The organism is Streptomyces sp. NPDC051286, from assembly GCF_044455345.1.
GTDB lineage: Bacteria > Actinomycetota > Actinomycetes > Streptomycetales > Streptomycetaceae > Streptomyces.
In genome coordinates, this window is sequence record NZ_JBITER010000023.1 from 1 (window position 1) to 112708 (window position 112708).

The 112708-nt window shown below is 71.2% G+C and carries 98 protein-coding genes and 8 pseudogenes (1 of these 106 cut by a window edge); 41 read left to right on the forward strand and 65 right to left on the reverse strand.

Features of this window, described 5'->3' with window-relative positions; translation table 11 throughout:
- Positions 1 to 710 (reverse strand): transposase (locus ACIBB8_RS22750; protein WP_398954827.1); only part of this gene is annotated, 710 nt, incomplete at its 3' end.
- A 586-nt stretch (positions 711 to 1296) separates the two neighbouring features.
- Here ACIBB8_RS22750 and ACIBB8_RS22755 point away from each other — a divergent pair.
- Positions 1297 to 1761 (forward strand): transposase, encoded by a 465-nt coding sequence (locus ACIBB8_RS22755; RefSeq protein WP_398955027.1) that lies wholly within the window; start codon positions 1297 to 1299, stop codon positions 1759 to 1761.
- A gap of 108 nt (positions 1762 to 1869) precedes the next feature.
- Here the strand turns inward: ACIBB8_RS22755 and ACIBB8_RS22760 are convergent, their stop codons facing one another.
- The 7 genes from ACIBB8_RS22760 to ACIBB8_RS22790 form a co-directional block, all read right to left on the reverse strand.
- Complete coding sequence (locus ACIBB8_RS22760; protein ID WP_398954829.1) at positions 1870 to 3396, reverse strand: peptide MFS transporter; 1527 nt, start codon at positions 3394 to 3396, stop codon at positions 1870 to 1872.
- Positions 3397 to 3773: 377 nt separating this feature from the next.
- Positions 3774 to 4784, reverse strand: coding sequence for a cytochrome d ubiquinol oxidase subunit II (locus tag ACIBB8_RS22765; RefSeq protein WP_398954831.1), 1011 nt, complete (start codon positions 4782 to 4784; stop codon positions 3774 to 3776).
- Between the two features lie 36 nt (positions 4785 to 4820).
- Complete coding sequence (locus ACIBB8_RS22770; protein WP_398954834.1) at positions 4821 to 6125, reverse strand: cytochrome ubiquinol oxidase subunit I; 1305 nt, start codon at positions 6123 to 6125, stop codon at positions 4821 to 4823.
- An 84-nt stretch (positions 6126 to 6209) separates the two neighbouring features.
- Positions 6210 to 8366 (reverse strand): multicopper oxidase family protein, encoded by a 2157-nt coding sequence (locus ACIBB8_RS22775; protein ID WP_398954836.1) that lies wholly within the window; start codon positions 8364 to 8366, stop codon positions 6210 to 6212.
- A gap of 76 nt (positions 8367 to 8442) precedes the next feature.
- Positions 8443 to 9066 (reverse strand): hypothetical protein, encoded by a 624-nt coding sequence (locus ACIBB8_RS22780; RefSeq protein ID WP_398954838.1) that lies wholly within the window; start codon positions 9064 to 9066, stop codon positions 8443 to 8445.
- Between the two features lie 103 nt (positions 9067 to 9169).
- Entirely contained in the window at positions 9170 to 10837 is a 1668-nt protein-coding gene (locus ACIBB8_RS22785; RefSeq protein WP_398954840.1) for an FAD-dependent monooxygenase, read from the reverse strand.
- 198 nt (positions 10838 to 11035) lie between these two features.
- Positions 11036 to 12772, reverse strand: coding sequence for an MFS transporter (locus ACIBB8_RS22790; RefSeq protein WP_398954842.1), 1737 nt, complete (start codon positions 12770 to 12772; stop codon positions 11036 to 11038).
- A gap of 128 nt (positions 12773 to 12900) precedes the next feature.
- Here ACIBB8_RS22790 and ACIBB8_RS22795 point away from each other — a divergent pair, with 128 nt between their 5' ends.
- Complete coding sequence (locus ACIBB8_RS22795) at positions 12901 to 13416, forward strand: MarR family winged helix-turn-helix transcriptional regulator (RefSeq protein ID WP_393307450.1); 516 nt, start codon at positions 12901 to 12903, stop codon at positions 13414 to 13416.
- A gap of 74 nt (positions 13417 to 13490) precedes the next feature.
- Here the strand turns inward: ACIBB8_RS22795 and ACIBB8_RS22800 are convergent, their stop codons facing one another.
- Genes ACIBB8_RS22800 through ACIBB8_RS22810 form a run of 3 tightly spaced genes read right to left on the reverse strand, consistent with a single transcriptional unit; the run spans position 13491 to position 16456 of the window.
- Positions 13491 to 14552: a methyltransferase gene (locus ACIBB8_RS22800; RefSeq protein ID WP_398954844.1), complete on the reverse strand. Its 1062-nt coding sequence runs from the start codon at positions 14550 to 14552 to the stop codon at positions 13491 to 13493.
- Positions 14553 to 14582: 30 nt separating this feature from the next.
- Positions 14583 to 15659 (reverse strand): methyltransferase, encoded by a 1077-nt coding sequence (locus ACIBB8_RS22805; RefSeq protein WP_398954846.1) that lies wholly within the window; start codon positions 15657 to 15659, stop codon positions 14583 to 14585.
- The gene (locus ACIBB8_RS22810) at positions 15659 to 16456 is read right to left on the reverse strand and encodes an SDR family NAD(P)-dependent oxidoreductase (RefSeq protein WP_398954849.1); all 798 of its coding nucleotides are present in this window, start codon (positions 16454 to 16456) and stop codon (positions 15659 to 15661) included. Before ACIBB8_RS22810 ends, ACIBB8_RS22805 begins: the two co-directional genes overlap by 1 nt.
- A 264-nt stretch (positions 16457 to 16720) precedes the next feature.
- Between ACIBB8_RS22810 and ACIBB8_RS22815 the strand changes: the two genes are divergently transcribed.
- From ACIBB8_RS22815 to asnB (ACIBB8_RS22835), 5 genes are all read left to right on the forward strand, one after another.
- Positions 16721 to 17752 carry a methyltransferase gene (locus tag ACIBB8_RS22815; protein ID WP_398954851.1) on the forward strand — a complete coding sequence of 344 codons (1032 nt, stop codon included), beginning with the start codon at positions 16721 to 16723 and terminating at the stop codon, positions 17750 to 17752.
- A 106-nt stretch (positions 17753 to 17858) separates the two neighbouring features.
- Positions 17859 to 19061, forward strand: a complete 1203-nt coding sequence (locus ACIBB8_RS22820) for a cytochrome P450 (RefSeq protein ID WP_398954853.1) — start codon at positions 17859 to 17861, stop codon at positions 19059 to 19061.
- 13 nt (positions 19062 to 19074) lie between these two features.
- Complete coding sequence (locus ACIBB8_RS22825) at positions 19075 to 19341, forward strand: ferredoxin (protein WP_398954855.1); 267 nt, start codon at positions 19075 to 19077, stop codon at positions 19339 to 19341.
- Entirely contained in the window at positions 19338 to 19850 is a 513-nt protein-coding gene (locus ACIBB8_RS22830; protein ID WP_398954857.1) for a hypothetical protein, read from the forward strand. Before ACIBB8_RS22825 ends, ACIBB8_RS22830 begins: the two co-directional genes overlap by 4 nt.
- A 38-nt stretch (positions 19851 to 19888) precedes the next feature.
- On the forward strand, positions 19889 to 21730 hold the full coding sequence (gene asnB, locus ACIBB8_RS22835) for an asparagine synthase (glutamine-hydrolyzing) (protein WP_398954859.1): 1842 nt from the start codon (positions 19889 to 19891) through the stop codon (positions 21728 to 21730).
- An 81-nt stretch (positions 21731 to 21811) separates the two neighbouring features.
- Here asnB (ACIBB8_RS22835) and ACIBB8_RS22840 read toward each other — a convergent pair whose 3' ends face one another.
- From ACIBB8_RS22840 to ACIBB8_RS22860, 5 genes are all read right to left on the reverse strand, one after another.
- The gene (locus ACIBB8_RS22840) at positions 21812 to 23014 is read right to left on the reverse strand and encodes a cytochrome P450 (RefSeq protein ID WP_398954861.1); all 1203 of its coding nucleotides are present in this window, start codon (positions 23012 to 23014) and stop codon (positions 21812 to 21814) included.
- 137 nt (positions 23015 to 23151) lie between these two features.
- On the reverse strand, positions 23152 to 24000 hold the full coding sequence (locus ACIBB8_RS22845) for an LLM class flavin-dependent oxidoreductase (RefSeq protein WP_398954863.1): 849 nt from the start codon (positions 23998 to 24000) through the stop codon (positions 23152 to 23154).
- On the reverse strand, positions 23994 to 25172 hold the full coding sequence (locus ACIBB8_RS22850) for a nucleotide disphospho-sugar-binding domain-containing protein (protein WP_398954865.1): 1179 nt from the start codon (positions 25170 to 25172) through the stop codon (positions 23994 to 23996). Before ACIBB8_RS22850 ends, ACIBB8_RS22845 begins: the two co-directional genes overlap by 7 nt.
- An 8-nt stretch (positions 25173 to 25180) precedes the next feature.
- Positions 25181 to 26215, reverse strand: coding sequence for an LLM class flavin-dependent oxidoreductase (locus ACIBB8_RS22855; RefSeq protein WP_398954867.1), 1035 nt, complete (start codon positions 26213 to 26215; stop codon positions 25181 to 25183).
- Between the two features lie 7 nt (positions 26216 to 26222).
- A complete protein-coding gene (locus tag ACIBB8_RS22860; RefSeq protein WP_398954869.1) occupies positions 26223 to 27251 on the reverse strand; it encodes a methyltransferase in 1029 nt (342 codons plus the stop codon).
- Positions 27252 to 27456: 205 nt separating this feature from the next.
- On the opposite strand from ACIBB8_RS22860, the gene ACIBB8_RS22865 reads away from it, so the two are divergent.
- The 7 genes from ACIBB8_RS22865 (at position 27457) to ahcY (ending at position 36721) form a co-directional block, all read left to right on the forward strand.
- Positions 27457 to 28143 carry an SDR family NAD(P)-dependent oxidoreductase gene (locus ACIBB8_RS22865; RefSeq protein ID WP_398954871.1) on the forward strand — a complete coding sequence of 229 codons (687 nt, stop codon included), beginning with the start codon at positions 27457 to 27459 and terminating at the stop codon, positions 28141 to 28143.
- Between the two features lie 120 nt (positions 28144 to 28263).
- Entirely contained in the window at positions 28264 to 28623 is a 360-nt protein-coding gene (locus tag ACIBB8_RS22870) for an antibiotic biosynthesis monooxygenase family protein (RefSeq protein WP_398954873.1), read from the forward strand.
- A 56-nt stretch (positions 28624 to 28679) separates the two neighbouring features.
- Positions 28680 to 29876 (forward strand): methionine adenosyltransferase, encoded by a 1197-nt coding sequence (gene metK, locus ACIBB8_RS22875; RefSeq protein ID WP_393307417.1) that lies wholly within the window; start codon positions 28680 to 28682, stop codon positions 29874 to 29876.
- A gap of 56 nt (positions 29877 to 29932) precedes the next feature.
- The gene (locus tag ACIBB8_RS22880) at positions 29933 to 30928 is read left to right on the forward strand and encodes a carbohydrate kinase family protein (protein WP_398954875.1); all 996 of its coding nucleotides are present in this window, start codon (positions 29933 to 29935) and stop codon (positions 30926 to 30928) included.
- A complete protein-coding gene (gene metH / locus ACIBB8_RS22885) occupies positions 30928 to 34389 on the forward strand; it encodes a methionine synthase (RefSeq protein WP_398954877.1) in 3462 nt (1153 codons plus the stop codon). The genes ACIBB8_RS22880 and metH overlap by 1 nt, the downstream gene beginning before the upstream one ends.
- On the forward strand, positions 34386 to 35294 hold the full coding sequence (metF, locus tag ACIBB8_RS22890) for a methylenetetrahydrofolate reductase [NAD(P)H] (RefSeq protein WP_398954879.1): 909 nt from the start codon (positions 34386 to 34388) through the stop codon (positions 35292 to 35294). The genes metH and metF overlap by 4 nt, the downstream gene beginning before the upstream one ends.
- A 14-nt stretch (positions 35295 to 35308) precedes the next feature.
- A complete protein-coding gene (gene ahcY, locus ACIBB8_RS22895; RefSeq protein WP_398954881.1) occupies positions 35309 to 36721 on the forward strand; it encodes an adenosylhomocysteinase in 1413 nt (470 codons plus the stop codon).
- 89 nt (positions 36722 to 36810) lie between these two features.
- Here ahcY and ACIBB8_RS22900 read toward each other — a convergent pair whose 3' ends face one another.
- The 11 genes from ACIBB8_RS22900 to ACIBB8_RS22950 are packed head-to-tail and all read right to left on the reverse strand — an operon-like array spanning position 36811 to position 45090.
- On the reverse strand, positions 36811 to 38451 hold the full coding sequence (locus ACIBB8_RS22900) for an FAD-dependent oxidoreductase (protein WP_398954883.1): 1641 nt from the start codon (positions 38449 to 38451) through the stop codon (positions 36811 to 36813).
- Positions 38452 to 38476: 25 nt separating this feature from the next.
- Entirely contained in the window at positions 38477 to 39358 is an 882-nt protein-coding gene (locus ACIBB8_RS22905) for an NAD(P)-dependent oxidoreductase (protein ID WP_398954885.1), read from the reverse strand.
- 49 nt (positions 39359 to 39407) lie between these two features.
- Positions 39408 to 39740 (reverse strand): antibiotic biosynthesis monooxygenase family protein, encoded by a 333-nt coding sequence (locus ACIBB8_RS22910; RefSeq protein WP_398954887.1) that lies wholly within the window; start codon positions 39738 to 39740, stop codon positions 39408 to 39410.
- Positions 39727 to 40050 (reverse strand): antibiotic biosynthesis monooxygenase family protein, encoded by a 324-nt coding sequence (locus ACIBB8_RS22915; RefSeq protein WP_398954888.1) that lies wholly within the window; start codon positions 40048 to 40050, stop codon positions 39727 to 39729. The genes ACIBB8_RS22910 and ACIBB8_RS22915 overlap by 14 nt, the downstream gene beginning before the upstream one ends.
- Positions 40050 to 40805 (reverse strand): SDR family NAD(P)-dependent oxidoreductase, encoded by a 756-nt coding sequence (locus ACIBB8_RS22920; protein WP_398954890.1) that lies wholly within the window; start codon positions 40803 to 40805, stop codon positions 40050 to 40052. Before ACIBB8_RS22920 ends, ACIBB8_RS22915 begins: the two co-directional genes overlap by 1 nt.
- Positions 40806 to 40835: 30 nt before the next feature.
- A complete protein-coding gene (locus ACIBB8_RS22925) occupies positions 40836 to 41291 on the reverse strand; it encodes an anthrone oxygenase family protein (RefSeq protein ID WP_398954892.1) in 456 nt (151 codons plus the stop codon).
- 10 nt (positions 41292 to 41301) lie between these two features.
- Positions 41302 to 41766, reverse strand: a complete 465-nt coding sequence (locus ACIBB8_RS22930; RefSeq protein ID WP_398954894.1) for an SRPBCC family protein — start codon at positions 41764 to 41766, stop codon at positions 41302 to 41304.
- A 49-nt stretch (positions 41767 to 41815) separates the two neighbouring features.
- On the reverse strand, positions 41816 to 43039 hold the full coding sequence (locus tag ACIBB8_RS22935) for a ketosynthase chain-length factor (RefSeq protein WP_398954896.1): 1224 nt from the start codon (positions 43037 to 43039) through the stop codon (positions 41816 to 41818).
- A gap of 13 nt (positions 43040 to 43052) precedes the next feature.
- Entirely contained in the window at positions 43053 to 44324 is a 1272-nt protein-coding gene (locus tag ACIBB8_RS22940) for a beta-ketoacyl-[acyl-carrier-protein] synthase family protein (RefSeq protein WP_398954898.1), read from the reverse strand.
- Positions 44321 to 44758, reverse strand: a complete 438-nt coding sequence (locus ACIBB8_RS22945) for a cupin domain-containing protein (RefSeq protein ID WP_393307389.1) — start codon at positions 44756 to 44758, stop codon at positions 44321 to 44323. Before ACIBB8_RS22945 ends, ACIBB8_RS22940 begins: the two co-directional genes overlap by 4 nt.
- Complete coding sequence (locus ACIBB8_RS22950; protein ID WP_393307386.1) at positions 44755 to 45090, reverse strand: TcmI family type II polyketide cyclase; 336 nt, start codon at positions 45088 to 45090, stop codon at positions 44755 to 44757. Before ACIBB8_RS22950 ends, ACIBB8_RS22945 begins: the two co-directional genes overlap by 4 nt.
- 182 nt (positions 45091 to 45272) lie before the next feature.
- Here ACIBB8_RS22950 and ACIBB8_RS22955 point away from each other — a divergent pair, with 182 nt between their 5' ends.
- Positions 45273 to 45653: a SchA/CurD-like domain-containing protein gene (locus tag ACIBB8_RS22955; RefSeq protein ID WP_398954900.1), complete on the forward strand. Its 381-nt coding sequence runs from the start codon at positions 45273 to 45275 to the stop codon at positions 45651 to 45653.
- 65 nt (positions 45654 to 45718) lie between these two features.
- On the opposite strand, the gene ACIBB8_RS22960 is transcribed toward ACIBB8_RS22955, so the two are convergent.
- The 8 genes from ACIBB8_RS22960 to ACIBB8_RS22995 form a co-directional block, all read right to left on the reverse strand.
- Positions 45719 to 46171 (reverse strand): DUF1772 domain-containing protein, encoded by a 453-nt coding sequence (locus ACIBB8_RS22960; RefSeq protein WP_398954902.1) that lies wholly within the window; start codon positions 46169 to 46171, stop codon positions 45719 to 45721.
- Entirely contained in the window at positions 46168 to 46557 is a 390-nt protein-coding gene (locus tag ACIBB8_RS22965) for a SchA/CurD-like domain-containing protein (protein ID WP_398954904.1), read from the reverse strand. The genes ACIBB8_RS22960 and ACIBB8_RS22965 overlap by 4 nt, the downstream gene beginning before the upstream one ends.
- Positions 46558 to 46599: 42 nt before the next feature.
- Complete coding sequence (locus tag ACIBB8_RS22970; protein ID WP_398955029.1) at positions 46600 to 46860, reverse strand: acyl carrier protein; 261 nt, start codon at positions 46858 to 46860, stop codon at positions 46600 to 46602.
- Between the two features lie 41 nt (positions 46861 to 46901).
- Complete coding sequence (locus ACIBB8_RS22975) at positions 46902 to 47735, reverse strand: BTAD domain-containing putative transcriptional regulator (RefSeq protein WP_398954905.1); 834 nt, start codon at positions 47733 to 47735, stop codon at positions 46902 to 46904.
- A 27-nt stretch (positions 47736 to 47762) separates the two neighbouring features.
- Positions 47763 to 48554, reverse strand: coding sequence for a thioesterase II family protein (locus tag ACIBB8_RS22980; protein ID WP_398954907.1), 792 nt, complete (start codon positions 48552 to 48554; stop codon positions 47763 to 47765).
- Between the two features lie 104 nt (positions 48555 to 48658).
- The gene (locus ACIBB8_RS22985; RefSeq protein ID WP_398954909.1) at positions 48659 to 49420 is read right to left on the reverse strand and encodes a 4'-phosphopantetheinyl transferase family protein; all 762 of its coding nucleotides are present in this window, start codon (positions 49418 to 49420) and stop codon (positions 48659 to 48661) included.
- 44 nt (positions 49421 to 49464) lie between these two features.
- Positions 49465 to 51222, reverse strand: a complete 1758-nt coding sequence (locus tag ACIBB8_RS22990) for an acyl-CoA dehydrogenase family protein (protein WP_398954911.1) — start codon at positions 51220 to 51222, stop codon at positions 49465 to 49467.
- Between the two features lie 75 nt (positions 51223 to 51297).
- Positions 51298 to 51552: a hypothetical protein gene (locus tag ACIBB8_RS22995; RefSeq protein ID WP_398954913.1), complete on the reverse strand. Its 255-nt coding sequence runs from the start codon at positions 51550 to 51552 to the stop codon at positions 51298 to 51300.
- Positions 51553 to 51726: 174 nt separating this feature from the next.
- On the opposite strand from ACIBB8_RS22995, the gene ACIBB8_RS23000 reads away from it, so the two are divergent.
- The 4 genes from ACIBB8_RS23000 (at position 51727) to ACIBB8_RS23015 (ending at position 55811) form a co-directional block, all read left to right on the forward strand.
- A complete protein-coding gene (locus tag ACIBB8_RS23000) occupies positions 51727 to 52329 on the forward strand; it encodes a hypothetical protein (protein WP_398954915.1) in 603 nt (200 codons plus the stop codon).
- 84 nt (positions 52330 to 52413) lie between these two features.
- Entirely contained in the window at positions 52414 to 52629 is a 216-nt protein-coding gene (locus tag ACIBB8_RS23005; RefSeq protein WP_398954917.1) for an acyl-CoA carboxylase epsilon subunit, read from the forward strand.
- A 152-nt stretch (positions 52630 to 52781) separates the two neighbouring features.
- Entirely contained in the window at positions 52782 to 54518 is a 1737-nt protein-coding gene (locus ACIBB8_RS23010; RefSeq protein WP_398954919.1) for a fatty acyl-AMP ligase, read from the forward strand.
- Positions 54519 to 54578: 60 nt separating this feature from the next.
- Positions 54579 to 55811, forward strand: coding sequence for an acyltransferase domain-containing protein (locus ACIBB8_RS23015; protein WP_398954921.1), 1233 nt, complete (start codon positions 54579 to 54581; stop codon positions 55809 to 55811).
- Between the two features lie 37 nt (positions 55812 to 55848).
- Here the strand turns inward: ACIBB8_RS23015 and ACIBB8_RS23020 are convergent, their stop codons facing one another.
- The 4 genes from ACIBB8_RS23020 to ACIBB8_RS23035 all read right to left on the reverse strand — a co-directional run bounded on the left by ACIBB8_RS23020 (position 55849) and on the right by ACIBB8_RS23035 (position 60525).
- Positions 55849 to 56457 (reverse strand): DNA-binding response regulator, encoded by a 609-nt coding sequence (locus ACIBB8_RS23020; RefSeq protein ID WP_398955031.1) that lies wholly within the window; start codon positions 56455 to 56457, stop codon positions 55849 to 55851.
- Positions 56458 to 56491: 34 nt separating this feature from the next.
- Positions 56492 to 57985 (reverse strand): sensor histidine kinase, encoded by a 1494-nt coding sequence (locus ACIBB8_RS23025; RefSeq protein ID WP_398954924.1) that lies wholly within the window; start codon positions 57983 to 57985, stop codon positions 56492 to 56494.
- Between the two features lie 102 nt (positions 57986 to 58087).
- Positions 58088 to 60334, reverse strand: a complete 2247-nt coding sequence (locus tag ACIBB8_RS23030) for a TOMM precursor leader peptide-binding protein (RefSeq protein WP_398954926.1) — start codon at positions 60332 to 60334, stop codon at positions 58088 to 58090.
- Positions 60331 to 60525 carry a hypothetical protein gene (locus tag ACIBB8_RS23035; protein WP_393307356.1) on the reverse strand — a complete coding sequence of 65 codons (195 nt, stop codon included), beginning with the start codon at positions 60523 to 60525 and terminating at the stop codon, positions 60331 to 60333. The genes ACIBB8_RS23030 and ACIBB8_RS23035 overlap by 4 nt, the downstream gene beginning before the upstream one ends.
- Positions 60526 to 60835: 310 nt before the next feature.
- Between ACIBB8_RS23035 and ACIBB8_RS23040 the strand changes: the two genes are divergently transcribed.
- The gene (locus ACIBB8_RS23040) at positions 60836 to 61639 is read left to right on the forward strand and encodes a BTAD domain-containing putative transcriptional regulator (RefSeq protein ID WP_398954930.1); all 804 of its coding nucleotides are present in this window, start codon (positions 60836 to 60838) and stop codon (positions 61637 to 61639) included.
- Between the two features lie 76 nt (positions 61640 to 61715).
- Positions 61716 to 63329, forward strand: a complete 1614-nt coding sequence (locus ACIBB8_RS23045; RefSeq protein ID WP_398954932.1) for an acyl-CoA carboxylase subunit beta — start codon at positions 61716 to 61718, stop codon at positions 63327 to 63329.
- A gap of 85 nt (positions 63330 to 63414) precedes the next feature.
- Here ACIBB8_RS23045 and ACIBB8_RS23050 read toward each other — a convergent pair.
- The 3 genes from ACIBB8_RS23050 to asnB (ACIBB8_RS23060) all read right to left on the reverse strand — a co-directional run bounded on the left by ACIBB8_RS23050 (position 63415) and on the right by asnB (ACIBB8_RS23060) (position 67948).
- A protein-coding gene (locus ACIBB8_RS23050) for an IS5 family transposase (RefSeq protein WP_398955033.1) occupies positions 63415 to 64172 on the reverse strand; the annotation gives its coding sequence in 2 pieces (ribosomal slippage) (positions 63415 to 63857 and positions 63857 to 64172; 759 coding nt in all).
- Between the two features lie 214 nt (positions 64173 to 64386).
- Positions 64387 to 65730 (reverse strand): M64 family metallopeptidase, encoded by a 1344-nt coding sequence (locus ACIBB8_RS23055; RefSeq protein WP_398954934.1) that lies wholly within the window; start codon positions 65728 to 65730, stop codon positions 64387 to 64389.
- A 370-nt stretch (positions 65731 to 66100) separates the two neighbouring features.
- Positions 66101 to 67948 carry an asparagine synthase (glutamine-hydrolyzing) gene (gene asnB / locus ACIBB8_RS23060; protein ID WP_398954936.1) on the reverse strand — a complete coding sequence of 616 codons (1848 nt, stop codon included), beginning with the start codon at positions 67946 to 67948 and terminating at the stop codon, positions 66101 to 66103.
- Between the two features lie 541 nt (positions 67949 to 68489).
- Between asnB (ACIBB8_RS23060) and ACIBB8_RS23065 the strand changes: the two are divergent.
- Positions 68490 to 68618: pseudogene (locus ACIBB8_RS23065) on the forward strand (IS5/IS1182 family transposase); the annotation flags it as partial.
- Between the two features lie 202 nt (positions 68619 to 68820).
- Here ACIBB8_RS23065 and ACIBB8_RS23070 read toward each other — a convergent pair.
- From ACIBB8_RS23070 to ACIBB8_RS23095, 6 genes and pseudogenes are all read right to left on the reverse strand, one after another.
- Positions 68821 to 69729: an NAD(P)-dependent oxidoreductase gene (locus ACIBB8_RS23070; protein WP_398954937.1), complete on the reverse strand. Its 909-nt coding sequence runs from the start codon at positions 69727 to 69729 to the stop codon at positions 68821 to 68823.
- Positions 69730 to 69845: 116 nt separating this feature from the next.
- Positions 69846 to 70684 (reverse strand): annotated as a pseudogene (locus ACIBB8_RS23075) (RNA-guided endonuclease InsQ/TnpB family protein); the annotation flags it as partial.
- The gene (locus ACIBB8_RS23080) at positions 70680 to 70859 is read right to left on the reverse strand and encodes a hypothetical protein (protein ID WP_398954939.1); all 180 of its coding nucleotides are present in this window, start codon (positions 70857 to 70859) and stop codon (positions 70680 to 70682) included. The gene ACIBB8_RS23080 and the pseudogene ACIBB8_RS23075, both read right to left, overlap by 5 nt.
- 153 nt (positions 70860 to 71012) lie before the next feature.
- Positions 71013 to 71237, reverse strand: a complete 225-nt coding sequence (locus ACIBB8_RS23085) for a hypothetical protein (protein WP_398954941.1) — start codon at positions 71235 to 71237, stop codon at positions 71013 to 71015.
- Positions 71238 to 71779: 542 nt separating this feature from the next.
- Positions 71780 to 73996 (reverse strand): S8 family serine peptidase, encoded by a 2217-nt coding sequence (locus ACIBB8_RS23090; RefSeq protein WP_398954944.1) that lies wholly within the window; start codon positions 73994 to 73996, stop codon positions 71780 to 71782.
- Between the two features lie 124 nt (positions 73997 to 74120).
- Complete coding sequence (locus ACIBB8_RS23095) at positions 74121 to 74519, reverse strand: hypothetical protein (protein ID WP_398955037.1); 399 nt, start codon at positions 74517 to 74519, stop codon at positions 74121 to 74123.
- On the opposite strand from ACIBB8_RS23095, the pseudogene ACIBB8_RS23100 reads away from it, so the two are divergent.
- Positions 74467 to 74688, forward strand: a pseudogene (locus ACIBB8_RS23100) (zinc ribbon domain-containing protein); the annotation flags it as partial. The gene ACIBB8_RS23095 and the pseudogene ACIBB8_RS23100 sit on opposite strands and share 53 nt — an antisense overlap.
- A 224-nt stretch (positions 74689 to 74912) precedes the next feature.
- On the opposite strand, the gene ACIBB8_RS23105 reads toward ACIBB8_RS23100, so the two are convergent.
- On the reverse strand, positions 74913 to 75560 hold the full coding sequence (locus ACIBB8_RS23105) for a hypothetical protein (protein ID WP_398954946.1): 648 nt from the start codon (positions 75558 to 75560) through the stop codon (positions 74913 to 74915).
- A gap of 174 nt (positions 75561 to 75734) precedes the next feature.
- Between ACIBB8_RS23105 and ACIBB8_RS23110 the strand changes: the two genes are divergently transcribed.
- Positions 75735 to 76157 carry an oligopeptide/dipeptide ABC transporter ATP-binding protein gene (locus tag ACIBB8_RS23110; RefSeq protein ID WP_398954948.1) on the forward strand — a complete coding sequence of 141 codons (423 nt, stop codon included), beginning with the start codon at positions 75735 to 75737 and terminating at the stop codon, positions 76155 to 76157.
- A 408-nt stretch (positions 76158 to 76565) separates the two neighbouring features.
- Here the strand turns inward: ACIBB8_RS23110 and ACIBB8_RS23115 are convergent, their stop codons facing one another.
- The 4 genes from ACIBB8_RS23115 to ACIBB8_RS23130 form a co-directional block, all read right to left on the reverse strand.
- Positions 76566 to 77549, reverse strand: a complete 984-nt coding sequence (locus ACIBB8_RS23115) for an XdhC family protein (RefSeq protein WP_398954950.1) — start codon at positions 77547 to 77549, stop codon at positions 76566 to 76568.
- Positions 77550 to 77622: 73 nt separating this feature from the next.
- The gene (locus ACIBB8_RS23120; RefSeq protein ID WP_398954952.1) at positions 77623 to 79677 is read right to left on the reverse strand and encodes a xanthine dehydrogenase family protein molybdopterin-binding subunit; all 2055 of its coding nucleotides are present in this window, start codon (positions 79675 to 79677) and stop codon (positions 77623 to 77625) included.
- Between the two features lie 177 nt (positions 79678 to 79854).
- Positions 79855 to 80844, reverse strand: coding sequence for an FAD binding domain-containing protein (locus ACIBB8_RS23125; RefSeq protein WP_398954955.1), 990 nt, complete (start codon positions 80842 to 80844; stop codon positions 79855 to 79857).
- Positions 80841 to 81383: a (2Fe-2S)-binding protein gene (locus ACIBB8_RS23130; protein ID WP_398954957.1), complete on the reverse strand. Its 543-nt coding sequence runs from the start codon at positions 81381 to 81383 to the stop codon at positions 80841 to 80843. Before ACIBB8_RS23130 ends, ACIBB8_RS23125 begins: the two co-directional genes overlap by 4 nt.
- Positions 81384 to 81575: 192 nt before the next feature.
- On the opposite strand from ACIBB8_RS23130, the gene ACIBB8_RS23135 reads away from it, so the two are divergent.
- A complete protein-coding gene (locus tag ACIBB8_RS23135) occupies positions 81576 to 82466 on the forward strand; it encodes an AraC family transcriptional regulator N-terminal domain-containing protein (RefSeq protein ID WP_398954959.1) in 891 nt (296 codons plus the stop codon).
- Here the strand turns inward: ACIBB8_RS23135 and ACIBB8_RS23140 are convergent.
- Both ACIBB8_RS23140 and ACIBB8_RS23145 read right to left on the reverse strand, forming a co-directional pair.
- Entirely contained in the window at positions 82418 to 83059 is a 642-nt protein-coding gene (locus tag ACIBB8_RS23140; RefSeq protein WP_398954961.1) for a class I SAM-dependent methyltransferase, read from the reverse strand. The two genes, ACIBB8_RS23135 and ACIBB8_RS23140, sit on opposite strands and share 49 nt — an antisense overlap.
- 156 nt (positions 83060 to 83215) lie before the next feature.
- Positions 83216 to 83629 (reverse strand): annotated as a pseudogene (locus ACIBB8_RS23145) (helix-turn-helix domain-containing protein); the annotation flags it as partial.
- A gap of 183 nt (positions 83630 to 83812) precedes the next feature.
- Here ACIBB8_RS23145 and ACIBB8_RS23150 point away from each other — a divergent pair.
- The 4 genes and pseudogenes from ACIBB8_RS23150 to ACIBB8_RS23165 form a co-directional block, all read left to right on the forward strand.
- Positions 83813 to 85072, forward strand: coding sequence for an esterase/lipase family protein (locus ACIBB8_RS23150; protein WP_398954963.1), 1260 nt, complete (start codon positions 83813 to 83815; stop codon positions 85070 to 85072).
- A 25-nt stretch (positions 85073 to 85097) separates the two neighbouring features.
- Positions 85098 to 86159 carry an alpha/beta fold hydrolase gene (locus ACIBB8_RS23155; RefSeq protein ID WP_398954965.1) on the forward strand — a complete coding sequence of 354 codons (1062 nt, stop codon included), beginning with the start codon at positions 85098 to 85100 and terminating at the stop codon, positions 86157 to 86159.
- A gap of 13 nt (positions 86160 to 86172) precedes the next feature.
- Positions 86173 to 86415: pseudogene (tnpA, locus tag ACIBB8_RS23160) on the forward strand (IS200/IS605 family transposase); the annotation flags it as partial.
- A gap of 102 nt (positions 86416 to 86517) precedes the next feature.
- Positions 86518 to 86823, forward strand: a pseudogene (locus ACIBB8_RS23165) (hypothetical protein); the annotation flags it as partial.
- A 37-nt stretch (positions 86824 to 86860) separates the two neighbouring features.
- On the opposite strand, the gene ACIBB8_RS23170 reads toward ACIBB8_RS23165, so the two are convergent.
- On the reverse strand, positions 86861 to 88387 hold the full coding sequence (locus ACIBB8_RS23170; protein ID WP_398954967.1) for an MFS transporter: 1527 nt from the start codon (positions 88385 to 88387) through the stop codon (positions 86861 to 86863).
- 95 nt (positions 88388 to 88482) lie between these two features.
- Between ACIBB8_RS23170 and ACIBB8_RS23175 the strand changes: the two genes are divergently transcribed.
- Positions 88483 to 88866 carry a hypothetical protein gene (locus ACIBB8_RS23175; RefSeq protein ID WP_398954969.1) on the forward strand — a complete coding sequence of 128 codons (384 nt, stop codon included), beginning with the start codon at positions 88483 to 88485 and terminating at the stop codon, positions 88864 to 88866.
- Positions 88867 to 89388: 522 nt separating this feature from the next.
- Here the strand turns inward: ACIBB8_RS23175 and ACIBB8_RS23180 are convergent.
- Complete coding sequence (locus tag ACIBB8_RS23180) at positions 89389 to 90882, reverse strand: MFS transporter (RefSeq protein WP_398954970.1); 1494 nt, start codon at positions 90880 to 90882, stop codon at positions 89389 to 89391.
- Between the two features lie 274 nt (positions 90883 to 91156).
- On the opposite strand from ACIBB8_RS23180, the gene ACIBB8_RS23185 reads away from it, so the two are divergent.
- Together ACIBB8_RS23185 and ACIBB8_RS23190 are read left to right on the forward strand one after the other, a co-directional pair.
- Positions 91157 to 91528, forward strand: a complete 372-nt coding sequence (locus ACIBB8_RS23185; RefSeq protein ID WP_398954972.1) for a YciI family protein — start codon at positions 91157 to 91159, stop codon at positions 91526 to 91528.
- Positions 91525 to 92871, forward strand: a complete 1347-nt coding sequence (locus ACIBB8_RS23190) for an RNA polymerase sigma factor (protein ID WP_398954974.1) — start codon at positions 91525 to 91527, stop codon at positions 92869 to 92871. Before ACIBB8_RS23185 ends, ACIBB8_RS23190 begins: the two co-directional genes overlap by 4 nt.
- A gap of 253 nt (positions 92872 to 93124) precedes the next feature.
- Here the strand turns inward: ACIBB8_RS23190 and ACIBB8_RS23195 are convergent, their stop codons facing one another.
- Together ACIBB8_RS23195 and ACIBB8_RS23200 are read right to left on the reverse strand one after the other, a co-directional pair.
- Complete coding sequence (locus ACIBB8_RS23195) at positions 93125 to 94039, reverse strand: class II fructose-bisphosphate aldolase (RefSeq protein ID WP_398954976.1); 915 nt, start codon at positions 94037 to 94039, stop codon at positions 93125 to 93127.
- Between the two features lie 152 nt (positions 94040 to 94191).
- A pseudogene (locus ACIBB8_RS23200) lies at positions 94192 to 94323 on the reverse strand (SDR family NAD(P)-dependent oxidoreductase); the annotation flags it as partial.
- Positions 94324 to 94698: 375 nt separating this feature from the next.
- Here ACIBB8_RS23200 and ACIBB8_RS23205 point away from each other — a divergent pair.
- From ACIBB8_RS23205 to argG, 6 genes are all read left to right on the forward strand, one after another.
- Positions 94699 to 95712, forward strand: a complete 1014-nt coding sequence (locus ACIBB8_RS23205) for a metallophosphoesterase family protein (protein ID WP_398954978.1) — start codon at positions 94699 to 94701, stop codon at positions 95710 to 95712.
- A 474-nt stretch (positions 95713 to 96186) separates the two neighbouring features.
- Positions 96187 to 97143: a GlxA family transcriptional regulator gene (locus ACIBB8_RS23210; RefSeq protein ID WP_398954981.1), complete on the forward strand. Its 957-nt coding sequence runs from the start codon at positions 96187 to 96189 to the stop codon at positions 97141 to 97143.
- Between the two features lie 103 nt (positions 97144 to 97246).
- A complete protein-coding gene (gene gap / locus ACIBB8_RS23215; protein WP_398954983.1) occupies positions 97247 to 98245 on the forward strand; it encodes a type I glyceraldehyde-3-phosphate dehydrogenase in 999 nt (332 codons plus the stop codon).
- A 529-nt stretch (positions 98246 to 98774) separates the two neighbouring features.
- Entirely contained in the window at positions 98775 to 100457 is a 1683-nt protein-coding gene (locus ACIBB8_RS23220; RefSeq protein WP_398954985.1) for an NAD-dependent malic enzyme, read from the forward strand.
- On the forward strand, positions 100454 to 101917 hold the full coding sequence (gene fumC, locus ACIBB8_RS23225) for a class II fumarate hydratase (RefSeq protein WP_398954987.1): 1464 nt from the start codon (positions 100454 to 100456) through the stop codon (positions 101915 to 101917). Before ACIBB8_RS23220 ends, fumC begins: the two co-directional genes overlap by 4 nt.
- Before the next feature lie 128 nt (positions 101918 to 102045).
- The gene (gene argG, locus ACIBB8_RS23230) at positions 102046 to 103491 is read left to right on the forward strand and encodes an argininosuccinate synthase (protein WP_398954989.1); all 1446 of its coding nucleotides are present in this window, start codon (positions 102046 to 102048) and stop codon (positions 103489 to 103491) included.
- 330 nt (positions 103492 to 103821) lie between these two features.
- Here argG and ACIBB8_RS23235 read toward each other — a convergent pair whose 3' ends face one another.
- Together ACIBB8_RS23235 and ACIBB8_RS23240 are read right to left on the reverse strand one after the other, a co-directional pair.
- Entirely contained in the window at positions 103822 to 104493 is a 672-nt protein-coding gene (locus tag ACIBB8_RS23235) for a response regulator transcription factor (protein ID WP_398955035.1), read from the reverse strand.
- Positions 104494 to 104497: 4 nt separating this feature from the next.
- Positions 104498 to 105649 (reverse strand): sensor histidine kinase, encoded by a 1152-nt coding sequence (locus tag ACIBB8_RS23240; protein WP_398954991.1) that lies wholly within the window; start codon positions 105647 to 105649, stop codon positions 104498 to 104500.
- Positions 105650 to 105760: 111 nt separating this feature from the next.
- Between ACIBB8_RS23240 and ACIBB8_RS23245 the strand changes: the two genes are divergently transcribed.
- Both ACIBB8_RS23245 and ACIBB8_RS23250 read left to right on the forward strand, forming a co-directional pair.
- Positions 105761 to 107278, forward strand: a complete 1518-nt coding sequence (locus ACIBB8_RS23245) for a hypothetical protein (protein WP_398954993.1) — start codon at positions 105761 to 105763, stop codon at positions 107276 to 107278.
- A 488-nt stretch (positions 107279 to 107766) separates the two neighbouring features.
- Entirely contained in the window at positions 107767 to 108348 is a 582-nt protein-coding gene (locus tag ACIBB8_RS23250) for a hypothetical protein (protein ID WP_398954995.1), read from the forward strand.
- Positions 108349 to 108741: 393 nt separating this feature from the next.
- Here the strand turns inward: ACIBB8_RS23250 and ACIBB8_RS23255 are convergent, their stop codons facing one another.
- The 4 genes and pseudogenes from ACIBB8_RS23255 to ACIBB8_RS23270 all read right to left on the reverse strand — a co-directional run bounded on the left by ACIBB8_RS23255 (position 108742) and on the right by ACIBB8_RS23270 (position 112170).
- The gene (locus ACIBB8_RS23255; RefSeq protein ID WP_398954996.1) at positions 108742 to 109260 is read right to left on the reverse strand and encodes a hypothetical protein; all 519 of its coding nucleotides are present in this window, start codon (positions 109258 to 109260) and stop codon (positions 108742 to 108744) included.
- 426 nt (positions 109261 to 109686) lie between these two features.
- On the reverse strand, positions 109687 to 110166 hold the full coding sequence (locus ACIBB8_RS23260; RefSeq protein WP_398954998.1) for a lamin tail domain-containing protein: 480 nt from the start codon (positions 110164 to 110166) through the stop codon (positions 109687 to 109689).
- A gap of 253 nt (positions 110167 to 110419) precedes the next feature.
- Positions 110420 to 111142 (reverse strand): annotated as a pseudogene (locus tag ACIBB8_RS23265) (hypothetical protein); the annotation flags it as partial.
- Positions 111143 to 111405: 263 nt separating this feature from the next.
- Positions 111406 to 112170 (reverse strand): GntR family transcriptional regulator, encoded by a 765-nt coding sequence (locus ACIBB8_RS23270; RefSeq protein WP_398955000.1) that lies wholly within the window; start codon positions 112168 to 112170, stop codon positions 111406 to 111408.
- 235 nt (positions 112171 to 112405) lie between these two features.
- Between ACIBB8_RS23270 and ACIBB8_RS23275 the strand changes: the two genes are divergently transcribed.
- On the forward strand, positions 112406 to 112708 hold the 5' end (the start) of the coding sequence (locus ACIBB8_RS23275; protein ID WP_398955002.1) for an ABC transporter substrate-binding protein. It continues 852 nt past the right edge of the window; the window shows 303 of its 1155 coding nt (coding positions 1–303); it begins with the start codon at positions 112406 to 112408; its stop codon lies off the right edge, out of view.

Consider the following 112708-nt stretch of genomic DNA (forward strand, 5'->3'; position numbering starts at 1 on the left):
CGTCCGCCCGCGCTCGCGATCCAGTCGATGAGCTGGTGGGAGAACCCGGCCCCGTCCACCCTGAAGAGGATTTTCTGCCGTCGCCACCAGGGAAGTTGGGCCACCGCCCGGGTCAGGACGTCGATGTTCACGGCCGCGTCGTTGGCCGTCACGTTGCCTGGATGCAGCACGGCGGCGAGCTCTTCGCCGGTGTTGTCACAGGTGGCGACGAACACGTGATGGCCCAGGAAACCCTTGTAGGTGCCGTGGGCTCCTTCCTTCTCCGACGGCGCGGCGATCAGCGTTCCGTCACTGTCGATCACGGTCCAGCCCGTCAGCGGCACCCCTTCAACCTCGACCTCGGGGAAGCCTTCGGGGCGGTCACGGAGCAGACCCTGTACATGACGGCGTACTGCCGTGCGGGCCCGCTCGATCCGGCGCAGGCCCAGCTCGCCGACCTCCACGAGCGCCCGCCACGCGGTGGGAAAAGAGGCGACCGGGCCGAAGACCGGCCTCTGGTGCTCCAGTAGCCGGATGTCGCGGATACAAGTGGCCCCCAGTGTGATGGCCACCGCCAGATCGACCATCACCTGGCCCCGGTCGTGCACTGGCACGAAGCCCGGCCGGGCCAGGGCCGCCGACAGCGCACCGGTCAGACCCACCCGCTCCGCGAGCAGCCTCAGATGCACCCCGCCCACATGCCCGACCTGCCCCTTCCCATCCCCCGACATGGTCAGACCGCGTGTCCACTCGCTACTCTGCACGTGAAAGGTGCCCCCACCCGCTCATGATCCAAGCCTTAGACAAGCCGGATCATCGCAGGTCAAGGGGCACCTTTTCCATGCTATGACAGAACGTCACCGTCCTTGGAATTCGCGGTGAAACACCGAGGCTGGCCGCGCGAGCCGTCAGCTCCCGCACACCCAACGCGTCTGCCGCCGACCTCACATGCCGGGTGGTGAGCTTCCCCTCCCGACGCAGAGCCAGCAACCGACCAACCGCCCGGCCCCCGCAACGCCCGAACCGACACAGCCGGCAACGCCGCGTCCGAGCCGCCGCCCGCCCGTTCCAAGGCCGGCGGATATGTGTTCCTGATCCACCCGTCGATCACACCAACCCCCGCCCGCCGATGGATCAGAACTCACGAAACTGAGACAGCGTCATCCCTGCCGCGATAAACACCCAGGACAGCGAACCCCACACCGATCTCTCACGTCCATGACAGTGACCCCACGCCCCGAAACAGCCCCCGACCAGCATCAACACACCAGGACCCGCTGACTCTCACTACCACTGTCCCGAAACCGAGAGATCGCAATCAAGATCCGAGGCGTGCAGAGGTACCTGTGGCGGGCCGTGGACCAGGACGGCAATGTCCTGGACATCCTGGTGCAGAACCGGCGGGACACGGCCGCCGCGAAACGGTTCTTCCGCAAGCTCATGAAGGGCGCGGTGGCCCGGGTGGTGGTCATCGACAAGCTCGCCTCCTACGGGACCGCGCATCGCGAGGTGATGCCCTCGGTGGAACATCGCGCACAAGGGGTTGAACAACCGGGCGGAGAATCCCACCAGCCGACAAGGCAGCGCGAACGTGCGATGAAGGGCTTCCGCTCCGTCGGTGGGGCGCAGCGCTTCCTGGCCTCGTTCAGTCGAATCTCCCCGCACTTCCGCCCCGGACGCCACCTGATGTTCGCCCCCGAGCACCGCACCGCCATGAAGGACCGATTCACCATCTGGAACGAGATCACTGCCACCACCGGACACCTCGTCCCGATGGCCTGAACCACCGGGCAGAGCGGCCCGGAACGGCCCCGGCATGCCAAGAGCCGGAAGCCTCTCGCTCAACCTGACAATGCGGGGCCCCGGGGCGGGCACCCCGGGGCCCAGTGGTCAGACGCCGAGGCGGCGGGTGAGGGGACGGCGCAGGAGCAGGAGGACCGTGCCCGTCGCAAGGGCCGCGGCGGCGAGGCCGAGGAAGAAGCCGGAGCCGGGGACCTGGTCGCCGGAGGCCTTCAGGGCGTTGGCCCCGATGCCGCCGCCAAGCGCGCCCGAGAGCCAGAACAAGCCCACCATCTGGCTGACGAAGGTCGCCGGGGCGATGGCCGTGGAGGCGCTCATGCCGACCGGGCCGAAGGAGACCTCGCCGGCGGCGAGCAGCAGGAAGGCGAGCAGCAGCCAGAGCGGCGACACCTGGCCGCCGTCCGCGGCCAGGGTGGCGGCGGAGGCCATCACCAGGTAGGCGGAGGCCGTGGCGCCCATGCCGAGGGCGAACTTGGCGGCGGTGGACAGGCGGTCGCCCGCGCGGGTCCACAGCCAGGCGAACACCGGGGCGAGGGCGAGCACGAAGAACGGGATCGCCGACTGGAACCAGCTGGCGGGCAAGGTGCGGCCGAAGACCTCGCGGTCGGTGGCGTGCTTGGCGAACAGCGAGAAGGCGGAGCCCGCCTGCAGGAACAGCGCCCAGAAGACCGCCGAGACCAGGAACAGCCAGATGTACGTACGGACCCGGACCCGCTCCACGGCCGTCAGGACCGGGTTGCGCAGCAGCCGCCAGAAGCAGATTGCCGGGGACGCCACGGCCAGCAGGCCGACCAGGATCATGACATGGGGCAGCCGGAAGGCGCCGAGGGCGATGTCGGTGCTGTACGCGAGGACGACCAGGGCGACGGCGGCGAGCGCCACGCGCAGCACTCGGGTGCGTTCGGCGGGCGTCGCGGCGCGCTCCGGCGTACGGCCGACCTCCCCGAAGTGCCGGATGCCGCGGGCGTACTGGAGCAGTCCGGCGCCCATGCCGAGGGCGGCGACGCCGAAGCCGAGGTGCCAGTTCACGCCCTCGCCGAGCAGGCCCACGACGATCGGCGAGATCAGGGCGCTGACCTGGACGCTCATGTAGAAGAGGGCGAAGCCGGCGTCGCGCCCGGCGCGGTCCTCGCGGTCGTAGAACGCGCTGAGCAGCCCGGCCATGTTGGGCTTGAGCAGTCCGGTGCCGCAGGCGACGAGCAGCAGGCCGGGGTAGACGGAGCCAGTGACGGGCACGGCCATCGTCAGATGGCCGAGGGCGATGAGGACCCCGCCGTGCAGGACGGCGCGCTGGGCGCCGAGGATGCGGTCGCCGATCCAGCCGCCCGGCAGGGAGGACAGGAAGACTGCCGCCATGTACGCGCCGAACAGGATGCCGGCGTCGCCCGCGGCGAGGCCGAGGCCGCCGTGCGCGGTGTCCTCCGTCGCGTACAGGACGAGGATCGCAGTCATCCCGTAGAAGCTGAACCGCTCCCAGACGTCGGTGAGGAAGAGCGTGGTGAACCGACGCGGCCGGCCGGGCAGTACGGTGCGGCGGCCGGCGTCGCCCGCCGCGGGAACGGTGCCGGTCTGCTGGATCCGCTCGCCGGTGGCGGGCGGTCTGATCGGGGCGGCCATGGGTTCCTCCCTGCGGATGTCGGACGGTCGCCCGCCGAATCTGGCCGCGCCGGTTCGGGGACGGCTCGAGGATCGCTCGGGAGCGCGGCCGTAGGAGGTCGGGAGGCGAGGGGGGAGGAATAGCGCGGCGCCCGGCCGGGGGAGGTACCGGGCACCGCAGATCGAGGGGCGGGCCGACGCGCAGGGGGCCGGGCCGCACCCCGGTCCCCGGGGAGCCGGCCCTGCCTCGGGCGGTTTCCCGAGGGCGCCCGAAGGAGCGCGTCCTGAGAACTCGGCCCGAGGGCGCCCCGGCACGCACACCGGGAGCCGTTTCTCTCTCGACGGCAGGAAACCCGACTGCCCTCGGACCTCGCTCGGGTCCGGCTCGCCTGCAAGGGTCAGAAGTACGCCGGTGAGCGGTCGTCCGCCTTGGCGCGGAAGGCCCACCACTGCATCGCCTGGAAGGCGAGCAGCACCGGCAGCACGAGCAGCACCACCGGGCCGACGACGGCGAGCGTCGACGGGGCGGCGGCGGCCTCGGCCACCGACAGGTTCTCGTGCGGTCCTGCGCCGCTGATCAGGGCCTGCGGGTAGTGGGCGGCGCCAAGGAGCGGCACCGGTGCGAGCGCGGCAAGGCCGCTGACGAGCGGTGCCGAGGCGCGGCCGCGGGCCGCGAGCCGCGGGGCGAGCAGCAGGGCGGCGACGGCGGCCAGGAGGAGCACGGCCGCGGGTACGGGCCTGAGCAGTCCGGCGCGGGCGGTGCCGTCGGCGACGGCGGCCACCGCCGTGAGCACGGCGAGGCCCGCCACGACGGGCGCGAGCCGGCTGGCGGTGCGCGTGGCGCGCGCGACGAGCCCGCCCTCGGTGCGGACCGCGAGGAACACCGTGGCGTGCAGGGTGAACACGGCGACCGCGGTCAGTGCCGACAGGACCGGTAGGGGGCGCAGGAGCAGGCCCGGGTCGAGGGCGAGGTGCCCGCCCTGCAGCGGCAGCGCGCCGAGCAGGGCGCCGCCGAGCGTGCCCCAGGTCAGTGCGATCAGGACGCAGGTGAGCAGGACCACGGCGTCCCAGAAGCCCCGCCAGCGGGCGCCGGGCACCCGGCGGCGGAACTGCATCGCGGCCTCCCGCACCAGGACCGCGGCGACGCCTGCGACGACGAGCGGGTACATCCCGCTGAGGACGCTGGACTCCAGGCCGGGGAAGCCGCCGAGAGTGATGCCGGCGGCCGCGACCAGCCAGACCTCGTTGCCGAGGAAGAAGGGGCCGGTGGCGGCGGCGACGGTGTGCCGCTCGGCGTCGTCACGGGCGAGCCACCGGCCGACGATGCCGGTACCGAGGGTGATGCCGTCCAGGGCGAGGTAGCCGGCCAGGAGCAGCCCCAGGAGCGCGTACCAAAGGGTGTGCCACACAAGAGACTCCAGAAACGGTCTGCGCGGTGGGCGCGGTCAGGAGGTGCGTACGGTGGACGGGGCGTCGGTGCTCGGGCGCGGGAGTCCGGCGGCCGCGGCCCGCCCCTCGGGGTCGTCCGAACGGCCCGAAAGATCTGCGAGGTTGTCGTCCGGGCCGCGCCGCGCGAGGCGCAGCAGCAGCGCCCAGTCGACGAGCACCAGGGCGGCGACGAGGCTGCCGAAGACGAGCAGCGAGGCGAGGACGGTGCCGGCGGTGAGGCCCGGCGTGATCGCGTCCTTGGTCTTCAGGACGCCGTAGACGGCCCAGGGCTGGCGGCCCACCTCGCGGAAGACCCAGCCGGAGACGTTGGAGAGGTACGGCAGGACGAGTGCAGCGGTGAGCAGCCAGAGCAGCACCTTGCGGCGCATCAGATTCCGCTTGGCCAGGAACAGCACGCCGAGGATCGCGAGGGCGCCCATGAACAGCGCCCCCATGACCATGAGGACCTCCGCGGTCCGGCTGATCCCGGGCGGCAGGTAGGTGTCGGGGCCGAAGCGCGCGGTGAAGTCGCGGATCAGGCCCGCGGTCTCGGGCGACCGCTCGCCGTACTTGGTGGGTGTCTGCTCGACGGAGAAGCCGATCTGCCAGCCGCCGAGCGCGGCCGTCAGCGCGACGAAGACCGGGGCGAGCGGCAGGGCTAGCTTCATCGAGGACCAGAAGAACTCCTCGTGGCCGGTGCGCCGGCGCAGGTGCCAGGCGCTGACGGCGACGACGAAGAAGGAGCCGGTGACCATCGCGCCGGAGGCGATGTGCGCGGCCGCCGACAGGGCGTTGGTGTTGGTGAGCAGGGCGGTGAAGTCGGTGAGCCGGACCTCGCCGCCCACGATCTCGTACCCCACCGGGTGGTTGAGGAAGCCGTTGGCGGCGAGGACGAAGTAGACCGAGGACCAGGCGGTGAGCGCGAGCAGCCACAGGACGACGGTGTGGAGCACGCGGCCCATCCGGTCCCAGCCGAAGATCCACAGTCCGAGCAGGGTGGACTCGGCGAAGAAGGCGACCAGGGTCTCGATGGCGAGCGGGGCGCCGAAGACGTTCCCGGTGTAGTGGGTGAGTCCGCTCCACACCAGGCCGAACTGGAACTCCATCACGATGCCCGTGCCGATGCCGAGGGCGTAGTTGACGAGGTAGAGCCGGCCCCAGAAGCGGGCCTGCCGTCGGTGTTCGGCCTTGCCGGTGACGGCCCAGCGGGTCTGCATCACCACGAGGTGGGTGACGAGGCCCAGGGTGAGGGTGACGAAGAGGTAGTGCGCGATGGCCGTGATGGCGAACTGCAGGCGTGCGAGGACCAGCACGTCGTCCACGGGGTTGCCTCTCGGGGTCGGTGTACGGCGAGGGGGAGGTCGGCAGGACGGGCCGGCCTCCCCCGGGGCGGTTCGGTCGCTCCGTCAGTCCGGGCGGTTGCCGTTCTTGCCGCCGACCGTGTACGGGGTGGTGACGTTCTCGTACGCGACGTGCATGACCATGCCGAGCTGGGCGTGGGTGAAGTTGTGGCAGTGGTCCATCCAGATGCCCGGGTTGTCGGCCTTGAAGGCGACCTCCCAGGCCTCGCCCGGGCGGACCAGGACGGTGTCCTGCCAGATCGGGCTGCCGGTCAGCGGCTTGCCGTTGTGGCTGAGCACCAGCACATGGTGGCCGTGCAGGTGCATCGGGTGGTCTTCCTGGCCGCGGTTGAGGAAGCGGACGCGGATCGTCTCGCCCTCCTTGACCATCAGCATCGGGGCGTCCGGGAAGACCTTGCCGTTGATGGTCTGGCGCAGCGCGAATCCGCCGTTGTAGAAGCCGAGCCACTCGTCGAGGGTCAGGTCGAAGGTGCGGTCGAACGTGCTGCGCGCGTCGAACGGCTGGGCCGTCGGCTTGCCGTACGACATCTTGTCGAACTCCGGGCCGTCGAAGCGCGGTTCGAGGGTGCCCTTGCCGTCGGCGGAGAAGGCGATGCCCGCGGCCTTGGCGTCCTCGGAGGCGAGCCGGACCGGGGTGTTCGGCATGGTGAACTCGATGTCGAGGCGTCCGGCGCCGGCGACCACCAGGCGCCGGCCGGTCAGCTCACCGGGCTCGTTGATGTCCATGCCGTCGATGGCGGTGATCGTGTACGGGACGCCGGTCAGGCTGAACGTCCTTGTCAGGATGTCGCTGTTGACGAGCCGCAGGCGCATCTTCTGGCCGGGGCGCGCGGTGCGGTGGTCCAGGGTGTCGGAGGTGCCGAGGGCGAGCGTGGAGCCCTGGGAGGTGTCCCAGGTGTGGGCCTGGACGGTGACGTCCTGGTCGACCGGGCGAGTCTGCTGGGCCGGGTCGATGATCATCGGGCCGAACAGGCCGCGCTGCACCTGCTCGGAGGACGACTGGTGCGAGTGGTACCAGAAGGTGCCGCGTTCCTTGACCTGGAACCGGTAGGTGTAGGTGCCGCCGGGCGGCACGGCGTCCTGGGTGACGCCGGCGACGCCGTCCTCGCCGTTGGGGACGTCGAGGCCGTGCCAGTGGGTGCTGACGGGGGTTTCCTTGAGCTTGTTGACCAGGGTGATCTCGACGAGCTCGCCCTGCTTCATGCGCAGTTCGGGGCCGGGGATCTGGCCGTTGAACGTCCAGGCGTCGACCGTACGGCCCGAGGCCAGCTTGATCGTGGCCTCCTGCGCGGTGAGGGTGAACCGGCGGTCCGGAGTGCCGGCCCTGGGGCCCTTGAGCGTGTCGACGCCGACGGCCTTGGCGGCGGCCGTACCGGCCGTGTTTCCTGTGCCGTGGCCCGTGGTGCCGAGGGCGTTGGTGGTCGTGGCCGAGGCGCCGTCGTGTCCGCCGTGTGCCCCGTGTCCCCCGTGGCCTTCATGGTCGGCGGCGAAGGTGGTGCCGCCGCCGTAGTCCATCGTGCCCTTCATCATGGAGAAGGTGTCGGGGAAGCGGCTGCGCTGGGCTTCGAGGGTGACCAGGGTGCCGAGCATGCCGAGGATCACGATGGTCGTGCCGAGCCGTACCGCGACCCGCCGGCCGCGGGTGCGCTGCGGGGCGGTGGTACGGCCGGTCAGCCGGTCCGCCCGGCGGCGGGCCCGGAACACCGGCCAGCAGGCGCCGGCGATCAGGATCAGCCCGTAGGCCGGGTAGTTGAGGGCGGCGGAGCGGTCCGGCGGCAGGAACTTTTCGAAGAAGCCGCCGAGGGCGCCGAAGGCCGCCAGCTGCGGCGGGACGGTGATCCGCGGCGTGACCAGGGCGATGGGCTCCTCGGGGCCGCTGCGGCGGGCCGCCGACCACACCTTCGGGAGGCTGAGCACCAGCGTGGCGAGCACTCCGGGCAGGAGCAGCAGCAAGGTGGTGATGACGCGCCGGTCACCGACCAGTGCCCAGTTGATGCCGGCCATCTGGGAGAAGGTGAGGAGCCGCCCGGCGGCGAGCAGTAAACCGAGCACGGTGAGGACGACGGCGATACGGGCTCCGCGGCGCAGCCGCCGGGTGTCCGGGCGGGTGGCGAGCCGCCGGACGGTGAGCGCGGCCAGCAGCCAGACCGGGAAGAGCACCAGCGAGACGATGAAGTCGAAAATGGAGACGGCGAGATACATTCCTTGCTCCGATCAGTGAGACGTGCCCGGGGCGCTCACGGCCCTCGGGCAGGTCCCTCGACGGGTGGGGTGGTGGTCAGGCCCGGTCGACGGTCAGGGCGCTGGCTCCGCCGAGCACCTCGATGTCGTAGCGGTCCTCGGAGGTTTCGTAGGTCGGTCCGGCGAAGGTGGCCCCGCCGCCCGCGGCGCCGAGGTGCTGGGAGTCGAAGGTCAGCTGGGAGACGCCGCCCCGGACGGCGATCCGGGCGGCGACGTCCGGGGGACGGCGCAGGCTGACGTTGCTGACGCCGCCGGCGACCCGGATGTGCACGGTGCCGCGCGGCCGGGGCAGCGAGACGGAGACATGGCTGGCGCCGCTGCCGAGGTCGAGTCGGGTGAGGACCAGGCCGGAGAGGTCGGCGGTCATCCGTCCGGTGCCGCCGTCGACCTCGATCGCCCAGGCCACGGTGGGGTGGAGGGTGAGGCTGCCGCTGTGGCGGCGGGCGGAGAACGGGTGCAGCCGGCGCGGGTAGCGGACGGTGACGACGCCCCCGGTGGTGTCGATCTCCGGTACGAGACCGGAGAAGCTGCCCTGGTAGAGGTGGTCGCTGTCCTTGGGCTCGGCGGCCAGCGTGAGCTCGGACGCGCCGCCGACGAACTTGAGCAGTTTGGTGGTGGCCGCGCCGAGCGGGTTGCTGAAGGTCTTCTCCTGAGTGGTCATCGGTCATTCCTTCCGTTCGTGCTGTGCGTGCTGTGCGTTGCTGCTGGTGCTGGTGCTGTTCGTGCTCTTGTTGCTGGTGCTGCTACGGGTCGGGCGGTGCTGCTCAGGCGTGCGGGGCGCGGTCGAGGACCTGCGCCAGGACCTCTTCGAGCCGGGCCTGCGGCTCGTCGGCGGCGCCGGCCGAGCGCCAGGCCACGAAGCCGTCGGGGCGCACGAGCACCGCGCCGTCGGCGTCCACCCCGTAACGGGAGGCCCAGTGCCCCGCCGGGTCGGCGACGAACTCTCCGCCGATCCGGTACACGTCGAGGTCGATGCCGAGCCGCTGCGCGGCCGGTCCCGCGGCGTGCTCCCAGCCGCTGCCCTCGGGGCCGGTGAGGAGCACCGGCGCCTCGCCGAACAGGTCGAGGGTCGACAGTTCCTTGCCGCGGCAGCGCACGGTGGTGTGCGGGGCGCGGGTGCCGGGCCGGCCGAGCACGCGCGGGTCGAGCGCGGGCGGCAGCTCCGCCCCGGCCTCGGATCCGGCCTCGGCGCCGTCGCCGCTCTCCGGGAGCAGGGCGCCGCCCGGGTAGAGCTGGCCGAGGATGGTCGCCGCGTAGCTCGGCCGGCCGTCGTCGCCCTGGTCGTGCGAGCGCTCCTGGAGCTCGGCGAGCGCGTAGTCGATGGTGAAGCGGGCGACGGGGCGGCGCTCGGCCTCGTACGAGTCGAGCAGGGCGGGTCCGGCCGTGCGGTGCAGGATGGCGGCGAGCTTCCAGGCGAGGTTGTCCGCGTCCTGGATGCCGGTCGCGGCGCCGAAGGCGCCGGTGGGCGGCATGGTGTGGGCGGCGTCGCCGACCAGGAGGACCCGGCCCTCGCGGTAGCGCTCGGCGAGCCCGGCGGAGATTTCGAAGCCGAGGATCTTCTGTCCGGTCTTCTCGACCTGCACCTCCAGGCCCTCGACGGCGAGGTCGGGCATGCCGATCGCGGCGCGGATCGCCTCGATGCAGCGGGCCTCGTCGAAGTCCTTGAGGCGTTCGCCGCGCTCGGGGTGGTAGGGGGTGTAGAAGACCCAGCGGGAGCCGTCGAGCGGCATGAGCAGCGTGCCGGTTTCGGGCTGGTCGAAGTAACCGAGGCCCAGGTCGCGGCCGCGCAGCGGCTCGGTGAGGTCGGCCTTGAAGACCACGCTGACGGTGTGGATCAGGGTGCCGGGGCCCTCGACGGCGATGCCGGCGGTCTCGCGGACGGCGCTGCGCACGCCGTCGGCGCCGATCAGGTACTGCGTGCGTACGGTGGACTCGGCGCCGGTGGCGGTGTCGCGGAGGGTCGCGGTGACGCCGTCCTCGTCCTGCTCGAAGCCGACGAGTTCGGTGGACCAGCGCAGTTCCGCGCCCAGTTCGGTGGCGCGGCGGGCGACGATGCGCTCAAGGCGGTCCTGGTCGATGGAGCACCAGGTGCAGGGCGTGACCTCGGAGGTGAGCTCGGGGGCCTCGTCCTGCATGGGCGCGGAGAAGATCTCCGGGCCGGCCAGGGTCTCGGCGCGGACCATCAGCTTCTCGCTGAGCTCGGAGGTGAGGGAGCGGTCCGCGAAGATCTCCTCCTCCAGGCCGGCGGCCCGGAAGACCTCGACGGTGCGGGGGTTGATGACCCGGGCGCGCGGGTGGCCCAGGGCGCCGGGGTGGCGCTCGACCAGCAGCGGGCGGATGCCCCGGCGGGCCAGGAACAGCGCGGTCGAAAGGCCGACCACGGCGCCGCCGACGATGAGAACGGGCGTCTGCTCGGTGGTAGCGGGTGTCATGGGTACCTCTCCGTTCGGGACGATCGGTCAGGCGGGACGGTGGTGCCGGTGGACCACTCGGCCCGGGCCCGGTGGGAACAGCGGGCCGGTGGGCCGGAGGGCCGGGTCCGTCCGGACGGCCGTCGAGGGGTCGCGGCCGTCCGGGCGGTGGGTTTTGCTCAGGCGGTACGGGCGGTACTCAGGTCGTACGGGTCGTGCTCAGGCGGTACTGGGCTCGGCGACGCCGGGTCCGGCAAGCTCGGTTCCGGGCTCTGCGGTCTCCTCCCCGGCCTCGTCGTGGTGCTTGGCCTGCTTGGGCAGGAGCAGCACCAGGAGCAGGACCAGGGCGGTCAGGCCGATCTGGGCGAAGATGGTGCGCTGCAGGGCGGTGGAGAAGACCTCCCGGCGGGCGTCCTGTGCGGCGGCGCCGATGGCGGCGCCGGCCTGCGGGTCGGTGACCTGGGTCAGCGGGGCGCAGCTGGCGGGCTCGACGGTCGGGTCCTTGGACTTGGTGCGCTCGGTGAAGCAGGTCTGGAAGGCGTCGGTGAGCCGGGCCTGCTGGTCCGGGGAGACGTGGGTCTGGACGAGCGCGGTGCGCAACTGGCCGCCTGCGTCCTTGGCGGCGGTGTCGGCGGAGCCGCCGAGGAAGCCGATGAAGAGCGCGCCGATGATCGCGATGCCGAGGGCTCCGCCGACCTGCTGGAAGGCGTTGACCACGCCGGATCCGGCGCCGGCGTGCTCCGGCGGGACGTCGGTCAGGATGAAGTCCAGGATCGGCGCGATGATCATGCCCATGCCGAGACCGCCGACGAGGAGCGCCGGGAGCAGCGACCAGGAGCCGATCTCGGCGCCGCGCAGCTGGATGGTGAGGGAGATTCCGGCGAGGCCGGTGGCGAGCAGGACCGCGCCGATCACCATGACCTTGCGGCCCAGCTTGGCGGTGAGGACGGTGGCGGAGAGGGCCGCGCCGAAGCTGACGCCGAAGGACCAGGGCACTCCGGTGAGGCCGGCCCGCAGGGCGGAGAAGCCGAGGCCGTTCTGCAGGAAGAGGATGAAGATCAGGAAGTGGCCGATGGTGACCGCGAAGAACACCGTGTTGGCGACGATGCCGGCGGTGAAGGAGCGGCTGCGGAACATGGAGGGCACGATCAGGCCGGAGCGGCCCTGGTCGCCGAGGCGCTGCTGGTACGCCCAGAAGATCGCGAGCACCGGCACCGAGGCGATCATGGCGACGAAGGACCAAAGCGGCCAGCCGAGCTCGCGGCCCTGGACGAGCGGGACGAGCAGCAGCAGGAGCCCGACGGTGAGCAGGGCGGTGCCCACGACGTCCAGCTTGATCGACTCGGAGGAGCGCGACTCGCGGATGACGGCGGAGGCCGCGAGGAACAGCAGGATGCCGACCGGAAGGTTGATCAGGAAGACCATGCGCCAACCCTGACCGAACAGGTCGGCGTCGATGAGCAGGGCGCCGACGATCGGGCCGCCGACGGTGGCGAGACCGGCCACGCCGCCGAAGGCGCCGAGGGCGGCGCCGCGCTCCTTGGGCGGGAAGGCGGCGGTGATGATGGACAGCACCTGCGGCACCATGAGCGCGGCCATGGCGCCCTGGAGCACCCGGGCGCCGACCAGCATCTCCGGACCGGCGGCGAAGCCGCACAGCGCGGAGGCGACGGTGAAGCCCGCGACGCCTGTCAGGAAGAGCTTCTTGCGGCCGTACATGTCACCGAGCCGGCCGCCGAGGATCAGCAGGACGGCGAAGGAGAGCAGGTAGCCGGCGACCACCCACTGCACGGTGGCGTATCCGGTGGTGAGGTCGGTCTGGATCGACGGGATGGCGACGTTGACGATCGTGGAGTCGAGCAGGTCCATGAACGCGGCGAGGAGCACCACGATCAGTGCGACCTTGCGCTTCGGGTCCCCCTCGACGGGCGGGGCCGCCGCGGACGGGTTCGACATGGTGCACCTCTCTTTGATCTAGACTGACCAAGACAATCAGCAACTCGGATGCTTACTAAGCAGGAGTCTTCTCGACTCATTATCTCAGTTGCTGAGATAATGGCAAGGTAACTGTAAGGACGGGACGTATGTCAAGCGCGGAACGTGCGGAACGTGCACAACTGGCCGCGGCCGTGGATCAGCAGCTGCGTGCTCTGGTGAGCCAATCGGTGCTCTTCCACCAGGCGGTCGCCGACCGGCTGGGGCTGAGCGTCCTTGACCTGAACTGTCTTGGGGCGCTGGTGGCCCGCGGCCCGATGGCGGCCGGGCAGCTGGCGGAGGAGAACGGGGTGACCACCGGCGCCATCACCGGGGTCATCGACCGCCTGGAGGCGGCCGGCCACGTCCGTCGCGATCGGGATCCGAAGGACCGTCGGCGTGTCCTCGTCACGCCGATGCCCAACCTGGAGGCGAAGGTCTTCCCACTGTTCGAATCGCTCGGCAGCTCTCTTGCCGAACTGTGCGAGCGGTTCACCGAGAGCGAGCTGGAGACGGTGCTTGACTTCGTCCGGTCCGCCGCGCCGATCACCCACGAGGAGGCGGTGAAGCTCCGGGCCGGCAAGAACGCCGCCAAGGGCGCCAAGCGGGCGGCCGCCGCCAAGTGAGGCCCCGGCAGGGGCCGAGGCAGGTCCTGGTGCGGGCTGGTGCGTAACGAGCGTACGCACCAGCCGCCGCCCCGTCACCCGGGTATTGTGCCGACCACCAGACGCAGCGGCGTGCCGCTCGGCACCACCCCGGCAAACTCGAAGCCGGCGCGCTCGAACATCGCCCCGTACTCCTCGGCCGTACGCTCCCACCCGCCCATGACCAGCAGCATGTGAAGGTCCATCAGGGCGTCCCAGGGCGTCTCCGGTGGGTCGGCCACCAGCTGCTCCAGGAGCACCACACGGCCGCCCGGGCGGCCCGCCTTGAGGCAGTTGGTCAGCACCGTGTGGCAGGCGTCGTCGTCCCACATGTGCAGCACCTGGCGGATGACGTACACGTCCGCCTCCGGCACGCCCTGGAAGCAGTCGCCCGTCACCAGCTCGGTCCGCTCGGCCAGCGGGCCCTCGCGCAGCTCGGGCAGCGCCGCCGAGATGGCGTGCGGCCGGTCGAACAGCACACCCTTGACGTCCGGATTCCCTTCGAGCAGCGACTTCAGCAGGCTGCCGTGGCCGCCGCCGACGTCGCACAGGGTGTCCGCGCCCGCCAGGTCGAGGGCCGCGACCACGCCCGGGTTCATGGCCCGGGACTGCGCCGCGTACCCCTTCAGGCAGGTCTCGCCGGCCGCGTTGTCGTCCTCGTGGAAGTACGTGAACAGGTCCTTGCCGTACGTCTCCTGGAAGGCGCAATGGCCCGAGCGGACGCTCTCGGCGAGCTTGCCCCACATCTCCCAGCCCCAGTGCGAGCCGGTCAGCATGATGTCCGTCACCGAGCCCGGCGCGTCCGAGCGCATCGCCCGCGACATCTCGGTGTGGGCGTAACGCCCGGGTGCGGCCTGGCGGAAGATGCGGAAGCCCACCAGGGCCCGCATCAGCCGGGTCAGCGCGGGGACGTCCGCGCCGACGGCGGCGGCGATCTCCTCGACCGCGGCCGGCTCGTCGCCGACCGCGTCCGCGAGCCGCAGCTGGGCCGCCGCCTGCACCACGGCGCTCGCCCACATGCCCCAGCCGAGCTCCGCCACCGCCTGGGCGGGCGGCGGGCCGATCACGGGCGCGCCCTCGCAGGCGTCCACCCGGTCCTCTGTCAGATCACCCGACATCCTCAACCACCTTGATTCACAAGGACCTTGTCAGGCCCGGACGGATTCGATCAGTGCGATGGGGGCCCGCTCGTGGCCGGCCAGGGGAAGCCGACGGCAGTCGTCGAAGCCCGCGGCGGCGAGCAGCCGCCGGTACTCCTCCTCGGTGCGCGCCCGGCCGCCGGTGAGCACCATGAACTCCACGTCGTTGGCGTGGACATGGGAGGAGTGCTCGGTGTACTCCCAGTCGAGCAGCACGAGCCGGCTGCCCGGCTCCGCGGCCTTGGCGCAGTTCGTGAGCAGTTGCGCGGCCGCCTCGTCGTCGAGATCGCACAGCACGTTCTTGAGTAGATAGAGGCTGCCGCCGGCCGGGACCTCGTGCCGGAAGTCCCCGGCCACCAGCTCCACCCGGCCGGCCAGGCCGGCCTTCTCGAAGGTCTCCCGCGCGTGGCCGACCGCCCACGGCAGGTCGAGCAGCACGCCGCGCGCTCCGGGAACCTCCCGGAGCACCCGGGCGAGCACGGTGCCGGGGCTGCCGCCGACGTCCACGATCTCCCGCTCCCCCGCCAGGGACAGGCTCGCGACCAGCGCCTCGGCCGCCTCGACGGAGAGCGAGGCGCAGGTCTCGGCGTAGCTGCGGGCCTCGTCGGGGTGGGCGGCGTAGTACTCCCAGTGGTCCATGCCCCACACGGTCCGGGTGGCCGGGCAGCCGGTGCGGACCACGTCGGCGACGAGCTCCCAGGGGCGGGTCATGCCGGGCGCGTTGACGGCGATGCTGAAGCCGCGCAGGGACGGCACGTCGGACCGCAGCAGGTGTCCCGCCGGGGTGAGCTCCCAGCGGCGTGCGGCCCCGGACCCGGCGCCCGGCTCCCCGGCCTCGGCGGCCGGTGCGACCAGGCGGTGGAGCTCGCACACCCGGAGGAAGCGCTCCAGGCTCGGCCGGTGCGCGCGGATCGCCTGCGCGATCTCGTCGGTGGTGCGCCGGCCGTCGCCGAGCGCGTCGGCGATCCGCAGCTCGGCCATGCCGCGGGCCACCAGACCGGCGGACCACTGGAAGGGCCGGAGCTCCTGCAGCGCGGTCAGCGGGCTGAACGCGACATCCCGTTCGGTCCGTTCGGTCGCCGTCATCAGTGCCCGCCGTCGACGTAGAGCACGTTGCCGGTGATGTTGCCGTTGGCCGGGGAGGCGAAGAAGAGCGTGGCGTTGACGACATCCTGGACGGTGGAGAAGTGCAGGAAGGGCATCGCCTTGTTGAGCGCGGCGCGGGCCCCCTCGGCGTCGAGGCCGGCGACCCGGGCGCGTACCTCCTCGGGCAGCTTCTCCAGGAGCCCCTCCGTCACCACCGGGCCCGGCGCCACGCAATTGGAGAGGATGCCGTGTTCGAAGAGCTCGGTGCCCAGGGTGCGGCTCAGCCCGTGCAGGGCGGACTTGCTCGCCGCGTAACCCTCCGCGCCCTTCAGTCCGCGCTTCACGATCGCCGCCGACATGAACACGATCCGGCCGCCGCCGCGCGGCTTCATCGCCGGCAGTGTCGCCTGCACGGTGTGGAAGGCGCCCTCGACCTCTGCCCGCAGTGGCGGCAGCCACCTCTCGGCAGGGATCTCGTCGAAGGCGGGCGCGTGCGGGTCGGGGCCGCCGGAGGCCGAGGCGTTGACCACCAGGGCGTCGATACCGCCCCACGCGTCCCGTACCTCCGCGACCGCGCCGCGCACGGAGTCCGCGTCGGTCAGGTCGAGCCGTACGGGCAGCGCCTGCCCGCCGGCCGCCGCTATCTCGGCGGCCACGGCCTTGGCGTTCTCCACCCGGCTGAGATAGGTGAGCGCGACCTTGGCGCCCTCTTCGGCGAAGGCGCGGGCGAGCGGGCGACCGAGGCCGCCGCTGCCGCCAGTGATCAGTACGACCTTGTCCTTCAGGCCGAGTTCCATGGCAACTCCCGTCCTTTCCGGCGGTGCGCCGGTGTCGACACGTCAGGCCCGCGGCGCGCAACGCGGGCACCGCACCCCAGCTTGGAGATCGCGGCTGGAGTGTCGCTGGAGCGGCCGGGCCGCTCTCTCGAACGCACCGCCGCGAGCGCCGGTCCATCGGGATTCCAGTTCGGATTGAGGTCCGGTCCGGATAGTTCACCGGGCGTGCTCACCAGACCGGGCGCGGCCTCGACACCACCGGAACCACCTGAAGGGAACCGGCGCATGACCAAGACCCGTGAAGAGCAGGGATCACTGGACCTGAACGGCATCATCCAGCTCGGCATGGCGTTCGGCAGCGCGAAGATCCTGCTCACCGCGAACGAGCTCGACCTGTTCACCGTGCTGAGCGACAGCGGGCCGGCCACCGAGGAGGAGATCCGCACCAAGCTCGCTCTCCACGAGCGCGGTGCCCGGGAGTTCCTCAACGCGCTGGTGAAGCTGGGCCTGCTGGCGCGGGAGGACGGGCGTTACGGCAACACCAAGGCCGCCGACACCCACCTGGTCAAGGGCCGACGAACGTACGTGGGGCGCTTCCTCAGCCGCTCGAACAGCGTGCTGTACGGCGCCTGGGGCGGTTTCACCGAGTCGCTGAAGACCGGCGAGTCCCAGATCGAGGGCCACGGCGACGACAACATGTTCAAGCACCTGTACCGCTCCGAGGAGCAGATGCGGGACTTCGTCGCCATGATGGACGCGCTCAACTGGGCCGTCGGCCCGGAGCTCGCCAAGGCCTACGACTGGAGCAAGGTCAAGACCGTCACGGACGTCGGCGGTGCCCGGGGCAACCTGGCCGCCACCCTGATCGACGCCCACCCGCACCTGAAGGCCACCGTCTTCGACCTGCCGGCCGTCGAGCCGGCGTACGAGGACCACATCGGCGGCCTCGGCCTCAAGGACAAGATCGCCTTCCACGGCGGCGACTTCTTCGCCGACCCGGTTCCGGAGGCGGACGTCGTCATCATCGGGCACGTGCTGGAGGACTGGTCGCCCGAGCGCCGCAAGCAGCTCATCAAGTCGGCGTTCGACGCCCTCAAGCCGGGCGGCACCCTGCTGGTCTACGACCCCATGCTCGACGACGAGCTCAGCCCGCTGAACAACCTGCTGACCAGCCTCACCATGCTGGTCGTCACGCACGGCGGCTCCGAGTACCGGGTCGACGACTGCCGTGCCTGGATGACGGAGGCCGGCTTCGCGGAGACCTCCGCCGAGCTGCTCGACACCAACGACATCCTCGTGATCGGCCGCAAGAAGTAGCCCCACGCGTCACGGGCGGCACCTCCGCGACCTCGCGACCTCGCGAAGTCGCCATGGAGGGGCTGCCCGCGCGTGCTTATCCGCGCACCACCCCGAAGGGATACCGATGTCGATCGACGAGGCACCGCCGGCCTTCCCCTTCCCGGCGCCGGACACGTTCGAGCCGCCGGAGGAGTTCCGCCGGCTGCGCGAGCAGGCTCCGGTGGCCCGGGTGACTCTTCCCACCGGCGACCGGGCCTGGCTCCTGACGCGTTACGCGGACGTGCGCGCCGCCCTGGTCGACCCGCGGCTGAGCCGGGCCGCCGCCGAGGCGCCGGACGCGCCCCGGATGGGGAACACCACCCCCGGTCCCAAGACCATCCTCGGCATGGACGCCCCGGACCACTCGCGGCTGCGCCGCCTGGTGATGCAGGCGTTCACCGCCCGCCGCGTCGAGGCGCTGCGCCCGCGTGTCGAGCAGCTGGCCGAGGAGCAGATCCGTCTCGTCCTGGTCGCCCCGCGGCCGGTCGACCTGATGTCCTGCTACGCACTCAGCCTGCCCATCAAGGTGATCTTCGAGCTGCTGGGTGTGCCGTACGAGCACGTGGACCGGCTGCACGCCTGGAGCGAGGTCATCTTCAGCCTCGGCGGCCACAGCGTCGAAGAGGTCAAGGAGGCCCGCGGCGAGATCATCGGCTACCTCCGCGGGCTGATCGAGCAGCGCCGCGAGGAGCCGGCCGACGACCTGCTCAGCGTGCTCGTGCACGCCCGGGACGAGGGACAGCAGCTGTCCGAGGAGGAGCTGCTCGACTTCGCGATGATCATCATGACGGTCGGGCACCAGTCCACCGCCAACTCGCTGAGCACGGCGCTCTTCACGCTCCTTCACCACCCGGACCAGCTGGAGCTGCTGCGCAAGAAGCCGGAGCTGATCCCGGGCGCGGTCGAGGAGCTGCTGCGGTTCAATCCGTTCGTCTTCACCGGCACCCAGCTGCGGGTCGCCACCGAGGACCTGACGATCGGCGAGGCCGAGATCAAGAAGGGCGAGGCGGTGATCGCCTCGCTGGGCTCCGCCAACCACGACGCCGAGGTCTTCGCCGACCCGGACCGCTTCGACGTCGAGCGCACCCCGAACGTGCATCTCTCCTTCGGCTACGGCATCCACCACTGCCTGGGAGCTCAGCTCGCCCGCCTGGAGATGCAGGTCGCGCTGCGCACGCTCATCGAGCGGGTGCCGGACACTCTGAAGCTCGCGGTGCCGGCCGACTGGCTGACCTGGAAGACCGGGCTGACCGCCCGCGCGCTCGTCAATCTGCCGGTGACCTGGTGACCCGGGGGCGGCGATGAGCGAGCAGTGGCGGATCACCGTCGACAAGACCTGCCGCCGCAGCGGGATCTGCGCCGCTGCGGCGCCCCGGTACTTCTCCGTGGGCGAGGACCATCGCACCCGGCCGGCGGCCGGCCCGGTGGACCCCGACCCGAAGCTGATCGACGTCGTGGAGGCCTGCCCGGCCGAGGCGATCACCCTGACCGACCTGGCGACCGGCCGGCCGGTCGCCGCCGCCCCGGAGGCGGCCGTACAACGAGAACCGAGAGAGGTACGCCCATGAATCCTCAGCGCAGCACCCGCCGTTCCTTGCTCAGGAGGGCCGGCTTCCTCGGCTCGGCGCTGGCCGTCGGCGCCGCCGCCCCGGCCGCGGCGCACGACCAGGGACCGTACGACCAGGAGCGCGGCCGGCACCGCAAGGACCGGCGGCCCTCGCCGGTCGGCAGCTGGTCGGTGGTCGTCACCATCGAGGGCGTGCCCGACGTCGAGCACGCGCACTACTCGTTCGGCGCCGACGGACAGCTGATCCTGCAGACCCACCGGCACACCCACACCGGCATCGGCACCTGGGAGTGGACCGACGACGACAGCTTCCTGTACGTGATCCGGGGCCTGCGGTCGGACGCCGACGGCGGTCTGCTGAGCGAACTGCGGATCCGGCACACGGCGCGGTTCGGCGCGGACGGCACCTTCACCTCGGCCGGCACGGGGCAGGCCCTCGACGCCGGCGGCAAGGTCCTGATGGAAGTCCAGTCCACGGCGGTCGGCACCCGGTTCGGTGTCGACGGCTGACCGGCCGCGGCCGGGACAGAGCAAAGGAGAGTGCTGGCATGTGTGGCATCGCCGGCTGGGTGGACTTCGCAACAGATCTGCGTCAGGAGGCCGCCGTCGTCCGGGAGATGACGGCGACCATGACCCTGCGCGGCCCCGACGCCGGCGACGTGTGGATCGCTCCGCACGCCGCACTGGGCCACCGCAGGCTCGCCATCATCGACCTGGAGGGCGGACGGCAGCCCATGGTCGCCGAGGAGGGCGGCCGGGTGCAGGCGGCCCTGACCTACGCGGGCGAGGTGTACAACTTCCGCGAGCTGCGGGAGGAACTCGTCCTCAAGGGGCACCGCTTCACCACGCGCAGCGACACCGAGGTGGTGCTGCGGTCCTACCTGGAGTGGGGCGAGTCCTTCGTCGACCGGCTCAACGGTATGTTCGCCTTCGCGATCTGGGACGCGCGCAGCGAGGAGCTGCTCCTGGTGCGCGACCGCGTCGGCATCAAGCCGCTGTACTACCAGCTGCTTCCGGGCGGCGGGGTGCTGTTCGGCTCCGAGCCGAAGGCGATCCTCGCCCATCCGCAGGCGAGCCGCACCATCGACGCCGATGGGCTGCGCGAGCTGTTCGGCGGAGTGAAGGCGCCGGGCGCCGGGGTGATCGCCGGTATGCCCGAGCTCGCCCCGGGGCATGTGCTGCGGGTCTCCCGCGACGGGCACCGGCTGCGTCGCTACTGGCAGTTGGAAGCGCACGAGCACGCCGACGACCTGCCCACCACCATCCGTACGGTGCGGGAGCTGCTGGAGGACATCGTCACCCGGCAGATCGTCTCCGACGTGCCGCTGTGCACCATGCTGTCCGGCGGGCTCGACTCCTCGACGCTCACCGCCCTGGCGTCGCTCGCCAAGCAGCGTGACGGCAGCGGCAAGGTCCGCTCGTTCGACGTCGACTTCGTCGGCTACCTCGACAACTTCGAGCCGGACCTGACCCATCCCACCGCGGACTCGCCGTACGTCCGGCAGGTCGTCGAGCACGTCGGCGCCGACCACCGGCACATCCTGCTCGGCAACGCGGAGATGATCGACGCCCCGACCCGCCGGGCGGTGGTCCACGCGCTCGACTGGCCGGTGCTCATCGCCGGGCCCGGCTCCATGGACATCTCGCTGTACCTGCTGTTCCGGGCGATCCGCGGCCACTCCACGGTGGCGCTGACCGGCGAGTCGGCGGACGAGCTGTTCGGCGGCTACCCGTGGTTCCACCACCCCGAGTACGGGCAGCCCGGCACCCTGCCGTGGAGCCTCGCCCACAACCTCGGCATGCCGGCCCTGTTCGGCCCGGTCACCACCCGGGTCGACGTCCGCGGCTACCAGGCGGAGCAGTACCGGCAGGCCGCCGCCGCGGTGCCGCGGCTGCCCGGGGAGAGCGGCCGGGCCCGGCAGTTCCGGGAGTCGACGTACTTCTTCCTGACCCGCTTCATGCGCACCCTGCTCGACCGCAAGGACCGGCTCAGCATGGCCGTGGGCCTGGAGGTGCGGGTGCCGTTCTGCGACCACCGACTGCAGGACTACGTGTTCAACGCGCCGTTCGAGTTCAAGACCTTCGACGGGCAGTGGAAGAGCCTGCTGCGGGCGGCGGCGAAGGACCTGCTGCCGGAGGCGGTGCTCAACCGGCCCAAGACGGGCTATCCGATCTCCAACGACGCCGCCTACGACCGCTACGTCCAGGAGCGGTTCGCCAAGCTGGTGGCCGGAGGGGACTCGGCGGTTCTGCCGCTGCTCAACCCGACGGTCGTGGAGGATGTGCGCCGGGACGCGACGGCCGCCGCCGGTCTGACCCGGATCGAGATCGACATGGCGCTGCACCTCGACGAGTGGATCGCGGCGTACGGGCTCGACCTGGCGGTCTGAATCCTGGTCCACGAGAAAGCTCCCCGTCCCGGTCGGGACGGGGAGCTTCTTGTCGTACGGGCGGTCCCGCGTGGGGTCACGTCACCAGGCGACCGGGAGCTCCGCCGGCCGGCGGAAGGCCATCCCGGACACCCACCGCAGCTCCTCGGTCGGCACCGCGAGGCGCAGTCCGGGGAAGCGGTCGAGCAGGCCCTCCAGGGCCAGTTGCAGCTCCATCCGGCCGAGCTGGGCGCCCAGGCAGTGGTGCAGACCGTGGCCGAAGGTCAGATGCGGATTGTTCTGCCGCGCCAGGTCGACCCGCTCCGGCCGCTCGAAGACCTCCTCGTCCCGGTTGGCCGAGGTGATCGCCGGCAGCACCGCGTCGCCCTTGCGGATCACCGCCCCGCCGAGCTCGACGTCCTCGGTGGCGATGCGCATGGCGCCGGCGCCGCCGCCCGCCACCGAGAAGCGAAGCAGCTCCTCCACCGCGCCCGGCACCAGCGTGCGGTCGGCGACCAGGCGCGCCCACAGCTCCGGGTCGCGCAGCAGCGTGATCAGCGCGCCGACCAGCTCGCCGGTGGTGGCGTGGTAGCCGGCGACGAGCAGGGTGTGGCCGAAGGCGAGCAGCTCTTCCTCGGAGAGCCGGTCGCCGTCCTCCTCACGGGCCTCGATGAGATGGGTGAGCAGATCGTCGGCGGGCTCCTTCGCCTTGGCCACGATCAGCTCGCCGAGATAGCCGTCGAGTCCGCGCCTGGCCTCCATCACCACGTCCGGCGAGTGCGCCGATATGGAGAGCATCACGTCCGACCAGACCCGGAACCGGTCCTGGTCGGCGAGCGGCACCCCGAGCAGCTCGCAGATGACGGTGATCGGCAGCGGCTGCGCCAGGTTGGCGATCAGGTCGGCGGGGGCGCCGCCGGCGGCCATCGTGTCGAGCAGCCGGCCGGTGATCTCCTTGACGTGCGGGCGCATCCGCTCGATGTGCCGCGCGGTGAAGGCGCGGGCGACCAGCTTGCGCAGCCGGGTGTGCTCGGGAGGGTCCATGGTGAACAGCGACTTGGAGCCCTTGGCGACGGGCAGCAGCCGGGGCGCGTCGGGCTCGGTCAGCGCCGCCTTGCTGAACCGCGGGTCGGCGAGGACCTGCCGTACGTGTTCGTAACGGGTCACCAGCCAGGCCCGGTGCCCGGTCGGCAGCGTCACCGGCGCGACAGGCTCCGTGCCGCGTAGCTCGGCGTAGGCGGGGGCGGGTTCCAGCGGGTCGGGCACGGGCAGCGGGAACGTTCGCTCAGGACTCTCGGCGGTCATGCGTCCTCCTTGGGAACTGTTCAACGGGCGTTCATTCGGGGGATGTTCGGGCGGCGGCGCGGCCCGGACGCGCTGGACGCCGCTCCGCGTGCGGAACGGCGTCCAGGCCGTGTCTTCTGGATCGGGGGACACACGCGCTACAGCACGGCGTCCGCGAGGCGGTCGAGCTGGCAGGGGTCGGCGTCGCAGGGCATGAAGACGATCTCGTCGCAGCCAGCGTCCTGATAGGCCGTCACCGCCGCCCGCAGCCGGGACAGTTCGGTGAGCGCCATGGTGACGATCGACTCGGCGCGGCCCGAGAAGGCGTAGTAGTCCGTCAGATAGCGCTGGGCCAGCCGATCGGCGCGCGGGCCGAGCGAGAAGTAGAGCAGGGTCATCAGGTGCGGGCGGCCGGTGCGGCCGTGCCGGCGCCAGGCGGCCTCGACCCGGTCGGCGTTGGCCCGGTAGCCGCTGGGCGAGCTGCCGCCGGCGATCCAGCCCCGGCCGTACTGCGCGGCCCTGCGGAAGGCGGCGGCGGAGGTGCCGCCGAGGATCAGCGGCAGCTCCCCCTGTGGGGCCGGGCCGACGGCGCCGCCCGGGCGCTCGCCGCGCCAGGTCTCCCTCAGCTCGGCCAGCATCGTGTCGAGGAGCTTGCCGCGCGCGGCGGGGTCGACGCCCGAGGCCGTGAAGTCGTCGTCGCGGTTGCCCGCGGCGAGTCCCAGGGTCAGCCGGCCGCCGCCGATCCGGTCGAGGGAGGCGATCTGCTTGGCGAGCAGCGGGGTGTTGTTGCGGTACGGGGCGGTGAGCACCGTGGTGGCGAGGCCGATGCGGTGGGTGACGGCGGCGGCCGCGGTGAGGGCCACCAGCGGGTCGTAGTTGTCATACACCAGCCGGTCGAGCACACCGAGGGTGGAGAAGCCGTGCCGCTCGGCCTGCCGGGCCCAGTCGGTGATCCGCTCCCCCGCGGTGTCGGGGACGGTGGCGGGCAGTCCGACGCCGATCAGCACGGCCGGCCTCCTTCGGCGAACACGGCGAGCTGCTCGGCGACCCGCGCCGGGGTCGGCCGGCGGGCGTTGTCGTCCCGGATCTCCTCGGCCGCCTTGCGGTACGAGGGCTGGTCGAGGAGTGCGAGGACGGCGGCCCGCAGGCCCTGCGGGTGGGCCTCGTCCCGGGTGAGCGAGAGTCCGGCGCCGGTGGCGGTGAACCGCTGCGCGTTGAAGGTGTGGTCGATCAGCTGGGGCACGACCAGTTGCGGCAGGCCGTGGGCGAGGCCGGTCAGGATGGTGCCGGCGCCGCCGTGGGCGACGACCAGGTCGCAGTGCGGCAGGACGCAGTGCAGCGGCACCGACTCCAGGACCTTGGCCCGGGCGGGCAGCTCGCCGAGCAGCGGGCACTGCTCCCCCGCGACCGCCACCACGATCCCGGCGTCAAGGGCGTCCAGGGCGGCGGCGACCTCGCCGGCGAGGACCATCGAGGGGTCGAGGCGGCCGACCGTGGTGCCCCAGGTGACGCAGACCCGGGGCCGCCGGCGCTCTGCGGGCGGCAGCGGCACGGGCACCCGGCCCGCGCCGTTGTACGGCACGTAGCGCATCGGCAGCCGGTCGAGCGGGCCCGGCCTGGACTCCTCGGGCACCTGCATCGCGGGCGGGCAGATGTCCACGGTGAGCGCCCCGAGGGCGTCCGGGGATTCCTGGCTGTCGAGGCCGAAGCGCGCGAACAGCGGTGCCAGCGCGCGTTCCTCGGCCTCCAGGGTGGCCTGCCTGTGCATCAGGTCGGCGCCCCAGGGCATCCGTACGGCACGGGCGCCCGACGCGGCGGCCGCGAGCGGCCCGGCGTACGCGGTGGGTTCGTGCACCACCAGGTCGGGGCGCCAGGCCCGGGCGAACGCCACCAGGTCGTCCGCCATGGCCTCGGCGAGCTCGGCGAAGAGCGTCACCGCGCGGGGCCCGCGGCCCGCCGGGCCGGCCGTCCGGCCCGGGATGTAGTCGCGGATCCGGGCCACCGCGTCGAGGTCGCGGCCGACCTGCGCGTACGGCAGTCCGGCGGCGGTGACGTGCGCCGCGAGGCCGGGCGGGGCCGCCACCCGTACCTCGTGGCCGGCCGCTCGCAGTGCCCAGGCGAGCGGCACCATGGGGTAGAAGTGGGTCGGCCAGGCCCAGCTGACGAACAGCACACGCATCGGACGCCTCACCTCTCCCGTCCGGGCAGACCGGCCTCGCGGTGCGCCCGGGCCACCGTCTCCATGACGGCGATCCGCGCCTCCGTCGTGTCCGCGTACGGCGAGATCCCCAGCGTGGTGACCCCGGCTGCCGCGTACTCCGTGAGCCGGCGGGCGATCCGGCCGGGCGTGCCGAGGAGCGAGGTGGAGTCGATGAACTCCAGCGGCACGGCCGCCGCCGCACCGGCCGCGTCACCGGCCGTGAACCGGTCCTGCACCTCCTCGGCGGCCTTCCCGTACCCCAGTTGCGTGGCGAGCCGGAAGTAGAAGTTGCTCTCCCGGTCGCCGAGGCTCATGAACCGGGCGACGTACGGCCGGATCGGCGCGGCGGCCGCCGGGACGTCCTCGCCGACCGCTGCCGGGGCGGACAGGAAGGCGTCGAAGCCGTCCAGGTCCTTGTCCGCCCGGCGGCGGCCGGTGCCGATCGGGTCGAGCGCGCGCTTGGCGTGGTCGGGCGTGCAGAAAACGCCCACCCAGCCGTCGGCGATCTCCCCGGTCAGCTCCAGGCTGCGGGTGCCGACCGCGGCCAGGTAGACCGGCAGGTCGGCGCGGACCGGGCCCGGGTGCCGGAACGGCCCGGCGTCGCTGCCCGGCAGCGGCAGGGCGAAGTGGCGTCCCTGGTACGTCACCGGTTCCTGTGCCAGGGTCCGGCGCACGACCTCCACGTATTCCCTGGTCCTGGCGAGCGGCCGGGCGAACGGGGTGCCGTGCCAGCCCTCGGTGACATGGCTGTTGGAGATGCCGAGGCCGAGCCGGAACCGGCCGCCGGAGAGGCCGTCGAGGGTCGCCGCCGCGAGCGCCATGGCGACCGGGGTCCGCGCCGGGATCTGGATGACCGTGGACAGCAGACCGATCCGGCTGGTCCGCGCGGCCACCCAGCCGAGCACCGAGATCGCGTCGGAGCGGAAGCCTTCGGGAGCCGCCGCGACGTCGAAGCCGAGCCGCTCGGCCTCCTGCGCGGTGCGGGCGCAGTCCTCGGGAACAAGGTTGATCCCCAGTCGCATGGCGGGGTCACCCTTCCTTGTGGCCGATGACCAGCGAGTCGGTGTTGCTGAGCACCTTCGCCTCGGTACGGGCGAAGCCGACTTCGGCCATCCAGCCGCGGCACTCCTCGACGGAGTACTCGGAGCCGCCGTGGGTGACGAGCAGCATGTCGAGGCTGATCAGCAGGTTGACCAGGTCGGCGGGCCGCTCGTCGACCATCCGGTCGTACACGAGGAGCGCGCCGCCCGGCTCGACCGCCTCGTAGGCCTTGCGGATCAGGCCGAGGCGCTGCTCGGCGGACCAGTTGTGCAGCACATGGCCCATGACGAGGACCTGGCCGGAGGGCATCGGGTCGGCGAAGAAGTCGCCGCCGGTGAAGGAGATCCGGTCCTGGGCGCCGAGGCGCTTCATGTGGTCGTCGAAGGCGGGCGCGACATGCGGCAGGTCGAAGACTCGGGCGGTCAGGTGCGGGTGTGCTTCGAGGAGCAGCGCGGAGAGATTGCCGCGGGCTCCGCCGACGTCCACGAAGTCGGTGCGGTCCGCCCAGTCGAAGGCGGCGGCCAGCTTGGGCGCGACCTGGCTGTTGAGGGAGTCCATCATGGTGAGGAACTGGTCGAGGTGCTCGCGGCTGTCGGCCATCTGGGCGACGATGTCGCCGTCCTTGCCCTTCACCTGGGGCTCGCCGGTGCGCAGGGCGTCGGTGAGGTGGGTCCAAGCCGGGTAGAGCATGTTGTTGGCGCGCTCCAGGAAGCCGCCGGCGTAGGAGTTCTTGCCGCGGTCGAGGAAGCGGTCGGCGGCGGGGCTGTTGCGGTAGTGCTCGCCGTCCGCCTCGAGCACGCCGAGCGTGACGAGCGCCGTGACGAAGTCGCGGGCGCCGCGCGGGTGCAGCCCGATCGCTTCGGAGAGCTGCGGGAGCGTGCGGGGCTTCGCGGCGAGCGTCGAGAAGAGGTCCAGCTCCAGCGCGCTGAGCAGGATCTTTGCGTCGCAGAAGGTGGTACCGAGCCGGATGAGACCCTCGGGACTGGACGCATCCGCAGTGGAAGTGTGAGTCGTCACCGACGAAGTCCTTTCTCCTGATGACGGGACGCGTGGATGGTTCAGCACCCGCCTCGAAGCCCGCTGGAGCCTGCCGCCCCGCGTCGATCGCCCTCTCCGTCAACTGCCTTGGCACCAGCGGAAGTCGAGGCCCGGACGGCAGCATCCGGGGGCATCCGGGGGCGGGATTCCGCCGGTCGAGGAACAGGACGTGGGGAGAGACGTGATGACGGATCGGCGCGTGGCACTCGTCACCGGGGCCAATCGGGGGCTCGGCCGGGCGGTGGCCGCCGAACTGCTCGGCCGGGGGCTGCGGGTGGTGGTGACCGCCCGCGACGCCCGTGCCGCGGCCGACACCGCCCGTGAGCTCGGCCCGGGCGCGCAGGGCTGCGCCCTGGACGTGACGGACCCGGAGAGCATCGCGCGGGCCCGGGACACTGTCGGCCCGGTGGGCATCCTGGTCGGCAACGCCGGGGTGCTCCTGGAGGACGGCGCCGGCGATCCGCTGTCGGTGCCGGTGGAGGTGGTGGAGCGGACCCTCGAAGTGAATCTGCTCGGCTCGTGGCGGGTGGCGCAGGCCTTTGTGCCCGCCATGGTCGAACGCGGGTGGGGCCGGGTGGTGTTCGTGTCCAGCGGCACCGGCTCGTTCAGCAACGGCCTGTTCACCGGAAGCCCCGGTTACGCGGTGTCCAAGGCGGGCCTCAACGGCCTGACGCAGCTGCTCGCGACCACGACGGAGGGCACCGGCGTCCTGGTCAACGCTGTCAACCCGGGCCCGACCCGGACCCGGATGATGCCGGGCGGGCGGCGCAGCGCCGAGGAGGCCGCGGTGGACGTCGCGGACGCCGCGCTGCTCCCGGACGGCGGCCCGAGCGGGACGTTCCGCCGGGGCGGCCAGGTGCTCGGCTGGTGACGGACGGGGGCGCGGGCTGGCTCGGGCCTTGAGCCTTCCTCGATGCGGTGTTGGAACGGTGCCCCGACCGAGTGCCCTGACTGTGGGGCACGAGTCACCGAACCGAGCGAGGAGTTCGCCATGGACCACGGCGCCGGGCCGCGCCCGCCCTTCCGGGTGCTGCTCAGGATGGAGATCCGCCCGGGCACGGAGCGGGAGTTCGAGCGCACCTGGCTGGAGATCGGCCGGCGGATCGCCGTCGAGCCCGCCAACCTCGGCCAGGCCTTGATCCGGGACGTCGAGGACGCCGGGGTCTACTGGGTCATCACCGACTGGACCGACGAGCCCGCCTTCCGCGCCTTCGAGGCGAGCGCCGCGCACGTCGACAACCGGCGGCGCCTCCAGCCGTTCCGCACCGGCGGCGAGATGCGCCTCACGCAGGTCGTGCACCGGCTCAGGCCCGCCGCCGAGGCCCCGCCCACTGAGGCTCCCGCTCTCTGAACGGCGCCCCTTCGCCGTACCTCCCGCCCCTCCCCGACACCCAAGGAGCATCTCCCGTGACACGTCGTCTGTTCACCTCGGAGTCGGTCACCGAGGGCCACCCCGACAAGATCGCCGACCGGATCAGCGACACGATCCTCGACGCGCTGCTCGCCCAGGACCCCGGCTCGCGCGTCGCCGTGGAGACCCTGATCACCACCGGTCAGGTGCACGTCGCCGGCGAGGTCACCACCGCCGCGTACGCCGACATCGCGACCCTGGTCCGTGAGACCGTTCTGGACATCGGTTACGACTCCTCCGCGAAGGGCTTCGACGGCGCCTCCTGCGGCGTCTCGGTGTCCATCGGCGCGCAGTCGCCCGACATCGCGCAGGGCGTCGACACCGCCTTCGAGACCCGGGTCGAGGGCGCCGCCGACGAGCTGGACGCCCAGGGCGCCGGCGACCAGGGCCTGATGTTCGGCTACGCCTGCGACGACACGCCCGAGCTGATGCCGCTGCCGATCTCCCTCGCGCACCGGCTCTCCCGCCGCCTCGCCGAGGTCCGGCACGACGGCTCGCTGCCGTACCTGCGCCCGGACGGGAAGACGCAGGTCACCATCGAGTACGACGGCGACAAGGCGGTCCGCCTCGACACCGTGGTGGTCTCCTCCCAGCACGCCCCGGGCATCGGCCTGGACTCGCTGCTCGCCCCTGACGTCCGCGAGCTGGTGGTGGAGCCGGTACTCCAGGAGCTCTCGATCGAGACGGAGGGCTACCGGCTCCTGGTGAACCCCACCGGGCGTTTCGAGATCGGCGGCCCGATGGGCGACGCCGGCCTCACCGGCCGCAAGATCATCGTCGACACGTACGGCGGCATGGCACGGCACGGCGGCGGCGCCTTCTCCGGCAAGGACCCGTCGAAGGTCGACCGCAGCGCCGCCTATGCCATGCGCTGGGTCGCGAAGAACGTCGTCGCGGCGGGCCTCGCCAAGCGCTGCGAGGTGCAGGTCGCGTACGCCATCGGCAAGGCCGAGCCCGTCGGGCTCTTCGTCGAGACGTTCGGCACCGAGAGCGTGCCGCTCGACCGGATCCAGCGGGCGGTCCTGGAGGTCTTCGACCTCCGCCCGGCCGCGATCATCCGCGGCCTGGACCTGAAGCGGCCGATCTACGCGCAGACCGCCGCGTACGGGCACTTCGGCCGCGAACTCCCGGAGTTCACCTGGGAGCGCACCGACCGCGCCCAGAAGCTGGCCGCCGCGGCGCGTGCCGTCTGACCACCCGACTCCCCCCGACTTCCCCCGACTTCCCGAGGACCCGAGGAGGTAGCCCGGTGCGTATCGCTGTCACCGGCTCGATCGCCACCGACCATCTGCTGACCTTCCCCGGCCGGTTCGCCGACCAGTTGCTCGCCGACCGCCTGGAGAACGTCTCGCTGTCCTTTCTCGCCGACGCCATGGAGGTACGGCGGGGCGGGGTCGCGGCCAACATCGCCTTCGGCCTGGCCCGGCTCGGGCTCGCTCCCGTCCTGGTCGGCGCGGCCGGCCTCGACTTCGCCGACTACCAGGTGTGGCTGAAGCAGCACGGCGTGGTCGTCGACCACGTACGGATCAGCGACACCCTGCACACCGCCCGCTTCGTCTGCACCACGGACCTGGACCAGAGCCAGATAGCCACCTTCTACGCCGGGGCGATGGCAGAGGCCCGCGAGATCGACCTGCGGGCCGTCCTCACCCGGAACGGGCGGCTCGACCTGGTGCTCGTCTCGCCGGACGACCCCGAGGCCATGCTGCGGCACGCACGGGCGTGCCGCGAGCTCGACGTGCCCTTCGCCGCCGACCCGTCCCAGCAGCTGGCCCGGCTCGACGGCGAGCAGGTGCGTGAACTCGTCGACGGGGCACGGTTCCTGTTCACCAACGAGTACGAGACCGCGCTGCTCCTGGAGAAGACCGGCTGGAGCGAGGCGGAGGTGCTGGCCCGGGTCGGCACCTGGGTCACCACGCTCGCCGCCGACGGCGTCGCGATCGGACGCGCCGGGCAGCCCGTACTCACCGTGCCCGCCGTCCCGGCGGCTGCGGTCGCCGACCCGACCGGCGTCGGCGACGCCTTCCGGGCCGGCTTCCTCGCCGGGATCTCCCGGGACTGGCCGCTGGAGCGCTCGGCGCGCCTCGGCTGCGCCCTGGCCACCACGGTCCTGGAGTCGGTCGGCACCCAGGAGTACCCGCTGTCCGCGCAGACCCTGCTCCACCGTCTTGCCGCCACGTACGGCACCGAGGCGGCCGAGGAGATCGCCCCGGGGCTCACGGGCATCACGGAGGTGGCCGGCTGATGGGACGCGAACCGGAGGCACTGCGCGAGGCCCTGGCCACCCGGGTCGTGGTGGCCGACGGAGCGATGGGCACCATGCTCCAGGCGCAGGACCCGAGCCCGGCGGACTTCCAGGACCTGGAGGGCTGCAACGAGATCCTGAACGTGACCCGCCCGGACATCGTGCGGTCGGTCCACGAGGCCTACTTCGCGGTCGGCGTCGACTGCGTGGAGACCAACACCTTCGGTGCCAACCACGCGGCGCTCGGCGAGTACGGAATCACGGAACGGATCGCCGAACTGTCCGAGGCCGGCGCCCGCATCGCCCGCGAGGCCGCGGACGCGTGCGCGGCACGGGACGGGCGGACCCGCTGGGTGCTCGGCTCGATCGGCCCCGGCACCAAGCTGCCGACCCTCGGCCACACCACGTTCGACGTGATCCGCGAGGGCTACCGGCAGAACGCGGCCGGCCTGATCGCGGGCGGCGCGGACGCGCTGCTCGTGGAGACCAGCCAGGACCTGCTCCAGGCCAAGGCCGCGGTCCTCGGCTGCAAGCAGGCGCTGGCCGAGGCGGGCCTCGACCTGCCGGTCTTCGCCCAGGTGACGGTGGAGGCGACGGGCACGATGCTGCTCGGCTCCGAGATCGGGGCGGCGCTGACGGCGTTGGAGCCGCTGGGCGTGGACTTCATCGGTCTGAACTGCGCCACCGGGCCGGCGGAGATGAGCGAGCATCTGCGTCATCTCGCCCGGCACGCCGGGGTGGGCCTGTCGTGCATGCCGAACGCCGGACTCCCGGTGCTCGGCAAGGACGGCGCCCACTACCCGCTGTCTCCGGAGGAACTGGCCGACGCCCACGACACCTTCACCCGCGAGTACGGGCTGTCGCTCGTGGGCGGCTGCTGCGGTACGACGCCGGAGCATCTGCGTGCGGTGGTGGACCGGGTACGGGGCCGGGCCCTGACCCCGCGCGCGCCGCGGCCGGAGGCGGCGGCCGGGTCGCTCTACCAGACGGTGCCGTTCCGGCAGGACACCTCGTACCTCGCGATCGGTGAGCGGACCAACGCCAACGGCTCGAAGAAGTTCCGCGAGGCCATGCTCGCCGGCGACTGGCAGGCGTGCGTGGAGATCGCCCGGGACCAGATCCGCGACGGCTCCCACCTGCTCGACCTGTGCGTGGACTATGTCGGCCGGGACGGCGTCGCGGACATGCGGGAGATCGCGGGCCGCCTCGCGACCGCCTCCACGCTGCCGATCGTGCTCGACTCCACCGAACCGGAGGTGCTGCGGGCGGGCCTGGCGATGCTGGGCGGCCGGGCGGTGCTCAACTCGGTGAACTACGAGGACGGCGACGGGCCCGACAGCCGCTTCGGGCGGATCGCCGCACTGGCCCGTGAGCACGGCGCCGCGCTGATCGCGCTGACGATCGACGAGGAGGGCCAGGCTCGGACGGCGGAGAAGAAGGTCGAGATCGCCTCACGCCTTATCGCGCAGCTCACCACCGAGTACGGGATCGCGGAGTCCGCGATCCTGGTCGACTGCCTGACGTTCACGCTGGGCACCGGCCAGGAGGAGTCGCGCAGGGACGGCGTCGAGACGATCGAGGCGATCCGTGAGCTGAAGCGCCGTCACCCGGACGTCCAGACCACGCTGGGGCTCTCCAACATCTCCTTCGGCCTCAACCCGGCCGCCCGCGCCGTCCTGAACTCCGTGTTCCTCGACGAGTGCGTGAAGGCGGGCCTGGACTCGGCGATCGTTCCCGCGTCGAAGATCCTGCCAGTGGCACGGATCCCGGAGGAGCAGCGCGAGACCGCCCTCGACCTGGTGTACGACCGGCGGCGGGACGGCTACGACCCCTTGGCGCGGCTGCTCGCCCTCTTCGACGGCGTCAGCTCCGCCTCGGCGAAGGCGTCCAGGGCGGAGGAACTGCTCGCGCTTCCGCTGGAGGAGCGGCTGAAGCGGCGGATCGTCGACGGGGAGAGGAACGGTCTGGAGGCCGATCTGGACGCGGCGCTCGCCGAGCGGCCGGCCCTGGAGATCGTCAACGACGTGCTGCTGGACGGGATGAAGACGGTCGGTGAGCTGTTCGGCTCGGGGCAGATGCAGCTGCCGTTCGTGCTCCAGGCGGCCGAGGTCATGAAGACCGCGGTGGCCTACCTCGAACCGCACATGGAGAAGTCCGACGCGGGCGGGAAGGGCACGATCGTCCTGGCCACCGTCAAGGGCGATGTGCACGACATCGGCAAGAACCTGGTCGACATCATCCTGTCGAACAACGGCTACAACGTGGTCAATATCGGCATCAAGCAACCGGTGTCGGCGATCCTGGAGGCCGCCGACGAACACCGTGCCGATGTGATCGGGATGTCGGGCCTGTTGGTGAAGTCCACGGTGATCATGAAGGAGAACCTGGAGGAGCTGAACGGCCGAGGGCTGGCCGCGAAGTACCCGGTGATCCTGGGTGGGGCCGCGCTGACCAGGGCGTATGTCGAGCAGGACCTGCACGAGCTGTACGACGGCGAGGTCCGCTACGCACGCGACGCCTTCGAGGGCCTCAGGCTCATGGACGCCCTTGTCTCCGTCAAACGCGGCGTTCCCGGGGCCGTACTGCCCGAGCTGCGCGGGCGCCGGGTGGCCAAGACCAGGGCGACTCCGCGGGCCGAGGCGCCGCTGCCCGGGGGCCGTTCGGACGTGGCCGCCGACAATCCCGTACCGGAGCCGCCGTTCCTCGGGACAAAGGTCGTCAAGGGCATCCAGCTGGCCGAGTACGCGTCGTGGCTGGACGAGGGCGCGCTGTTCAAGGGCCAATGGGGCCTGAGGGAAAAGGAGTTGATCGAGTCGGAGGGCCGGGCGCGGCTGCGCGGCTGGCTGGACCGGCTGCAGACCGACCGGCTCCTCGAAGCCGCCGTGGTCTACGGCTACTTCCCCTGTGTGTCCAAGGGGGACGACCTGATCGTCCTGGACGAGGACGGAAGCGAGCAGACCCGCTTCTCCTTCCCCCGCCAGGGACGGGGCCGCCGCCTCTGCCTCGCCGACTACTTCCGGTCGGAGGAGTCCGGCAAGACCGACGTCGTCGCCCTCCAGATCGTCACCGTCGGCTCCCGTATCGGAGAGGAGACGGCGAAGCTGTTCGCCGCCGACTCCTACCGCGACTACCTCGAACTCCACGGTCTTTCCGTGCAGTTGGCCGAGGCCCTGGCCGAGTACTGGCACGCCCGGGTGCGCGGCGAGTGGGGCATCGGCGGCGCCGACCCGGCCGGACTGGAGGGGATGCTGCGCACCGAGTACCAGGGCTGCCGCTACTCCCTCGGCTACCCCGCCTGCCCCGACCTGGAAGACCGCGCCAAGATCGCGGAACTCCTCCGCCCCGAGCGGATCGGGGTGGCGCTGTCGGAGGAGTTCCAGCTGCACCCGGAGCAGTCCACGGACGCCTTCGTCGTCCACCACCCCGAGGCGACCTACTTCAACGCGGGAGGCCACGGATGACCTCGACGATCTCGCTGGGCGAACTCCTCGCGAGCGGACGGCGCTCCTTCTCCTTCGAGTTCTTCCCGCCGAAGACCGACAAGGGCGAGCGAACCCTCTGGAACGCCATCCGGCGCGTGGAGGCCCTCGCTCCGACCTTCGTCTCCGTGACGTACGGCGCCGGCGGCTCCTCCCGGGACCGTACGGTGTCCATCACCGAGCGGATCCTGACAGACACCACCCTTCAGCCCGTCGCCCATCTGACGGCCGTCGGCCACTCGGTCACCGAGCTCCGCCGGATCGTCGGCCGCTACGCCGACGCCGGGATCCACGATGTCCTCGCTCTGCGCGGCGACCCTCCGGGCGACCCGCGGGGCACGTGGACCCCGCACCCCGAGGGACTCTCCTACGCGGCCGAGCTGGTCGAACTGCTCAAGAGCGTCGGATCGTTCACCGTCGGCGTCGCGGCCTTCCCGGAGCGGCACCCGCGCTCGCCCGACTGGGACAGCGACATCAAGCACTTCGTCGCCAAGTGCAAGGCGGGGGCGGACTACGCCATCACCCAGATGTTCTTCGACCCGGAGGACTACCTGCGGCTACGGGACCGGGTCGCGGCGGCCGACTGTGACACCCCGATCATCCCGGAGATCATGCCGGCCACCCGCTTCGACCAGATCTGCCGCTTCGCCGAGCTGAGCAGCGCTGCTTTTCCGCCGGCCTTGGCCCGGCGCCTGGAGGCGGCTCGCGGACGCCCCGAGGAAGGGCACCGGATCGGTGTCGCCCACGCGACCGCGATGGGCGAGCGGCTGCTCGCCGAGGGCGCGCCTGGACTGCACTACATCACGCTCAACAGTTCGTCCGCCGCGGTGGAGATCCACCGCAATCTCGTTCCCGGACGGACCTCTCCCCTGCTCACCGCCGCCTGACGACTGGAGTCGACATGCCGTCTTCCGAGCTCACCCACGATTTCAAGGTCGCGGACCTCTCACTGGCCGCGTTCGGCCGCAAGGAGATCACCCTTGCCGAGCACGAGATGCCCGGCCTGATGGCGATCCGCCGCGAGTACGCGGCCAGCCGGCCCCTCGCCGGCGCCCGCATCACCGGCTCCCTGCACATGACGGTGCAGACCGCCGTCCTCATCGAGACCCTGGTCGCCCTCGGCGCGGAGGTCCGCTGGGTGTCCTGCAACATCTTCTCCACCCAGGACCACGCCGCCGCGGCCATCGCCGCCGCCGGCATCCCGGTCTTCGCCTGGAAGGGCGAGACCCTGGAGGAGTACTGGTGGTGCACCGAGCAGGCGCTCACCTGGCCCAGTGGTGAGGGCCCGAACATGATCCTGGACGACGGCGGCGACGCCACCCTCCTCGTCCACAAGGGCGTCGAGTACCAGAAGGCGGGCGCCGTGCCGGACCCCTCGACCGCCGACAACGACGAGTTCCGCATCATCCTGGAACTCCTCAAGAACTCCACCCTGGACTGGGCCTCCCTCGCCGCCGGCATCAAGGGCGTCACCGAGGAGACCACCACCGGTGTCCACCGCCTCTACGAGATGCACCGCGACGGCGCCCTGCTCTTCCCCGCCATCAACGTGAACGACGCCGTCACCAAGTCCAAGTTCGACAACAAGTACGGCTGCCGTCACTCCCTGATCGACGGCATCAACCGTGCGACGGACGTCCTGATCGGCGGCAAGACCGCCGTGGTCTGCGGTTACGGCGATGTCGGCAAGGGCTGCGCCGAGTCCCTGCGCGGCCAGGGCGCCCGCGTCATCGTCACCGAGATCGACCCGATCTGCGCGCTCCAGGCGGCGATGGACGGCTACCAGGTCACCACCCTGGACGAGGTCGTCGAGACCGCCGACATCCTCATCACGACCACGGGCAACAAGGACATCATCATGGCGTCCGACATCGCCCGCATGAAGCACCAGGCGGTCGTCGGGAACATCGGGCACTTCGACAACGAGATCGACATGGCGGGTCTGGCGAAGATCCCCGGGATCGTGAAGGACGAGGTCAAGCCGCAGGTCCACACCTGGACCTTCCCCGACGGCAAGGTCGTCATCGTGCTGTCCGAGGGCCGTCTGCTCAACCTGGGCAACGCCACCGGACACCCGTCCTTCGTGATGTCGAACTCCTTCGCGGACCAGACCCTGGCCCAGATCGAGCTCTTCGCGAAGACCGCCGACTACCCCACCGGCGTCTACACACTCCCCAAGCACCTGGACGAGAAGGTCGCCCGCCTCCACCTCGACGCGCTCGGGGTGAAGCTGACGACCCTGCGCCCGGAGCAGGCCACGTACATCGGTGTCCCGGTCGACGGCCCGTACAAGCCCGACCACTACCGCTACTGAGCCCCAGCACACCCGCAAAGGCGCCGGCCGCCGAGGAAGATCCTCGGCGCCCGGCGCCTTTCGCTGTCCCGTATCCCGTATCCCGTCGGTTAACGGGCAAGGAGTCGTACGAGCACCGCCCTCAGGGTGTCGCGGGCGAAGATCGGTACGTCCGCGCAGCGCCAGGCGACCACGCCGTCCGGCCACACCAGGACCGCGCCCTGTGCCGTCACCCCGTACAGCCCCGGCCAGCGGTCGTCGACGTCGATCAGCTCGGCGCCGATGCCGTGCACCGTGAGCGGCAGGTCCAGCTCGTGCGCGACGGCCCGGGCGGCCTCCTGCCAGGCACGGTTGTCGGGCCCGGTGAGCAGGACGGGCCGGTCGCCGAACAGGTCGAGCACGGAGAGTTCGGCGCCGCCCCGGCGCAGCCGCAGGTGCGGGGCCCGGCCGCCCGGCCGCCCGTCGTTCTCGGCCGACCACACGCCGTATCCGGGCAGCACGCCCTCGTCCCACGGGGCGACGGCCGAGGAGCGGTAGCGCCAGGACAGCCACACCTGGGCGTCCTCGACGATGCCGGGGTGCACGGGCGGCCGTTCGCCGGCTCCGCCGGTGAGCCGCGGCCGGTCCTTGGAACGCAGGGCGGCCTGCTCGACGGTGGCCCGGCAGATCGGCCGGCGCTCCTCGTCGTAGCTGTCGAGCAGCGCCTCTCCCGCCCAGCCGTCGAGGACGGCGGCAAGCTTCCAGGCCAGGTTGTGCGCGTCCTGGATGCCGGTGCTGGAGCCGAAGCCGCCGCTGGGCGGCATCACATGGGCGGCGTCGCCGACCAGGAAGACCCTCCCGTCGCGGAATCGGCCCGCGGTCCTGGCCGCGCCGTCCCACGGCGAGACGGAACGGATCCGCGGTCGCAGTCCTGGCACCCCGGTGGCCGCCCGCACCAGTTCGGCGCAGCGTTCCTCGGTGAAGGACTCCGGGTCGGTGGTCTCCGGGTCGTACGCGACGTGCAGCAGCCACTCGGAGGCGTTGTCCAGCGGCACCAGGGCGCCGCGCACCTCTTCGCCTGCCGTGTAGCACATCAGGAAGCGGCGGCCGGCGAGCGGTGCGGTGAGGTCGGCGTCGAAGTGGATGTTGAGGTAGTGGCCGAGGGTCTCGCCGTCGAAGGCGATGCCCAGAGTCTCCCGGATGCCGCTGTGGGCGCCGTCGGCTGCGACGAGGTAGCGGGCCTCGATGGTGCGCTCGGCGCCGGTGCCGCGGTCCCGGACCAGGGCGGTGAGCCCGGCGCCGTTCTGGGTGAAGGAGACCAGCTCGGTGCTGAAGCGCAGGGCGACGCCGAGCCGTTCGGCGCGGCCCCGCAGCACGTCCTCCAGCTCGCCCTGGTGGCACAGGCACCAGCCGGTCGGGGACAGCGAGCCGATGTCGGCGCCCACGTCCATGACGTACTTCTCGTCCAGCACGCCCAGTTCGGGACCCGCGAGCGAACGGGCCGCGATGACGCCGGAGTTGCCGGCGAGCAGCCGGGCCGAGGGGGTGCTCCGCAGCTCGTCCTCGACGCCGGCGGCGCGCATCAGCTCCATGGCCCGCGGATGCACTCCGCGGGCCCTGGGGTGTCCGGACAGTTCGGGCCGCCGCTCGACCAGCAGGCAGTCCACGCCCTGCTGGGCGAGGAAGACGGCGGCGGAGAGACCCGCGATCCCTCCGCCGACCACCAGGACGTCGGTGTTCCGGAGCGTGCTCCGGGTGGTGCTCAGTACCATGTCACCCTCCTTCTCCTTGCCTCGGTCAGGCGCCGGGTCGGGCGCCGGGCCGGTGCTCGACGAGCACGGACGCGTCCTTGTCTCCGTCGCCGGCCGCGAGCACCTCAGCGAACCGCTCGTGCACCACGTCGAGGACGGGCATCGCGGCTCCGTGCTCGGCGGCCGCCGCCAGGGCGATCCGGAGGTCCTTCGCCATGAGCTCGGAGCGGAAGAAGGCCGGCTCGTAGCTCCGTTCGAGCATCAGGTCGGCGCGGAAGCGCAACACGAGCGAGCTGAAGCCGCTGGACGCGACGACGCCGATGAGCTGGTCCCGGTCGAGGCCGGCCGCGGTGCCGTAGGCGACGGCCTCGGCGAGGGCCGCGACCTGGGAGCCGAGCAGCAGGTTCAGGATGAGCTTGAGGCTGGTCGCGGTGCCGGGCGCGCCGACGTGGACGATCTCGCTGCCGAGGGCCTCCAGGACCGGGCGGACCTCGGCCAGGTCGTCCGGGTCCCCGGAGACGAAGACCCGCAGCTGGCCCTTGCGGGCCTGCAGCGGGTTGCCGACGACGCAGGCCTCGACCCGGCGCAGGCCCTTGTCGGCGAGCCGGGCGGCGGCCTCGCGGGCGTAGCCCGGGGACACGGTGGAGGTGTCGACGACGACGGAGCCGGGGGCGAGGACCGGGACCACCCGGTCGAACAGGACCTCCTCGACGGCCTTCTCGTCGCTGAGGCTGAGCAGGACCAGGCGGTGGCCGGCCGCAGCGTCCTCGGGGGCGGCGGCCGGCCGGGCGCCCGCCTCGGCGAGCGGCGCGGTCTTCTGCGCGGTGCGGTTGTGGACGGTCAGCGTGTGCCCGGTCTCGAGCAGCCGCCGGGCCATGCCGCCGCCCATGCTGCCGAGCCCGATGAACGCCAACTGACGCTCTTCCATGGTGGGTTCTCTCCTCTTCCGTTCGGTACGTGGAGGGGTGGCCGTCCGGTCAGTACGCGGCGTCCACCTCGTACACCGCGAAGGGGACGGGCGTGCGGGTGTCGCGGAAGGGCCGCAGCGGGGCGGTGTCCTGGCGGTGCTCGGCGCCGGCCTCCCAGGCCAGGAAGGCCTGCATGGACTCCCAGCGGCTCATCACGGCGAGCGTGGTGGGGTCGGCGGGGCTGCGCAGCAGCTCGTTGCCGAGCATGCCGGGCACCTTCGCGAGCCGTTCGCTGACCTGGTGGTAGGCCTCGCGGACGGCGGCGAGCTGCCCCTCGTCGTACGCGGCCTGGTAGACGATCACCCGGACCCCGCCGCCCCCGTCGCGGTCATCGGCGGGCATCGGCGGGCGCCCTGCCCTCGATGCCGTGGAGCACCCGCATGACGTGGAAGGTGCCGCCCTTGCGGTACGGGTGGAGGGTGGCCCGGTGCTCCAGGTGGGCGGGGCTGTTCTCGAACTCGCGGAACCGCGGCTCGTTCACCCAGTCGCTGACGATGACATAGGTGCTGTCCGGGCCCTCCTCGCGGGCCAGCGACTGGCCGAGGTTGGCCGGGTGGCCGGTGACCGCCTCGGTCCCCGCCAGCCAGGCCTTCTCGAAGTCGGCCTCCTTGCCCGGCTCGATCTCCATACGCAGCATCACCCGGAAGGTCATCAGGAGATCCCCCCGTCGACGCCGATGGTGTTGCCGGTGACATAGCGGGACAGGTCGCTGGCGAGCCACAGCACGGCGCCGGCCACCTCGTCGGGGGTGCCGAGCCGGCCGAGGGCGGTCTTGGCGCCGTACCGCTCGGTCATCACCTTCTGCTGCTCCGCGGGCATAGCGTGGAAGTTCTCGGTCTCGATCACGCCGAGCACGAGGAGGTTGAAGCGGATGCCCTGCGCGCCGAACTCCTTGGCCAGGGAGCGGTTCAGGCCGGCCAGTGCGGCCTTGGTGGCGGTGTAGTGGGCGCGCAGCGGGATGCCGGCCTCGACGGCGCGGGAGCCGACGGTCACCACGGAGGAGCCGGCGCCGAGCAGCGGCAGGGCGTACTGGATGACGAGGTGGGCGCCGGTGACGTTGGTGGCGAAGATGCGCTGCCACTCCTCCAGCGGGAGGTCCGCGTACGGGATGTGGCTGATGGTGCCGGCGTTGTTGACGAGCAGGTCGAGGCGGTCGCCGTGCAGTTCGCGCACCTTGCCGAGCAGGGCGGCGATGTCCTCGGGCCGGGACAGGTCGGCGCGCAGCACATGGTGATCGCCGCCGGTCTCCTTGAGCTCCCGCTCCAGCGAGGCGACGTGGTCGCTCTCGTTCTGGTAGCAGGTGACGACGTCGACGCCGGCGCGGGCGAGCGCCAGGACGACGCCCCGGCCGACACCGCGGGTGCCGCCGGTGACCAGGGCCTTCTTGCCCCGCAGTTCGAGGTCCATGGAGATTCCCTTCGGGCTGAATGGCGAAAGTCAGAGCAGAAAGCCGAGCGCCGTGCAGTTGACGGCGAGGGCGAGGAGCGTGATCCAGCTGCGCCGGCTGTTCCAGGCGCCCCATTCGGGGCGCGGGTCCTTGAAGTCGACGGGCAGGTTGTCCGGGTCGAGGGTGCGCATCCAGCGGTTGACCGGCGCGTTCTTGGTGACGGCGATGACCGGGGTGGTCGCGGTGAGGAGGGCGGCGACGGCGAAGAGCACCCGGGCGGCCGGGTCTGGCGCCGCAACCGCCAGGACGACGTCCAGGACGACCGTGCCGATCAGGCAGACCGGCATGGTCGGGTCGTAGCGCCGGCCGAGGAACGCGTGGGCGTAGACATAGCGGTTCACCGGCAGGGAGGCCATGTAGGGGAAGCCGCCGAGCTGGGTGCCGAGCATCACGCCGGCCGCGAGGCCGTTGGCCAGCAGGAGCAGGGGGGCGAGTACGTTCAGCACGGCCGGCTCCTCAGCGGGTCAGGGCCCGTGCCGCGGCCTCGACCCGCTCCTTGATGAGCGCCATCTGCACCTTGGTGTTGGCGTTGAGGTGCTCGGTCATCGCCTCGTCGGTCGCCGGGGCCTGGGGCTTCATGTGGAAGTCCTGCACCCAGCGCATCCGCACGCCGCCGCCGGGCTCCTCGGTGTACTTCCAGAAGATGTGCATGAATTCGAAGGGGCCGGTCTCGACGCGCTCGGCGCGCACCGTGCGGGTGGCCGGGTCGCCGGTGCGCCGGGAGACCCAGCTCCAGACGTTGCCGTCCTCGTCGGGGTGCATGGTGAGGCGGAAGACGACGGTGTCGCCTTCGCGCTCGATGACCTCGGCGGAGGCGTACTCGCTGAACAGGTTCGGCCAGCCGGGGACGTCGTTGGTGATGTCCCACACGACGTCCATCGGGGCGTCGATGACGATGTGGTTGTCGGTGTGTCCTGCCATGGGAACTCCGTAGGTCTCCGTAGGTCGTCTGCGGTGGGTTCTGCGGCCTTCAGCGGCCGAGCACCAGGGCGGAGGCGAAACCGCCGTGGCCGCGCGCCAGGACCAGTGCGTGGCGCAGCGGCAGCTCCCGCGGGGCGCCGGTGACCAGGTCGATGTCCAGGCCCGGGGCGGGCTCGTGGACGTGGGCGGTGTGCGGGACGACGCCATCGCGCAGCGCGAGCAGCGCGGTGGCCACGTCGAGCGGCGCGCCGCCGCCGTAGAGCCGGCCGGTGAGCGTCTTGGGCGCGGTGACGGGCACGCCGCGCGGACCGAACAGCGCGGTGATCGTCTCCGCCTCGTCGCGGTCGTCGGGCGGGTTCCCGGCGGCGTCGGCGAAGACGACGTCGATGTCGGCGGGCGTGAGGCCGGCGTCGGCGAGGGCCTGTGCGGCGGTACGGCGCAGGGCGCGCAGCCGGCCGGACCCGGGGGCCGGGTCGAAGCCCGCGGCGTGGCCGAGTACTCGCCCGTAGCCCGTGCCCAGGCCGCGCTCGGCGGCGGCCTCGGCGGTCTCCAGGACGAGGATCGCGCCGCCCTCGCCGGGCAGGTGGCCGGAGGCCTCGGCGGCGAAGGGCAGGTAGGCGCGTTCCGGGTCCGGGACGGTGGACAGCCGGCCGGTGGTGAGCTGGGCCGTCAGGCCGTACGGGCAGAGCGAGGCGTCGGTGCCGCCGGTGACGACCAGGCACGAACCGCCGCGCAGCAGCCGCCGGGCCTGGGCGATGCCGTCGAGGCCGCCGGCCTGCTCGCAGGCGAGAACACCGCACGGGCCGCGCATCTTGTGCCGGATGGAGAGCTGTCCGGTGGTGGCGGCGTAGAACCAGGCGATGGACTGGTAGGCGCCGACCCAGCCGGGGTCGTGCTGGTAGAGGGCGGTCATCTCCTTCTGTCCGAACTCGGTGCCACCGGAGGACGAGGAGGTCACCACGGCCATCTCGTACTCGCCGATGGCGTCGAGGTCGGCGCCGCTGTCGGAGAGGGCGTCCTCGCCGGCCGCCAGGGCGAGGTGCGTCCAGTGGTCGGTCTGCACGATCAGCCGGCTGGGCACCTGCTCGGCGGTGTCGAAGCCGGGGACCTGCCCGGCGTACCGCACCGGGTAGGGGCTCGGGTCGAAGCGGCCGATCCGGCCGATTCCGGACTTGCCGGCCAGGACCGAGGCCCAGTGCGCGGCGACGCCGATGCCGGTGGGCGCGACGATGCCAAGACCCGTGACGACGGGGGCGCTCGCGACGGTCGTCATGGTCTCTCTCCTTTCACGCGGCCCGGGCGATGCCGGGGCGGGCCAGGACCATGGCGCTCTGGAATCCGCCGAAACCGCTGCCGACGGTGAGCACGGTGTCCATGGCGTGCTCCCGGGCGGTCACGGGCACGTAGTCCAGGTCGCAGAGCGGGTCCCGGGTCTTCAGGTTGGCCGTCGGCGGCACCACCTGGCGGTCGAGGGCCAGGGCGCAGGCGGCCACCTCGATGGAGCCGATGGCGCCCAGCGAGTGCCCGATCATCGACTTGATGGAGCTGACCGGGATGTCGTAGGCGTGCTGCCCCAGGCTGCGCTTGAACGCGGCCGTCTCGTGGCGGTCGTTCTGCTTGGTGCCGGAGCCATGCGCGTTGATGTAGTCGACGGCGGTGGGGTCGAGCCGGGCCCGGTCCAGGGCGACGGTGACGGCCTCGGCCAGCTCGCGGCCGTCGGGCTTGAGACCGGTCATGTGGTGCGCGTTGCTGCGGCTGGCGAAGCCGACGATCTCGGCGTAGATCCGGGCGCCGCGGGCCAGCGCCGCCTCGCGCTCCTCCACGACCAGGACGGCGGCGCCCTCGCCGAGCACGAAGCCGTCGCGGTCGCCGTCGAAGGGGCGGGAGGCGTGCTCCGGGTCGGCGTTGTTCGAGGTGGTCGCCTTGATCGCGTCGAAGCAGGCGGAGGTGATGGGCGAGATGGGGGCGTCGGTGGCGCCGGTGATGACGATGTCGGCCGTGCCCTCCTCGATGAGCTGCACGCCGTGCCCGACGGAGTCCAGACCGGAGGTGCAGCCCGTGGAGATCAGCGCGACCGGGCCCTCGGCGCCGGTCTCCCAGGCGACCTCGACGGCGAGGGTCGACGGCACCATGTAGCCGTACAGGTGCGGCACGCCGTACTCGTGGTCGACGAGCCACCGCCGGCCGCCGTCGGAGAGGGTGACGTACTCCTCCTCCAGGCCCATGGTGCAGCCGACGGCGCTGCCCAGGGAGACTGCGATCCGCGCGGGGTCGAGGGCGGACAGCTCGATGCCGCTGTCGGCGACCGCCTCGCGGGCGGAGACCACGGCGAACTGGGCGGCCCGGTCCATGCGGCGGATCTGCCGGGCGGTGAGGCCGGCGGCCGCCGGGTCGAAGTCGGCCTCGGCGGCGACCTGCGAGCGGAACGGGGCCGGGTCGAACAGGGTGATCCGTCGGGTGGCCGTGCGGCCCTCGGACAGCGTCCGCCAGAAGGCCTCCCGGCCCACCCCGCCCGGCACGACCGCGCCGATGCCGGTGATGACGGCCCGTCGGGTCACCGGGCACCGCCCACGTCCGGGTTGGCCTGCTCGGGGCGCTGCGCCTGCTCGGTGTCGACGTGGCCGAGCTCGGGGCGCGGCGCGAGCGGCGACAGGTGGAAGGCGCAGCGGGCGGTGGCGTCACCGGTGTTGACGAGGCGGTGGCGGACGCCGATCGGCACGCACAGCGAGTCGCCGGGGCCGAGCGTGACGACGTCCTTGCCGTCCAGGGTCATCTCCAGGGTGCCCTCGACGACGTGCAGGAACTCCTCGGAGTACGGGTGGTAGTGCTCGGTGATCCAGTCGCCGGGTTCCAGGCCGAGGACGCCGCCGAAGCCGGAGGTGCAGCCGACCGTCTTGGGGCTGAGGGTGACGCGGATGTCTCCGCCGCGCTTGGTGTTGGCCGCGACCTTGTCGGCGGCCACCTTCACGGTGCGGGTGATGGCGGTGGTCACTGGATCCGTCCTCCGTCCTTGGTCCAGATGTAGAAGGGCGTGGCCATCGCGTCCTTGGGTTCCTTCCAGTCCGGGTCGTACGGCTCCACGCACTCGGCGAGCTTGGTGTTGATGTCGTCGTAGAGCGGGTGGCTGCGGGCGCGGTAGAGGTTCGCGCCGATGTCGCCGTCGGCCTCGACCAGGTGGAAGTACAGGCCGTGGAACCGGAACAGGGTGCGGCGGCTCACGCCGATCATGTGCGGCAGGTCGGTGGCGTCGGACTCCTCGAAGATCCTCGCGATGTCGTCCGTCCGGTCCGGCCGCAGCTTGGCGACGATCAGAGTGCGGTGCACGGGTCCTCCCGATGGTCGGTGGTCACGGGAGAACGTCGCACCGGGGTCTGGAGGGCCGCTCGAAGTCCTGTCCAGAGAGTCGAGGTCCGCCGCTGGTACGGGGGACTTCGAGCGGGGCCCGAGGCGGTCGGGCTTGCCTGTCGGGAACATCCACGACAGCAGGTGAGGGAAAGGGCACGGGCATGCCGTTCGCAGCGATCACGTACGACATCAAGCCGGGGTACGAGAAGGAACTCGCCGAGATCTTCGGCGACTTCAAGCGGGTGCGCAGCAGCCGGGTCGAGGACGCCTCGGGCGATCAGGCCGGCACGATCCTGGCCACCGCGGTGTTCCTGCGCGACGACACTTTGGTCCGGGTCATCGAGTACACCGGCGACCTGGAGGCCGTCGCCCGGCACATGGCCGCGCAGCCGGGCGTGCGCGAGGTGGAGCGGAAGCTGAAGCCGTATCTGACCCGGCCCCGGGACACGGACACGGTCGAGGGCTTCGTGGCCACCTTCAAGCGCAGTCTGCTGACCACGGTCGCGCAGATCTCCGTACGGGACCTGCCCGCGCGGGCATGACGCAGCACCCATCGGGCCGCCCTCCGGGAGTCCCGGGAGTGCGGCCCGATGGGTGTGACAGATGGTCAGGTCATGGTAAGCGCGGCCCCGTTGAGGATCAGGGCCAGGACGGCCAGGGCGGTGCGCAGATAGTGGAACCGGCGCCACAGCGGGCGCGGGTCCTCCCAGTCCGTCGGGATGACTGCCGGGTCGGTGATCGCCTTGACGCGGCGGTTGATGGGGACGTTGCACAGATGGGACACCCCGGACACGCCGAGCAGCAGCACCGCGGCGACCGCGAACAGCGGGCGCGCGGCGCCGTCGGCCGCCACGGCGAGCACCCCGTCGGCCAGGATGCTGCTCAGCACGATGACGGGCATCGTGGGGTCCCAGTTGCGGCCGAGCAGCTGGTGCGCGTGCACATAGGTGCCGGTCTCCATCGCGAACAGCGCGGGCAGTACGCTCAGCGCGACGGCGAACAGCACTCCGGCGGTGACACCGCTGCCGAGCACGGCCACGACGGCCAGCACCTCGGTCATGACGCCCGGGCCCCCGCGGGGTGGGTGTCCACCGTCAGCTGCACGAGGGTGTGCATGGTGGCCTCCCGGAAGTACTCCGCGAACGCCTGCGGCGAGCGGGTGTCACGGGGCTCGGCGAGATAGGGCAGGAGCGCGGCCTCCGCACTGTGGACGCCCTGCTGGGCGGCCATGTGCCGGCCGACGGCCGCGAAGTCGCCCTCGTAGTGGATGACCCGCACCACGACGTCGTCCTTCAGGAAGACGGCCGTGCCGAGCAGCCGGCCGGCCTGCTCGCCGTCGGCGCTGGTGAAGTCAGGCGTGTCGACTCTCTGGAAGTCGGTGAAGATCCTGGTGATCTCCTCTTCGAAACCCGGCTTGACCCGGTAGGTGATGGCTGCGTAGGGCATCGGAATCTCCGTCGTCTCGGGGGTCGTCTCGGATGGGTGGGGTCAGCGGACCGCGCCGGCTCGCGGCGCCGTGCCGATCAGCGCGAGCAGCATCCGCGGGGTCTCGGCCTCCATGACGGCGTCGTCGTCGAGGACGATGCCGTACGTGCGGTTGATCACGCCGGCGGCCTGGAGGAGGGCGAGCGAGTCGTAGCCGAACTGCAGGAACGGGGTGTCGAGGGCCTCCTCGCCCTCCAGCACCATGCCCTCCTCCGGGGCGCCGACGCATTCGAGCAGGAGCGCCCCCAGCTCGGGCAGGTTCATGTCAGTCACGATGCTTCCTCTCGATTCGTTTGAGGGGTGGGTCACTTGGCACTGGCCAGCTGCGGGCCCGTGGCGCCCGCGGCGTCCAGGTCGAGCCGCGGCGAGGAGTCGAGCACCGCCTGGTGCAGGTGCTCGACGCTGGGCGAGGGGTCGAGTCCGAGGCTCTGGTTCAGGCAGCGGCGCAGCTGCCGGTAGACGGACAGGGCGTCGCTGCGGCGCCCGACCCGGTGCAGCGCGAGCATCAGCTGCTCGTGCACCGCCTCGTGCAGGGGATGACGCGCGGCGAGCCCGGAGAGCTCGCCGACCAGCTCATGATGGCGCCCGAGCCTCAGGTCTGCCTCGATCCGCCGCTGAAGGACGCTCATCCGCGACTCGTCGAGCCGGGTGGCCTCCACTTCGAGCAGGGACCCGCACTGGACGTCGGCCAGCGCACGCCCGTGCCACAGCGCGAGAGCCCGGCCGAAGTACGAGGAGGCGCCCGGCCAGTCGCCCTGGTGGAGGGCCCGGTGGCCGGCCGAGGACAGCGCGTCGAACTCATGGGCGTCGAGCAGACCGCCATGGCTGTCGAGCCGGTAGCCGCCGGGTTCGGTGACGAGCACGCTCTTGACGCCGTTCGGCAGGGAGGCACGCTCGGTGCCGTCGCCGAGCGCGGCGCCGATGGCGTTGCGGATCTGCAGGATGTACGTCTGCAGGGTGGTCTGGACGCTGCGTGGAGGATGCTCGCCCCACACCTCCTCCACCAGCGAGGCCACCGAGACGACCTCGCCCGCCTGGAGGGCAAGCAGCGCGAAGACCTTGCGCGGTTTGACCGCCGTGAGATGCACCGGTACCCCGGACAGGGTGGCCCGGAACGGGCCGAGCACGCTGATGTCCATGCGCGGATCTCCTTCGGGTTACGTGGATCAGCCGGCCTGGCGCGGCGCCGTGCCGGGACGCGCCGCACCAGGTCCTGTCGCAGGGGCCCGCAGGGCCTCCCCCATCGCACGGGGCACGTCGCGGCCCCTTACGAAGAAGTGCGTGCCGCGGACGGTCCGCAGCCGGAATCGGGTGGTGGTGCAGTCCTGCCAGGCGTGCACCTCGGGCGCGGAGACCAGGGGGTCGACCTCGCCCGCGTAGGCGTCGAGGGGGCACGGCAGCGCGGTCACGGGCGTGGACCGCAGGTCCTGGGCGAGGAGCAGATCGGTGCGCAGGGTGGCGAGGATGCCGGCGAGCCAACCGATCCGGTTGCGCAGCGGCGCGGGGATGGACTCCTTGTCGCCGAGCGCCCGAATCAGTTCCTCGTCCGGGAGTTCCGGGCTGAGCAGGGTCTCCAGGACCGGGGCGGGCAGCTGCGGCGCCGAACAGGCGCCCACCGCGAGCAGTTCGGGTGGGCGCAGTCCGGCGCGCACCCGGTGCTCGGCGAACCGGTAGGCGACGAGCGCCCCCAGGCTGTGCCCGTAGAGGGCGTACGGTTCGTCGAGCAGCGGGCCCAGGTCCTTCTGGAGCTCGTCGAGGAGCCGCGCGCCGTCGGTGATCTGTTCCTCGCGCCGCCGGGACTCCCGGCCGGGCAGCCGCACCGGCAGCACGGACACGTCCGGGCCGATGCGCCGCTGCCAGCCGGCGAAGGTCATGGCGCCCCCGCCGGCGTGGTGGAAGCAGAACAGCCGGACCCCGTCCGTGGCGGGCCCCGGCCGGACCGCGAGATAGCGCTGCACCCGATCCCCCTTCGTACGCCGCGCTTCATGTGCCGCACCTTTTTTGCCGCACCTTTTCGGTCAGATGCGCGAGGAGAGGGTCACCGCAGCGCCTCGTTCATCGCTCAACTGGCGCTGGAGTCCGGCGGCGTCCCCTCGCCGAAGCCGGGGTCGTGTACGGCGGCGCTGACGGTGTAGGCGTCCTCGATCAGCCAGCTGTGGAAGGTCCACTCCTGCCCCGCCCCGGGCGCCCCGTCGGGCCGCAGCATGCGGGTCGGCCCATCGGGCGGCCCGAAGCCGAACTCGGTGAAGCGGAACCGCAGTCCCTGGCCGATCGCCTTGCTGTAGGCCTCCTTCAGCGTCCACAGCCGCACCAGCTCGCGGTTGCGCCGCTCCGGCGGCACCCGTTCGAGGGCCTCCAGTTCGTGCGGGGTGCAGGCCTGGTGCTCGGTGCCGAGCTCCAGCATCCGCCGGTCGGCCGGCTCGGTGTCCACCCCGATCCGGCCGACCCTGGTCAGGCCCACCACGAGCAGGCCCTCGGTGTGGCTGAGGCCGACGTCGAGCTGGTCGATGCCGCGCAGATATGGGCGGCCGCCCGGTTTGTACGCCAGTTCGAGCTCCCGCGGCAGGGCGTCGAGCACCGCGCCCGCCGCGGACTTGAGCAGCAGCCGGGCGGCGACGAACCGGTCCCGGTTGCGCGAGGCGGGCATCCGGACGAGCCGGACGTGGTCCGCCCCCAGGTCCGCGGCGAGCTCCGGCGCATCGAGATCCGCCGGCACCCAGTCGTCGACGGCCGCGTACACCACACAGCTGCCGCCCCCGGAGACCGCGCCCCGCACCTCCTCCCACGAGCCCCCGCCCCCGCCGTGCCGCACCGGCCGCTCCATGTCGTACCTCCTCGTCCAGGCCGTGTCCCGCCCCGTACGCCCGATCACGAGCGCCCGAGGGCGGTCGCGTACAGGTCATAGCTGCGGGCGTCGTCGAAGCGGTGGAGCAGCTCGGTGAGCAGGTGGTCGGCGGGCGCCTCGGGCATCCGGACCGCCGCGCGGTCGAGCCGGCCGGCGACGCGGGTGAGTGCGGTCGCCGCCCAGTCCGGGCCGGCCAGGAAGCCGCCGGACGGGCGGTGCCGCCACACGCCGAGGCACGCGGCGCCCGCGACGAGCAGCGCGTAGCGGTCGGCCAGGGCGAAGGCGCGCGGGCCGGGGGGCTGTCCGACGGGCCGGGCGGCGAGTTCGGCGCAGCCGTCGCGCAGCACCCCCAGCTGCTCCACGAGCACCCCGGCGGCCTCGGCGAGCGGCCCTCCGGCGTGCCGTGCCGACTCCTCCAACGAGCCGAGCAGCGAGTCCCGGTCGGCGGGCAGCCCGTTCTCCCACACCTCGCACGGCGGCAGTGCCGCGTCGAACGGCCGGAAGAGCCGGGCGAGTCCGTCGCCGGTTGCGCAGGGGGCGTCCGGGTCTCCCCCGGCTCCCGTGGCGCCGCCGTCCGGCGGCGTGCCGAACGCGGGCAGCCGCAGCAGCTGGGCGACAAGCACGGCCCGGCTCGCCGAGGCGCCCGCACTGCCCAGGCCCAGCATCGGCAGATCGCGCGCCGTCTTCTGGAAGATCGCGTAACTCCCGCTTGTCGCATACGCCTCGGAGCCGAGCACGATCGACAGGTCGTCCATCGTCTCGGTGAGCACCATCGGCAGCAGATACTTGGCGACGGCGCCCAGCGTCCGGCTCTCGCGCGGCAGCACGTGCGTGGCCCGGGTGGCGACGAGTGCCAGGCAGTCGCACACCAGCAGGTCGGCGAAGGCATTCACGAGCGCGGTGCGGGTCCGCGAGGAGTGCAGCGAGGCCAGGCTGCGCCGCCGCCGCGAGCGGGCGAAGGCCGTGGTGGTGCGCAGCGCGGTGTCGGCGCAGCCGAGGGTCATCGACAGACCGGCGCTGCGGGTGAGCGGGAAGACGTGCTCGGCGAGGCGCGTTCCGCCGCCCGCCGGTCCCAGCAGCCGCCCGGAGGCCGGCCGGGGCCCGTCGAAGGCGAGGCCCTGGACGGCGCAGCCGCGTACGCCGGTGGTCGGGCGCCGCGGCAGCAGCCGGATGCCGGCGCCGTCGGGGTGGGCGGGTCCAGGGGCCAGGAGGGCGCTCAGCCCGTCGGGCGTGTCGGCGAAGAGCACGAGGGCGCCGGCCCGGGCCCCGTTGTTGAGGGCCTCCTTGCGGCCGCCGAGGCGGTAACCGGCGCCGTCCGGCACGGCGGTGAGCCGGTTGCGCAGGAAGTCGTTGCCCTGCGGCGGCTCGGGGTAGGCGCAGGCCATCCGGCCGTGGGCGAGCAGCAGTCCGGCGGTCTCCTGGCGCTGGCTCGGCGTGCCGGCCGTCCACACGCCGACCGCGGCGAGGTACGAGGTGAGGCCGTAGCCCAGGCCGAGGGCGGCGTCGCGGCGGAACACCACGCGCAGCACCCGGGCCAGCACGTCGAGCCGGCCGAGCCGGCCGCCGAGTCCGATGGGCACGAACTCGGCGTTCAGGCCGAAGGCATCGAGCAGCCGCTCGGCGGTCGGCAGCAGCCGCTGCCTCTCATCGGCGGCCAGGAACTGCTGGGCGCCCAGCGGGTTTCCGGGGTCGTCGAGGTCGCCGAAGTCGTGTTCGAGCCGGGCGATGCGTTCCTGGACGGCGACCTCCGAGGAGTCCACCGGGTCCACCACCGTCGTCATGCCATCCCTCCGTTCCTCTTCCCCGTCCGCCGCCCCGGCCGTTCCCCTGTCCGCCGGGGGCCCGCCCGCCACCGCTCAATTCGCGCTCGAGGTCTTCCGGCCAGAATCGGTCCCGTCGCTTCCGCCGGGCCCGGACGACGGGTCCACGGTCCGCGGGTCGTCGGTCCGCGGGTCCGCCGCCATGGCGTGCCGGTACTGCTGCCAGAGCGTTTTCTCGTCCACGGGCAACCACATGGAGCCGTAGGCGACGAGCGAGGTCCACACCGACCGCGCGAGCCGCCCGAGGAGCGCTCGGGCGGCGACGGCGTCGCTGTTTCCGGTTGCGGGCATGTCGGGCCCTCCCTTCCGAGATCCGGGAAGGCCACCATCCCCGCGGCGGCTCGGTGGATCCTCGAGGAACTCTCGTGCGCGCGGGCTCCCGGCCGTCCTCAAGCGGTTCTCGAGCGGCGTGCAATCGAATGCCTGGGACTGCACGCACCACCGGGACGAGAAGGGGGCCGGGCGGTGTATCCACGCGATCGTGAGCCAGAACTGACCGTCATCGGACGTTTCACCACCACCGCGCCGCCCGGGGCGTTCGAGCCTGACCTGCTCGCCTACGCCCGTCGCCGGGAGTCCCGCAGGGGCTTCGTCTCGCGGGTGACCGCCGCCCTGACCGGGCGCCCCGGCACCTATGTCCACCTCGAGCACTGGACCGGCCTCGACCGCCTGCTGCGCGCGGGGCACGAGGATCCGGCGTCCCCGCCCGCGCCTGCGGAGGCCGAACTCCTGGTCACCGTCGGCCGGATGGCCCCGAACGGCACGCCCTGCGACTCCGCGCGCCTTGTCCTGCTGCGGGCCGCGGTGGACCACGCCGCCGACCCGGACCGCTTCGAGCTGAACTTCGGCTTGCTGGTCGGCCTGTGCGTCCCCGAGGAGGCCTTCGGCGGCAGCCTGCTGCTCCGCTCGGTGGCCGACCCGTACGCGTACACGGGTCTGCTGTGGTGGCACGACCCCGCGGCCGACGAGCGGGTCCGGACGAGCGCCTCCTGGCGTACCCGCCTCGAAGGCCTGGCGGCCACCGCCCGCCTCACCGTGGACCCGGCCCGCCCGCTGTCCCCCCGCTGAGCGGCATTGCGCCGGCGCGGTCGAGGCCTCCCGCCCGATCCCCTCCCGAGGACTTCTCGAGGTGCCGGACCCAGCATCGGGGCCATGGACGAGACCACCGAGACGCAGCCCGCCTTCCTCGTCGTACGGGGGCGACCGGACCCCATGGAACTCGCCGCCCTGACGGCCGTCCTGCTGGCCAGACTGCGCGCGGCGGCCGCGGCGGAGGACTCCGCGGACCCGGCGGCCGGTGCGCCGCGCGCTCCCTGGGGCGCGGCGCGGCGAGTGCGCCCACGGGTCGGCTGGACCGCGCCCCACTGACTCCGCAAGCCCCGCGCGGCCCCTGCTTCGCCCCCACTCGGCCCAGCGTCGGTCAAGTGCCCTTCCAGACGCCGTACCTACGGTCGAGTGGCGGGTGAAACGGGCGCCGACGTCGGGGGCGTCAGCGCCCGTACGACACGCAGGGGGCCGGAATGAGCAACCATCGCACGTTCACCGAACTGATGCTCGACAGAGTGGAGCGGACACCGGAGCGCACCGCGCTGCTCATGCTGCCGGACAGCGACGAACGCGGTCGCCCCGCCTCGCTCTCGTACCGCGCGCTCGACGCCCAGGCCCGCCGGCTCGCCGGCCGGCTCCGCGCCGACGGCGCCACCGGCGAGCCGGTGCTGCTGCTGCACGAGTCCCGGAGCCAGTTCGCGGTGTCGTTCCTGGCGTGCCTGTACGCCGGGGCCGTCGCCGTACCGGTGCCGCCCTACGACGGCCGGAGCCACCACGAGGAGCGGGTGGCCGGGATCGTCCGGCAGACCTCCCCGCGGGCCGTGCTCACCTGTGCGTCGCTCGCGCCGGACGTGTCCCGGCTGCTCGCCCGGCACGGCTACGGCTCGGTGCCCTGTCTCGCCGCCGACGCGGTCGGCGGGACGGGCACCGAGCGGCTGCCGGAGCCGGACCCGCAGACCGTGGCGTATCTGCAGTTCTCCTCCGGTTCCACCGGCAGCCCGAACGGCGTGGTGGTCACCCACCGCAACCTCCTCGCCAACCAGGAGGCCCTCGCCCGGCTGCTCGGCGCGGGGCCGGACGCCCGGATCGGCGGCTGGCTGCCGTTCCATCACGACATGGGCCTGGTCGGGCAGTTGCTGCATCCGCTCTGGCTCGGCGGCACCTCCGTCACGCTGTCGCCCGAGGCCTTCATCAAGCGGCCGGCCCGCTGGCTGGAGGCCATCGGGCGGTACGGGATCGAGGTGAGCGGCGCCCCCGACTTCGCGTACGACCAGTGCGTCCGGCGGGTCACGGACGAGGAGCTGGCGGGGCTCGACCTGTCGGGCTGGCGGATCGCGATCTCCGGCGGGGAGCCGGTGCGCGCCGAGACCCGGCGGGCGTTCACCGAGCGGTTCGCCGCCGCCGGCCTGCGCCCGGACACGCTGCACGCGGCGTACGGCCTCGCCGAGGCCACCCTGCTCGTCTCCGGCGGCCCGGCCGCGGACGGCGAGCGGACGGTCGGAACCGAGGCCCTCGAGCAGGGCCAGGTGCGCGAGGCCCTTCCCGGACGGCCCGCCCGCACCCTGGTGTCCTGCGGCCGGGTGGACGTGGCGGCCGGGCGGGTGCTGATCGTGGACCCGGAGAGCCGCCGGGTGCTGCCGGACGGGCGGATCGGCGAGATCTGGGTGAGCGGACCGGGCATCTCCGCGGCGTACTGGCGCGACCGCAAGGCGAGCGCCGAGCGCTTCGGGGCCGTGACGGCCGACGGCACGGGCGGGCTGCTGCGCACCGGTGACCTCGGCACGGTGGACGGCGGGCGGCTCTATGTCACCGGTCGTCTGAAGGACGTGATCATGGTCGCGGGCCGCAACCTCTACCCGCAGGACGTGGAGCGCACGGTCCAGCGGGTCAGCTCGCTGTTCGGCACGGGCTCCGCCTTCTCCGTCCCGGGAGAGCGCGAACGGGTGGTCGTGGTCCAGGAGTTGCGCACCCACCAGCGCTACGCGCTCGATCTGGAGGAGCTGGTGGCGGACGTACGGCGCTGTCTCAGCGAGGAGTTCCAGGTGGCGGTGGCGGGCGTGCTCCTGGTGCGCCCCGGCACCGTCCGCCGCACCAGCAGCGGAAAGGTCGAACGGGTGGCGATGCGCCGCCTGTTCCTGAGCGGCGGCCTGCGGCCGCTGCACCAGTACCTGGCCGACGACCTGGTGGGAGCAGTGGGCCCGCGCCGCTAGCGGCGGGCGACCTGGCCGGCGGTCCTGCCGGCGGGGAGGGACGACAGACAGGGGGAAGCCATGAGCGGCAAGGCACCGGGCGGGCCCGACGAGAGGGAGTTCGCCACCTGGCTCGCCGAGCAGGTCGCACGGTACGCGGGGCGGGAGGTCGGCGACGACGAGGAGCTGTCCGCCTGGGGGATCGACTCGGTGTCCGTGCTCAGTCTGTGCGGGGACATCGAGGAGCAGTTCGGCCCGCTGTTCGACTTCGCGGACCTCTGGGCCCATCCGACCGTGCGCGATCTCGCCCGCCATCTGGCGATGCCGTACGGGATGCGCCGGAACTCGGGGCTGGTGCGGGCGGCGTTCGTGTTCACCGGGCAGGGCGCCCAGCATCCCGGGATGACCGCCGGGCTGCATCGCGAGCTCACCGCGTACCGGCGTCATCTCGGCGCGGCGGACGAGGCGATCGCCCCGTATCTGGGCCGCTCGGTCGCCGGACTGATCCTCGACGGGGACGAGCGGGTGCACCAGACGGCGCTGACCCAGCCGGCGCTGTTCGCGGTCGGCTACGCGCTGGCGATGACGCTGGTGGAGGAGGGCGTGCGTCCGGTGGCCGTACTCGGCCACGGCACCGGCGAGCTCGTGGCGGCGGTGGTCGCCGGCGCGCTGTCTCTCGACGACGCCACCCGGCTGGTGTGCGCCCGCGGCGCCTTCATGCAGTATCTGCCGTCCGGCGGCGGGATGATGGCGACCTGCGCGAGCCCGTTCGAGGCGGCCGACGCGGCGGCGGGAGAGCCGCAGGTGACGATCGGCGCGGTCAACGCGGCACGCGCCACAGTGCTCTCGGGTCCGGTCGAGGGCCTGGAGCGGGTCCGTGAGCGGCTGGCGGCGATCGGTATCGCCAGCACCTTCCTCCAGGTGCGGCACGCCTTCCAGTCGCCGCTGATGGAGCCGATGGCACCGCGCTTCGAGGCCGCGGCCCGGCATGTGGCGGGCGGGCGGCCGGAACTGCCGTACTACTCCACGGTGTACGGCCGCGAGTACGACGAGCCGCTGGTGACGGCGTACTGGACGGCGCAGCTCACCACGCCGGTACGGTTCGCCGACGCGGCCCGCCGGATGCTCGCCCAGCAGGCCCCCAGCCATGTAGTGGAGATCGGGCCCCGGGCGGTGCTCACACCGTTCCTGCGCCGGATCGCGGGGGCGCGGGGGCCGGCCTGTCTGGCGGTGTGCCGCGGCCCGGAAAGCGACGCGGTGCATCTGGCGGGCGTGCTGTCGAAGCTGGACGCGGGTCCGCTGGCGGAGCGCTGACGGAGCACTGACGCCTCACCGCCGCCCGTGGGCCGGGTTACGGGATCCAGCCGGCCTCCTCCGCGATGCGGATGGCGTCGATGCGGTTACGCGCGTTGAGCTTGTCGACGATGGCGGTGAGGTAGTTGCGTACGGTGCCCTGGGTGAGGAAGAGGTGGTCGGCGATCTCCGCGGCGTCGGCGCCATGGGCCGCGAGCCGCAGCACCTGGGTCTCGCGCGGGGAGAGCGGGTTGTCGGGCGCCTCCCAGGCGCTGAGGGCGAGTTCGGGGTCGATGACCCGCTGGCCGACGGCGACCGAGCGCACCGCCTGGGCGAGCCGGGACGGCGGGGAGTCCTTCAGGAGGAAGCCGGAGACCCGCGCGGCCATCGCCCGCCGCAGGGTCCCGGGTCTGCCGAGGCTCGTGAGGATGAGGGTGCGGCAGTCCGGCACCCGCTCGTGCAGGTCGGCCGCCGCGGTGAGCCCGTCGACCCCGGGCAGGTCGATGTCGATGACGGCGACGTCCGGGCGGGCCTCCAGGGCGGACGGAACGATGAGGTCCCCGCGGGGGACCGACGCGACGACCTGGAGGTCCGGCTCGAGTTCCAGCAGCGCCACCAGCGCGCCACGGACCATGTGCACGTCCTCGGCGAGCAGGATCTTGATCAGCAGCATGTGCTCCCCCGATGTGTCCTGTGTGCGCTCAGACGGCTTGTTTGCCCGCGTCTCCGCGTCTGCCCGCTTCTCCGGGACCGCTCGTGTCTCCGCGTAAGCCCGCGTCGCCCCGTACGCCGGCCTCGCCGTGACCGCCGGCGTCCGAGCTCACCGCGGCGTACACGCTCTCCGGGGCGTCCGTGCTCTCCGGGGCGTCCGCGTGGGCCGCACCGGGCGTGCCGAGCACCACGCGGCGGGCGCGCGGCAGCAGCGGTTCCGCTTCCTCGCCCTTGGACGGTCTCAGCGGGGCGACGGCCGTCAGCCGGAAGCGATTCCCGGCCTCGGCCCCGGCCCTCATCTCGCCGCCGATCGCGGCGAGCCGGGTCCGCAGGTTGCCCAGGCCGCTGCCGCGGTCCGGGGCGTCGGGCCGGTCCTGCGCGACCACGCCGTCGTTGACCAGGTCCAGTCGCACTGCCTCTCCTTCGACCCGCACCGTGACGGTGCACGACTGCACCTTGCTGTGCCTGAGCATATTGGTGACGCCCTCGCGCAGGGCCGTCGCGAGCACGGTGTCCACCAACGGGTGGAGCCGGCCGTAGTCGATGTCCAGCTCCGTCTCGACGTCGGCCGCCGCCATCACCTCGGCCACCGACTCGGCCTCCGCCGTAAGGGACATGTCCCGGTAGCCGCTGGCCACGATCCGGACGTCGGCGAGCGCCTGCCGGGCGATGCCGAGCACCGAGGCGACCTCCTCGCGGGCCCGCTCCGGATTGACCGGGGTGAGCCGGTGGATCAGCTCGCACTTGAGGGTGATGGCGGAGAGGCTGTAGCCGAGCAGGTCGTGCAGGTCCCGCGCGAACCGCAGCCGCTCCTGGGTGACCGCCATCCGGGCCATCTCGGCGCGGGCGTCGTGGACTTCGCGCACGAGGTCGGTGAGCCGGGTGAGCCCGTAGATGACGAGCCCGGTCAGCGCGGTGGAGACGGCGTAGTAGCCCGTCTCCAGGGCCGAGATCCCGTCGCTCGCCGCCGACCAGCCGAGGATGGCCAGCGGGACCGCGCTGTAGCAGGGCCAGGCGAACCGGCCGGGAAGCATCAGGAGAATCGATCCGGCGAGCGGTCCCGCCATGCTTCCCCAGGCGATGCCCAGCCACACCATGGGCCCTAAGGTGAGGCCCGCCTGGGTGACGAGAACGACCGCCCGGCGCCCGCCGGGCCACCGGCGGGCGCGGGGCGACGCCAGCATGATCTGCAGGGTGTAGAGCGCGCCCACGGCGAGGGTGCACAGGACGAGCCCGAGCGGGCTCGACACCGTGTTCTGCACGTTGAGCAGGGTGACGACGCCGTACCCCGCGAAGACCACCGTGCTGACGCCCCGGGCGAGCCGCGGCGCCAGGAGGCCCCGGCCCCCACGCCCGCCCCGGCCGTCGTCCGGCGCGGCGGCCATGGCGGGCGGGTTCCATGACCCCTTGCTCGGTGACGCTCCCTCCGCCTGCTCCTCGATGGGGATGAAGTCGTCGTCCGAGGCCCGGAAACGGCCCGCCATGTGTCGACTCCTCGCATGGATGTCGAGAGTTTGTGAGACCGGACTATAATCCGACACCCGGCGGATCCGACACCCGGCGGATCCGGGACCATCACGCGCGAACTACAAGGCCAGCGGCTGGGAGTTGAGTTCCTCGTAGGGCGTCGGCCGGGCCAGTTCCCCGAGCCGGACCGGCACATCGTAGAGCCGTCCCGGCGCGAACCGGGCGTAGAAGTGACGAAGTCCCGGCACCAGTACCTTCACCACCGGAATGCCGACGTCCGGCCGGGTCTGGTCGAGTACGAGCAACTCCAGGCCGTGCGCGGCGACGAGGGCGCGGACCGTCTCGACGTCGGCGAGGAGATCGGCCTCGCGGACATACGCCGGCCAGGCGGCGGGGGTACGGGCCGACTGCCCCGGGTCCGGCAGCAGATGGGGCTGCCCGGGGGCCGGCGGCGCCGCTCCAGCGGCCACAGGCGGCAGCGTCTGGACCATCTCGGTGAGCGCCCGGCGCAGTGCGAGCCGGGGATCGAAGTGGGCCCCGAACCCGTAGACGATGTCGGGGAGTCCGCCGTCCGTGCGCCGGGAGACCGCCACCATGACCGGGATCCCGAGGTCGGAGGTGAGGTCGAGGGCCCAGACCTGCCGGCCCGCCCGGCCGAGCGCTTCGCGCAGCCGCGCGAGCCACGGCGCGTCGAACGCGTCGAGGTCGACGGCCGGCCGGCGGAGCCGGTTGTACCACCACAGCGACACCGCGTCCCGCTCGACGAGTTCGAGGAAGCCCTGCACCAGGGCGTCCTCGGTGCTGCTGCCCGCCGCGTTGCCGTTGGAGTCGGCCCACAGCCCGTCCGGCGCGCCGCCGGGTGTGCAGTCGAAGTACAGCGTGGAGGTGGGCAGCAGCCGCTGGACGCCGGTGAGCGACCACATTGGGGTCCAGTGGGTGGGCCGGTGCGGGTCGAAGGGCGCGCACACATGGTGGAAGGGGGTGTGCGAGGCGTTCCACTGGTCCCGGTCGGTGTACTGCCGTTCATGGAACAGCTGGTACGTGTTGGGGTGGACGGCGTTTTCGCCGAGTCCGGCGAGCGAGTCGGTGATCGTGGCCTCGTCGCCCTGCCGGGTGGCGCAGTAACGTTCCACCGCCTCGCCGAGCGCACTGGCCCGGGCCTCGGCCGCCGTCGTGCCCTTGCCCGAGCTGCGCGCCCGCAGCACCCGCCGCATGCTCGCCGGGGAGTGTCCGTGCAGCGCCAGGTTGTGCCCGGAGTCGTAGGCGTACAGACCCTCGGGAAGCCCGGCCATGGGCCGGACCTCCGTCACGATGCCGGTGACGGGGCCGATCAGATGCCCGTACCGCTCCAGCATCTGCTCGGCGGACAGCGCCCGGTCGTTGCTGCCCGAGCCCTCGGCCTTGGGCCGCGACACCAACACCACCGGCCGCCGGGTCCGCTCGGCGACCAGTGCAGGGTCCCCGCAGGAAGGACACTGCGGGCGCCGCCGCACCGGGTGGTGGGCGGTGCGCAGGGTGAGGCCGTCCAAGACGCACACCGCCCCCTGCTCGGCGGTGCGCAGCCCGGCCAGCCACTTGGCCGTCTCCAGGACGGCGCCGTGCAGCCCCACGGCCCGTACGGCGGGCAGCGAGGACGCCGGCCGCACGCCCGGCCGGTCGAGGCCAAGAGCCTGGCGTACGGACAGCTCGCCGCGGTGGTGCTCGCGCAGCCGGTGCGCCAGACAGGTCCAGCAGGCGCCGTCGCCGTCCGGGGCGAAGACCGGACCGGTCCACGGCTCGGCGGCGAAGGGGCTGGCGAGCAGCCACGGCCGCCGCGCGGCCCGTAACCGCTCGGACGTCTCCCGCAGTCCGGGCATCAGATAGTCCTCGCACAGCACGAGGGCGAAGTCGGCGTCGGCGTCCGCGCCGACCGGGGTGAGGCCCGAGTTCCGGCACGCGGCCCGGGCGGCCTCGCCGTCCACCGCGCCGACTCCGATCACCGCCACCGGCCGGCCGCGCACCGCGCGGTCGGCTACCGCGCCGTCGAGACCGGCCCGGTCCCAGTACGCCTGCGCCGCCGAGCGCTCGGCCGGGACGGACGGGTCGGGCACGCCATTGCGGTAGCCCACGAGATTGGCCTCGGCCAACTGCCGGACCACCCTGCCCGCCACGTCGGCCGGCATCACCGCCGCGGCCTCCTTGAGCAACTCGGGCAGGGTGTGGGTGCCGTCGAGCAGACCGAGGAGGGTTTCCGCGCCGGCCCCGCGCACGGCGGTCATGTCCTGGTCGGACCACACGAACACCGCCTCCCCCGGGACCGACACGGCCCGCACGTGGCGCTTGAACGCCACGAACGGGCCGCGGGCCGGGCTCTGCGCCTCGCTCACGCACCCACCCGGGTGTCGAGCGCGGCGGAGATGCACATGCACCAGCTCGCGCGGCCGGCCTCGGTGCGGCTGAGGCTCTCGACGGTTATCCCGGCCGGCGTCCCGCCGGCCGGCCCGGACTCACTGCAGCCGGACCGCCCGGTCCGCGCGTCCGACGGAAGAAGGCGAAGGATGTCCTCGGTAATGTTCATGACGTGTGCCCCCAGGAATGAACGAAGTGGGCGGGCAGACGTGGCAATTGCGAAGACGAAGCACGTCACCCGCTCGGAACCGTCCGCGCCGAGGAACCGGATCCGGTCTCGGCGTCTGGCCAGAAGTCTGCTTCCGGAACAGGAACCTTCGGCAGTGCAGCGCTCATCGGTGCGACATGACATTTTCATGACGGTGGTCGTGCTCCCCTCACTGGGCCGCGAGCCGGGCACGGTGCGAATCTCGAGTGCCGGACTCCGAACGGGCCGTCACGGGGACGCCGACGGCCGTGGCCCAAGGGGGAGAAAGCCCATGGACATCCAGATCCTGGGGTCGCTCGCCGCGCAGGAACGCGGCGTGTCGGTCGTACCCAGCGCCGCCAAACCCCGCCAGCTCCTCTCGCTGCTCGCCCTGCACGCCGACCGGGTGGTGTCGGTGCCGACGCTGATGGAGGAGATCTGGGGCGAGTGCATTCCCCGCAGCGCCTCCACCACGCTGCAGACGTACATCCTCCAGCTGCGCCGCCGGTTCACCGCCGCACTCGACGGCGACCCGCGGCTCGACGCGAAGGACATCCTGGTCACCCGGTTCGGCGGCTATCTGCTCCAGGTGGAGCCCGGCCGGGTGGACGCCCACGAGTTCGACCGGCTCGCCGCGGCCGGCGCCACCGCCTTCGAGGTCGGCGACTACCGCGCCGCCTCCGACCTGCTGCGCCGCGCCCTCGGCCTGTGGCAGGGCCCGGCCCTGGTCGACGTACCGGCCGGATCGGTGCTCGAACTGGAGGTGCTGCGCCTCAACGAGCAGCGCACCACCGCGCTCGAACGCCGCATCGAGGCGGACCTGCGCCTGGGCCGCCACGCCGAGGTGGTCCCGGAACTCCGCGTCCTCGCCGCCCGCCACCCCCTCCACGAGGGCTTCTGCGCCCAGCTGATGCGCGCCCTGCACCGCACAGGCGGCAGCTGGCGCGCCCTGGAGGCATACCAGCGCCTACGCGGCTCGCTCGTACGCGAACTGGGCCTGGAACCGTCGGCGGCGCTGCAGGACCTGCACCGGGCGGTGCTTTCGGGGGACCCGGACCATGCGCTGAGGGTGACGACGGCGGACCGGGCACAGTAGTCGGTCGAGGCCGAGGTCGAGCGGTCCTCCAGAGGAGGTACCGGAGGCTTCGAGTACGGGCGCCTACGGTGCCGCAATGACGACCTTCGACGAACTGCTCGCCGACAGTCCGGCGCCCGTCGCCTCCCCCACCTCTGAGCCGGATCTGCGCCGCTCCACCGACGAGTTGCAACGCCTGAAGGAGGAGCTGAGCCGGGGCCCCGACCCCGAGGCCACCCGGCGCCAGCACGCGAAGGGCAAGCTCACCGCACCCGAGCGCCTGGAACTCCTCTTCGACGAGGGCACGTTCACGGAGATCGAGCCGCTGCGCCGGCACCGCGCCTCGGGCTTCGGTCTGGAGGCGCGCAAGCCGCACGGCGACGGCGTGGTGATCGGCTGGGGCCTGGTGCACGGGCGCACGGTCTTCGCGTACGCGCACGACTTCCGCGTCTTCGGCGGCGCCCTGGGCGAGGCCCACGCGGAGAAGATCCACAAGGTGATGGACCTGGCGGAGGCGGCGGGCGCGCCGGCCGTGGGCCTGAGCGACGGCGCGGGCGCGCGGATCCAGGAGGGCGTGACGGCGCTCGCCGGGTACGGCGGCATCTTCCGCCGCAACACCCGCGCCTCCGGAGTGATCCCGCAGATCAGCGTGATCCTGGGCCCGTGCGCGGGCGGCGCCGCCTACTCCCCCGCGCTGACCGACTTCGTGTTCATGGTGCGCGGCACCTCGCAGATGTTCATCACGGGCCCGGACGTGGTCCAGGCGGTGACCGGCGAGCAGATCAGCCATGACGGCCTGGGCGGCGCGGATGTGCACGCCGGGGTGTCGGGGGTGTCGGGTTTCGTCTACGACGACGAGGCGGACTGCCTGGCGGACGTCCGCCACCTCCTTTCCCTCCTCCCCCAGAACAACCGCGAACTGCCCCCGGTGGTCCGCACCGACGACCCGCCGGACCGCCCCACGGACGCGCTGACCTCACTGGTCCCGGCCGGCCCGCAGCAGGCGTACGACATGCGCGCGGTGATCGAGGAGATCGTCGACGACGGCGACTTCTTCGAGGTCCACGAGGGCTGGGCGCAGAACGTGGTGTGCGCGCTGGCCCGCCTGGACGGCCATGTGGCGGGCATCGTCGCGAACCAGCCCACCGCCCTCGCCGGCGTCCTGGACATCCACGGCTCGGAGAAGGCCGCCCGCTTCGTCCAGTTCTGCGACGCCTTCAACATCCCGCTGGTCACCCTGGTCGACGTGCCGGGCTTCCTGCCGGGCGTCGACCAGGAGCACAACGGCATCATCCGCCACGGCGCCAAACTCCTCTACGCCTTTTGCAACGCGACGGTCCCGCGCATCTCCCTGGTCATCCGCAAGGCCTACGGCGGCGCCTACATCGTGATGGACTCCCGCTCGATCGGCGCGGACCTCTCCTTCGCCTGGCCGACCAACGAGATCGCGGTGATGGGGGCGGAGGGCGCGGCGAACGTCGTCTTCCGCCGCGAGATCGCCGCCTCCACCGACCCCGAGGCGACCCGCACCCGCCTCATCAAGGAGTACAAGTCCGAGCTGATGCACCCCTACTACGCCGCCGAACGCGGCCTGGTGGACGACGTCATCGCCCCCGCCGAGACCCGCCGCACCCTGACCCGCGCCCTGGCCATGCTCCGCCAGAAGCACGCCCAGCTCCCTGAACGGAAGCACGGGAACCCGCCGATGTGACGGGCCCTGTCACGGAACTGGTCACTCTGCGGCCGATCTCGCGATCCATCGAGTCACACCTTCGAAGGCGTTGAGCACCTGCGTGTCACACGACCCGAAGAGCAATGCTGGTGAAGGCCAGGAAGTGCTCGGCCTTGCGTTCGTAGCGGCGGTGGAGGCGGCGGCAGCCGGCGAGCCAGGCCATGGTGCGTTCGATGGTCCAGCGGTGTCGGCCCAAGCGCTGGGACGACTCGATGCCCTTCCGGGCGATGCGGTGGGTGATCCCGCGTGAGCGGAGCCAACGTCGCAGGTGGTCGTAGTCGTAGCCCTTGTCTGCGTGCAGCTTGGCGGGGCGGCGTCGGCGTGGTCCGCGGCGGGAGCGGATCGGCGGTATGCCGCGGACGAGCGGTTCGAGGGCCTGACTGTCGTGCAGGTTCGCGCCCGAGATGCCGACCGACAAGGGCAGACCGGTGCGCTCGGTGATCAAGTGGATCCTCGACCCCTTCTTGCCCCGATCGACAGGATTCGGACCCGTCAGGTCCCCCCTTTCAGGGCCCGCATGTTCACCGAGTCGATTGCACATCGGCTCCAGTCCAGTTCACCGCGTGCACCGAGTTCGTCCAGGACCAGGCGGTGGAGCTTGGCCCACACCCGGGCCCTGCTCCATTCGGTGAACCGCCGGTGGGCCGTCGGACCTGATGGCCCGAAAGAGGGAGGCAACTGCCGCCACGTACAGCCCGACGTGGCCACGAAGATGATCGCCGCCAGAACCTCGCGGTCGCCGTACCGTCGTCGGCCGCCTCCCTGCGGCCGTGACGGAGCAGGCGGCCGGCTCTTTGCTGCGATGTGCCGTCTTCGTAGCAGTGAGCCATCTGGCGATGTACCACCCCATGACAGCCGCGAGGCCGCGGAGTACCACCGCCATGTCAGTGGCAAGCCCCAGCCACGGGCCGACGACCAGCGGGAACACGGTTCTCCCATTCGACCGTACTGACACGCTCCCACTGACACGAAGTCGACACATCGCAGATGTGGAGGCCGCCAGCAAGGCGGCCTCCACATCCTGGTAGCCCTGGGGTCAGTGCCGGACCGTCCAGGACTGCTGGTCCTGGACGGTCGCGGCGATCGCCGGGTCGCGCACGGCGTCCGTGCGGTCGGTGACGACGACGGTGAGCCGGTGGCTGCGGACGTCCCGCGAGTCCATGTGGAGCGCGGCGACGGGCACGGCGGTCCGGCCCGCCTGGGCGGTCAGCGGCTTGCCGTCGAGGTACCACTGGATGTCGAGCTGCTGCTCGCCCGCCAGCCGCGGCACCTCGACGCGCGCGGTGTCGAGCTGGCGCAGCGTGCGCTCGGTGGGGGTGAGGGGGGTCGCGACGGAGGCGTGGCGGTAGAAGCCGGCGATCATCGCTTCGCGGCCGGGGAGGTTGAAGGGCTTGCCGAGCACCCGCATGATCGAGGCGTCGGTGGGCCGGTTGAGGCCCGCCACGTAGTAGCCGCCGCCCTGGTACGCGCCGACCGTGCCGCCGTCGGGAGAGGTCTCGCCGAGCCAGCGGTACCACTTGGTCCGCTGGGCGCCCATGGCGTCCGCGCTCAGGGTGGAGATGTTGGACTGCGAGGGCTCCGCGCCGGTGTACTGCTCGTAGCCCGGGTAGCCGGGGTAGAAGTACTCGTCGGCGAGCTTGCCGAGGGAGTGGCCGGTCTCGTGGATGGCGACCTGGCCGGACCGGTCGTTGCGGGCGGAGGCGGTGGAGATGCCCTCGTAACCGAGCGTCTCGCTGTGCGTGTTGTAGCCGGCGCCGCCGTACTTGGTGCTGTTGGCGAGGACGATGACGAGGTCGGCCTCGGGGGCCTTGGCGACGTACGAGTCGACCTTCTGCTCGTCGATGCAGAGCAGCCGCTCGATGTCCCCGCACCAGAAGTACGAGCCGAGGGCGGTGTCCTTGACGGCATCTGGGCCCGGGTCGCCGGAGACTCCGGAGTCGTTCGAGACGGCGTCGACGGTCCAGACGTTGAAGAGGTTCTGGTAGGTGGTGTACGGCTCGACGGCCGTCACCTCGGCCCACTTCTCCTTGGCGTCGACGTGGAACTGGTCCAGTTCGGCGGCGGTGTAGCCGTCGCCGATGACGACCACGTCGAGGCGGTCGGCGGTGGGGCCGTTGTCGATGACCTTGGTGACATCGCCGTCGGCCAGGGTCTCGGCCGCGGAGAGCGGGGCCGCGGTACGGGCCTTGCGGGCGGACGGCACCCAGGTGTAGCCGGAGCCGGCCTCGTGGTGCCCGTGCTCACCGCTCTCGGTGTGTGCGTGGCCGGGTATCTCGACCTTGACCCGCCCGGTCGTCTCCGGGCCGGCGCCCGCGGAAGCGGAGCCGGGGGTGACGGCGAGGGCGGTCATGACAGCGGCGGCCACCGTGGCTGCCGCCATTGATCTGCGTATGGACGGGCGCAACAATCTCTCCCCAGGACAAGCATCTTAAGTGCACGTATCAGCGCGCTTAACGGGACGCTTAACTTAGGGCCCCCTGCCAGTGCCGCACAATGCCCTTGCGGATGTGAAACCGCGTCCATGCCGAACACGAGCGTCTGCTGCTCCTGCTGCCCGCGCTCGGCGACCAGGACTTGCCCAAGGATGCCGCGGACATAGTCGGCGACGCGCTTGCACAAGCGGGCGTCCCGAGCATGCCTGCTGATCACACTGGCGCACCGGGAAGCTCCAAGATCCCCGACAGTGTCAAGCTCAGCCAGAACCCGAGTCTGAGCAGCCACCGGTTGCCCCTGGACCCGCGGCAGCCCGCTCAGCCGAGGATCACCTCCGGCTCGTACAGGTCCAGCCACATCGCGAGATCCAGAGTGCGTTCCAGGCCGCGGCGGGATGCCGAGGTGATTCCGGGTGCGTCGTGGTCGGCCGCCCGTTGCAGCCGACCGCGGTCGATGAGGTCGAAGACCCGGTGGTCTGGGTGCGCGAGCAGGTCGTGGGCGTGCTCCTGGAGGGCGACGGCGTACTTCGGGTCCTGGGTCGACGGGTAGGGGGTCTTGGTCCGTTCATACACGGACCGGGGAAGCAGATCCGCTGTGGCCTCGCGCAGCAGGCTCTTCTCCCTGCCGTCGAAGGACTTCAGCGCCCAGGGGGTGTTGTAGACGTACTCGACGAGCCGGTGGTCGCAGAACGGCACCCGGACCTCCAGGCCGACCGCCATGCTCGCCCGGTCCTTGCGGTCGAGCAGGATGCGTACGAATCGGGTCAGGTGGAGATGGCAGATCCTGCGCATGCGGTACTCGAAGTCGCTCTCGCCGGTGAGCCGTTCGATGCCGGCGACGGCTTTGTCGTAGCTGTCGCGGATGTATGCCTCCAGGCCGAGGGCGTGGTTCACGTCGTCGCGCAGCATGCCCGCGTCCTCGCCGAAGTGCTCGGCGAACCGCACCAGCCAGGGGAATGTGTCGGCGTTGCGGGCCTCCTCGTCGAAGAACTGGAGGTAGCCGCCGAAGACCTCGTCGGCCGACTCGCCGGAGAGCGCGACGGTCGAGTGCCGGCGGATGGCCCGGAAGAGCAGATAGAGCGAGGCGTCCATGTCGCCGAGACCCATGGGGATGTCCCGGGCCCGGATCATCCGGGCGCGTACGTCCGGGTCGGCGAGGGCGTCCGGGTCGAGCACGATGTCACGGTGGATGGTGCCCGCCCGCCGTGCGACGGCGTGCACGAACGGGGTGTCGGGGGTGGTGCGCAGTTCGTCGGCGACGAAGTTCTCGGTCCGCCCGACGAAGTCGACGGCGAAGGTGCGGACCTTCTCGCCGCTCCCGGCGAGTTGCCGGGCGGCGAGCGAGGTGACTGCGGACGAGTCGAGGCCGCCGGAGAGCAGGATGCAGCGGGGCACGTCGGAGACCAGCTGGCGGCGCACGATGTCGTCGAGCAGCGACCGTACGGTGGCGATCGAGGTGTCCCGGTCGTCGGGGTGCGGACGGGTCTCCAGCTGCCAGTAGACGTGGCGGCGCAGGCCGCCGTGGTCCACGGTGACGACCGTGCCGGGCTCTACCTCGTACATGCCGTCCCATACGGCGTGGCCGGGGTTCTTGACGAGGGTGAAGAGCTCCCGGAGCCCGTCGAGCGTGACCCGGGGCCGGGCCAGCGGATTGGCGAGGATGGCCTTGGGTTCCGAGCCGAAGAGCACGCCGTCGGGCGTCGGCCAGTAGTAGAAGGGCTTGACGCCCATCCGGTCGCGGATCATGACGAGCCTGTCGTGGCGGCTGTCCCAGATCGCGAAGGCGTACATGCCATTGAGCCGCTCGGGAAGTGCCTCGCCCCACTCCAGGTAGCCGCGCAGCACGGCCTCGGTGTCCGAGTCGGTGGTGAACCGGTGCCCGCGGGCGGTCAGTTCGTCACGCAGTTCGGTGAAGTTGTACGCCTCGCCGGAGTACACGAGGGCGACTGCGCCCTCGGGTGTGCCGACGGTCATGGGCTGGCGTCCGCCGGGCAGGTCGATGATCGCGAGCCGGCGGTGTCCGAGCCCCGCGTGGGCAGCGATCCAGGTCCCCCGGTCGTCGGGGCCCCGGCAGGACATGGTCTCCGTCATCGCGTCCAGCGTCGCAACCTCCGCGGCTGCCCTGAGATCGCGGTCGAAAGAGACCCAGCCGGTGATGCCACACATATGCGTCCTCCCGATTCGGTCCCGGCCGGAAAGCGGTCGTACGCACGGTGCCACCGCGCGGGCGGCGTGCCGAAGGCGAGGGCCCGGCAGAACCAGTTGCATTGAGCAGCTATACATCGAGCGTCTGCCTGCCCTTGCGTACGGTCAACACGGGTGTTTCGTCACCCCGCGCCACCACAACCACTCGTACGGGTGACGCGTTGCTCCGGATGTGACCAACACCGTGCACCGCAAGTCCACCCCGACAGCATTACCCCGCCCCCGCCGAAGCCGGCTCCGCGCACGCTTCACCCGACGCCCCGCGCAGACGGGCCACGAGGATGTTCTGCCGCAGTCACGTGAGTGCGGAGCGCCACGAGAACACGCTCGCCGACTCCGCGCTCACGATGGCCTGCCGACTGCCCGAACTCGCCGCCGACGCCGTCGGGCGCCCTCGCGGACGATTTCGTCGATCAGGGAGCCGTTTGGCGTGGAGCCGTCAGCATTGACTGCCGTGAGCAGTCGGGTAGCTCCGGGGCATTGCTGCACCGGAGCCCCTCGCCGACGCCTGGCCCGCGACTACGAGACACTTCCCGCCGGTTCCGAAGCCGTGATCCACATCGCCTCGACCGACAACCTCGCCGAACGCATAACGGACGAGACCACACCCACCTGGCGAGGCACCTACTAGGGCATACGAGGCGATCTACCTAAATCAAATGCCCTTTGAGAACTCGTCGATCACTGAGTGCATGAAGGGTGGGGTCGTAGAGTCGGCGTAGCCCCACTCCGAGCCGGGTCAGGTGCCGGGCACGGTCCGCCGAGGGCGCAAGTAGGCAGTGGGGCCTGGGCGGAGTCGCGGCTGGGCGTGTGTTCATCGGTCCCGCATGTGGTCAGCGCGGCCCTCGGATGCTGTCGATGATGCGGGTCCAGTTGTCGCTGCCGTGTCCGTTCTCGATCGCGCGCCGGTAGTGGGCCTGCACGGCCAGGGGGAGCGCGAGGTCGAGGCCGAGTGACGTGCTGGTCTCGACGATGTGGTCGGACGTCGCGCCCATCATGGTGACCGTGCTGAGGTCGCCGGGATGTTCTCCAGCATCAAGCGCGGTGCCGAGGTTCTCTTCACCAGCCCTCAGGATGTCGCCAATCGAGTCGGCGGCGGAGAGCAACTCCGGCAGCGCTTCCTTGGCCTTCATTCCTGCGGTACCTAGCATCGCGGTGGCGTGCATCAGTCCGGACAAGGTGGTGAGGAACACCGCGAGTTGGGCTTGATACATCATCTGGGCGAGGCCCGGGTCTTCGCCCAGATGCCTTGGTGTTCCCAGCAGTGTCAACGCCGCCAGGTGGCTCTCCATCACTTGGCCGCGGCCGCTGTAGTAGACATAGGCCGCCTCCGTGCCGACCATCGGCGCGGGGACCATGACACCCCCGGTGAGGAAGGTGGCGTCGTGGCCCGCTGCCCAGGTTGCTGCCTGGCGTGAGCGGTCGGGAGTGTCAGAGCTCAGGTTGACCAGAGTCCGGCCGGCGAGCGATGCGGTGGCGCTGTCGAGGATGTCGTACATCGCCTGGTAGTCGGTGAGGCTGAGGATCACGAGGTCACTCGCTTCGACCGCTTCGCTGGGTGTCGCCGCGAGTGTTGCTCCGTGGGTGACGACGCCGTCGGCCCGACTGGCGGTGCGGTTCCAGACGGTTACCGGGTGGCCGGCGGCGAGGAGGGTGCGGGTCATCGCCTGGCCCATCGGGCCAAGCCCGATCACGGTGACAGCGCTGTCTTGCCTGGTGGTGTGGTTCTGTTGTTCGTTCACCCCTCCATGCTCGGAGAGTGTCACTACTCTCGGAAGTACCTACTTTTTTCTGCGGTACTTACCTTCTCGTAAGGGTCGAGGTGACTCCTCCACCCCGTGAACGGGGTGGCTTCTCGCTAAGCGGGTTGAGCTTCGCGACGGACCAGCCCGGCCCGTAGAACGTTCAGAGCGCCCACCGTGTCCGCGTGCGCGCTGTGGCCGCACGCCTGGCAGTGGAACTTCTCCTGTGTGGGCCGGTTCTCCTTGACGGTGTGCCCGCACGCGGGGCACCGCCGGAAGGTGTTGCGGGGATCCACGGCGATCACTTCCCGTCCGGCACTTTCAGCCTTGACGTGCAGGATCGTCAGGAACACCCCCATCCGGCATCGCTGATCGAGCGGTTCAGTCCGGCCTTGGACGCGGCCCCGTCGGGCAGGAAGCTGCCCGGCCGGCCGGGGTCGGGCTTCGGTGCGGGTGCCCGGCCCATGCTGTGGATCTTGAGGCCTTCGTGCGCGATGAAGTCGTGTTCGCGTACGAGGTCGAGCGCGGTCTTGTGTGCGTGGTCGAGCCGTTGCCGGCGCACCTTGCGGTGCAGGGCGGCGACCTTCTCCACGGTCTTGCGGCGGCGCTTGGAGCCGCGCTTGCACCGGCTGAGCGCTCGCTGAGCTTCTTCGAGCTTCGCGGCAGCCTTCCGGCCATGGCGCGGGTTGGCCACGAATGTGCCGCCCGAGTCGGCGAGGAAGTCGGCGATGCCCAGGTCGATGCCGACCGCACTGCCCGTCTTGGGCAGCGGCTCGGACTCGGCCTGCTCTGCGGTCAGGACCACGTACCAGCACGTGCCCTCACGCTTGACGGAGACGGTCTTGACCTCGCCGACCACCGGCCGGTGCTGATGCACCCTGACGTGCCCCACGCCCTGGAATCGGACGCGGGTCACCGGGTCGTGCGGCGTGGCATCCCAGCGGCAGCCGTCACCGGCGAGGACCGCGAGCGAGCGCGGCGGCGAGCAGGATGAGTCCGCCGGCCGTCTCCGTGCGCAGGGCCTCGGCGACGGCCTGCCGTTCGGGCCAGGGCAACAGGCCGAGGATCACCTTGCGCGGGCGTGCCTGGGGCATGGTGCGGGCCTCCGGGGCGGGTAGGCGGATGGGCACACGGGCCCCTCGGACACCGACCAGACTTCCCGGCACACCAGCGTCGCATCGACGCGTTCTTTGCACCCTATCGGCCTCTCGGCGGTCTCCCCACCTGGCGGAACGCGAGCGAGCGCGTTCGTGCCCTTGAGGTCATTCCGTTGTCCGGCCACATCACCCACGGGCCCGGTTGAACCGGAGGTCACGGTTGACGAACAGGTGGACGTAGCCGCACGACTGGCAGATCAGGCCGGTCGCCGACTCGTTCGCCCAGGCCAGGTCGAAGAGCTCCGTCCCCGTGCTGTTCAGCTTGACCTCCCGCTTGCGGAACGTGTCGTTGTCGCACATCAGGCAGTGGATCGGGTGCTCTCCGATCGCCGCGTGCACAGACTTGGCCATGCTGGTTCCCCTCTTCCTGCGTTAGTTCTGGCGGTGCGCGGTCGCGGTTGCACCGTCGGGCCGCGACGCATGCCGTCCGGTGGGACGTGCGCGCAGGTGGCGCGGGTCCGTCGCGCCGCGGGAGCCGGGGCAGCACCTGGTCACCGCCAGCGGTGCTCCCCCGGCCGTCAGAGGCCGAGCTACACGGGTTCGGCGCGGCTGAGTCGACGCCCGGTCGCAACAGATGACCACGTAAATCGGTGGGGGGGGGGGGGGGGGGGGGGGGGGGGGGGGGCGGCCCGCCCGCGGGGGCCCCCCCCCCCCCGCCGCCCCCCCCCCCCCCCCCCCCCCCCCCCGGCCCCCCCCCCCCCCCCCCCCCCCCCCCCCCCCGCGCCGCGCCCGGTGGGGGGGGGGGGGGGGCGCCGCCCCCCCGCCCCAACCACACACACACTTCTTGGCGGCGCCCCCCCCCCCCCCCCGCCCCCCCCCCCCCCACCCTTTCTTTCTGCCCCTTCACCACGGCTCTACCGTGGTCAAGCCGGGTTGAGTTAACGGGTCACGGCTTACTCCCCGTTGTTCGGCACCGCGTTCATGACGGTCAGCGTCATGCTGTTGTTCTTGTAGGACACCCGGAACAGGTAGCCGCCCACGTTCAGGGCCCGGTTCTCCGGCAGCGCATGGAAGGCGCCCTTGATCGAGCTACCGCTCATGATCGTGAACACGGTGCCCGGGGTCAGCTTGCCCCGCACGTCCAGGTCCAGCTCACCGTCCAGCACCAGGTTCCCCGCCGCCCGGACGCTCGTGTAGTCCCGGTCGCCGGAGATCGTGACGGCAACGCGACCCTGCTTGCCGATGGTCGCGTTCCCGCCGACGTTCAGGACATTGCCTGCGGCGCCGGAAGCGCCGGCGATCTGCGCGGCCTCGTCGGCCGTGAGACCGGGCCGCAGCACGCCGTGGCTGACGTTGACGCTGTCACCCACAGTGCCGCTGCCGCCGAGCGTTCCGCCGCGCACATCGACAGCGCTCGCATGCGAGCCGACGACCGAGAGTTTGCCGTCGAGGACGGTGCTCGTCCCGTGCCAGGTCTCGCTGCCGGTGAGGAACAGGGTGCCGGCGCCACGCTTCGTGAGGCTGCCCTCGGAGGCGCGGGCCTCGCGGGCCTGCTCACGGCGGACCCCGATGGCGTAGTCCGACTTGTCGGCGTCGCTCGCGTCGGCCGGCAGGCCCGTGGTCCAGCCCTTGGCCGCCTTGGTCGCCGCCCAGGCGGCCGCCTCGGCGGCGTCCTCCTGCTGGCGGGCCCGGATCGCGACGTCCGAGATGTCGTTCGACCACACGTCGTCGCGCCCCTGCGTGTCGACGACGAACGGCCCCAGGAACTGGCCCGGGCCGTTCATGGCCTCCCGCAGGCTGACCGTGCCCCAGCCGTTGCGGCTGTCCGGCACCTGCACGATCTGGCCGCCGGTGGGGTTCAGCACGGCGTTGCCCGCCGCGTCACTGATCGTGTTGTTCTGCCGGCCGGTGGTGAACATCGTGTAGAGCGCCTGCTCGTTGGTCATGTACGGGAAGCGCTGCATGATCAACGAAAGTGCGGCCGCCGAGTGCGGGCCGGCCATCGACGTCCCCGACGCACTGCCGTAACGGGGCTCGGGCACGCCGTTGACGACCGACACGGTCGTGCTGTTGATGCCGTTGGCCGGCGCCGTCACGCAGGACCACTTCGCGACGCCGCACTGGTTGAACGTCTGCTGGCCGGGGACCAGGACGGAGCCGTCAGCGTTGAACGTGCGCCCCTGGGTGGGGTTGACCCCCGACGTCGTGTACCAGCTGCCCTCCAGCTCGGGCATGAAGTACGGCGCGGCGCCTCGCGGCGACGGGTTCACGTAGCCGCTGTTACCGGCGGTGAACTGGATGACCGTGCCGGTACGTGCGGCCTCGATGGCACCGTTCAGCCAGTGGGCGGCGCTGCCGTTCGCGTCGACGACGCCGTCCGGAGTGGACCAGAGGCGCCATGCCGTGTTCAGACCGAAGCCCGCCGGGCTACCTGACGGTGTGTCATACGTGTTGTAGTTTTCCGTTTTGGGCTGGCTACCCCAGCTGCTGGTGATGATCCTGATGGGCTCGCCGTTCGCCGTCTTGGCGGAGTTCACGGCCCGGTAGACATTGCCGATGTAGGCGTCGTCCGGTGTCTGCGCGGCGGTCGCGTTCGGCGGCAGGAGACCGTAGAGCACGCCGTCCGTCTTGCCGGTGTTGCCCATGTACACGTTGCTGTTGAACGCGACGCCGTGCATGTTGGCATCCGGCCCGGCCGGTTGCGTCTCGCCGACGCCGTCGCGGCTCGCACCAATGGTCCCGCTGACGTGGGTGCCGTGGCTGTCGTTGAGCGCCGGGTCGTAGAAGCCCGGCGTGGGGCCCGTCTGGCCGCCCTGGGCCTCCACTGAGAAGTAGCGGTCCCCGACCGCGTAGTTCGTGTCCAGGCTTCCGTGTTCCCGGACGTGCCCGGCGAAGACGCCCGAGTCGACGACACCGATGTTCATGCCGGTGCCGGAGTAGCCGGCGGCGTAGGCGAATTCGGCTCCCATCGAAACCAGGCCGGCGTCCCGGTTGAACTCAGGGGTGCGCCAGCTCGCCGCGTCGCCGAGCCGGCCGGGATCTCCCTCGTAGGTCTTGATCTGCGGTGGCACGGGCACCTGCCCCATCGCCGGCTGCGCGGCGACGCCGAGCACCACTATCGGTATCAGCGCTGTGATCAGCACTGGCTTCACGCGCTTTGTGTTCGACACTCCGACCCCCTCCATGATCGATTGCGCCGGATGCTATTTCCTCCTTCCGGAACGGATCAAGGCATCGGCGAACACGTTTCTATCTCCGTTGGAAGTAACGGCCTGGTGCACGATAGAGAGTGGATCAGCGAGCGGCGTCATGCGGCTTCGAATCCAAGGCGGAGGAGGGAGGCGGAGCGTGGTCGCGTGCCGGGCTTTCATGCGGACCTCGGTGAGGATCCGCCAGTTCTTCAGGTCCGCGAAACCGACCGTGCTCGTTGGCCGCGCGTTCTCGGCTGACCAGCTTGTTCGCCTCTTTCTGGGCGGCGGTCAGGGCCGTGCTGCGGGTCGCCTTGTAGCCGGTGACGATCACGGGATTTCCGGGGTCGTCGTCCAGGCCGACGAAGCCGAGGTCCGTGAGCGCCCCGGGACCCGCTGCACGCAGATGCTCGGTGATCTTGTTGTGGCGGGCGGTGGTGATCTCGCTGGAGCGGCCCGACCCCGAGCAGACCGGCGCGTTCCTGCCGAACGGAGCCGCCGCCAAAGCGGGCTTGAACCGCAGTGTCCTGGAAGCGGGTTGGGGGCAGTTCCCTACGATCCTGGCGAACAAGGCTGAAAGTGCCGGTCGCCGGGTGATCGAAGTGGGCGCCCGCAACACCTCCCGCACCTGCCCCGAATGCGGTGAGCGACTGCCGGCCGCTGCCTGTCGGCACCCCCGTGCGCCACTACGGCCAGCAATGGGCCGCAGCCCGCACCGGCACCGCCACCATCGCGAGGCCAAAGGCCCGTGGCTGGGCGGCGCCTTCGAGTACCGGGTCGGCGCGGGCAAGGACTTCTCCTACGCCACCGGCCCCGCAAACCCCGAGACCCGTGACGCCTGGTGGTCCAGCGATGCCACCATCCCCGCCACCGAGCGCCCCCGTGCCGTCGGTCCGGGTCAGAGCCCGAGCTTGCCCTTGATGTCGGCGACCTGGGGTCCGGTGTCCTTGGCGGGAAGCTTCCAGCCATGCGGTGCCTGCGTACCGTCCGTGTAGACGAGCTTGCCGCCCTTCGCCTGCTCGGGCGTGAGGTCGAAGACCCGGGCGCGGGTGGCGGTGTCCCCCGGCTCGATGGCACCGGACGGGGGGTACCCGTCCAGGGTGACCTTTCCGGCGTTGCCGTTGCCCGCGGCGACGGACGTACCGTCCGAGCCGATCCACTGCCAGCCGCCGCCCGGCGCGGGCTCCTCGTCGGCGGGGTTCGCACTCATTGATTTCTCGCTCAGCGTGACGACCGCGAACACGCCGTTCTGCGGTGACGCTCCGGCGCCCTGTTCGGCGTAGACGACGGTCGTCGGGGTGATCTCCAGGATGCCGACGGTCTTGGCTCCGACGGTCCGGGACGGCTCACCCAGACCGACCGCGGCGGGACCCGTGTCGTCACCGGCGGGCGCGCCGGTGGCGCTCTGTGTGGGCGACGGCTCTGAGTGTGTGGGTGACGGAGACTGTTTGGCGTCGCCGCCGCTGTCCCCGGGCCCGGGGTCACAGGCGGTCAGGGCCAGACAGGCGGCGGCGGCGAGACTGACGGCAAGCGGGATTCTGCGCATCACTACCCCCCAAGGATTCAGTACACGGAGGGACCGTAGCGCCCAGAGACGGCGCACAGGAGACCGGTCACAGACTTGGGCCCCAGGGGGTACCACCGTGACAGATCAGCCACATTCCCATGCGTCAGCAGTGTTCCCACACACCATACCGACCGCACAGGCCACGCACGACGGATGCGCAGCGCGTGTCAGAGCGCGAGGAAGTCGAGAAGCGCCCGGTTGACCTCCTCCGGGTGGGTCCAGGCGGTGTTGTGCAGGCCGCTCTGGACGGTGACGAAGGTGAGGTCCTTGATCAGATGGCTGGCAGCATCACGGCCGGAAGGGGCCTGCGGTGTCGGCCGGGGACGACGGCGTCCTCGAAGGTGTCGCCGGTGGCGTCGGTGTCACCCCGAGCCCGGCCGCCCGCTCCGCAACACCGGGCTGCTCCTCGCCGACCCGCCGTCCCCACTCGACCCGCCGTCCGGCTGCCGCTTCCGCGCCCGCTGCCCACTCACCGACGACCGCTGCGCCACGCAGCCGCCCGCCACGCGCGAGGTCGCACCCGGATGGACCGTCGCCTGCCACCGCCCGCACCCCGTCCCCGTCGGCCCCCACTAGTCTTCTGAGTCAGGAATTCGCTGGAGCGCGAGGGATTCCAGCAGCACAGCGCGGCACCGAGGCCCATCGGCTCCCGCCTGTCCCGGCGCACCGCCCGGACGGTCCGCGGCTTCGACTTCGCCTTCTGGCCGCCGCCGTTGCTGCGGGCCTGCTCCCTCGCGGCCTCCTCCGCTTGCAGTAGCACGCACCGTACGCCGCTCACCGGCACTGCCCAGGCACCGTCGCCCTTGTGCGACCTGATCGGCCAGGAGGGTGCTGAAGATCTTGGCCGGGCTCCCGGCGTCTTGCACGCACATCTGCGGCGTTGCCAAAACGGCCTGATAGCTCCGCTATGAGGCCGCTTCGGCGCCTTGCAGCTGCACGCACCAGACGCCGCTCGCTGATCCGGCCACGATCTTCAGTGCCCTCCTAGGTGTGCGCTGCGGCCGTGGTGGCCCGGACGGGCAGATCGCCGTCGCGCAGACGCCGCCCGCCGCGGCCGTTGTCCACCGCGATGAGCTCGGCGAGGATCGACAGGGCGCTCTCGGCGAGCGACGCTCCGCCGAGGTCGAGGCCCGCCGGGCCGGTCAGCCGGTCCAGTCCGGGCGCGTCGGCCAGGCGCCGCAGGCGTTGCGCGTGGGTGGCCCGGCTGCCTAGCGCGGCAACGTACCCAGCGGGTCCTGCCAGAGCGGCGCGAAGAGCGCGGTCGTCGATGCGCGGGTCGTGGCTGAGTGTGACGACGGCGTCGCGTACGCCGAGCGGATGGCGGGCGATCCACTCGTCGGGCCAGGCGCGGACGACGTCGGCGGTGCCGGGGAAGGCCCCGGAGGCGACATGGTCGGGCCGCGGGTCGAGGACGACGACCGTGCGGTGCAAGGTCCCGGCCAGGGTGGCCAGGACTGCGGCGAGATCTGTCGCGCCGACCACGAGCAGCCGCGGCCGACTCGTCAGTTCCTCGGTGTACGCAGTTCCCACGTCGGGCAGTTGGCCGGCAGTGGGTGTTGTCGACCAGCGGTGAGGCGGCCTCAGCCCGACCCGCACGGTGAGCGGACGGTCCTCGGCCAGGGCCGTGGTGATGGCGGAGTGCACGGGCTCGGGCGGCGCGGGCGTGATGAGGACACGCAGTTCGCCGGTGCAGGCGGGAGCGTCCTCCCAGGGCAGGAGGTCGTCCCCGGGCGACACCGTGGTCACATGGGGCGCGGCCCCTGCCAGGACGGCGCGGGCTGCGTCCAGGACGATGCCCTCGACGCAGCCGCCCGACAACGAGCCGCGCCACGTACCGTCCGCGGCGACGGCCATGGTGGCGCCGAGCGGTCGTGATCCGGGACCGTCACGGCCCACCAGCCGGGCCAGTGCGACGGGCCGACCCGCCCGGCGGTGGGCGTCGACAAAGGGCCACACTTCGCGGAGCACGCGTACCTCCTGTTCCAGTCCTGGGCCGGGGGCCGCGACGGCAGCGGTCCCAGAGCCCCTTCTCGCGGGCGGCTCACGACGCAGGCCGTTCCTCGATCACGCGGTCCGGACGGATGGGCAGGGTCCGCTGGCGGCGGCCGGTGGCATGCCAGACGGCGTTCGCGATCGCGGCCGCGGTGCCGACGGTGCCGATTTCACCGACTCCTTTGATGCCTGACGGGTCGCCGGGTTCATAGTCGGGCACGAAGTCGGCTTCGATGTCGGGTACGTCGGCGTGTGCGGCGATGTGGTAGCCCGCGAAGTCCGTGTTGACGTGACGTCCCGTGGCCGGATCACGGACGCCTTCTTCGTGCAGGGCCACCGACAAGCCCATGATCATGCCCCCGACAAGCTGACTGCGTGCGAGCAGTGGGTTGATCACGCGGCCCACGGCGAACATCCCCAAAAGCCGCCGCACACGCACCTCGCCGGTCGCCGGATCGACGGTCGCTTCGCAGAACACGGCGCTGTAGGAGTGCCGTTCCATGAGGGGCAGCTCACCGAGCGACTCGGTGGTGTCGAACGAGACGGTCAACGGCAGCGGGGCGCCGCCCAGCTGGGAGCGCAGCTTCGCCGCGGCCCCGGTGATCGCCCAGGACCAGGACGTCGTCCCCCGGGATCCACCGGCGTTCCATGTGGGACCGAGGTCGCTGTCCGCGATCAGCAGCCGTATCCGTTCGGGGCCTGTCCGCAGCGCCTCGGCCGCCACCGCGGTCAGTGCGGTGCGTGCGCCCGTGCCGATGTCGCTGGCGCCGATGGCTACGGTGAACGCGCCGTCGGTCTCGGCGGTGATCGATGCCGAGGAGGGCAGGGCCCCGGCACTGAAGGACGTGGCCGCCATCCCGGTGCCGACGAGCAGACGTCCCTCCCTCCGCGTCCGGGGCCGGTGCTCACGTGCGGCCCAGCCGAACCGGCGAGCGCCCTCCCGCAGACACGCGACGAGGTTGCGGCGGCTGAACGGCAGACCCGACACGGGGCCAGTGGAGGGCTCGTTGCGCAGCCGAAGCTCAAGGGGGTCCATACGCAACCGTTCCGCCACCTCGTCCATGGCCGATTCAAGAGCGAACGAACCGGGTGTCGCGCCGGGCCCACGCACCGAGTACGGCGGCAGGACGTCGACCGGGACCGCGGTGCGCCGGGTGCGGATCGCCGATGCTGCATAGAGCGTGTTGGTGAGCTCGGTGCAGTTTTCGAGGTAATCCGCGAGCTTCGAGACCTCGAAGGCCGAAGCGTGGTCGATTGCCCGCAGACGGCCGTCGGTATCCGCCCCGATCCGGACCCGCTGGTCGGTCGCCGGCCGCATCGAGACCGTCTGGAAGACCTGATTCCGGGTCAGGGTGACGCGCACGGGACGGCCGAGCGTCGTCGTGGCCATCACCGCCAGGACCAGCTGCGGGCCACACCCGCCCGACTTGGACCCGAAGCCGCCACCGACGTGCTCAGCGCGGACGCGTACCTGTTTCGGGTCGAGGGAGAAGAGTGTGGCCACCGTCATGGCGACCAGGAAGGGCCCCTGATTGGAGTCGACGATCTGCAGGCGGTCGCCTTCCCACCAGGCGGTCGCGGAGTGCGGCTCCATGGCGGCGCCGTGCTGCTCGGGCGTGACGTAGCGCTCGTCGACGACCACCGCGCTCGCAGCCAGCTCCTTGTCCACGTCACCGACGGTGGCGTCTTCTCCGAAGAACGACGTCGCCGGCCGCGCGGCCGGGTGCTCAAGTGAGAAGTCGACGTCGTACGGTTCCTCGGCGTATGTCACCCGTATGACCATGGCTGCCGACCGGGCCTGCTCCGCTGTCTCCGCCACCACCAGCGCAATCGGCCGGCCGGAATGAGGGATCTCGTCGCTCTGCAGCAGGTGCATGCCACCGTCGGGCCCGAAGAACGATCCTGCGTCCAGGTTGAGCCGGGGCGCGTTGCGGTGGTCGATCACGCCCAGCACGCCGGGCATGGCCAGCGCGGCGGAGGTGTCGATGCCGCGGATGCGTCCGCGGGACACCGTGGAGGTGACGACCCAGCCGTGCGCCAAGTTGCTCATCGGCTCGTCCGCGGCGTAGCGCACCGCGCCGGTGACCTTGGCCGTTCCGTCCATACGGGGTCGCGCTGTGCCGACGGTCCCCCATGGCGGTTCCCTCGTGCCGGCCGACGAGGCGGAGCTACCGGCGGTGTTCGGCCCGGGGGCCGGGTTTCCGGCCGGTGCCGGGGATGGACTGGTCGGGGACGCGTTCATGTGTTGATCTCCTTCAGGACGTGTGACGGGACCGGTTCGTCACTCGGCCCAGTGGGCGAGCTCGGCCAGGACGGCCTCGATGAGGTTGCGGGCGAGTGTGACCTTGTACGCGTTGTCGCGCAGCGGCCGCGCGGCGGACAGTTCCGCGTCCGCGGCGAAGCGGAAACGGTCGGCCGTGGTGGGGGTGCCCCGCAGGGCGGTCTCGGCGGCGTGGGCGCGCCAGGGGCGTGAGGCAAGGCCGCCGAGTGCGATCCGGGCGCCTTGGACGACGCCCTGGTGGACGTCCAGCGCGGCTGCGACGGACACGTTGGCGAAGGCGTAGGACGCCCGCTCGCGGACCTTGCGGTAGCGCGAACGCGGGCTCGCCGCGGCGGCCGGCAGGGTGACAGCGGTGATCAGGGCACCCGGGGGCAGCACCGATTCCCGCTGCGGACTCTCGCCGACCGGCGGGTAGAACTCGCACAGCGGGATCTCGTGGGTCCCGTTCAGGGTCTCGTAGTGCACGACCGCGTCGAACGCGGCCAGGGCCACGGCCATGTCCGAGGGATGGGTGGCCACACAGTGGTCGGACCAGCCGAGGACCGCGTGGTTGTGGTGTTCGCCGGCGATCGCGGAACAGCCGCTGCCCGGGCTGCGCTTGTTGCACGGCTGGGAGGGGTCTGCGAAGTAGCCGCACCGGGTCCGCTGCAGCAGGTTGCCGCCCACCGTGGCCATGTTGCGCAACTGCCCCGACGCGCCCGCCAGCACGGCCTGGCTGAGTGCCGGATACCGGCGGCGCACCTCGGGATGGGCCGCCAGGTCGCTGTTGGTCGTCGTCGCGCCGATGACGAGCCCGCCGTCAGGCGACTCGCGGACGCCGTCCAGAGGCAGTAGGCGCACGTCCACCAGCCGGGTGGGCGTTTCGACGCCGTCCTTCATCAGATCGACGAGATTCGTCCCGCCGCCGAGGAACCGGGCACCGCCGTCGCCGGCGACCAGGGCGAGGGCCTCCCGGACCTGCCTCGGCCGCTGATAGCTGACCTTCTTCATCCCGTCATCTCCTCGCGGGACGCCGCCTCGAGCACGGCGCGCACGATCGACGGGTACGCGCCGCACCGGCACAGGTTGCCGCTCAGGCGCTCGCGCACCTCCTCGGCGTCCAACTCCGGTGCCGGTTCCTCGGGTGAGACAACTGCGGTGACCGCGCTGGGCCAGCCCGCCGCGTGCTCGGCCAGCATGCCGACCGCGGAGCAGAGCTGCCCGGGGGTGCAGTAGCCGCACTGGAGTCCGTCGAGCTGCACGAACGCCTGCTGCAGCGGGTGCAGTTCACCATTGTGGGCGAGGCCCTCGACGGTCGTGACGTCCGAGCCGTCGGCTGCGACTGCCAGCGTCAGGCAGGACACCACACGCCAGCCGTCCAGGAGCACCGTGCAGGCGCCGCACTGTCCGCGGTCGCAGCCCTTTTTCGGCCCTGTGTTGCCCGTGCCCTCACGGAGCGCGTCGAGCAGTGTCCTGCGATTGTCGATATTCAGACGGTGAGTCAGACCGTTGACGCGAAGACGTATCTCACTGCGGGTTCCATCAGTCATACCGCTTCCCCTTCCTCAACAAACCCCCGGACAACAGAGCCTCATAGACTCCAGAACATTCAACCAGTCCGCCGGATAATTGCTTTGCCTAAAAGTGGCGAAGCCTTGCACGATCCTCTTCGTGATTTCGCATGAGTCGGAGTATGAAAGGTTTGCTGGACCTTCCTCGGTGGCGATGTTTCAATCGGTGCCATGCTGCTGGACGAACTCCGCACTCTGCTGGCGCGTCACGCCCGGGCCGACGGAACCACTGCCATCGAGAACGTGCTGATCGGCCGCGAGAAGTCACAAGCACCCCATGCCGCCATGACCGGAACGGTCATGGCGCTGATCGCTCAGGGCGCCAAACGTCTCGCGCTCGGCGAGTACGTGTACGAGTACCGTGCCGGGCAGTACTTGGTCGCATCCGTCGATCTGCCCGTCACCGGCCACTTCACGCAGGCCACCCCGGCGCGGCCGGCGCTGGGTCTGGGCCTGCTGCTGCGGCCGTCGGACATCGCCGAAATGGTGCTGCAGGCCCCACCCGGCAGCCTTCCTCCAAACGGCACCGCGCCACCCGCCATCGCCGTCAGCGACGCCTCCGACGAACTCCTCGACGCCGCCGTGCGGCTGCTGCGCCTGCTCGACCAGCCGCGGGACAGGGACATGCTCGCGCCCCTCATCAAACGTGAAATTCTGTGGCGCCTGATCACGAGCGAGCAGGGTGCGACGGTTCGCCAGATCGGCCTCGCGGACAGCAAGCTCTCCCACATCGCCAGAGCTGTGCAGTGGATTCGGGAGAACTACAGAGAGGCATTCCGGGTGGACGACGTGGCAGAGCTGATCGGGATGAGCACTTCTGCCTTCTACCGGAATTTCCAGGCCGTCACCGGAATGAGTCCCATTCAGTTCCAGAAGCAGATCAGACTCCATGAGGCCCGGCTTCTTCTGGTAGCGCATCCAAAAGACATCGCGCACATCGGACACCGTGTGGGCTACGACAGCCCGTCCCAGTTCAGCCGGGAGTACCGGCGCCTGTTCGGCGCACCACCCAGTCAGGACACGGTGAGATTCGGGGCACGCACTGCCGACGCAGGGCACTGACCGGCCGGAATGCGCGGCCTGCGGGCGGAATACACCAGGGCGGGAGGCAGGTTGCGGTACACCGTCCTGCTCGCGATCACTTCTTCGAATTCCCGGCGCAGTTGTGCGAGCCGGTGACGGCTCGGCGGGGCCCAGTGGGCCCAGGTGTAGGTGAATTGCGTGTACGCACCGCTCTCGGACAGAACCGAGCCGATTTTCGGTACGAGGGCGTGGCCGTGCGGGCCGGTGAACGCCGACCAGGGGAGGCTGCTCACCACCACGTCCGCCGTGCGCAGGCCCCGGTCGGCGAGGATGCGGGGCAGTTCCCAGGCAGAGTCGGTGACTATCTCGGCGCGGGGAAACCGCTGAACCAGATGTGTGGCGAGCCGCTCGTTCAGTTCGACCGCGATGTGACGGCCGCGGCCTGCCAGTTTGCTTTGGATCGCCTCGGTGGCAGGTCCGGTGCCGGGCCCGAGTTCCACCACCACGGGCTCGCCCCGCTCCGGCACGGCGGCGACGAGCCGCTCGACCAGGCGGGCCGAACTCGGGACCAGGGAGGCTGTCCGGAGCGGACTGCGCAGGAACTCGCGGGCGAAAAGCGCTGTTTCACTCATGCTGTGACCCTTGCGGTGCGGTGGGATCCGCGGGCGGGCAGGCATTTTCCTGCTCTGCGGGAGAACCGGTGATTCCATTCAACCGCTATGACCTGCGGAAACCGTAGAACGATCCTCGCTGCCCCTTGCACGATCCTCCACCGCGATCAAGCCAGTTCAGGGAAGAACACCTGCTGGGTTGCGCACGCCGTGACGCAGACGGACGACGTCCCGGCTGGGAGGCGCACCGAACTGGCGGCGGTATTCCCGGCTGAACTGTGACGGGTTGTCGTAGCCGACGCGGTGGCCGACCCCGGTGACGTCGCCCGGGTGGGTGGCGAGCAGCAGCCTGGCCTCCTGGAGCCGGATCTGCTTCTGGAACTGGATGGGGCTCATCGCGGTCACCGCCTGGAAGTTGCGGTAGAAGGCGGAGACGCTCATGCCGGAACGGCGCGCCACGTCCTCGACCCGGAAGGGCTCCGCGTAGTGCTCGCGGATCCAGCGCACGGCCCGGGAGACACGGCCGAGGCTGCTGTCGGCGAGGCCGAGCTGGCGCACCGCCGCGCCCTGCTCCCCGATGGCGGTGGTCCAGCCGGGGCGGGCCCCGCATCACCGAGCCCCTCTCCGGGGAGCCCAGGCGTCCCTCAGCGCATGGCGACACCGCACACCCCCCGACCCGCATCTATGGCTGTCCGCCCCGTGGGAGAGGTCTCCCGCACCGCCCTACCGTGGCGGACCTGGACCACCGAGCCCGCCCCGGACGGGAGAGCCGCGATGCGCAGAGTAACGAGCACCCTGCTCGGCCTGCTTCTCACACTGCTGAGCCTCACAGCAGCCACCACACCGGCCCACGCCGCCCCACCCACCTACCTCACCCTCGAGGCCACCTACACCACCGTTGCCAACGGCTGGGATCGCGTCGACCGCTACCTCGACACCACGAGCGGTTTTCATTCCGAGCAGTACCCCCCGGACGGCCGTGGCGACCAGGACGGCCAGCGACGCACCTTCTTCAGCGGCGTCAAGCAGCCCTACTCCGGCCGTTTTCTCCTCTACTCCGCCCCCGGCTGGAACAGAGGCAGTCACCCGACCCCCGTCCTCCTCGTCCACGGCGCCAACGACAACGCCGACCGCGCCTGGGCCAACCCCGGCGAAGCCGGTGGCTACGGCTGCGGCACCATCTCCTGCCCCAGCACCGGACTCATGCAGTACCTCACCGACCGCGGCTACCGCGTCTTCGCGATCAACTTCGCCCATAAGCAGGGCGACAACCTGATGCAGGCCCAGCAGGTCGGCGACGCCATCGCCGTCATCAAGGACCGGCTCGGCGTCAGCCAGGTAGACCTCGTCGGCTGGAGCAAGGGGGAGATGTCCACCCGAGCCTACGTCTCCTCACTGCACCCCACGTGGGGACGTCCCTACGCCGGAGACGTACGCCGCCTCATCACTCTCGGCGGCCCCAACGGCGGCTACGACTACCCCTACGCCCACGGCTGGGCCCACGACTTCAGCGTCTGGCCCCAATGCGGCGGCAGCGTCAACGCCCCCTCGCCCCACCTCTACATGACCTGCTACGGCACCTACACCGCCCACCCCGAATTCGCCTTCACTCCCACCAACGGCTACGACGCCTATCCCGGACAGCGCCAGATGCTCGCCCGCTGGGACACCGCCTACGGCATCGACATGACCCAACAGGACTGGTACACCACCTACCACGGTGGCCAGGGCCTCTACACCTCCGGCAGTGGCATCCAGACCGCCATCGACGCCGGCTCCCTGATCACCCCCCTCCACAAGGCAGGCATCCCCGGCACCGTCGCCACCTACCTCCTCGCCGGCGGATCCCCCAGCGTCCTCGGCATCTACAACGAGAACCGCGGCCCCAGCGACGGCGTGGTCTTCGTCAACAGTGCCCTCGACCGCACCGGCATCGCCAACGTTGCCGGCACCTCCCTCATCACCACCGCCAACCACCTTCAACTTGGCTGGCACTCCTCCGCCTGCGCCCAGATCGCCGCCTGGCTCGGCTGACCTGCCACTCCCCCAAGGACGGACCATGACCGCGCCCGCACTCCTCCCCGGCATCCACGCTCGACTCATCACCACCCCCCGGCTCACCCTCAACCTCCTCGAACTCCCCGACCGGACCGGCGAACCCGTCCTCTTCGTACACGGCAACGTCTCCGCCGCCACCTTCTGGCAGCAGGCCATGCTCGACCTGCCCCACACCTACCGCCCCCTCGCCGTCGACCTCCGCGGCTTCGGCGGCACCGACCCCCTTCCCGTCGACGCCACCCACGGCCTCCGGGACTACAGCGACGACCTCACCGCCCTACGCGACACCCTCGCCCTCGACCGCGTCCACCTCGTCGGCTGGAGCATGGGCGGCGGCATCACCCTCCAGCACCTCCGCGATCACCCCACAGCCGTCCGCAGTGTCACCCTCGTCAACCCCGTCTCCCCCTACGGCTTCGGCGGCACCCACGGCCCCGACGGCCGACTCAACCACCACGACGGAGCCGGCTCCGGCGCAGGCACCGTCAACCCCGAATTCGTCCAGCGCCTCACCGAAGGCGACCGCAGCGAGGACTCACCACTCTCCCCCCGCGCCGTCCTTGCCTCCAGCTACGTAAAGCCGCCGTTCCGCCCCGCACTTGAGGACGCCTTCGTCGACGCCATGCTCTCCACCCGCACCGGAGACGACCACTACCCCGGCGACACCCGTCCCAGCGACCACTGGCCCGGCACCGCCCCCGGCCCCCGAGGTGTCCTCAACGCCATGGCCCCCACCCACTTCCGTATTGACGACCTGCACCGGATCGACCCCAAACCGCCCATCGGCTGGATCCGCGGCACCGACGATCTCATCGTCTCCGACACCTCGCTCTTCGACCTCGCCCACCTCGGTGCACTCGGCGCCGTACCCGGCTGGCCCGGCGCCTACCAATGCCCTGCCCAACCCATGCTCGCCCAGACCCGCCACGCACTCGATCACTACGCCGCCGCGGGCGGCCACGTCCGCGAAACTGCCATCCCCGACGCCGGTCACGCCGTACACATCGACAAACCCAAGGAGTTCACCGCCGCCCTCCTGGACACCCTCACCGCGGGCCGGTGAAGCGGCCTGGCACAACGGCGAAGAAGACCACGTGCACCTGCTCGTGCACTACCCGCCGAAAGCCGCCCTCTCCAGCCTGGTCAACAGCCTCAAGGGCGTCAGCTCTCGTTACCTGCGCGCCGAGTTCACCGGCCGCGTCAACCACGCAACCCTGCACGGCCGCTTCTGGTCCGGCTCCTACTTCGCCGGATCATGCGGCGGCGCACCACTCCAGGCAGTGAAGGACTGCATCGAGAACCAGAAGCGGCCTACCTGACCGTCACAACGGAGGTGCAGAGAACTCCGGCGCTCCGCACCTCCGGGCCCAGGATCGGATTCCCTCCCCGCCTGAAGGCAGGGATTCCCTCCGAAGAAGAGGGATGGAGAGCACTACGACGTGGAGCACTTCCAACTTCTTCCGGCAGGCGGAGACTGGCGCGTCCAGGTCCGCCGGACCACCTGCTGGGCGCTCGGCCAGAACTGGTTGGCCGGCCTCGCAGCCGCGCCCACCAGCATCCCGGACACTGCGGCCCTGCGCCGCGCCCGCGGCCGGGCGGTACTGCGCGCCCTCGGCGGCATCCTCATCGAAGACACCGGCACCCACGGCCGCCCAGGTGGCAAACCCACCTGGGGCCCACCCGCCCACACCGCACTACGACGCCTCATCGCAGTAACCCTCCCCTGATCGATCGACGGCCGGCCAGGCCGCCCCTGAGGGGGCGTCACACCGCTGGCGCGCCTGGCGGGGACCCCGGCTTCTTCTCGTCGGCCCCGCGCCGCAGAGCGCTGTCCTGTGGCGTGACCACCGAAAGCGGCGCAGCGATCTGCTCCAGCGGCTTCTGTTCTGCGGCCACCGCGAAGAAGACAGCCACCAGGCCCGCGATCACCATCAGGGCCGCCCCCACACAGAACGCGAGAGCGGCGTCCGCGACGACTCCGCTCTGCGTCAGGCCCGCAAAGAGCAGCGGGCCGGAGATACCGCCGGCCGCCGTCCCGATCGCGTAGAAGAAGGCGATCGCCATGGCCCGCGTCTCCATCGGGAAGATCTCGCTGACCGTGAGGTACGCCGAACTCGCACCCGCCGACGCGAAAAAGAGGACGACGCACCAGCACAGCGTCATCGTGATGGCGTCGAGCCGTCCGGTGTCGAACAGCCAGGCAGTGAGGAACAGGAGCACTCCGGAGAGGATGTAGGTCCCCGCGATCATCGGCCGGCGGCCCCAGGTGTCGAAGAGATGGCCCAGGAACAGTGGGCCGAGGAAGTTGCAGAACGCGATGGCGGCGAAGAAGTAGCCGGTTGTTCCGGTGGAGACGTCGAAGAACGTGACCAGGATCGAACCGAAGCCAAAAGTGATCGCGTTGTAGAGGAAAGCCTGTCCGACGAAGAGCGCGAAGCCGAGCGTCGCACGCTTGGGATAGTCACGGAAGACGGTCTTCCCGATCTCGATGAAGCCGACGCTGCGTCGCTGTTCGACAGTGATCTCGCTCTCCGCCTCGGGGAGCAGGTGGCCCGTCTCCCCCTCGATCTCCCTTTCCACTTCGTCGACGAGCTTCTCCGCTTCCTCGGACTGTCCGTGGATGAACATCCATCGCGGGCTTTCCGGCACATGACGGCGCACGAGAAGGATGACCAGTCCCAGAACGACGCCGAGGGCGAACGTCAGCCGCCAGCCGACATCCTTGGGGAAGATGTCGGTATCGAGTGCGAGGACCGACAGGAGAGCACCACCTATCGCACCCAACCAGTAACTGCCATTGATGATCAGGTCGACGCGGCCCCGGAACCTGCTGGGGATCAGCTCGTCGATGGCGGAGTTGATGGCCGCGTACTCGCCGCCGATACCGAACCCGGTCAGGAAGCGGAAGAGGAAGAACCACCAGACGGAGAAGGACATGGCGGTGAGCGCGGTCGCCGCGAGGTAGACGGTCAGAGTGATCAGGAAGAGCTTCTTGCGGCCGTAACGGTCCGTGAGCCAGCCGAAGAAGAGAGCGCCCGAGCAGGCGCCCGCCACGTAGAGCGCTGCCGCGACGCCCGTGACTTGGGCGCTGCTGATCGGCAGGCCGCTGCCGGCTTCGGAGAGCCGGCCGGCGATGTTCCCGACAACGGTGACTTCCAGGCCGTCGAGGATCCAGACGGTGCCCAGGCCGATCACGATCATCCAGTGCCATCGCGACCACGGCAGGCGGTCCAGTCTCGCGGGGACCTTCGTTGTGACCGTTCCGCTGACTGCTCCTCCGCCTCGGCTCATGCGACTCTGCCTCCTGAGAGGACGGCCGTCTTCGCCGCCCGTGGCGCCGAGGCCGGGTACCCCGGGTCCAAACGGATAAACAGCATCATGAGCCGATGCCCTGCTGGGGAGGCGCGCCGTTATCGCAACGTGGAGAGGGTCCCCCTCTCCTGTTCTGGAACACGGCCGAGGATCTCGCGGAGGCCCTGGTCGACGCCGGGATGCTGGAGTCCCCTGCTCCGGGCCGCTATCGCTTGCACGATCTTCTCCGGCTGTACGGTCGACGCCACGCCGAATCCACGGAGCGTGCCGAGGACCGGGCGGCGGCGCTGCGCCGGGTGCTGGCCCTCCTCTACGGCAGCGCGGTCCTCGTGGCACGCACGGCCCTGCCCGACGACGCCCTCTCACCCGCCTGGCTCCGCCCTGTGGGTCATCCGGGCATCGCCTTCGAGGCACCGAACAGGCCCGGGCCTGGTTCCGCGCGGAGCACGCCGTGTTGACGTCGGCCGTGGATCAGTCGCTGGCGTCGGTCCCCGACGCTCTGCGGATGGCCGTGGACCTGCTGATGCTGATCGTGGTCTGCAGCCTCTTCCCGAGCTGCGGCCCCTACGAGGAGGCTTGTCGGCTCGCCGGATCGGCCGCCCACCGGGCGGCGGAGGCAGAGGCTCTCCCGCAGGATGGGCAGCATCGTGCCGGCGGCGTCCCGGTCCGTCGTGGAAGCGGGCGTGACCAGCACCATCAGCAGCAGCCCGAGGCGGTCCACAAGGCTGGTCCGCCGACGTGGTGGCACCGGACCAGGTCGTGGACGCCTGGATTGCTGGAGACATCGCCGCGCTGCCGGGCGGCAGTCCGGTCCGGGCCTTCGCCCAGGTCACACCCAGCTGCAGCGAGCCGGCCCCTGCCCGTGTTCGCGGCTGTGCGGTTCGCCGTCCCTACGGTTCTGCGGCCGAACTGCCTCCCCCTCGGCGAGCGCCCGGTACAGCGAGGCGACCGAGGGTCACAGCGTCGGCCTCGGAAGGGTTCTACGAGCCGGTCACCTCGTAGTCGGGGAGTGCGGCCGGGGTGGTCCGGGTTGCCGGGCGCATGGTCAGGATCAGTACGGCCAGCCCGGCGAAGATGACCGCGGCGACGACGCCGGTGACGTGCAGACTGGCGGTGAACGCCTCCCGCGCGGTGTGCAGCAGTTCCGCGCCCTGGCCGGCGGGAAGGTGCCGGCTGGCGGCGACCGCGCCGGCCAGCGAGTCGGACGTGCCGTCCATCCGGCTGCGGTAGACCACTGCGGCCACCACTCCGAGCAGCGCGAAGCCGAGCGAACCGCCGAAGTAGTTGCCGGTCTCAGACATCGACGCCGCCGATCCGGCGCGCTGTGGCGGTACGGACCCGACGACCAGCCCGGTGCCCAGCGCGAACAGCGGGCCGGTGCCCAGCGCCAGTACGGCGATGCCGGTCATCACCAACGGCAGGGCGCTCGCAGCGTCGACGCCGACCAGCAGCAGGCTGCCCAGCGCCGACCCCACCAGCCCGCCGGCGATCGCGGTCGTCTGCTTCATCCGCCGGGCCAGCGCCGGCGCGGCCATGGTGCCGATCGCCACGCCCAGGCCCATGGGCGCGAACAGCACCGCCGCCGCGACCGGCGAGAAGCCCAGCACGCTCTGCAGGTACTGGGTCACCAGCAGGCCCGTACCAGCCATGGCGATGCCGGCGAAGACCAGCGCGACGAGTACGGCCGTGAACGGGCGGTTGCGCAGCAGCCGCAGGTCCAGCAGCGGCTTCTGAAGCCGCAGTTGCCGGCGTACGAACAGGAATCCGATGGCTGCGCCGGCGACGAGAGCCACCGACGGCACGACTGGCACGCTCTCGACGGTCAGCTGCTTGATGCCGTAGATCATCAAGAGCACCGCCACGAGCGACAGCCCGACGCCGGCCAGGTCCAGCCGGCCGGCCTGGTCGCTGCGGAACTCCGGCAGCAGGACCGGCCCGGCGAGCAGCAGCAACGCCATCGCCGGCACGGCGACCAGGAACACCGATCCCCACCAGAAGTACTGGAGCAGGAATCCGGCGAGTACGGGTCCGAGGGCGCCGCCGGTGAACTGGCAGGTCGCCCAGATCGCGATGGCCTGCCCGCGCTGCCGTTCGTCGCGGAACATGTTGGTGATCAGGGCAAGTGTGGACGGCGCCAGGGTCGCGCCGGCGACGCCCAGCAGCGCACGCGCGATGATCAGCATCAGCGGGCTGACCGCGAAGGCGGCCACGACCGAGAGCACCGCGAACGCCGCTCCGCCGGTCATCAGCAGCCGCCGGCGGCCGATCCGGTCGCCGAGCGTACCCATCGTGATGACCAGGCCGGCCACCATGAGTCCGTAGCTGTCACTGATCCACAGCTGCTGGACGTTGGTGGCGCCCAGGTCGGCGCTCAGCTGCGGGAGCGCGAGGAGCAACGCCGTCATGTCCATCGCGACGAGCAATGTCGGCAGCATGAGGACGACCAGTCCCAGCCATGCCCGGTTGACTCGCATATCCGAAACTCCCTGTTCTCTCGACGTTTCGCCGGTTGGTCGGAGCGGTCGGGAGCTTCTTGACATCGGTGGGGGCGGAAATCTCTCGCGGCTGCCACGGTGGGGCGTCACCCACGGCGAGGCGTCACCGGACATGGCGATCTCGTGGTCCGGGCGATGCGACGGCGAAATACTCATGCGAAATTTCTGGCGGGGGATGTCAAGACGGCGGCGGTGACTCCGACCAACCGGTCGAAGGGCCCAGCCGGGGCTCGCGAACCACGAGGAGTACGAGATGAAGTTCCTGATCAGCATGCATATCAACCCGGCCGTGCTGGACGCGCTGACGGACGACGAGAAGGCGGCGATCGGCGGCGGCCACGGCACGTTCATCGAGGAGCTGAAGAAGTCCGGCGAGCTGATCACCACGCAGGCGCTGGTCGATCCGTCTCAGGCCGCCGTGGTGTCCGTACGAGGCGGCCAGCCGGTGGTGACCGACGGACCTTTCCTGGAGGCCAAGGAGTTTCTGGGCGGCTTCTACCTGATCGACTGCGAGAACAAGGAGCGGGCGGTCGAGCTGGCAGCGCAGATCCCGGACGCCGCGATCGAGGGTCTGGGGGTCGAGGTTCGGCAGGTGATGTTCGCTGACGGACAATTGGAGGCATGACAGCACCGGACTTCGAGGACCTGCTGCGTGAGCTCACGCCGCAGGTCCTCGGCACGTTGGTACGTCGGCACGCCCAGTTCGAGGGGTGTGAGGATGCCGTGCAGGAGGCCGTCCTCGCCGCCACTGTGCAGTGGCCGGCCGAGGGGGTGCCGGGCAACCCGCGCGGCTGGCTGGTGACTGTCGCGTCCCGGCGGCTCATCGACCAGATGCGCAGTGACCACGCGCGCCGCGAGCGGGAGTCGGCGACGGCCACCGAGGTGGTGCCCGATGACGTACCGGACACCGACGACACGCTCGTCCTGCTGTTCCTGTGCTGCCATCCGACGCTGACCGCGGCCTCCCAGACCGCCCTGACGCTGCGGGCGGTCGGCGGCCTGACCACTGCCGAGATCGCCCGCGCGTTCCTGGTGCCGGAGGCCACGATGGCGGCCAGGATCAGCCGGGCCAAGCAGCGCATCAAGGCCGCCGGAAGCTCGTTCAGCCTGCCGGACGGCGCGGAGCGCCAGGAGCGGCTGCGGGTCGTCCTGCACGTGCTCTACCTGATCTTCAACGAGGGCTACACCGCCTCCTCGGGCAGCGAGCTGCACCGCGCCGACCTCGCGCACGAGGCGATCCGGCTGGCCAGGATGGTGCACGCGCAGCTGCCCGAGGACGGCGAGGTGACCGGGCTGCTCGCGCTGATGCTGCTGACCCACGCCCGCCGGGAGGCACGTACGACGGCGGCCGGCGACCTGGTGCCGCTGGACGAGCAGGACCGTACGAAGTGGGACCGCGGGCTGATCGACGAGGGCATCGAGCTGGTCAAGGCGTCGCTGGCGGGCCCTGCGCTGGGGCCGTACCAGCTGCAGGCCGCCATCGCCGCCACGCACGCCGACGCGGCCACGGCCGGGGAAACCAACTGGCCGCAGGTGCATGCCCTTTATCTGATCCTGGAACGGATCGCCCCCAACCCGATGGTCACCCTCAACCGGGCGATCGCGCTCGCCGAGACCGAGGGCCCGCCGGCCGGGCTGGCCCTGTTGTCCACGCTGGACAGTGACGAGCGGATGGCCGGGCATCACCGGCTGCTGTCCGTACGGGCGCATCTGCTGGAGAGGACCGGTGACATGGCCGAGGCGTACGAGCACTACCGGCGCGCCGCGAAGTCCACCGCCAGCATCGCCGAGCAACGCTACCTGGAGTCCCGGGCCGGCCGGGTGACAGGCCTTTGCGCCACGGGTGTTGCGAATCGCCCTGACCGACCTCCTCACCGGGCGCATCGAGAAGGGTGTCTGGCACTGGCTCATGACCGAAGTGGCGGGCCGGCTGCTGAGGCGCCGGAAGTCGTCGGGGTGCGTCAGTGAAGGCTTCCTCGGTCAACGGCCCAGGTTTTTGTTGGCGTTGACCGGCGCGCTCTCAGTCATGGCGGTAGTAGTCGTCGATGGGGGTGCGTGCCTCGTCGAACAGGGCCGGGCCGTCCTGCGCCACCGTCGGCCAGGGGCTCGGGCAGTGACTGCGCCCACGCAGAATGCTCGGCTGCCGGTCCGAAGGACGGTACTGATTTCCGGCGCAGGACATGAGCGTCTGTCGCCAGGGGCGAGCCGGCCCGTCAGGCCGTCAATGCCGTCCGGCGTGGAGCTTTGCAGCAGGGGGGCACGGGCTCGGCCCGGCGTCCGGGCCGTCCAGGGTCTGGATGAGGCGGGCGGCCACGTCCGCCATCGCCCGGCGGGCGGCAGCGAGGCAGGCGGCCGGGTCCTGCGTGCCACCCGCCGCGAGCCCGTCGCGCAGCGCTCGCGTCATCGCGGGGTCGAGAGCGCGCCCGAAGCCGAGCTTGGCCACGTCCGCGAAGACCGCTGCCTTCAGTTCTTCCGGGTTTGCCGCGGACAACTCCCGAAGGACGAGGGGCACGTTCACCGCTGTCCGCAGCCCGGCGAGCAGCGAGCGGTGGTCCTCCGCCGTGCAGGTGCCGAAGGGGTGGCTTTCGCCGCTGAGGACAAGTGCGTCGGCGCCAGTGGCGTCGGCGAACTCCTGGGCCGGCCCGGGGGCGAGGTGCGCTCCGTGTGGACAGGGCGGTGTGCCGGTCCGTGCGGCACGCGGACCCTCGCGGCCCCCGGTGTCCGTCAGTTCCGCTTCCGCCCAGAGTCCCTGCTCGTGCGCCCACGAGACCGCGTCCCGAGTCACGGCGACGGCTCTGGCGTAGGAGAGATGACCGGCGTCGTACATGATTGAGCCGAAGCCACAGTGCGCTGCCTGGGCGAGCAGTGCGGTCCTGCGCACCTTCGTCAGGTGGAGCCCGACCGGCACGGTGGCAGTGCGCGCCATCTCGGCGGCGGCCCGGGCGAGTGGCGCGAGGTGCCCGCCGTGATGGTCGACCGCCGTCTCGCCGATCTGGATGATCACACCGCTGCCCGCCAGTTCCGCCCCCGCCACGATCGCCTGCAGGTGCTCGAAGGTGTGGGCGTCGAAGGCGGCGACCGGGCGGTGGTGCGCCCGGCCGTCGGAGAGCATCGGGCCGATGGCTGCGAGCGTCAAGGGAGCCTCCAAAGCAGCACGTTGGGTGCCCCGGACTGCAGGGCGCGGGCATTCATGATTGCACGTGCTCGCAAAGGGCGGTATTCACGCATGAGTGCGCACTCGTAGAGGGTGAGAAGGTCGCGGATGAGGAGGCAGGCGAGCCGGGTCAGCTGGCGGCGGCCAGCCGTCCCGCAGGCGGAGACCATGGTCACCACATCCGGCTTGTCCGAGTTGAGCAGGAGAGGGAGGAAGTTCTTCACGGTCAGGATGGTGCCGGTGGCGCCGGATGCAAAGGTGTCGACCCTCTTGGGTGGTCTGTCCAACTCGCCTGGGCGCTGCGGCGGTGTCGATCGGCGTGCGCGGCTCTGGCACGGCGACGGGCAGCAGGTCGAGCCGTTCGCCCATCGGCACCGCCTCGGCTCACCGCAGCGACGCCACACCCCTCGGGTAGGCACATCACAGGATCGGGCAACGCCCGCCCTGCGGCACGCTTCCGGCGATTCCAGGTTTGGCTTCCTACGGCGGAATACGTTCATCCGGTTGTCGCACCACAATCACGGCATCGTCCGGCAGATCACGTACTCATAAACAGGTCTGGACCGAACGCTCGGTGCGACAGCAAGCGCCCGGTCGACTCCGAGGCGTCTGCATCCCGCTCATCCCGAAAGGATCTACAAGTGGATCGCAGGTCACTTCTGACCGCCGCTGCGGGCGCGGTCGCCCTCGGCGCCGCCTCGCAGGTACCGGCGCACGCATCGTCGGCCCGTGCACCCCAGTCCAAACTCGTCACCAAGTTCAACGTCATCAGCGACATCCAGGGCGATCTTGGCGATCTGAACGCGACGCTGGAGGACCTGAGCAAGAGCAACCCGGACAGCACGGGGATCGCGATCGCCGGTGACATCACCCCCCGCGGATACGACTTCGAATACGCGGCGGTGAAGGAGACATTCGGCAGGCACACGCTGCCGAAGGCGGCCTGGGCGATCGGCAACCATGAGTTCTACGTGCCCAAGTGGGCCAATCCGGACCAGCTGTCGCAGTCGACCTGGCCGAACGGCACCACCGAAGACTCGCTCTTCCGCAGCTTCTACAACTTCGCAGGCCGCAACACCGTCTACGCCGAGCAGTCCTTCGGCGGAATCCCGGTGCTGATGATCGGCACCGAGAAGTACATGCACTACCACGACTCGACCCTCTGGGACGATGTGTGGATGAGCGACGCCCAGTTCGCCTGGCTGGAGGAGCGGCTCAGGTACTGGGAGGCCAAGCGCAAGCCGGTCATGGTCATCACGCATCATCCGCTCCCGAACACGGTCTCGGGCAGCCACAACAAGCTGTACATGCGTGACTACCTCCAGGCCGACCGGCTGCTGGGTATTCTCGGCCGCCACCGCGACGTGTTCCTGTTCTGCGGGCACACCCACTGGGACCTCAACCTGTCCGACTGGTACGTGCGGCGCGTGGTTCCCGGCACGGCGAATCTCGACGGCTTCTCCGTGATCAACACAGGTGCCATCCAGACTGGCTGGACCGACGATGGCAAGGGCGGCGAGGTGGTCGTCGAGGGCACGTTCAACCAGGGCCTCCAGGTCGAGGTGTATCGCGACCAGGTCGTGGTGAAGGCGCGTGACTTTGCCAAGGGTGACTGGCTGAAGCAGATCACGATCCCGCTGCACACAGCAATCTGACGTACGCACATACGTGACCTCAAGACACCAGGAGGCCGGTTTCGTACGCGCGTCCGAAACCGGCCTTCGGCGGCCGTCACCCCGAGACAGTTCGGTCACGCACTTCATCCCGTGCGGGGTGCAGGAGGGGGCCAGCCCGAGTCACGGCGGGCCGCCACGAGGGCCCGCGCCGAGAAACGCTCCCGCCGCCGCCTGCGGATGGCCTCGGCGGCCTGGCTTGACGTGGGGTCGTCGAGGCCCGGCGTCACCCCCACCACCGCCTCCGCCACCCTTCCCGTTCCCGCGCTCGGCGTACGCGGCGACCGCGCGGTCCAGCAGCTCCTGGTCGCTCTGTGCCTCGCCGAGGCGACGGCGGGTCTCGTCGCTCTCGACGACGTCGGCGGGCAGCCACGGGCGTCAGTAGTTGCGGTACAGGAAGTGCCGTCACTACCTCACACCCGGTATCGAAGCCACACCCGCGTACCCTTTTTTCCCGTGCCAGCCTCCCGCCTGAATCGCGTCGCCGTCCTTGTGCTCGACGGTGCGAAGCCGCTCGATGTCGGCATTCCTGCGCAGGTCTTCACGACCCGCGCGAGCATGCCGTACGAGGTGCGGGTGTGCGGTGCGGCACCCGGCCTCGTGACCGGCGGGGACGGCCTGTCGTACTACGTCACCCACGGGCTCGACGCGCTTGCGTGGGCCGACATCGTCTTCGTCCCCGGCTACCGGTTCCCGGACCGCGACGACCCGCCGCAGGCCGTCATTGACGCGCTGGTCGCCGCCCACGACCGGGGTGCACGGCTCGCCGCCATCTCGACGGGCGCCTTCGCGCTCGCCGCCACGGGCCTGCTCGACGGCAAACGCGCCACGACCCACTGGCATTACACGCGGGCGCTTATGGCGAAGCATCCGCTCGTTCAGGTCGACGAGAACGTCCTGTTCGTCGACGAGGGCAGCGTGCTGACGTCGGCCGGCGCCGCCTCGGGCATCGACCTGTGCCTGCACATTCTGCGCGGCGACCTCGGGGTTGCCGCGTCGAACTACGCGGCCCGGCGCCTGGTCGCGGCCCCCTACCGCAGCGGCGGCCAGGCGCAGTATGTGCCGCGCAGCGTGCCCGAGCCGCTCGGCGAGCGGTTCGCCGCCACCCGCGAGTGGGCGCTGCACCGGCTCGGCGAGCCCCTCACCCTCGAGGCGCTCGCCCGGCATGCGACGGTGTCGCCCCGCACGTTCTCGCGACGCTTTGTCGAAGACACGGGGTACACGCCGATGCAGTGGGTCATGCGCGCCCGGATCGACGTGGCCCGTGAGCTGCTCGAGCGTTCGGAGCGGAGCGTCGAGCAGATCGCCGCCGACGTCGGTCTCGGCACCGGTGCGAATCTGCGGTTGCACTTCCAGCGCATCCTCGGCACCACGCCGAGCGAGTACCGGCGCACCTTCACCAAGGGCGAATAGCCCGCCCTCATGTGGCGAGATCCTTTTGAACCATGGCGATCACGCCGCTGTCGCGGGCGGGTGCCGGGCGCGAACCTGATGGCGAACAGAAGGGACATCGCTCATGACTCGCATCGCTATCAACGGGTTTGGCCGCATCGGACGCAATGTGCTGCGCGCGCTGCTCGAACGCGGCGACGACCTCGAGGTCGTCGCCGTCAACGACCTCACGGAGCCCGCCACTCTTGCGCGGCTGCTCGCTTTCGACACCACGGCCGGCCGGCTGGGTCGCCCGGTGACGGTCGACGGAAGCGCCCTCGTCGTCGACGGCCGTCGCATCGCGGTGCTTGCCGAGCGCGAACCGGAGCAGCTGCCGTGGGCCGAGCTCGGCGTCGACATCGTGCTCGAGGCGACCGGCCGCTTCACGTCGGCCAAGGCCGCCCGTGCCCACCTCGACGCGGGCGCGAAGAAGGTGCTCGTCACCGCGCCGTCGGACGGTGCTGATGTCACGCTCGCGTTCGGGGTCAACACCGACGCGTACGACCCGGACCTGCACACGATCGTCTCGAACGCCTCGTGCACAACCAACGCGCTTGCGCCGCTCGCCGCGGTGCTCGACGAACTCGCCGGCATCGAGCACGGCTTCATGACGACGGTGCACGCCTACACGCAGGAGCAGAACCTGCAGGACGGTCCGCACCGCGACGCCCGCCGCGCCCGCGCCGCCGCTGTCAACATCGTGCCGACCACGACGGGCGCCGCCAAGGCGATCGGCCTCGTGCTGCCGAACCTTGACGGCAAGCTGTCGGGCGACTCGATCCGCGTGCCGGTTCCGGTGGGTTCGATCGTCGAGCTCAACACGACCGTGACGCGCGACGTGACGCGCGACGAGGTGCTGGCGGCGTACCGCGCCGCGGCACAGGGGTCGCTGGCCGGCGTACTCGAATACTCGGACGATCCGCTGGTCTCATCCGACATCATGGGCAATCCGGCCTCGTCGATCTTCGACTCGGCCCTCACCCGCGTCGACGGGCGCCACGTCAAGGTGGTCGCCTGGTACGACAACGAGTGGGGCTTCTCGAACCGTGTGATCGACACGGTCACGCTGCTCGCCGCTCGCTGAGCGGACGCCGGGGCGGTCCCCACCGCCGAAGGCCTCGCTGCCCAGCGCCTCCCGTTGGCGCTCCGGTGCAGCGACGCACGGGGCCTGCGAGGGTCTGGATCGCCCCGGCTGCGGCGGCTGGGGCGGTCGATGCCGTGCGGCGGGGCGTCAGTTCTTGATCGGACGGCTGCCGGCGGGTGGCAACGGCCAGGCTGACCACATGGCGCTCCTCGACTGTTGCGTTCGAAATGACTTCGGTCAGGAGGTCAGGCTCCGCTGCCAGGAACGTCTCGGTGGCGTTCTCGCGGCCCGCGACCGGGCCCATCAGGCCGCCGAGACATCTCCAGCCGGCGGGCGGGATCTGCGCCATGGCCTGCGGCCGCCGTCTGATCTTCGTTTGTCCGCACGCCAATCGGTGATCGCTGGTGGCCGTATCCGTCTGCGCGCCTCCTGTCCCGCCGGATCGCCATCGACTGCTGGGGTATCTACGCTTGTTTTGGGGGCGCACGGCGCCCGTGCCTGGGCGCGCACCTAGCCGCTGGAGAGATCCATGTCCCAGAGCACGCACCAGCAGCACGGCCGTGGTCTCAGTGTTCTCGACGACCCGGCGCAGAATCGCGGCGTCGCCTACACCCGGGAGCAGCGCAAGGCGCTGGGTATCACCGGGCGGCTCCCCGCGGCCGTATTGAGCCTGGACGAGCAGGCCGAGCGGGCCCATCGGCAGTTGCAGGCACAGCCGGACGACCTGGCGAAGAATGTGTTCCTGGAGGAGCTGCACGACAGCGACGAGACGCTGTACTTCAAAGTTCTGATGGATCACCTCACGGAGTTGCTTCCGGTGGTCTACGACCCCACTGTCGGGGTGGCGATCGAGCGGTACAGCCACGAGTACCGCCGGCCGCGGGGACTGTTCCTGTCCATCGACGAACCGCAGCAGGTGGAGGAGGCGTTCGCAGGGCTCGGGCTGGGCCCGGACGACGTCGACCTGATCGTGGTCACCGACGCCGAGGAGATCCTCGGGATAGGCGACTGGGGTGTGGGCGGCATTCAGATCTCCGTCGGCAAGCTGGCGGTCTACACGGCTGCCGCAGGGGTGGATCCGACCCGAGTGATCCCGGTCTCGCTCGACGTGGGAACGGACAACGAGACGCTGCTCAACGACCCGCTGTACCTCGGCAACCGGCACTCCCGGCGTCGCGGCGCCGAGTACGACGCCTTCATCCGCACCTACCTGGAGACCGCCTCCCGGCACTTCCCGCACGCGTTGTTGCACTTCGAGGACTTCGGGCCCGGTAATGCCCGCCGCATCCTGGAGACGTACAAGGACCGCATGCGGATCTTCAACGACGACCTGCAGGGCACCGGAGCGATCACGATCGGCGCCGTCCTGTCGGCGCTGCGCATCACGGGCGTGCCGATGCGGGAGCAGCGGGTGGTGGTGTTCGGTGCCGGCACCGCGGGCGTCGGGATCGCCGACCAGCTGCGTGATGCGATGGTGCGCGACGGCGCGGCGCTCGATGAGGCCGTCGGCAGGATCTGGCTCATCGACAAGCAGGGTCTGCTCACCGACGACATGAGCGGACTGCGCGACTACCAGCAGCCCTACGCCCGGCGCGCCGCGGACGTGTCCGGCTGGGCCGTTGACCCGCACGGCGCCCCTTCGCTGCTGGACACCGTACGCAGGGCGCGCCCGACCATCCTCATCGGCACCTCGACCGCGCACGGCGCGTTCACCCGTGAGGTCGTCGAGGCGATGGGCGAGGCGGCCGAGCGGCCGATCATCTTCCCGCTCTCCAACCCGACCGAGCGCATCGAGGCCATGCCCGCCGACATCATCGCCTGGTCCGGGGGGAAGGCGCTGGTAACGGCCGGCATCCCGGTGGAGCCCGTGGAGTACAAGGGTGTCACCCACACCATCGGCCAGGCCAACAACGCGCTTCTCTACCCCGGCCTGGGGCTGGGTGCCATCGTGTCCCGCGCCGAGCGGGTCACCGACGGCATGCTGCTCGCCGCCGCCGAGGCCGTCGCCCGGCAGGTGGACGTCAGCGAGCCCGGGGCGTCACTGCTGCCCCCGGTGGCCGACCTGCGCGCCTCCTCGGCCGGTGTGGCCGTTGCCGTGGTCGAGGCGGCCCGGGCCGACGGGGTCGCCACCGCTGCCGTGGACGACCCTGTGCAGGCCGTGCAGGACGCGATGTGGCAGCCGGTCTACCACGACAGCGGCGGCACGTCATGACCGCGCGCCACCAGGAAGCCTCTGGCGCACCCCCGCAGACTCCCCCTCGTATCCTCGACCTGCCGGTGGGGCTGACCGCGACGGGCTCCCGCCGTGAGACCGACTCCATGGGCGAGATCGAGGTGCCGGCCGACCGCTACTGGGGCGCCCAGACCCAGCGGTCGCTGCTGCACTTCTCGATCGGCGACGACCGGATGCCGAAGGCCGTCTACCATGCGTACGGCTACGTCAAGAAGGCTGCGGCGCTGGTGAACGGCCGGGCGGGCAGGCTGCCGGGGTGGAAGGCCGGCCTCATCGCCCGGGTCGCGGACGAGGTGACCGGCGGTCAACTCGATGCGCACTTCCCGCTCTTCGTATGGCAGACCGGTTCCGGCACCCAGTCCAACATGAACACCAACGAGGTGATCAGCAACAGGGCCATTCAGCTCGTCGGCGGGGAGCTCGGTTCCAAGAGCCCGGTCCACCCCAACGACGACGTCAACATGGGGCAGTCCTCCAACGACACCTTCCCCACAGCCATGCACCTCGCCGCCGTTGTCGAGATCGAGGACCATCTGATCGCGCAGGTGCGGCGGCTGCGGGACGCCGTTGACGCCAAGGCCCGCGCCTGGCACGACGTGGTCAAGATCGGCCGGACGCACCTGGAGGACGCGGTCCCGCTGACGGTCGGCCAGGAATGGTCGGGATACACGCACCAGCTGGACGAAGCGCTGGAGCGGGTCCGCGCCACGCTGCCCGGGCTGTACGAGCTGGCCGCGGGCGGCACCGCCGTCGGCACCGGGCTCAATGCCCCTGACGGCTTCGGCACGGACATCGCGGCGCAGATCGCCGAGCTGACCGGCCGGCCGTTTCGGACCGCGCCGAACAAGTTCGCCGCGCAGGGCGGACTGGACGCCATGGTGGCGGCCTCGGCCGGTCTGCGGGCGCTGGCCGTACCGCTGATGAAGATCGCCAACGACATCCGGTGGCTGGCCTCCGGGCCGCGCTGCGGGTTCGGTGAACTCGTCCTCCCGGCGAACGAGCCGGGCAGCTCGATCATGCCCGGAAAGGTGAATCCGACCCAGTGCGAGGCCATGGTGATGGTCTGTATCCAGGTCCTGGGAGACGACTCGGCCGTCGCCTTCGCCGGCACGCAGGGCAACTTCGAGCTGAATGCGATGCGCCCCGTCATCATCAACAATTTCCTGCACTCGGCGAGGATTCTCGGCGACGCCTGCGGCAAGCTCCGCGAGTTCTGCATCGAGGGGATCGACCTCGACCGGAACCGGATCGGCGAGTTCGTGGACCGCTCCCTCATGCTGGTCACTGCCCTGTCCCCGGTACTCGGCTACGACCGGGCCTCGGCCATCGCGCACAAGGCCGACCACGAGGGCACCACACTGCGCGAAGCCGCCCTCGCCAGCGGCTACATCACCGCGGACCAATTCGACCGCATCGTGAAGCCGGAGCAGATGGTCTGAGCGGTGCCGGGGGCGCGTTCCGGCGTGATCGCATGGTTGATCCAGGGCGGTCGCGGTGACGCCCTACGGCGAGGGCGACGCGGCAAGCCCTCCTTGCATAATCATGCGAATACATACATACTCTTCCTATGTCTAAGGTTCTCACCTCCCTGCCCACCGGCGAGCGCGTCGGCATCGCTTTCTCGGGCGGCCTCGACACCTCCGTCGCGGTCGCGTGGATGCGCGACAAGGGTGCCGTCCCGTGCACCTACACCGCCGACATCGGCCAGTACGACGAGCCCGACATCGCGTCGGTGCCCGGCCGTGCGAAGGCCTACGGTGCCGAGGTCGCGCGCCTGGTCGACTGCCGGGAGGCGCTGGTCGAGGAGGGCCTGGCCGCGCTCGCCTGCGGCGCGTTCCACATCCGTTCGGGCGGCCGTGCCTACTTCAACACCACGCCGCTCGGCCGCGCCGTCACCGGCACCCTGCTGGTCCGGGCGATGCTCGAGGACGACGTACAGATCTGGGGCGACGGCTCGACGTTCAAGGGCAACGACATCGAGCGGTTCTACCGTTACGGCCTGCTCGCCAACCCCCACCTGCGCATCTACAAGCCGTGGCTCGACGCCGACTTCGTCTCCGAGCTGGGCGGCCGCAAGGAGATGTCGGAGTGGCTGGTCGCCCACGGGCTGCCGTACCGCGACAGCACCGAGAAGGCGTACTCGACCGACGCCAACATCTGGGGCGCCACCCACGAGGCCAAGACGCTGGAGCACCTCGACACCGGCGTGGAGACCGTGGAACCGATCATGGGCGTGCGGTTCTGGGATCCCTCGGTCGAGATCGCCGCCGAGGACGTGACGATCGGCTTCGACCAGGGCCGCCCGGTGACGATCAACGGCAAGGAGTTCGCCTCCCAGGTCGACCTGGTGATGGAGGCGAATGCGATCGGCGGCCGCCACGGCCTGGGCATGTCGGACCAGATCGAGAACCGGATCATCGAGGCGAAGAGCCGCGGCATCTACGAGGCACCCGGCATGGCGCTGCTGCACGCCGCGTACGAGCGCCTCGTCAACGCGATCCACAACGAGGACACCCTCGCCCACTACCACAACGAAGGACGGCGCCTCGGCCGGCTGATGTACGAGGGCCGCTGGCTGGACCCGCAGGCGCTGATGGTCCGCGAGTCGCTGCAGCGCTGGGTCGGCTCGGCGGTCACCGGCGAGGTGACCCTGCGGCTGCGGCGCGGTGAGGACTACTCGATCCTGAACACCACCGGCCCGGCGTTCAGCTACCACCCGGACAAGCTTTCGATGGAGCGCACCGAGGACTCGGCGTTCGGCCCGGTGGACCGGATCGGCCAGCTCACCATGCGCAACCTCGACATCGCCGACTCGCGCGCCAAGCTCGAGCAGTACGCCGGCCTCGGCATCGTCGGCACGACCCACCCCGCGCTGATCGGCGCCGCCCAGGCGGCGACCGGCCTGATCGGCACCATGCCGGAGGGCGGCGCCGAGGCCATCGCCTCCCGCGGTGAGGTCTCCGGCGACGACGAGCTGCTGGACCGCGCCGCGATGGAGTTCGGCACCGACTGACCGGTGCGCCGGCCCGCTCCGGGCAGGGGACCGGAGCGGGCCGCGCCCGGTCGCAGCCGGGAGGCCGGGGCCTCGGGCGGTTCGGCACAGCGCCGGCGTGCGAACCGCCCGAGGGCTCGCGGCCGCGTCGGCGCTGAGCCGGTGGACGGTCATGGGCGCACTCGTCCCTCCACCGTGCCGAAGGCGACCACGTACGGATGGCTGGTGGTCCCTGCCCTGCGGGCCGGGCGGTCGTTGAGCAGGCGGGGGACGGGACTGGGCGATGACCCAGGACAGTGACGGGGCCCGGAGGGATCTGGACCGCCGTGGCTCCGGCCGATCAAAGTCCTGTCAGACGGTCGGAGCGTCGGCGATGCGATAGCCCACCCCGGGCGTCGTCGTGATGACCGGTGGGCTGCCCAGCTTGCGGCGCAACCGGCCGATTGTGACGGTCACCGTGTTGGTGAAGGGGTCGGCGTTCTCGTCCCACACTTGTTCCAGGAGGTCCTCGGCGCTCAGGAAGCCCGGACTGGCGCGCAGCAGCGCCTCCAGGACGGCGAACTCCTTGACGGACAGCTCCAGCGGATGGCCGTCACGGAGGGCGGTCCGGCGTACCGGGTCGAGTTCGAGGCCGGCGGCGCGCAGCGCGCGGGCCCGGGCGGCCGGCCTGCGGCGGGCCAGGGACCGAATGCGCAGGATCAGCTCCGGGAAGTGGAAGGGCTTGGCAAGGTAGTCGTCGGCGCCGAGGGTGAGACCGCTGACCCGGTCGCCGGGCGCCCCGGCCGCAGTCAGCATCAGCACCGTCGCGCGATCGTCCCGCTCGGTGATCATCTGGCAGAGCGTGTCGCCGTGGATGCCGGGCAGGTCGCGGTCGAGGACCACCACGTCGTACGCGTTCAGGCCGAGCCTGGCGGCGGCGGCAAGACCGTCGTGCGCAACGTCGACGGCCATCCCCTGATCCCGCAGTCCCTCGGCGACGACCTCGGCGAGCGACCGCGCGTCCTCCACGACCAGAACCCTCACCATGTCACGCTTCCGAATCGGCCGGCGACAGCAGCGCCGCCGCAACGCGCAGGCCGCCCTCCGGCCGGGCCAGCAGGGCGAGGCAGCCGCCGTGCGCTGCGACGATCGCTGCGACGATCGACAACCCCAGGCCGGAACTCCCCTCCGACCCCGTCCGGTCGGCGCCGAGCCGCTCGAACGGCTGCGTCAGCCGGTCTACCTGACCCTGGTCGAGGACGCGCCCGCCGGTCTCGACGACGAGGCGTACCTCGCTGTCGTCGTGTTCGGTGAAGATCCGGATCCAGCCGCTTTCCTGGTTGTGCACGATTGCGTTGTCGACCATGTTCTCCACCATCCGGGACAGCAGCGCCGGACTACCCCGCGTCCAGGCGTTCGGCCGCACCTCGTCGTCGACGGTCAGCGTCTTCGCGGCAATGTCGGCGGCCCGTGCGGTCAGCGCCTCCCGTGCCAGCTTGCCGAGCGACACGGGGGTCCGGTCGGCGAGGGTGCCGTGCTGCGCCCGTGCAAGGACGAGGAAGCCGTCCAGCAGGTGATCCACCCGGTCGAGCTCGGTCCGCAACCGGCCGGCGAGCGCGACGGTCTGCGCCGCGGGCTCCGGTTTGGCGACGGCAACGTCCAGCGAAGCCCGCATCGTCGCCAGCGGCGTGCGCAGTTCGTGCGAGGCGTTGCCGACAAACCGGCGCTGCGCGACGAAGGAGGCTTCGAGGCGTTCCAGAAGACCGTCGACCGTGTCGGCGAGCTCCTTGACCTCGTCGACGGGTCCGGCCACGGCGAGCCGCTGATGCAGGTTCTCCGCGGAGATCCGCCGTGTCGCCGCGGTGATCAGCCGCAGCGGGCGCAGGACTCGGCCGGCGAGGACCCGGCCGAGCAGGAGCGAGACGCCCACCATCACCACCAGCGCGATCAGCGAGCCGACCAGCAGCTGGTGGCTCTGCTGCGCGTGCACGTCCGAGAGTTGCCTCTCCAGATCCCGGATCTGCTGCTCGGCGGCGAAGTTGGACCGGCCGGTGGGGGGCTGTTCAGGAGCGACGCTGGTCACCCGGCCACCGGACATCAGGTAGGTCAGGGCGAGCAGCACGATTCCGGACCCGAGGAACCCGGCAGCGTACAAGATCGTGAATCGCCGTCCGACGGTTCCGCTCCGCAGCTTGCCCATGTTCCTCTTCCCGCTCAGGTCCGCCCGGCTCAGGATGCCCCGCCGTACCTAACAGCAACATGACAGGGGCGGTTCGGACCACGTTATGGTCGAATCCGTAGAACCGGGTCCATGCTTACGACCAACGAACTACTCCGGCGGGAGTGGACCGGTTTCCGGCGTCCGGGCCGGCTGATCGCGATGGGGGCTGCGGCTCTGGTCGTCGTCGCCCTCGGTCTGCTCTATGCGTTCGGCAACCACGCGTCCTGCGACGGCCCGTGCCCGGCCGAACCAATCGGGCCGGACGGCTCCCTCGTCAACGACCAGTTCTACTTTCTGCATCGCGATCTGGGCGAGAACGGCAGCATCACGGTCCGGATGACGTCCATGGCGGGCACGATCACCTACCCACCGCCGAACCACGACCAGATCGTCCCGGGCCTGGTGCCCTGGGCGAAGGCCGGGATCATCATCAAGGACGGTGTCCGCCAGGGATCCTCCTACGCGGCGTTGATGCTCTCCGGCAGCCACGGCGTGCGGATGCAGTACGACTACCGCCATGACACCGCAGGCAGCGACGGTGGGGTATCGGCCAAGTCGCCGCGCTGGCTGCGGCTGACGCGGTCGGGCGGCACCATCACCGGCTACGAGTCCGCCGACGGCGAGCGGTGGGCAAAGGTCGGCACGGCGCGGCTGTCCGGGCTGCCCGAGACTGTGCAGGTCGGCCTGTTCGCCACCTCTCCCGGCGACCTGACGCTGCGGCCTGTCGGCCTCGGCGGTGCCACGGAAGAGGTGCGCTTCACGCAGGCCGCCGGTGTCTTCGACAACGTCGGCCTCAAGGGCGCGGCCTCCGCCGGGGGCTGGAGAAAAGACGCCGTCGGCGAGATGAACCAGACGGACTGGGAGAAGTACCACATGCCGTCCGGAGCGGTGCAGGAGGGCGGCACGATCACCATCACCGGCACCGGCGACATCGGGCCGGGAGGTGCCGAGGGTGGCGGCCGCCCGGTGGAGCGTACCCTCGGCGGCCTGACCCTCGGACTGCTCATCGTGCTCGTGGTCGCCGTGCGGTTCGTCACCTCCGAGTACCGCGGCACGCCGGTCACCCGCCGGGTGCTCGCGGCGAAGGCGGTCGTCGTCGGAGCCGTCACGTTTGTGACCGGTCTCCTCGCCGTGGGCATCGGGATCCCGGTCGGCGTGGCGATCTTGAAGGGGAACGGGATCTCCGTCATCGGGGTGTCCGCGCTCACCGGAGTGCGGGTCGTCGTCGGTACGGCCGCCGTGCTCGCCCTCGCCGCCATACTCGCGCTCGCGCTCGGCGCCCTGCTTCGGCGCGCCTGGCTCGCGATTTTCGTCGCCGTCCTGGCGATCGCGGTCCCGTACGCTGTGACGTCCTTCCCGCTGCTTGGCGACGGCCTGTCACAGTGGCTGCTGCGGGTTACTCCGGCCGCCAGCTTCGCCGCCCAGCAGACCCTCATCGAATATCCGCAGGTCGTCGCCCACTACGCGCCCTCCGCCGGATACTTCCCGCTTCCGTGGTGGGCCGGGGTCGCTGTGCTGTGTGCGTACGCGGTGATGCTTTTGGGGCTTGCTCTGAACCGCCTGCCGCAAAGCGATGAACGGGCCGGGCAACCGGTGCAGTGGAGGTGATTTTGACGGCGCGGGAGCCCGCGGGTTCCTGCGCCGTCATTGCGGACTGCCGGGATGCGGCGGCGTTGCATCCGGCCCAGATGGCAAAGTGACGCCGCTGGGACGGCTGCCGGTCATCACCGACGACATACTGCACACCATGCTGCGGCGCCGCGCGGGGTGGCGAGTCCGCCGAGCAGATCCAGCCCGACCTGATCATCCCCACCGGCCGGCGCAAGGGGCAGAGCCCCAGCGTCGCCGGCATCTACCGGACCCTCGCCGAACACGAGATGACCCAGGCGTACCCCGAGGCCATCGAGGCGGCCCACGCCGATTTCACCGCTCTCCAGGCCGCCGCCGACGTCCCGCCGCCCCGCGCAACCCACTTCCTGACGCCGGACACCGAGTCGTGGCGAACGGTTCAGGCTCCAAGAGCAATCTCACCGGTACTGGCTGTTCCGTTGGTCCCGAAGGCCGAAACCCAAGGGAACGCTGGATACTCTCCCGACATGAAGATCATATTGGGCAGTCTCGCGGCCGGGGCGGGATTGGGGGCGGCCACCTCGCTCGTCAACGCGCTTTCCTCCCCATACGCGGAGCTCGGCGCCCCGCTCACGGGGACCGTTTGGGCCAGCGCCGCAAAGGTGCTCAGCCTGCTGATGGACGCAGGCTGGTCCTGGGCCGCGCTGGCGGTGGCGATGGGCTGGCTGGCCAGGACACGGGCCTTGGGCGCGCTGGCCGGGGCCCTGGCGCTGATCGCCGCCACGGGGGCGTACTACGTGACGGACGCCCTCGTCTGGGGGGCCGGCACGGAAATGATCAGGTGGTGGGTGGTGGGTCTGCCGTTCGGGTTGGTCCTGGGTGCGGTGGGTGCAGCCATCAGGCGTCCTGGACTGACCGGCCTGCTTGCCGCGTTGACCGTGCCGGTGGGTGCTGCCGTGCAGATGGTCGTGCTGCCGCCCGGGCCGCACCTCACCGTGACCTCGGCGATGGTTCTCGCCGAGGTCATCGTCTGGACGGCCTCCGCGCTGGGTGCCGGATGGGCTGTCCGCCGTTTCTGGGCCACGAAGCGTGCAGGCACGGCCGGGTAGCAAAACCATCTCCCTGGTCATGGGCAAGCCGGCCGCCGCACCTCGCAGGATCTCGGCTCAGTCGCTGCCGAAACCCGTGAACAATCCGATGCCGTGTCAGCGCCAGGGTGACTCCCAAACCGCTGTCGAGGTGCTGTCGATCCCGTGGACAGAGCCACAGCGACCGCGGATGCGGGTCTCGCCGGGCGTCTGTACGAAGACGCGGCGGCCGCGTCGGCGCTGAGCTGATAGACGGTAGTGGGCACGCCCACCTCTCCCCCGGGCCCGACCGCGGTGTCACCGCCGGTGGCAAGAGCGCCGCGCGCCTGCGCAGGCGGTCTCACGAGTTCCACGGACGTACCTTCTCGCAAGTCAGCGACGCGGCCGGCCCTCCAGCGGGCTCACGGGTTCCTTCTACTCCTCGATATCGCCGATGGCGACGCGGAGGTCGTGCAAGCCCTGCAGGATCGCGATGACCGATGCCTCCGTCCGGTCGAGAGCTCGCCGGGTGGCCCGGATGTCACCGCGCTCGAAATAGAGCTGGGCGCTGAGTGCGTCCGTAGCCGCCACGACGGCCGCCCAGGACGCCGCCCGGTGAGCAGGCCCCTCCTCCTCGGCCCTCATGAGCTGCACCGCGGTGAGCTGCAACCGGTTCGCCAGCACGATGGACGAAACCTGTGAGTCGGGTCCTGCCTGCTCCGTCCATCCGAGGAGCACTTCGGCGACGTCCTCCAGCGGTTGCCCGCCCCTGCCGGTCGAGGCGGTGATTTCCAGTTCTGTCTTGGCCAGCAGGGCGCCCAGCAGTCGCAGCCGGTCCTCGGCCTGCGGGCCCTGGGGCCACACGTCCGGATCCAGTACTGGTTCAGCCCCCAGGGCGACAAGGGCTGCGTAGATCTGCTCCGCACTCACCGGGTGCACGCTTCTGATACTCACCCTCTCAGCTTCACCGCACGAAGGAGGCAGCGCACGCACCGCTCGCCGGTCCCTGTCGAGGACATCGCGTTGGTGCGTTCAGGGCAGCGGCGGCTCGGAGCGCTTTCAGGTACGTGGCGTCTGTTTCCGGACTCCGGGCGTGGCACCCGTGACGTGCCCCTTGTTACGGGTGTTGGGCCTTGTGGCGTGCGCGTCTTCGGTCCCTGGGATGCGTACGCCTGGGCCCTGGGCCCTCAGACCAGGGCCCTGCAGCTTTTTCCCGGGTGGTGCGACCGTGCACCGTGCCGGGTGGTGGGAAGCCGGGGAGCCCGGGCGTACCAGAGCGGCGTGCCACCGCCCTGTGCGGGTGGTGGCACGCCGGACCGGAAGGGTTGCACCCCGGGGGGCGGAAGGTGCGCCCTTGGTCAGGGGCGGGGCAGGGGCCGGTCAGCGGCGGTAGTCCCAGGAGTGGGTGTCCACGGTGCGGCCGCGGTTGTCGCGCAGGGTGGCCTTGTCGGCGTAGTTGCTCCAGATGTAGTCCCGGCTGCCCTGGTAGACGTCCTGGCGGGTGTCATAGCCGCGCCCGGTGTGGACGCGGACCGTGGCGCGGCCGGGCAGGCGCAGGTCGTCGAAGCGGTACAGGTTGCCGCTCTGGTCCGTGAGCGACCATCCGTCCAGGTCGACCGCGCGGCGGCCGGTGTTGGTGACCTCCACCCACTCCCGGTTCAGCGAACGGTTCGACCAGTCGTCACGGCCGGGGCTGTCGTACTGGATGTCGCCGAGGACAACGTTGGAGTACGGCTGGTGGCGGCCGTGGCCGTATCCGTGGTCGCTGTCGGCGGATGCCGGCATCGAAGCCGCGGCGACCACGGAACCGGCTGCCACAGCGGCAGCGGCGATGCGGCGGACGGTACGAGAAGCAGACATTGATGTCCCCTCAAGTAAGGGCGCCCAGGACCCAGTCAAGGGCCATGCTGCGCGGTGCGGTACCCGGTCCCTCAGGCCGAGAACCCAAAGACTGGAGCACCTCCCCCGCCACCGACGGCGACTCCGACACGTGTTACTCAATACGGACATTTCCGTAACTTACGGTTGCATCGATCACGCATCCTGCCCGGGCATGCCCTGACATCGGCTGCCAGATCCACGCACCCGTCCCGCAGCCGGGACCAAGCCGTTTTCGGGACAGCGACCGGAACCGTGCCGGTTCGACGAGGGTCATGTCGCCGTGCGACAGTGCGCAGGCCAGGCGGAGCACGTCGGTGACGGTGTCCAGGAGGAGGTTCGCGCCGGCGTCGAGGCGGGCGAGGTTGACGAGGGCGCGGTTCTCCCGGACCGGGATCGCCTCGGGCTGGGGGCCGTCGACGCAGTGCCCGGCGAGCGTGCCGAGGTCGCGCAGGTCCTCCTCGCCCAGCGGGGTGGTGCTGCCCGCCAGGGCCAGATACAGGGCGGTGGTCTCGTCGTCCAGGGTGCCGCCCAGGTGCAGGACCGTCACGCGGTCGCCCCAGGCGGCGATCAGCTCGTCGTGCGCGGCGAGCATCTGGGCGTACGTGTGCTGGTAGTTGCCGTACGACGGGAGGGTCAGCAGGTCGACCAGGCCGGTGCGCAGCTGGGCAAGTGTGCTCTGGCGCGACGCGTCGTCGGCGAGCGCCTCGGCGATGCACCGCGTCCAGAAGTCGAACGTGTCCGGCACGTTGGCCGGGAAGTCGGCGAAGTAGACGTTGTGCTGGACGTGGTCGCCGGTCATCTCGCGGACGGTGTCCAGGGTGCGCGCGGCGGTGTCGACGACCGTCTCCTCGGCCAGTGCCGACAGATGCTCCAGCAGGTTCGCCGAGAGCTTGAAGCCCGCGGACATCAGCGCGGCGTCGAACTGCCGTGCTGCGGCGCCTCCCTGCCCGGCGGGCCTCTGCCGGCGGACAGCTGAGCGACGGACTCGGAGGTGCCGGGTTGGACCTCGTGGCCGCGGGTCGGTTGTCTGGGCGAGGTCGAACGCGTTGCTGTCATGTGACATGAGACGGAGGGTGTCGGCAGCCCCGGCCTCGGTGCAGGGGGCTGGGCTTTCGAGGTCGGGTTCGGGGCCCATACCGGCCCGTTGCCCGGCAGGGAGGACCGGTTGGACTGATCACGCCCGCAGCCCGACCGGTCGGCCCGGTGGCCATCGTCTGCCTACACCGGACCCACCGGCGCCGCGCCCGGGCCTGTCTGACGGGCCAGCGGGTTGTTGCCTATCGAGTTGTGGACGCTGAAGCTCACCGCGCCGGAGCGGTACCGGTCGTCGGACCACTCGACCGGGCGGCCCTCGCGGGTGGTCGTGACCCGGCGCACCCGCAGCAGCGGACTCGTCCGGCGCACACCCAGCAGTTCGGCGTCCTGCGCGCCCGCCGCGACCGCGTCGATCAGATGCTCGCCGTACGCGAAGACCAGCCCCGTGTCCGCGAACAGCCGTTGCGTCACTGACGGACAGTCCGCCTCGATGCGCTCGACAGCCGGGGCGATCCAGTCCGCGTACACCGTCCGTTCCAGCAGCACCGGTTCCCCGTCCAGGCCGCGCAGCCGCAGGACCTGGAGCACCGGCACGCCGGCCGGCACCTGAAGGCGTACCGCGTCCTGGGCGGTCGCGGGGCGGTACTGCGAGGACACCACCCGGCCCGTCGCCGTACGGCCCATCGCGCGCGCCCACTGGGCGAAGCTGCGCAGCTCGGCGAAGCTCTGGTTGCGGCGGCTGGCGAGCACCACGCGCCGCGCGCCCTGCCGGGACCCGATCAGCCCCTCCGACGTCAGGGCGGCGACGGCCTGGCGGACGGTGCCGCGCGAGACGCCGTAGCGGGCAGCGAGTTCCGTCTCCGGGAGCAGCCGACTGCCCACCGCGTACTCCTCGCGATCGATCGCCCGGCGCAACTCCTCGGCGATCTCCTCGTGTCGGGCTGCCATGGTCCCCTCTCGTGCTGTGCGCAGTGTGCAGGTGAACCAGCGTAGACGAGAAGGGAAGCAGAGCGTTCCCCCCAAAGGCATCGGGCAAGTGTCCAGACGAATGGGGGTCACAGTTGCCCTCTTATTCACCGAGGCGACATCGAGGACGTGCCTACTGAGGCCGACTTGTTCAAACAAGTTCTCTGTCGAGCCCCTACGGGAATCACCGTCCGGGGGCGCCACCCCAGGAGAGATCGTGACCGTGTCCCTGTCCAGGATCGCCGTCCTCACCGGCGGCCTCGCCGTCGCCGCACTCGGCCTCAGCGCCTGTGGCGCAGCCACCAGCCAGTCCGCTGCCACCTCCGACGGCAAGACGGCCGCAACCGCAACCTCCGCGACGGACTTCGGCGGCATGGACAGCCTTGTCGCCGCGGCGAAGAAGGAGGGCACACTGCACGCGATGGCTCTGCCCCGCGACTGGGCCAACTACGGCGCGCTGATCGACGGCTTCACCAAGAAGTACGGCATCAAGGTCGAGGTCGAGAACCCCGACGGCAGC

Excerpts from the sequence above, each read along its gene's own strand:
- ACIBB8_RS22810 (WP_398954849.1), bottom strand. The coding sequence starts at position 16,456 with ATGGAACTCGGCCTGAAGGACAAGGTCGTACTGATCACTGGCGGCAGC.
- ACIBB8_RS23125 (WP_398954955.1), bottom strand. The coding sequence starts at position 80,844 with ATGAAGAAGGTCAGCTATCAGCGGCCGAGGCAGGTCCGGGAGGCCCTC.
- ACIBB8_RS23150 (WP_398954963.1), top strand. The coding sequence starts at position 83,813 with ATGCGCAGAGTAACGAGCACCCTGCTCGGCCTGCTTCTCACACTGCTG.
- ACIBB8_RS23055 (WP_398954934.1), bottom strand. The coding sequence starts at position 65,730 with ATGGCGGCAGCCACGGTGGCCGCCGCTGTCATGACCGCCCTCGCCGTC.
- ACIBB8_RS22910 (WP_398954887.1), bottom strand. The coding sequence starts at position 39,740 with ATGCCCGCCGATGACCGCGACGGGGGCGGCGGGGTCCGGGTGATCGTC.
- ACIBB8_RS23105 (WP_398954946.1), bottom strand. The coding sequence starts at position 75,560 with ATGCGCAGAATCCCGCTTGCCGTCAGTCTCGCCGCCGCCGCCTGTCTG.
- ACIBB8_RS23240 (WP_398954991.1), bottom strand. The coding sequence starts at position 105,649 with ATGGGCAAGCTGCGGAGCGGAACCGTCGGACGGCGATTCACGATCTTG.
- gap (WP_398954983.1), top strand. The coding sequence starts at position 97,247 with ATGACTCGCATCGCTATCAACGGGTTTGGCCGCATCGGACGCAATGTG.
- ACIBB8_RS23220 (WP_398954985.1), top strand. The coding sequence starts at position 98,775 with ATGTCCCAGAGCACGCACCAGCAGCACGGCCGTGGTCTCAGTGTTCTC.
- ahcY (WP_398954881.1), top strand. The coding sequence starts at position 35,309 with ATGCCGTCTTCCGAGCTCACCCACGATTTCAAGGTCGCGGACCTCTCA.
- ACIBB8_RS23040 (WP_398954930.1), top strand. The coding sequence starts at position 60,836 with ATGGACATCCAGATCCTGGGGTCGCTCGCCGCGCAGGAACGCGGCGTG.
- ACIBB8_RS22865 (WP_398954871.1), top strand. The coding sequence starts at position 27,457 with ATGACGGATCGGCGCGTGGCACTCGTCACCGGGGCCAATCGGGGGCTC.
- ACIBB8_RS22820 (WP_398954853.1), top strand. The coding sequence starts at position 17,859 with ATGTCGATCGACGAGGCACCGCCGGCCTTCCCCTTCCCGGCGCCGGAC.
- ACIBB8_RS23120 (WP_398954952.1), bottom strand. The coding sequence starts at position 79,677 with ATGGACGGAACGGCCAAGGTCACCGGCGCGGTGCGCTACGCCGCGGAC.
- ACIBB8_RS22955 (WP_398954900.1), top strand. The coding sequence starts at position 45,273 with ATGCCGTTCGCAGCGATCACGTACGACATCAAGCCGGGGTACGAGAAG.
- ACIBB8_RS23250 (WP_398954995.1), top strand. The coding sequence starts at position 107,767 with ATGAAGATCATATTGGGCAGTCTCGCGGCCGGGGCGGGATTGGGGGCG.
- ACIBB8_RS22775 (WP_398954836.1), bottom strand. The coding sequence starts at position 8,366 with ATGTATCTCGCCGTCTCCATTTTCGACTTCATCGTCTCGCTGGTGCTC.
- ACIBB8_RS22840 (WP_398954861.1), bottom strand. The coding sequence starts at position 23,014 with ATGACCGCCGAGAGTCCTGAGCGAACGTTCCCGCTGCCCGTGCCCGAC.
- ACIBB8_RS22795 (WP_393307450.1), top strand. The coding sequence starts at position 12,901 with ATGTCAAGCGCGGAACGTGCGGAACGTGCACAACTGGCCGCGGCCGTG.
- ACIBB8_RS23005 (WP_398954917.1), top strand. The coding sequence starts at position 52,414 with ATGGACGAGACCACCGAGACGCAGCCCGCCTTCCTCGTCGTACGGGGG.
- ACIBB8_RS22760 (WP_398954829.1), bottom strand. The coding sequence starts at position 3,396 with ATGGCCGCCCCGATCAGACCGCCCGCCACCGGCGAGCGGATCCAGCAG.
- ACIBB8_RS23185 (WP_398954972.1), top strand. The coding sequence starts at position 91,157 with ATGAAGTTCCTGATCAGCATGCATATCAACCCGGCCGTGCTGGACGCG.
- ACIBB8_RS22900 (WP_398954883.1), bottom strand. The coding sequence starts at position 38,451 with ATGGTACTGAGCACCACCCGGAGCACGCTCCGGAACACCGACGTCCTG.
- ACIBB8_RS22805 (WP_398954846.1), bottom strand. The coding sequence starts at position 15,659 with ATGACGGCGACCGAACGGACCGAACGGGATGTCGCGTTCAGCCCGCTG.
- ACIBB8_RS23190 (WP_398954974.1), top strand. The coding sequence starts at position 91,525 with ATGACAGCACCGGACTTCGAGGACCTGCTGCGTGAGCTCACGCCGCAG.
- ACIBB8_RS22935 (WP_398954896.1), bottom strand. The coding sequence starts at position 43,039 with ATGACGACCGTCGCGAGCGCCCCCGTCGTCACGGGTCTTGGCATCGTC.
- ACIBB8_RS22985 (WP_398954909.1), bottom strand. The coding sequence starts at position 49,420 with ATGGAGCGGCCGGTGCGGCACGGCGGGGGCGGGGGCTCGTGGGAGGAG.
- metH (WP_398954877.1), top strand. The coding sequence starts at position 30,928 with ATGGGACGCGAACCGGAGGCACTGCGCGAGGCCCTGGCCACCCGGGTC.
- ACIBB8_RS23110 (WP_398954948.1), top strand. The coding sequence starts at position 75,735 with ATGCGCAGCGCGTGTCAGAGCGCGAGGAAGTCGAGAAGCGCCCGGTTG.
- argG (WP_398954989.1), top strand. The coding sequence starts at position 102,046 with ATGTCTAAGGTTCTCACCTCCCTGCCCACCGGCGAGCGCGTCGGCATC.
- ACIBB8_RS23045 (WP_398954932.1), top strand. The coding sequence starts at position 61,716 with ATGACGACCTTCGACGAACTGCTCGCCGACAGTCCGGCGCCCGTCGCC.
- ACIBB8_RS22780 (WP_398954838.1), bottom strand. The coding sequence starts at position 9,066 with ATGACCACTCAGGAGAAGACCTTCAGCAACCCGCTCGGCGCGGCCACC.
- ACIBB8_RS23015 (WP_398954921.1), top strand. The coding sequence starts at position 54,579 with ATGAGCGGCAAGGCACCGGGCGGGCCCGACGAGAGGGAGTTCGCCACC.
- ACIBB8_RS22825 (WP_398954855.1), top strand. The coding sequence starts at position 19,075 with ATGAGCGAGCAGTGGCGGATCACCGTCGACAAGACCTGCCGCCGCAGC.
- ACIBB8_RS22995 (WP_398954913.1), bottom strand. The coding sequence starts at position 51,552 with ATGCCCGCAACCGGAAACAGCGACGCCGTCGCCGCCCGAGCGCTCCTC.
- ACIBB8_RS22990 (WP_398954911.1), bottom strand. The coding sequence starts at position 51,222 with ATGACGACGGTGGTGGACCCGGTGGACTCCTCGGAGGTCGCCGTCCAG.
- ACIBB8_RS22815 (WP_398954851.1), top strand. The coding sequence starts at position 16,721 with ATGACCAAGACCCGTGAAGAGCAGGGATCACTGGACCTGAACGGCATC.
- ACIBB8_RS23135 (WP_398954959.1), top strand. The coding sequence starts at position 81,576 with ATGCTGCTGGACGAACTCCGCACTCTGCTGGCGCGTCACGCCCGGGCC.
- ACIBB8_RS23270 (WP_398955000.1), bottom strand. The coding sequence starts at position 112,170 with ATGGCAGCCCGACACGAGGAGATCGCCGAGGAGTTGCGCCGGGCGATC.
- ACIBB8_RS23085 (WP_398954941.1), bottom strand. The coding sequence starts at position 71,237 with ATGGCCAAGTCTGTGCACGCGGCGATCGGAGAGCACCCGATCCACTGC.
- ACIBB8_RS23180 (WP_398954970.1), bottom strand. The coding sequence starts at position 90,882 with ATGCGAGTCAACCGGGCATGGCTGGGACTGGTCGTCCTCATGCTGCCG.
- ACIBB8_RS22960 (WP_398954902.1), bottom strand. The coding sequence starts at position 46,171 with ATGACCGAGGTGCTGGCCGTCGTGGCCGTGCTCGGCAGCGGTGTCACC.
- ACIBB8_RS22855 (WP_398954867.1), bottom strand. The coding sequence starts at position 26,215 with ATGCGACTGGGGATCAACCTTGTTCCCGAGGACTGCGCCCGCACCGCG.
- ACIBB8_RS23245 (WP_398954993.1), top strand. The coding sequence starts at position 105,761 with ATGCTTACGACCAACGAACTACTCCGGCGGGAGTGGACCGGTTTCCGG.
- ACIBB8_RS22965 (WP_398954904.1), bottom strand. The coding sequence starts at position 46,557 with ATGCCCTACGCAGCCATCACCTACCGGGTCAAGCCGGGTTTCGAAGAG.
- asnB (WP_398954859.1), top strand. The coding sequence starts at position 19,889 with ATGTGTGGCATCGCCGGCTGGGTGGACTTCGCAACAGATCTGCGTCAG.
- ACIBB8_RS23010 (WP_398954919.1), top strand. The coding sequence starts at position 52,782 with ATGAGCAACCATCGCACGTTCACCGAACTGATGCTCGACAGAGTGGAG.
- ACIBB8_RS22970 (WP_398955029.1), bottom strand. The coding sequence starts at position 46,860 with ATGAACCTGCCCGAGCTGGGGGCGCTCCTGCTCGAATGCGTCGGCGCC.
- ACIBB8_RS23035 (WP_393307356.1), bottom strand. The coding sequence starts at position 60,525 with ATGAACATTACCGAGGACATCCTTCGCCTTCTTCCGTCGGACGCGCGG.
- ACIBB8_RS23025 (WP_398954924.1), bottom strand. The coding sequence starts at position 57,985 with ATGGCGGGCCGTTTCCGGGCCTCGGACGACGACTTCATCCCCATCGAG.
- ACIBB8_RS22905 (WP_398954885.1), bottom strand. The coding sequence starts at position 39,358 with ATGGAAGAGCGTCAGTTGGCGTTCATCGGGCTCGGCAGCATGGGCGGC.
- ACIBB8_RS23130 (WP_398954957.1), bottom strand. The coding sequence starts at position 81,383 with ATGACTGATGGAACCCGCAGTGAGATACGTCTTCGCGTCAACGGTCTG.
- ACIBB8_RS22785 (WP_398954840.1), bottom strand. The coding sequence starts at position 10,837 with ATGACACCCGCTACCACCGAGCAGACGCCCGTTCTCATCGTCGGCGGC.
- ACIBB8_RS23155 (WP_398954965.1), top strand. The coding sequence starts at position 85,098 with ATGACCGCGCCCGCACTCCTCCCCGGCATCCACGCTCGACTCATCACC.
- asnB (WP_398954936.1), bottom strand. The coding sequence starts at position 67,948 with ATGTGTGGCATCACCGGCTGGGTCTCTTTCGACCGCGATCTCAGGGCA.
- ACIBB8_RS22870 (WP_398954873.1), top strand. The coding sequence starts at position 28,264 with ATGGACCACGGCGCCGGGCCGCGCCCGCCCTTCCGGGTGCTGCTCAGG.
- ACIBB8_RS23260 (WP_398954998.1), bottom strand. The coding sequence starts at position 110,166 with ATGTCTGCTTCTCGTACCGTCCGCCGCATCGCCGCTGCCGCTGTGGCA.
- ACIBB8_RS22930 (WP_398954894.1), bottom strand. The coding sequence starts at position 41,766 with ATGGCAGGACACACCGACAACCACATCGTCATCGACGCCCCGATGGAC.
- ACIBB8_RS22800 (WP_398954844.1), bottom strand. The coding sequence starts at position 14,552 with ATGTCGGGTGATCTGACAGAGGACCGGGTGGACGCCTGCGAGGGCGCG.
- ACIBB8_RS22830 (WP_398954857.1), top strand. The coding sequence starts at position 19,338 with ATGAATCCTCAGCGCAGCACCCGCCGTTCCTTGCTCAGGAGGGCCGGC.
- ACIBB8_RS22915 (WP_398954888.1), bottom strand. The coding sequence starts at position 40,050 with ATGACCTTCCGGGTGATGCTGCGTATGGAGATCGAGCCGGGCAAGGAG.
- ACIBB8_RS22850 (WP_398954865.1), bottom strand. The coding sequence starts at position 25,172 with ATGCGTGTGCTGTTCGTCAGCTGGGCCTGGCCGACCCACTTCTACCCC.
- ACIBB8_RS22790 (WP_398954842.1), bottom strand. The coding sequence starts at position 12,772 with ATGTCGAACCCGTCCGCGGCGGCCCCGCCCGTCGAGGGGGACCCGAAG.
- ACIBB8_RS23170 (WP_398954967.1), bottom strand. The coding sequence starts at position 88,387 with ATGAGCCGAGGCGGAGGAGCAGTCAGCGGAACGGTCACAACGAAGGTC.
- ACIBB8_RS23140 (WP_398954961.1), bottom strand. The coding sequence starts at position 83,059 with ATGAGTGAAACAGCGCTTTTCGCCCGCGAGTTCCTGCGCAGTCCGCTC.
- ACIBB8_RS22920 (WP_398954890.1), bottom strand. The coding sequence starts at position 40,805 with ATGGACCTCGAACTGCGGGGCAAGAAGGCCCTGGTCACCGGCGGCACC.
- metF (WP_398954879.1), top strand. The coding sequence starts at position 34,386 with ATGACCTCGACGATCTCGCTGGGCGAACTCCTCGCGAGCGGACGGCGC.
- ACIBB8_RS23175 (WP_398954969.1), top strand. The coding sequence starts at position 88,483 with ATGCCCTGCTGGGGAGGCGCGCCGTTATCGCAACGTGGAGAGGGTCCC.
- ACIBB8_RS22975 (WP_398954905.1), bottom strand. The coding sequence starts at position 47,735 with ATGGACATCAGCGTGCTCGGCCCGTTCCGGGCCACCCTGTCCGGGGTA.
- fumC (WP_398954987.1), top strand. The coding sequence starts at position 100,454 with ATGACCGCGCGCCACCAGGAAGCCTCTGGCGCACCCCCGCAGACTCCC.